Genomic DNA, 114,524 nt, shown 5'->3' with positions numbered 1-114,524 from the left:
TGTTGTCCTCCGCCCCGTGGGCGGCCGCGTGGCGCCGCGCCGGTGCCGTCGCCTACCACCCCGGCGGCGCCGGAGTCACCGTAGTCGACCTGGACAACGCCGACGCGGTTGTCTGGGCCCGCGAGACCCTCCCTCCGACCCGCACGGTCGCCACGACGCGGGGCGAGCACTGGATCTACCGGGGCACGATGCCCTCCGCCAACCACGTACGGCCCGGTGTGGACATCAAGTCCCTGATGGCCTACGCCCGCTGGCTCGGCCCCGGCAGCGGCGGCATGGCGCCGCTGCCGTCGGCCGTCCTCGCGTTGGTGGAGAGGGAAGAGACCACCCCGCCCCGCCAGGGGGTGGACTCTTCGTCTCCCACCCGCGCCACGTGGGACCGCAGCGTCGCCACCGGCTGCCGTCACACCGATACCTACGTCCAGTCGGGCCTGCGGCGCGGTCTCGCTCGCATCAGCACCCACCCCGACAGTGGTGCCGCCACAGCGGCGTACGGGGTGGCCCGGTTCCTCGCCAGCCAGCACAGCGGCTGCCCCGGGCCCTGCGGCCTCGACCTCCTGGGCCAGCAGATCGCAGACGCGGCCGTTTCGGTCGGCGTCCCCGCCTCCTACGCGCATCGAGCCGTCGCCAACGGCTTCCGCAGCGCTCTGGGAGCGACGGCATGAGCGCCGCCCAACGGTCCCAGCGACAGCGGGCCGTAGGCGCCTTGAAAGTCGTCGCCGAAGGCGTCCTTTCTGCTCTTGCCCCGAACCCCGGCGACCCGACGCCGGATCAGCCCGGGATCCGCATCTCTGCGGCTCCGGTCTACCGCTCGCACTACGACGGTGCCCGCTGGTCCAAGCGCACCGACGGCACCCCGAACGCCGCGTACGCCTGCGCCTGCGGGCAGACCGGCACCGCCACCGGCCTTCAGGCCGTGGCCGCGCTGGTCGCCGAGTACGACGCCCACAAGACCGCCTGCACCGGGACCACGGTCCCGCTCACCGAAGGGAGGACCGCCGCATGACCACACATGACCCCGAACTGTGGGCAGGGTTCGAGGAGATGTCCGCCGAGGACATCACCGGGCCCTCCTGGGACGAGCCCGTACCCATCAACCCTCGCGGCCCGCTCCCCGCCTTCCCCGTCGATGCGCTGCCCGGCTGGCTCGGCGCCATGACCGCCGAGGTCGCCGAGGAGACCCAGACCCCCGTCGACCTCGCCGGATGCCTCGCCTTGGCCGTCATCGGCACCGCCGCTGGCGGACGCCTCACCGTCAGCGTGCGCGGCCAGTGGAGCGAGCCGCTCAATCTCTACACCGCCGTCGCCCTCCCGCCCGGCAACCGCAAGTCCGCCGTGTTCGGGCTCATGACCAAGCCCCTGCTCGCCGCCGAGCAGGCCCTCATCGAGCTGACAGCACCACAGCGGGCCGAGGCCGCCGCAGCGGCGCGGATCGCGAAGGCCGCCGCCGAGCGGGCCGAGAAGCTGGCCGCCAACGCCGAGCCGGACAAGGTGGCCGACCTGACCGCCTCGGCCGTGTCCCTGTCCGATGCCGCCGAGCGCGCCGTGGTCCCGGCCGAACCGCAGCTCGTCGCCGACGACATCACCGCCGAGAGCCTGACCACGCTCCTCGCCCAGCAGGACGGACGGATCTCGATCCTGTCCCCCGAGGGCGAGATCTTCGAGATCATCGCGGGCCGCTACTCCGGCGGCACCCCGAACATGGGCATCTTCCTCAAAGGCCACTCAGGTGACATGGCCCGCGTCAACCGGCAGGCCAGAGACGCCCAATACGTCGAAGCCCCCGCCATCACCATGGGCCTGGCGGTCCAACCGGCCGTCCTCGACGCTATCGGCCAGATCAAGGGCGCCGACGGACGCGGCCTGCTCGCCCGCTTCCTCTACTCCAAGCCCGAATCCCTCGTCGGCCGCCGCAACCTCACCCCACAGCTCCTCTCCCCCGACACCGCCGCCACCTACGCACAGAACCTCGGCCGCCTCGCCCTGACCCTCGCGGCCTGGACCGAGACCGCCAGCCTCACCCTGTCGCCCGATGCGGACGCGGTCCTCCTCGCCTACCAGCGCGTCACCGAATCCCGCCTCGGCAAGGGCGGATCCCTCGCCCCGGTCATCAACTGGGCCAGCAAGCGCGACGGGGCCGTCGCCCGCATGGCAGGCCTCCTCCACCTCGCCGCCCACCCCGACGACGCCTGGAACCTGCCCATCGGCGCCGAGACCATGGCCGACGCCACCCGCCTCGGGGACTACTTCACCGCCCACGCCCTCGACGTGTTCGACGCCATGGGCGCCGACCCCGCACTGGCAGCCGCACACACCGTGCTGACCCACCTGCGCGAGACCCGCACCACCGCCTTCACCAAACGCGACCTGTTCCGCGCCGTTCCCAGGGGCGAGTTCCCCGCCATGCGCGACCTTGACCCCGCCCTGACCCTCCTGGAGGAACACGGCTGGGTCCGCCAGCAGCCCCCGCCGCCCCGCAACGGACGCGGCGGAAGGCCGCCCTCCCCCCGCTACGAGACCCACCCCCGCGCCACCCGCGGCGCCTGAAAACCCCCACCCCCGCTGACAGAACTGACAGAACCTCCCGCCATGGCACCTGACCTGCGGAAACAGGCTCTCCCGGAACTCTGACAAAACCTCCGGAAACTCTGACAGAACCTCGACCCGCCCAACGGGCCCGCTGTGACAGAACCCCCGCCCGGAGGTTCTGTCAGAGTTTTCCGAGGTTTTGTCACGACAGTTGAGGCCGCAAAAGCCGCAGCTCAGAGGCCATACAGCGAGGTTCTGTCAGTTCTGTCAGCACACCCCGGGGTTCTGTCACCCGAGACCGCGCTGAAGGAGCCCAATGGCCAGCACCAAGATGCTCAAGCTTCAGGAAGTCCTCGAAGAGATCGGCATGAGCCGCGCAGCGTTCTACCGCTTGCGCGCGCGGGGGCAGGCGCCGCGCCTGATCAAGCTCCCGAACGGCCAGCTTCGATGCCGCCGTGGAGACCTCGACAACTGGTGGGCCCGCCACGAGCAGCGGGCCGCCGCCTAATCCCTCCTCCCTCCAACAGGGCCCCGGCCAAGCCGGGGCCCTTCTCTGTGAAGGCAGACAGACATGCTCACGTACGACGTACGGATCTGGGGCATCCGTAAGAGGGTCAGCAAGACCGCGCCCTTTCAACTCCGTTGGATCGTCGGCGGCAAGGTGAGTCAAGCTCCGTTCGCGACCTTCACGCTCGCCGATGGCCGTCGAGCGCAGCTCAAGGATGCGATCCGCAAGGGTGAACAGTTCGACGTGGAAACCGGCCTGCCAGCCTCGGAGTTGCGGCAGGCGAACTCGCCCACCTGGTTCGCACACGCCCGCGCCTACGCCTGTATGAAGTGGCCCGACGCGGCTGCCAAGCACCGTGTCGGGATCGCAGAAGCACTGGCCGCAGTCACGAGCGTGCTCGTGAAGAAGGCAAGCGGGGCGCCGGATCCGAAGGTGATGCGGCTGGCTCTCCGTCAGTGGGCATTCCAGGCCGCGAAGAGCCCGGAAGGTACCTGGGTCTCCCGCATGGACGTGGAGGAGCCCCCAGAGGACGCGGCCAGGGCCTTGAAGTGGGTCGCCGACCACTCCATCCAGGTCTCGGAAGTCGCCGAGTCCGAGAACCTCAGGAAGGCCCTGGCCACGTTGTCGCACCTGCTGAACGGGAAGCGCGCCGCCGAGAACACGACCCTCCGGAAGCGATCTGTTCTGAGCAACGCCCTCCGCTACGCGGTCGAACGGGATCTACTGCCGAAGAACCCACTCACCTCGCTCGACTGGACGCCGCCCAAGACAGACGACGAGGTGGATTTCCAGTACGTGCCCGACCGAGAGCTGGCCAGCCGCCTCCTGGAAGCCGTACGCGCGCAGGGCGGTCGCGGTGAGCACCTGTACGCGTTCTTCGGCTGCATGTACTACGCCGCGATGCGCCCATCTGAAGTCGCGGCCCTCGCCAAGTCTCACTGCAAGCTGCCCCCGGAGGGCTGGGGCGAACTGGTCCTCCGCCGCAGTCGCCCCGAGGTCGGTTCGAGCTGGACGGACGACGGCAAGCCGTACGACGACCGGGGCCTGAAGCGCCGGGCTCGTCGCAGCACCCGGTCGGTCCCCATCCCACCCGTCCTTGTTCGCATGCTGCGCACTCACCTCGATACGTACGGCGTCGCCCCGGACGGCAGGCTCTTTCGGGCCGTCGAGGGCGGACGGGTCGCGTCGAACGAGTACACCGCAATCTGGGAGGAGGCTCGCCGCGTCGCGCTGCCGCCCGAGGACGTCGGCACGCCCCTGGCGGACGTTCCGTACGCGCTCCGCAAGGCGTGTATCTCTCTCTGGATCAAAGCAGGTGTGGATCCGATGGAGGTCGCTCGGCGGGCGGGCCACAGCCTCGCAGTCCTGTGGAAGTTCTACGCCAAGATCCTCAAGGGCGAGCAGGGCGCCGCGAACCACCTGATCGACCGAGTCCTGGTTCCCCCACCTGCACAGGAGTAGGGCGTGCGCCTGGCCACGGGGTGGCCACACGCGCTGGTCAACAGTGGGACAGGGCCGACCCAAGGTGAGACAGGTAAGCGCAGAAGGTGGGTCCCCGACTCGGGGACCCACCTTCTGACCTGCTACTTCTCTGACCTGCAAGCGGTGGGTGTGGGATTTGAACCCACGGTGACTTGCGCCACGACGGTTTTCAAGACCGTTCCCTTAGGCCGCTCGGGCAACCCACCCCGCGCCGGATCCCGTTCGGGGTGGCGCGGGGGACAGCCTAGCCGGTCAGTTGTCGCCCGTGCGTTCGCCGAGGGTGACCGTGGTCGTGGCCGGCTTGCCGTCGCGTTCGTACGTGAGCTTGATCGTGTCGCCCGACTTGTGGGTCCAGATCTCGCTGATCAGCGTCGGGCCGCTGTCGATCTGGCGGTCGCCGAGGGCGGTGATCACGTCGCCCGGCTTCAGGCCGGCCTTCGCCGCCGGGCCGTTCGGGGTGATCGCCGGAGTGCCACCCGCGCCCTCGTCGGCGATCGTGGCGCCCTTGCCCTTGTCGGTCATGTTCACCGTCGCGCCGATCACCGGGTAGACCGGCTTGCCCGTCTTGATCAGCTGCTCGGCCACGTTCTTGGCCTGGTTGACCGGGATGGCGAAGCCGAGGCCGATCGAACCCGCCTGGGACTGGCCGAAGCCGTTCCCGGTCGACTGGATCGCCGAGTTGATGCCGATCACCGCGCCACTCGCGTCGAGCAGCGGCCCGCCGGAGTTGCCCGGGTTGATCGAGGCGTCCGTCTGCAGAGCGCTCATGTACGAGTTGTTGCCGCCGGAGCCGTCACCCGAGGCCACCGGGCGGTTCTTGGCGCTGATGATGCCCGTCGTCACCGTGTTGGACAGGCCGAAGGGCGCGCCGATCGCGATCGTCGAGTCGCCCACCGCCACCTTCTCGGAGTCGCCGAGCGGGAGCGGAGCCAACCCGTCCGGCGCCTTCTTGAGCTTCAGGACGGCGACGTCGTAACCCTCCGCCCGGCCCACGACCTCCGCGTCGTACGTCTTCCCGTTCGAGAAGGTCGCCGAGAGCGTGCCGCCCTCCGCCGCCGATGCCACCACGTGGTTGTTGGTGACGATGTGGCCTTCCCTGTCGTAGACGAAGCCGGTGCCCGTGCCGCCCTCGCCCTCGCTCTCACCGCCGCTGCCACCGGACTTCGCCTGGATGGTCACCACGCTCGGGAGCGCCTTGTTCGCCACCGCGGCGACCGTGCCCGGGTCACGCTTGAAGGACGCCGGGGCCTCGCCCGCGGAGACCGTCGTCGAGCTGGTCCCGCCGTCGCCGCGCTCGGCCGCCCAGTAACCGATGCCGCCGCCCACGCCGCCGGCCACGAGGGCCGCCACGAGGACCGCCGCCACCAGGCCGCCGGTCCGCTTCCGCGGAGCCTGCGGGGCGGGCGGGACGGTCGCGCCCCAGGCCGGCACCGCCGGGGGAGGCGGCGGCCAGCCACCCGCGGCAGCCGCCTGCTGCTCGGGCCCGCCCACCGGCCCGGCGTGCGCGGGAGCGGCAGCGGGGGTGGCGGCGTCGGCCGGTGCGGTGGGCGGTACCTCCGGAGCGGGAGGCATGGAAGCGGGAGGCGTCGGGGGCGTGGGAGGGGCAGGAGGGGCGGACGGGGCACTCGGGTCCGCCGGAACCTCGGTGCCCTCGTTCTCGGTGCTCACGGCTCTCTCCTCGTTCACTGCGCGGGTGGATGCCTCACTAGGGTGCTGCGAACAGCTTTTCCCACAGGACGTCAGGCCACTGTAAGGCGGAGCTGTGCGTCTGCGCCCGATTCTTTATTTACGGACATAACAGACGCGATCCCGTACGCGACCGAGTACGCCCGCCCCGCCAATGGCACCATGACGCGGTGACCCACGCACGGCAGCACCCCCGGCCGCAGACGAACCCCGCCCCCGTCCAGGTGGTGGCCCACCGCGGAGCCTCCGAGGAAGCACCGGAGCACACGCTCTCCGCCTACGTGAAGGCCATCGAGTACGGCGCCGACGCCCTGGAGTGCGATGTCCGGCTCACCGCCGACGGCCACCTCGTCTGCGTCCACGACCGACGCGTCGACCGCACCTCCAACGGCCGCGGCGCCGTGTCCGCCCTGGAACTCGCCGACCTCGCCGCCCTGGACTTCGGCACCTGGAAGGGGCGCGAGGAAGCGCGCGAGAGCCCGGACTGGAAAGACCCCGGACTCACCTCCGTACTCACCCTGGAACGCCTCCTGGAGCTGGTCTCCGACGCCGGGCGCCCGATCGAGCTGGCCATCGAGACCAAGCACCCCACCCGCTGGGCGGGGCAGGTCGAGGAGCGGCTGCTCCAGCTGCTGAAGCGGTTCGGCCTCGCGGACCCGGCGACCCCCGAGGAGTCTCCCGTACGGGTCATGAGCTTCTCGCCGCGCTCCTTGTACCGGATCGCGGCCGCCGCGCCGACCCTCCCGACCGTCTCCCTCTCCCAGTTCGTCACCCCCCGGCTGCGCGACGGCAGACTGCCGGCGGGCGCGCGGATCGCCGGTCCGTCGATCCGGATCGTCCGCCATCACCCCACCGTGATCCTGCGGCTCCAGAAGGCCGGACACCAGGTCCATGTATGGACGGTGGACGAGCCGGAGGACGTCGAACTCTGCGAGCGGCTCGGCGTCGACGCGATCATCACCAACCGGCCCCAGCAGGTGCTGTCCCAGTTGGGCCGCCTTTGACCCCCTCGCCGCCCTCTCCCTGTCCCCTCTGAGCCCCTTCCGCCCCACCCGTCCCTGGGCTTACAGGGAGTGCACCGGCGCGTTCGGTCCGTACGCGATCGTCACGAGTGCGTCACCCCACGCTCATGGAGCGGTTTCCGGTCCAGGCCATTGGGGCATCCACACCGTGGCGTGGGGCAAAGGAGGTCTCGGGGGTGGCGTTTGTGGTGGCACAGGAGGTGCCCACGTCGTCGAGCATGGCCGTACCCCATGGCCCTGCGGGCGTGGGTGAGGCGCGACACCGTATGCGGGAGCAGTTGAGCCGCAGCGGGATGTCCGAATCGGTCGTCGACGACGCGGTACTGATCCTTTCCGAGCTGCTCAGCAACGCCTGCCGGCACGGCAGGCCGCTGGGGCGGGCGGAGGTGGGCGACGGGGACGTCCGTGCGGCCTGGCACGTCGATCCGTCGGGTGGCCTGACGGTCGAGGTGACGGACGGCGGTGGTCCGACCCGGCCCGTTCCGTCGACGCCCTCGGTCACCGCGCGCGGCGGCCGCGGGCTGAACATCATCAGCGCCCTCGCCCAGGACTGGGGTGTACGGGACAGCGCGTCCGGCGAGGTGACGGTCTGGGTGGTGGTCACCGAGGGCCATCGCCGCGACGACTTCGCCGCCCGCGTCGGCGGCGGCTCGGGCTTCGACTTCCTGGACGCGTACGAGGACCTGGACTGACGACACACGTCGGGCGGTCCCGGGCTCTCCGGCCTACGACCGTCCCCACGACGCACGTACGGAGGTCCCGGGCGGGCGGCGACCTATGACCGTCCCCAACCGCCGCACGTACGGAGGTCCGGGCCCCGACCTACGACCGTCCCCACCGACGCGCGTTGGGTGGTCCCGGGCTCCGGCCCACGACCGCCCCAACCGACGCACGTACGGAGGTCCCGGGCGGCCGGCCCACGACCGCCCCAACCGACGCGCGCACCAAGACCCGTGGCGAGGTCGGTGCGCGCCCAGGGGGCGATGTCCTCCCTCGGCGGTCCCGTGCGGCTAGGCTCGCCCGACACAGAGCCGTGCACGAAGTGCGGCCCTGCACCACCGCACCGCCGCTATCGGGAGAAGCCACACCATGGCCAAGAAGCGCCCCCAGACGAAGGCCTCCAAGGCACAGGTCACGAACGGGGAGATCCCGGTCGTCGGTGCGCGCGAGCCGTGCCCCTGCGGGTCGGGCCGCCGCTACAAGGCGTGCCACGGCCGGGCCGCCGCGCACGCCGTGACCGAGCTGGTCCAGCGTCCCTTCGAGGGACTGCCCGGCGAGTGCGACTGGGTCGCGCTGCGCGAGCTGGTGCCCGCCGCCACGGTCCCGCTCACGCTGAAGGACGGGCTCCCCGAGGGCGTTCCGTCCGTGACGCTCGCGACCGTGCTCCCCATGGCGTGGCCCGCGCTCCGCCGCGACGACGGCTCCGTCCTCCTCGCCCTCCAGAACGACTCCTCCTCCGGCGACCTCGCCCGCGACCTCGCTGACACCCTGCTGCGCGCCCTGGAGACGGAGCCGGGCTCTCCGGTCACCCCCCGTCGCGTACCGGCCGAGGGCCCGCGCCTGCAGGATCTGCTCGACCCGAACAGCGATTTCTCGCCTGTCGTCCACACGGGCTTCGAATTCTGGATTCCGGAGTCCGCCGACAACTCCAACCCCGAGGTCACCGCCTCCCTGGAGCGGGCCAACGCCGCCGCGATCCCCACCGTCAAGCTGACGGGCGTGGACTCCTCGTACTGGTGCGAGACCCCGGAGAAGAACCACCTGCGCTGGGTCATGCCGCACCCCGAGGAGAAGCTCCTCGACGCGCTCGCCCGCCTGCACGCCGCCGGGACCTCCTCCCTCGGCGAGAACACCCGCCTGGTCGGCTCCTTCCGGGCCCACGGCCTGATGGTCCCGGTCTGGGACCTGCCGACGTCGATGAGCGCCGACGACTGCGAGAAGCCCGCCGCCGAGTTCGCCGAGCGCCTGGCCACGGCGCTGGCCACCGACGCCCCGCTCACCCCGGAGGAGCGCCGGGCCCGCGGCGGTCTCACCAACCGTCAGGTCACGCTCAGCTGATACGTGCGGAGCCCGCGGTAACGGTGTGGACTGACAGACCGACCAGTCGGTGACATCCGCCACAACTCTCCGTGCGGTCAGGTAAATCCCTGTCCGAATAACCGAGATCGAATTTGCGAACCGCAGATCTCTTGTTACCGTTCTAGAAGCCCGGTCGCTGGTGCATCCCCCGTCGCCAGCGACCGGGTCTTCTCATGTCCGGACGAGTCTTCTCCGGAACCTCAACTTCCGCCCGCAGAGGCCGTGTTGCTCCCCGCCCGCAGCAGTAGCGGCGTACTGGATCCCTCTCCCGCACCCGCGAATTCCGCTACGGCCGAATATGCCGATACAGCGCCCCGCGCACGCTCCCTGGGCGTCTCGCACGCCCCCGGTTCATCTCGCGCGACGACCGCACAACGCACTTGTACGGTCCGTCCGGCGGGGCCCATCAGAGTGAGCACGGCATCGAGCCGCTGACCGCCGGCGTTGCGGTAGTACGTACGCCCCCAGGTGTCGGAGCCCTCCGTGAGCACACAGGTCTGGGCCTCGATCCCGTCGGGGGACGTCAGCTCGGGGCCGCAGTGCGAGGTACGGGCGGGAACGTCCGTGGGAACAGTCGCGGAGGTGGAATCCGAGGCCCCGGAGCGGGTCCCTGAGGAAGCCCCTGAGGAAGTTCCTGAAGCCGTCCCTGAGAAGGAGTCCGAGGGACTCTCCGGGGAGCTCGGGGGCGCACCAGGAGGCGCGGGCTTCGTCGCGGGCTCCGGCCCGCCCAGGCCGAGCCCCGGCAGCAGACCTCCGTCCGCTCGGGGCTTCGCATCGGCGTTGCCGTCGCCTCGACCGGGGCCGGGGCCGGACGCCTGTCCGGCGAGGGCGACGAGCGGCAGGAGCGTGGCACACGCCACGGCGGCCCCGAGCCCGATCATGCGGAGATTCATGGGACCCACCTGCCCGGCTGGCTGCGACTCGCGAGGACTCGCGAACGGTCCGCCGAAGATATCGGCGGACCGGCGGCGCATCGTGCGCCGCGCGCCCATTTCCCGTACAAGTCGGACAGCCTCACACCCGTATGGGTGAGGCCGTCCCCGGCGCAACCCCCGTCGGCGTCAGTACGCCAGTCTGCTGCCGCCCTCGGGCGCGCCCGTGCTCGCCTCGACCAGCGCGTCCACGACCGCCTCGACGTCCGGCAGCCAGGGACTGGCCGACCCCTCCAGCGGCGCACGCTCCCAGCGGACCGGCCCCGTTCCCGCGACCGACGGCGGCAGCAGCAGATAGCCGCCCTCGCCGTGGAACCGCAGCGAACTGGGCACGCTGTCCTTGGCGTAGAGGAGTTCGCCGAGTTGTTCGAGGCCGTACGGGGCGACCAGCAGCGACCAGCGCGTGGGCGTCGCCACCACCGGGCCGAGCCGCATGCCCATCGTGTCGAGGGCGGCCAGGGCGCGCGCTCCCGCGACGGCCGGGAGGCTCACCGCGCAGGGCGCGTTGCCGCCCGTGGCCAGGACGATCGGGGCGTCCGGGCGCCGGGCCCACCACCAGCGGATCATCCGCTCGTCGGTCGTGGCCGCGAGCAGTCCGGGGTCGAAGGGATGTGCACCGGGGACGACACACCCGGGGTCGGGGCAGGCGCAGCCGGCCCCTCTGGACGTGCGGGTCGTCGCTTTCAGTCCGACGCCGGGCAGAACGGGCCAGCCCCACTCGGTGGCGCAGACGAGCGCCGCGTCGAGCTGGACGGTCCTTTCCCTGCGCCGAAGCCGGAACCTGCGTCGCCTTCCGAGGATCTCGCGCATGAGCGCTCGTTCCTTTCCGTTGAACGCCGAATCCACATCACACCATGTGCAGATCACTTCACTGTGCGTAGCAGCGCGTACAAGGTCGGCGGTTCACCGCCCCGTGCGGTGGGGCGGGAGGGGCCGAGCTGAGGCTCGTCGTCCACTCGAGGGGCGCGGCCTGCGGCGGTGAGGACGCCCAGGCACCCTGCCAGGTTCCGGGGCCGTTCCAACTGCCCCTGGCCATCACCGATTACGTACCCGTCACGTTCAAATCAACGCGCTTTCAAACGACGCCAGTCGACCGCGAATGGTGCACCGAGGGGGCAATTTTCGGCCAACTTGGCCTGCACTTCAACCCTTCTGCCAAACCCCACAGACACCACAAGTCCCGTGGGGACAATGCTGGACATCGCTCCTCTTGTGCGTGTACATGTGGATGCATTGCTAGCGGCGCAGATTGACATGGGGGTTTGCGATGCTATTGAGCGAAACGCACCCGTCGGAAAGCCGGCCGACATGAGCGCCCCACACCTGCCGAAAGTGGCTGGAATCGATTCCACGGTTCCCTCGCCCGCGCACACTACCGCGCCCGTCCCGCCTCTCGACCCCTCCGCGTCGGCCCTCCCGGGCATCCCCGGCGCGCTGATCCAGGACCGGCTGGCCGGCTGGGTCTCCGACCTCACCACCCTCCACGAACTCACCGAACGCCTGATCAGGACCGCTTCGCTCGACGAAGCCCTGCGTGAGGTGCTGAGCGCCGGAGCCGCCCTCGTCGGCGCGCGCCGCGGCATGGCCGTCTTCGAGCCCGCCGACGGCTGCGGCCCCGCCTCCACCGTCGGACTCGGGCTCGCCCACGCCGAACTCGGCACGATCGAGACGGTGCCGCGCAGCGCCACGTCCTACGGCCGCATCCTCGACGGACTCCCCGAACCGACGCGATCGCGCGCCGACCCCAGCGACTCCCGAGCGGCCCGCGCGCCGGGCACCGTGAACGGCGCGTCAAGCCCCGGCTCACGTACCGACCCCGGACCCGTCACGGGTAACGCCACCGGCCCCGGCTCCGCCCCCCGCACCAGCCCCGGCGCAGGCCCCGGGCCCATCCCCGACCCCATCGCCGTCCCCGACCTGCTCGGCGAGCCGGGGCTCGACCCGCGCCAGCGCGAGGTCGCCGCCCGGCTCGGCTACGCCGCCAGCTACGCGCTCCCCCTCGCCACCGAGGCCGCCGGCAAACTCGGCGCCGTCGTCTGGCTCTACGACGAACCCGCCGAACCCGTCGAACGCCAGCGCGACCTCGTCGGCCTCTACGGCCGCTACGCCACCGAACACCTCGCCCGCCTCCTGGAGCTGGAGCGCGCCCGCGTCCAGGTCGCCACCGTCGCCGAGGAGTTGCTGCCCAGCCGCCTCCCCCGGGTCCCCGGCGTCCAGCTCGCCGCCCGCCACCGCACCGGCCCCCAGGGCGGTGGCGACTGGTACGACGCCCTGCCGCTGCCCGAGGGCGCCCTGGGCCTCGCGGTCGGCTCCGTCTCGGGGACCGGTCCGAGCGCGCTCGCCGCGATGGGCCGACTGCGCGCCTCCCTGCGGGCGTACGCCGTCATGGAGGGCGAGGACCCGGTCGCCGTCCTCTCCGACCTGGAGCTCCTGCTCCGGCTCACCGAGCCCGCCCGCTCGGCCACCGCGCTCTTCGCTTACTGCGAGCCCAAGCAGCGCAAGATCGTCCTCGCCGGGGCGGGCCACACACCGCCGCTGATCATCGGTGAGCACCGGACCGAGTTCGTCGAGACCTCGCTGTCGGCACCGCTCGGCATGCTCGCCTGCTGGGAGGCGCCGAGCGTCGAGATCGCTCCCGCCCCCGGAGAAACGGTGCTGCTCTACACCGACGGGCTGCTCCGGCGGACCGGCGACCCCATGGACCGGGCCTTCGCCCGGCTGCACGCCGCCGCCGCGAGCGTTCCGAAGGCGGACCGTACGGATCCGGAGGCCATCGCCGACCACGTCCTGCGCACGATGCTGCCCGAGGGCATCGACGACGCCGTCGACGGGGAGGACGTGGTCCTGCTCGCGGCCCGCTTCGAGTGACGGACACCGCCTGGCGCCCGTCCACCCCGCGAGCCGTGCGTAGCGCCCCGGTGACGTAGCGGGGGCGGGTCTTCCGGCCCTGGGCCGTCTTCCGTACGACCGTACGATGGATGGGGTTCAGCGTCGTACCGAAGGAGACCCCCCGTGGCAGACGAGCTCACCCCGGAAACCCCGGACGAGACCGAAGAGCCGATCAAGCAGCGCAAGAACGGCCTGTACCAGGACGTGTCCGACGAGCTCGCCGAGAACATGAAGTCCGGCTGGGCCGACACCGAGCTGCACGACCTGCAGCCGATCGCCCAGGCCGCCCACACCGCCGCCCGTCGCGCCGCGCTCTCCGCGCGCTTCCCGGGCGAGCGCCTGGTGATCCCCGCGGGCAACCTGAAGACGCGCTCGAACGACACCGAGTACAGCTTCCGCGCCTCGACCGAGTACGCCTACCTCACCGGCGACCAGACCGAGGACGGCGTCCTCGTCCTGGAGCCGACGAAGACCGGCCACAAGGCGACGATCTACCTGCTGCCGCGCTCCAACCGCGAGAACGGCGAGTTCTGGCTCGACGGCCAGGGCGAGCTGTGGGTCGGCCGCCGGCACTCCCTGACCGAGGCCGAGCAGCTCCTCGGCATCCCGGCCAAGGACGTCCGCGAACTGGCCGCCGCCCTCAAGGAGGCCACCGGCCCGGTCCGCGTCGTGCGCGGTCACGACGCCGGCATCCAGGCCGCGCTGGCCGACAAGGTCACCGCCGAACGCGACGAGGAGCTGCGCGTCTTCCTCTCGGAGGCCCGTCTCGTCAAGGACGAGTTCGAGATCGCCGAGCTGCAGAAGGCCTGCGACTCGACCGCCCGCGGCTTCGAGGACGTCGTCAAGGTCCTCGACAAGGCCGAGGCGACCAGCGAGCGCTACATCGAAGGCACGTTCTTCCTGCGCGCCCGCGTCGAGGGCAACGACGTCGGCTACGGCTCCATCTGCGCCGCCGGACCGCACGCCACGACCCTGCACTGGGTACGCAACAACGGCCCGGTCCGCTCCGGCGACCTGCTGCTCCTCGACGCCGGCGTCGAGACCAACGAGCTGTACACCGCCGACGTGACCCGCACTCTGCCGATCAACGGCCGCTACACCGAGATCCAGCGCAAGATCTACGACGCCGTGCACGAGGCGCAGGAGGCGGGCATCGCGGCCGTGAAGCCGGGCGCCGCCTACCGCGACTTCCACGACGCCGCCCAGCGCGTACTCGCCGAGAAGCTCGTCGAGTGGGGCCTCGTCGAGGGCCCGGCCGACCGCGTCCTGGAGCTCGGTCTCCAGCGCCGCTGGACCCTGCACGGCACCGGCCACATGCTCGGCATGGACGTCCACGACTGCGCCGCCGCGCGCACCGAGGCGTACGTCGACACCACTCTCGAGCCGGGCATGTGCCTGACCGTCGAGCCGGGTCTGTACTTCCAGGCCGACGACCTGACCGTGCCCGAGGAGTACCGGGGCATCGGCGTCCGGATCGAGGACGACATCCTCGTCACGGAGGACGGCAACCGGAACCTCTCCGCCGCGCTGCCGCGCCGTTCGGACGAGGTCGAGGCGTGGATGGCCGGCCTGAAGGGCTGACCCGCGGACGTACGGAAGGGCCCCTGCCGAGCGCGTGTCGGTGGGGGCCCTTCCGTAGGTGTTTCGGTGTCCGTGCGTACGGCGGGTCCGTACGTATGGCGGGTCCGTACGTATGGCGTGTCGTGACGTATGAGGTGTCTGTACGTATGACGTGTCAGGGCGTACGCCGTGTCCGTACGTACGACGTGTCCGTGCGGCTCAGGTCAGCGCGAGCGGCGCGTCCGTACGCCACTTCACGATCTTGTCGAAGCTCACGAGCGCCCCGCCCCGGCCCGTACGGCCGAAGTGGACATGGTCCGCGAGCTCCTCGATCAGCCGCAGCCCGCGCCCGTTCTCGGCATCGGCGTCGGCCGTGGCGGCAGCGGGCAGCCGGGCGCCCGAGAAGCCGGGCCCGGCGTCCGCGACTTCGATACGACAAGTCTCGCCGTCCAGATAGGCCGTGACCCGGTACGCCTCCGAGGCCAGGCCGGAACCGCCGTCGCCACCGTGCTCCACGGCGTTGGCGCACGCCTCGGTCAGGGCCACCGACAGGTCGTAGGAGATGTCCGGGTCGACCCCGGCCGTCTCCATCGTGCCGAGCAGCAACCGCCGGGCGAGCGGAACGCTCGCAGCCTCGCGCCTCAGATGGAGGGACCACCAGATGCTCATGCTTCAGCCTCCTGGCTGCGGCTCGACATGCTGCGGCGCGACATACCGTTACCTATTGCCACGCCAACGGGTCCGTAAGCCCCTGGGGGTCGTAACAGCGCTCGTTCGGCGGATGCGCGCCCACCGTGCACCGGTGTATGTCGCGCCCGAAGAGGCCGAAAGGTGATCTTACGGACCTGCCGCATGGAGGGTGGGGGCCTGGTGCGATGATGGGCCCGCCATGTCTGCCCCCGCGCTCGCACCACGCCTGCTGAGGGCCGCGGTGTTCACCGCGGTCTGCGTCGTGCTGTCCGGGCTCGGGCACGCCGTGGCCGCCTGCGCGGGGATCGCCCTGTGGACCCTGGTCGCCGGTTTCCTGTTGATCTTCGGCGTCACCGTGCTCTTCGCCGGACGGGAACGCTCGCTGCCCGTCATCGTCGCGGCCCTGGCCGGCGGACAGCTCGGACTGCACGTCCTCTTCGGACTCGGGCAGCGGCCGCTCACGGCCGGTTCCCTCGGTCCCGCGGCCGACGACGCGCTGATCCGGATGGCCGCCAAGATCGTCTGCGGCGCCGGGGCGGCCTCCATGAGCGCCGCCGACGCCACCCGGGTCATCACCGACGCCGGTCTCGACCCGACCGCCACCGCCACCCACGCGCACCCCGGCCACGCCGGCCATCTGGCGACCGGCGTCGCGCAGGGCGGCGGCGAACTCCTGCCCGACCTGCCGATGGTGCTCGGCCACCTGCTGGCCGCGCTCGCCACCGGCTGGCTGCTGCGCCACGGCGACCTGGCCCTCGGCCGGCTCGCACGGCTCTCCGCCCACGGCGCGACCGAGCTCGCCGAATGCGCTCTCGTACGCTCGCTGCGCGCCGCCCTGACGTTCGTACGGGCCCTGCTCGCCGGCCTTCCCGGCGTTCCGGCGACCGGGCCGCGCCGCCCCGCCCGGACAGGGCACGACACCTCACCGCCGACCGGCGCCGAGGCACTCCAGCACACGGTGATCCGGCGCGGGCCGCCGGCCGCCGCCCTCGCCCTCGCGGCCTGACGCGGACCGCTCACCGCCAACCACGAGCGGAACCGCAGCCCTTCGTACGCGCCGTCACCGGATCCGACCGCACCCACCGCACCCCGCACTTCTCCGCAGGGGCGGACCGTGCCCGGATCCCCCGCCCGTACGACCGGCAACCGCACCACCGGCACGCGTACGACCGACATCCGTACGGCCGACATCCGTGCGACTGGCATGCGTACGACGGACATCCGTACGTACTCGGATCACGCGGCCCCAGCCGCCGGTCCGACCGGTCCGACCGGTCGGCCATCCGGCCGTCGGCCATACGTACGTACCGTCGCCGCACCGCCCGGATCGCAAGCTTCCGGACGTCGGCGTGCCGGAACCCCGACCCCTCTCCCGAGCTGGAGTGTCTTCTGCCATGAACGTTTCCCGTATCGCCGTCACCGGCGGCATCGCCCTCTCCTCCGTCGTGCTGCTCTCCGGCACCGCCTTCGCACACGTCGGCGTCCAGCCGCAGGGCGAGGCCGCGAAGGGCGGGTACGCGACCGTCAACGTCAAGGTCCCCAACGAGCGCGACAACGCCTCCACCGTCAAGGTCGAGATCAACTTCCCGGTCGACCACCCGCTCGCCTCCGTGATGCCGCAGCCCGTCCCCGGCTGGAAGTCCGAGGTCACCAAGTCCAAGCTCGCCAAGCCGCTGGAGCTGCACGGCAAGACCATCAACGAGGCCGTCACCAAGGTCACCTGGACCGCGGACGGTTCGAAGATCGGCCCCGGCCAGTTCCAGCAGTTCCCGCTCTCGCTCGGCCGGCTGCCCGAGGACACCGACCGGCTCGTCGTCAAGGCCCTCCAGACGTACGACAACAACGAGGTCGTCCGCTGGATCGAGGAGCCGAAGGAAGGCGCCAAGGAGCCCCAGTACCCCGCGCCCGTCCTGAAGCTCTCCGCGGCCACGGACGACCACCACGGCGGCGGCGCGAAGACGGACGAGAAGGCCGACGAGAAGGCGGCCGGCCACGACCACAAGGCCACGGGCGAGAAGGGCCACACCGAGGCCGCCGCCTCCACCTCCGACAGCAGCGACACCACCGCGCGCGTCCTCGGCGTCGTCGGCATCCTCGTCGGCGTCGCCGGCGTCGCCTTCGGTCTGCTCGCCGGCCGTCGCCGCTCCGCCTGACCGCGAGCCCAGAGACACGCGAGACACGCGAGGCACGCGAGACCCGCGAGACCGCGAGACCCGCGAGACCCGCGAGACGCGAGAGAACACGAGAGAGCACGTTCCATGTCAGTTCAGAAAACACCCGACCCTGCCACCGACGAGCGAGCCAGGCCCAGCCGTCGCGCACCCTTGATCGTCGCCGCCGCCGCGGTCGTCGCCGCTCTCACGGTGACGACCGTCGTCGGCCTCGACTCCGGTGACGACAAGGCGGGCGGCTCCGGGAACGGAACCGTCGCCGAGGTCTCCGCCGAAGGCGGCAGCACCAAGGCGGCGACCGTCCTCGACCGCCCCTTCACCAAGCCCGACCTCGTCCTCACGGACACCAAGGGCCAGAAGTTCGACCTCCGCGCGCAGACCAAGGGCAAGCCGACGCTGATCTACTTCGGCTACACGCACTGCCCCGACGTCTGCCCGCTGACGATGAGCAACATCGCCGTCGCGAAGAAGCAGCTCCCCAAGGCCGACCAGGACAAGCTCCAGGTCGTCTTCGTCACCACCGACCCCGAGCGGGACACCTCGGCCGAGCTGGCCAAGTGGCTGCCCGCCGCCGGGGACCCGTCCTTCGTCGGGCTCACCGGCGACTTCTCCGCGATCCAGGCGGGCGCCAAGCAGATGGGCATCGGCATCTCCCCGGCGAAGAAGGAGAAGGACGGCTCGGTCGTCTCCATGCACGGAGCCCAGGTGATCGCGTTCTCGCCCACGACCGACCAGGGCTACGTCCTGTACGGCGAGGACACGACCGTCGACGACTACGCCAAGGACCTGCCGAAGCTCATCAAGGGGGAGAACCCGTGAACCGCCGCACCACCGTCCTGTCCACCACCGCCGCCGTCGCCCTGACGGCAGCCCTCGCCCTGTCCGGATGCTCGTCCGACAGCTCCGGCAACTCCGGCAGCGGCTCCGGCAGCGGGGGCAAGCCCGAGCTGAAGGTCAGCGGCGCGTTCATGCCGCAGCCCGTGATGGACATGGCCGGCGGCTTCCTGACCATCAAGAACGACAGCGGCACCGCCGACAAGCTCACCTCCGTCACGAGCCCGATCTCGGACGACGTCCAGATCCACGAGACGAAGAACCAGAAGATGCAGCAGGTGAAGTCCTTCGACATCCCCGCGAACGGCGAACTCAAGCTCGAACGTGGCGGCAACCACATCATGTTCATGGGGCTGAAGACCAAGCCGAAGCAGGGCGACAAGGTCAGCATCGAGCTGCACTTCGAGAAGGCCGGCCCCATCAAGGTCGACGTCCCCGTCGAGGCCGCCACCCACAACCCGAAGCAGCACTGAGCTACTTGAGGGACTGACACACACATGCCCACCACCACCGCCCCGCGCCTCGGAACCGCCCTGGCCCGGCTGCTGCTCGTCACGGCCGCGCTGCTCGGCGCGCTGCTCGCCGGCGCCGCCCCCGCGTCCGCGCACGCCGCGCTGACCGGCAGCGACCCGCAGGACGGGGCGGTGGTCGCCACCGCCCCCAAGGACGTCAACCTCACCTTCTCCGAACAGGTCGCCATGGGCGGCGACTCGATCCGTGTCCTCGACCCCGCGGGAAATCGGGTCGACACCGGCGAGATACGCGACCTGTGCAGCGCCAACATCATCCGGTACGGGGTCGGCCTCCGCTCCGGACTGCCCGAAGGCACCTACACGGTGGCCTGGCAAGCCGTCTCCGCGGACAGCCACCCCGTGGCCGGTGCCTTCACCTTCTCCGTCGGCGCCCCCTCCGAGACCTCCGTCGCCCTCCCCGACAAGACCGTCGGCGGCGGACTCGTCGGCACGCTCTACGGCATCGCCCGCTACCTCTCGTACGCCGCCTTCACCATCCTCGTCGGCGGCAGCGCCTTCGTCCTCGCCTGCTGGCCGCGCGGCGCGAGCGTCCGCCCCATCCAGCGGCTCGTCGTCCGCGGCTGGCTCACGCTCACCGCGGCCACCCTGGTGATGCTGCTGCTGCGCAACCCGTACACCGGCTCCGGCGAGCTCGGCGACGCCTTCGACCTCGGCGGGCTGAGGTCCGTCCTGCAGACGAAGACCGGCGCCGCGCTCATCTCCCGGCTGATGCTGCTCGGTGCGGCCGCGCTCTTCGTGGCCGTGCTCTTCGGGGCGTACACGAAGCGGACCGACGAGAAGGAGAAGAAGGACCTCACCTTCGGGCTCGCCATCGGCGGCACCGTGGTGGCCGCCGGTATCGCGGGCACCTGGGCCCTCGCCGAGCACGCCTCCACCGGCATCCAGCCTCAGATCGCGATGCCCGTCGATCTCCTGCACCTGCTGGCCGTGGCCGCCTGGCTGGGCGGCCTCACCACGCTGCTCGTCGCGCTCTACCGGGCACCCGGCATCGAACGTGCCGCGGTGGAACGCTTCTCGAAGATCGCCTTCGGCTCCGTCGTCGTCCTCGCGGCGACCGGCCTCTACCAGTCCTGGCGGCAGGTCGGCTCCTGGTCCGCCCTGACCGGCACGGCGTACGGCCAGCTCCTCCTGGTCAAGATCGGTCTCGTGGCCGTCCTGCTGGGCATCGCCTGGATCTCGCGCCGCTGGACCCAGCGCCTGGGCGCCCCGGCGAACACCCAGAAGACCGAGGAGAAGGCCGAGAAGGCCGAGAACGACGGCGAGGCCGACGAGGCCCACGAGGCCCACGAGGCCCACGAGGCCGACGAGGCCGACGAGGCCGACGAGGCCCACGAGGCCGACGAGGCCCACGAGGCCGACGAGGCCCACGAGGCCGACGAGGCCGACGAGGCCGACGAGGCCGACGAGGCCGACGAGGCCGACGAGGCCGAGAAGACCAAGAACGACGACAAGGCCGCCGGGGACGACCACTTCGACGAACCCAACGCCCTTGACGACCTCGACCCCGTACGAGCAGCGCAGCTCGCGCGGCAGCGGGCCGCCGTCGCCACCGCCCGCACGAAGCGGGACCGCGACGCCGACCCCGAGCGGACCGGTCTGCGTCGCTCCGTCCTGACCGAAGCCGTCGTCGCCGTGGTCCTGCTCGCCGTGACGACCGTTCTGACGTCGACCGAGCCCGGCCGTACGGAGGAAGAGGCCGGGCGTTCGCAGTCCGCCTCCGGTTCGACCGCCGTGCCCGACCGGCCCGTGGACATCCGACTGCCCTTCGACACCGGAGGCGTCAACGGCAAGGGGACGATACGGCTCAGCCTCGACCCCGGCCGGACCGGCGCCAACGCGCTGCACATCTTCCTCGACGGCCCCGACGCCCGTCCGCTGGACGTTCCCGAGCTGAAGGTCGCCTTCACCCTGAAGGCGAAGGACATCGGCCCGCTGCCGGTCTTCCCCGACCGCATCCAGGCCGGTCACTGGAGCGCCAACGGTGTGCAGATCCCGATGGCCGGCGAGTGGCAGATCCAAGTCACGGTCCGTACCTCCGACATCGACCAGACCACCATCGACAAGAACGTGAAGATCGGCTGACCTTCGTGAGCAACGACGACAACCTTGAGATCTCCCGGCGGCGGCTCCTCGGCACGGTCGGCGCGGCGGGCGCCGCCGGCCTCGCGCTCGGCGCCGCCGGCGGTGCCGGTGTCTACGCGGCTGCCGCCGACTCCGGCTCCTCGGCCACCGGTGCGGGCGGTGCGACCGCGCTGACCACGGTCGGCGCGACGGAGGCGATGTTTCACGGGAAACATCAGGCGGGGATCACCACTCCGCTTCAGTCACGCGGCCACCTGGTCGCCTTCGACCTCGCGGCGGGCGCGGGCCGCAAGGAAGCCGCCGCCCTGCTGCGCCGCTGGTCGGCGACGGCCAAGGCCCTGATGGCGGGCGAGCCCTCGACCGACGACACCGGCATCGCCCTCGACGCCGGTCCCTCCTCCCTCACCGTCACCTTCGGGTTCGGCCACTCCTTCTTCGGGCGTACGGGACTCACGGCCCGCCGCCCCTCGCAGCTCGACCCACTGCCCGCCTTCTCCGCCGACGCACTCGACCCGCAGCGGTCCGAGGGCGATCTCTGGGTGCAGATCGGCGCCGACGACGCCCTCGTCGCCTTTCACGCCCTGCGCGCCCTGCAGAAGGAAGCGGGTGCGGCTGCCAAGGTCCGCTGGCAGATGAACGGCTTCAACCGCTCGGCGGGCGCCACCGCCAAGCCGATGACCGCCCGCAACCTCATGGGCCAGGTCGACGGCACGGGCAACCCGAAGCCGTCGGAGCCCGACTTCGACCAGCGGATCTTCGTCCCCCAGGGAGCCTCGGGGGCGCAGGAGTGGATGGCCGGAGGCTCGTACGCCGTCGTCCGCCGGATCCGGATGCTGCTCGACGACTGGGAGAAGCTCCCGCTCGACAAGCAGGAGAAGGTCATCGGCCGTCGGAAGTCCGACGGCGCTCCCCTGACCGGTGGGACCGAGACGACCGAACTCGACCTGGACAAGACCGGCCCCGACGGCAGGCTCGTCATCCCGGACAACGCCCACTCCCGTATCTCCGCCCCCGAACAGAACGGCGGAGCCGCCATGCTGCGGCGTCCCTTCTCCTTCCACGACGGCATCGGCCCGGACGGCACACCCGACGCCGGTCTGCTCTTCATCTGCTGGCAGGCCGATCCGCTCAGGGGCTTCGTGCCCGTGCAGCGCAAGCTCGACCGGGGTGACGCGCTCTCCCCCTTCATCCGGCACGAGGCGAGCGGCCTGTTCGCCGTGCCGGGCGGGGCGGCGGAGGGCGAGTACGTGGGTCAGCGGCTTCTGGAGTCCTGAGAGCGCCCGCGCCTATTAGGGTGACCGTATGTCAGCCACCCGGTATACGTATCTCGGCCCCGAAGGCACGTTCACGGAGGCCGCGCTGCGTACGCTGCCCGAGGCCGCGACGCGGGAGCTGATCCCCATGGTCTCCGTCCCGGCCGCCCTGGACGCGGTACGCAACGGGGAGGCGGCTGCCGCGCTCGTACCGATCGAGAACTCGGTGGAGGGCGGGGTCACCGCCACCCTGGACGAGCTGGCCTCGGGCGAGCCGCTGATGATCTACCGCGAGGTGCTCCTGCCGATCGCGTTCGCGCTCCTCGTGCGGCCGGGCACCACGCTCGCCGAGATCAAGACGGTCACGGGTCATCCGGTCGCGCAGCCGCAGGTACGGAACTGGCTGCGGGCCCACCTGCCCGACGCACTGTGGGAGTCGGCGGCCTCGAACGCGGACGGTGCGCGGCTGGTGCAGGAGGGACGGTTCGACGCGGCCTTCGCGGGCGAGTTCGCGGCGGCGGCCTATGGCCTGGAGGCCCTGGTCACCGAGATCCACGACGCGGAGAACGCCGAGACCCGGTTCGTCCTGGTGGGCCGGCCGGCCCGGCCCGCGGCGCCGACCGGGGCGGACAAGACGTCGGTGGTGCTGTGGCTGGGTGATGACCATCCGGGTGCCCTCCTTGAGCTGCTCCAGGAATTCGCGGTGCGCGGGGTGAACCTGATGCTGATCCAGTCCCGTCCGACGGGGGCCGGCATCGGGAACTACTGCTTCGCCGTGGATGCCGAGGGCCATATCTCGGACCGGCGCGTCGGCGAGGCGCTGATGGGGCTCAAGCGGATCTGCCCGAAGGTGCGGTTCCTCGGGTCGTACCCGCGGGCGGGCGTCGCGGTGGAGGATGTCGCCGCGCTGCGGCGGGGGACGTCGGACGCGGAGTTCATGGCGGCCTCCGATTGGCTGGCGAGGGCCCAGGACGGTCGGGCCTGAACCGATCGTGCCCCACCGCCCTCTCTGCCGGGGGCGGTCGTCCACAGGCGCGAACGACTAGTCCTACCTGCATATTTTCGACTCCCACACAGAGTTATCCACAGGGGCCTCGCTCGCCCTGGGGACAAGTCGATATGGCACTCCGCCAAGGTCGACAAATCGCCCCACTCGGCTTCTGTTCACCCACAGAGCGCAGATCAGCCCCCGTCACCCCCGTTCCAATGATCAACTCTTTAGGGCGAGGAATTCCCACTCGGACGAGTGTGCGCGGCAGGTTTGATCATGTTTACGCCCAGGAATTCGTTCACGATCCACAGAAGTTCCGCACAGCCTGTGGAAAACTCCACGGGCCTTGCCCCTGCTGTGGAGAAGCCCAAGGAAGTCCCTTGATCCACGGGGCGGTTCGGTCAAGGAACGCACACCGATCCGCCCCTTTTCGGGGGGCCTTGTGCCGCTTATTGACGAATAGGGAGAGCATTTCCCAATACCGGCAATTCGGGCAAAGCGACACGCACGGCTATATCGGGTGGGGTGGCGCGAGCCCGCACCGGTAGCCTGGTGGGGTGATTGACCTTCGCCTGCTCCGTGAGGACCCCGACCGTGTTCGCGCCTCCCAGCGCGCCCGTGGAGAGGACGTCGAACTCGTCGACGCCCTGCTCTCCGCCGATGAGCGGCGCAGGTCGTCCGGCGTCCGATTCGACGAGCTTCGTTCCGAGCAGAAGGCGCTCGGCAAGCTGATCCCCAAGGCCTCCCCCGAGGAGCGCGCCGAGCTCCTGCAGCGGGCCGAGCAGCTCAAGACCGACGTCAAGGCCGCCGAGGCCGAGCAGAACGAGGCCGACGAGACCGCTCGCGCCCTCCTGCTCCAGCTCGGCAACATCGTCCACACGGACGTGCCGGTCGGCGGCGAGGAGGACTTCGTCGTCCTGGAGACGCACGGCACCATCCGCGACTTCGCGGCCGAGGGCTTCGAGCCCAAGGACCACCTGGAGCTGGGCGAGGCGCTCGGCGCCATCGACGTCGAGCGCGGCGCGAAGGTCTCCGGCTCGCGCTTCTACTACCTCACGGGCGTCGGCGCCCTGCTGGAGCTGGCCCTCGTCAACGCGGCGATCGCGCAGGCGACCGAGGCCGGCTTCATCCCCATGCTGACCCCGGCGCTGGTCCGCCCGCGCGCCATGGAGGGCACCGGCTTCCTCGGCCAGGCCGCGGAGAACGTGTACCACCTGGAGAAGGACGACTTCTACCTCGTCGGCACGTCCGAGGTCCCCCTCGCGGCGTACCACATGGACGAGATCATCGACGCCGACAAGCTCCCGCTGCGCTACGCCGGCTTCTCGCCGTGCTTCCGCCGCGAGGCCGGCACGTACGGCAAGGACACCCGGGGCATCTTCCGGGTCCACCAGTTCGACAAGGTCGAGATGTTCTCGTACGTCGCTCCCGAGGACGCGGAGAACGAGCACAAGCGGCTGCTGGACTGGGAGAAGCAGTGGCTGACCAGCCTCGAACTGCCCTTCCAGGTCATCGACGTGGCCACCGGCGACCTCGGCTCCTCCGCCTCGCGCAAGTTCGACTGCGAGGCGTGGATCCCGACGCAGGGCAAGTACCGCGAGCTGACCTCCGCCTCGAACTGCGACGGCTTCCAGGCCCGCCGCCTGTCCGTGCGGATGCGCGACGAGCGGGGCGGCAAGAAGGTCGTCCAGCCGCTGGCCACGCTGAACGGCACCCTGTGCGCCGTACCGCGCACGATCGTGGCCATCCTGGAGAACCACCAGCTTCCGGACGGCTCGGTGCACGTGCCGGAGGTCCTCCGGCCCTACCTGGGCGGCCGTGAGGTCCTGGAGCCGATCTCCAAGTGAGCTCCTTCCCGTACAAGCTCGTCGCGACGGACCTCGACGGCACGCTGCTGCGCGCCGACGAGTCGGTCTCGGACCGTACGCGTGACGCCCTCGCCGCCGTGGTGGCGGCGGGGGCCGCGCACATCGTGGTCACCGGCCGGTCCGTCCCCTGGACCCGGCACATCCTCGACGACCTCGGCTACGGGGGCCTCGCGGTGTGCGGTCAGGGCGCGCAGGTCTACCACGCGGGCGAGCACCGGCTGCTGACCTCGGTGACCCTGGACCGGCAGCTGGCGGGACTGGCACTGTCGAAGATCGAGGCCGAGGTGGGTCCGCTGGCCCTGGCCGCGAGCCGCGACGGCCTGGACGGCGAGGTGCTGATCAGCCCCGGGTACCGGGTGCACGAGGGGCCGCTGCCGTACGTCCCGTTCGAGGACCCGGCAGAGCTGTGGTCGGCCCCGCTGAACAAGGTCTACATCCAGCACCCCACGCTCTCCGACGACGAGCTGGCGGAGGCCGCCCGCCGGACGAGCGGAAGCCTGGTGGACGTGGTCATGGCCGGCCCGGGGATCGTCGAGATCCTTCCGCTGGGTCTGAGCAAGGCCACCGGCCTCTCGCTCGCCGCGCGCCGGCTGGGCGTGAAGGCGGCCGACACGATCGCTTTCGGCGACATGCCCAACGACATCCCGATGTTCGGATGGGCGGCGCGGGGCGTGGCGATGGCGAACGCGCACGACGAGCTGAAGGCCGTGGCGGACGAGGTGACGACCTCGAACGAGGATGACGGCATCGCGGTGGTGCTGGAGCGCCTGCTCACGGCGTAGCGGGCCCGTCAGGGCGGAGGATGCGCGGATCGAACGCGCGCGGGGGTGACCCCGACGACGGCTTAGCAAGCCGCTGCCTTACCACTCGGCCAATCCTCCGGGTGGGCGGCCCGCGCGGAGAACCCGCGCGCTCGAAGCGGCCGCCCCGGCGGCGCTAGGGGGCGCCGCCCTGCAGGGAGCTCGACGGACTCGAACTCCGGCTCGAACTGGTGTCGGTCGTCATCGCGCTCCTCCCCGGCCTCATGGCGGGCATCCCCCGCGCAACTACTGTGCGTCCGGGGGTCGTTCCCGCGCCACCGATTTACCCCGCGTCAGCGGCCGGAACGCCAGGCCGATGACGAGCGAGATCGCGTGCCCCAGGTCCGTGTACGTATGGCTCGTGAACAGCGGTACGGCGAAGAAGGCGACCGCTCCCGCAAGGTAGAGCCACCGCCACGGACGCGGGATCCAGTACGTCAGGATCCCCACCGAGGCCGCGAGCCCGTAGCTGACCCCGATGTCGACGACGTGCGCCATGCTGCGCGGCACGTCGTGGTCCTGGATCGCCTCCAGGACGACCTTCTGGCTGATGAGCGTCGCCGCAATGTGTGCCGTCGCCACGACGACGAGCCAGCGCAGCGTGCCGAGCCGGCGCTCGACCGGCGCGTGGAAGAGCTCGAAGAGCACCGCGTACAGGACGAAGGCCGCCGGGTTCTCGATCCAGAACGCGCTGCCGAGCAGCGCCCGGACCGGGTGGTGCGAGAGCTGGTGGAGGTTGCTGCTGTTGCGGTGGAGCAGGGAGTGCTCCAGGCCGTCGGAGGACAGCGCGATGACCAGGCTGGTGAACGCGATGACGAGCAGCCACACATGCGTACCGGGTGACGAACGCACCCACGACCTGATCGGTCGGGACGGTTCGCCACCCGGCGGCTGGGGTTCGGGGGTCGGCACCCGTCAGTGCCTATCACCCTGGGACGGAAGAACCCTCAGAAATTGATCATGTGTCCGGCAAGGCCGTGGATGGCTTCCTTCACGGCCTCGCCCAGGGTCGGGTGGGCGTGGACGTTCCGCGCCACCTCGTGGACCGTGAGGTCCCACTGCTGCGCCAGCGTCAGCTCGGGCAGCAGCTCGGTGACGTCGGGGCCGATCAGGTGGGCGCCGATGATCTCGCCGTACTTCCCGTCACTGATGATCTTGACGAAGCCGGTGGAGTCGCCGAGGCCGTGCGCCTTGCCGTTCGCGGTGAACGGGAACTTGGCGACCTTGACGTCGTACCCCTTCTCCCGAGCCTGCTCCTCGGTCCAGCCGAAGCTGGCGATCTGCGGCTGGCAGTAGGTGGCGCGGGGGATCATCGGGTAGTCGAGTTCCATCGTCTCGGCGTCCCCGATGGTCTCGGCGGCGACGACACCCATGGACTCGGCGGTGTGCGCGAGCATCAGCTTCGCGGTCACGTCACCGATGGCGAAGATGTTCGGCACGTTGGTGCGGCAGTGGCCGTCGACCTCGATGGCGCCGCGCTCGGTGAGCGCCACACCGGTGCTCTCCAGGCCGTAGCCGGAGACGTTCGGGGCGAAGCCGATGGCCTGCAGGACCTTGTCGGCCTCCAGGACCTTCTGCGCGCCGTCCTTGCCGGTGACGGTGACGCGGACCTGCGGGCCGGACTCGTCGATCGTCTCGACGCGGGTCGAGGTGAGGACGTCGATGCCGAGCTTGCGGTACTGCTTGGCCAGCTCCTTGGAGACGTCCGCGTCCTCCAGCGGCGCGATCCGGTCGAGGAACTCGACGATGGTGACCTTCACGCCGTAGTTGTGGAGCACGTACGCGAACTCGATGCCGATCGCGCCGGCGCCCGCGATGATGATCGACTGCGGCACGTCCTCGGCGAGGATCTGCTCCTCGAACGTCACCACGCGCTCGCTGCGGGCGGTGCCCGGCAGCAGACGCGGCGTGGCGCCGGTGGCGATGATGCAGTTGTCGAACGAGATCGTCTGCGAGGTGCCGTCGGCCTTGCTCACCTGCAGGGTGTTCGCGTCGAGGAAGGTGCCACGGCCGTCGAACTCCGTGATCCCGTTCTTCTTCATGAGGAAGTGGACGCCCTTGACCCGGCCGTCGGCGACCGTGCGGCTGCGGCGGAACGCCTCGCCGTAGTCGAAGGAGACCGTGCCGTCGACCTTGATGCCGAAGGTCTTGGCGTCGTGGTTGAAGATGTGGGCGAGTTCGGCGTTGCGCAGCAGCGCCTTGGTGGGGATGCAGCCGACGTTCAGGCAGACACCACCCCAGTACTTCTCTTCGACGACCGCGACCCGCTTGCCCAGCTGGGCGGCGCGGATGGCGGCGACGTAGCCGCCGGGGCCAGCTCCGAGTACGACGACGTCGAAGCGGTCTGACATGACTGACTCCCGAGGGTGGTGAGGGTGTTCGTGTCCCGTACGGGCCCACAGTAGTCCGGCGTCCCTCGGAGTGGCCGGGTAGGCGGGGAGCCTGTGGGCAACTTGTAGGATGACTGGGCAACCGGGCGAATGAAGGGGAGCAGAGCGGTGATGGCTCTGAAAGCTGCGGGACGGACCTCGCTGGTGGACTCGGTCGTCGAGCAGCTGCGGGAGCAGCTCGCGGCGGGCGAGTGGTCGGTGGGCGACCGCATCCCCACCGAGCACGACCTCGCCGAGCAGCTGGGCGTGGGACGCAACACGGTCCGCGAGGCGATCCGGGTCCTGGTCCACGCGGGGCTGCTGGAGTCGCGCCAGGGCAACGGCACCTTCGTCCGGTCGACCGCCGATCCCGCGGCCGTGCTGCGCGGCATGCGCCATGCGGGCGCCCGGGACGTCCTGGAGCTGCGGGTCGCCCTCGAGGCGGAGGCGGCGCGCCTCGCGGCGGTACGGCGGGACACCCACGACCTCCTGCGGCTGCGGGCCGCGCTCACGACCCTGCGCGAGGAGGGCGACCGCGACGCGGACGCGGACCTCGCCTTCCACCTGGCGGTCGTCTCCGCGACGCACAACGCTGCCTTCACCGAGGTGTACCGCTTCTTCTCCACGCAGGTGCACGAGGTGCTCGTGGACGCGCTCGGCGACCGGGAGATGCCGCCGGTCGACATCGACGCGCACGAGGCCCTCGTCGCGGCGATCGAGTCGGGCGACGCGGAGGCCGCGGAGGCGGGCGCGCGGGAGCTGCTGCGGGTGCCGATGGAGACGGTGGCCGCGCTGATGGGGGAGCCGCGGTGAGGGCGGGCACGGAGCCCGACAGCCACGCGCGCGTGGAGCCCCGAGCCGGCCACGCACGCGTGGAGACTCTGCCCGCCGCTCCGGGGGCACCTGGCCGCCGGACGGCGCGGCGGCGGGCGTTGTTCGCCCACCCGCTGCTGCTCATGGTCGCGATCGTGCTGGCCTCGCTCAACATGCGGGCGGCCATGGCGAGCGTGGCGCCCCTGGTGGGCGAGATAGCGGCGAACTTCGGCCTGTCGTCGACGGCCAGTTCGCTGGTGACGTCCGTGCCCGTGCTCTTCCTCGGCGCGGGCGCGCTCGTCGCGCCGTGGCTGGGACGGCGCTTCGGCACCGAAGCGGTGCTGCTTGCGGCGCTGGTCCTGCTCGGCGCCGGCATCCTCGTACGGGTCCTGCCGTCGGTGTACGCGCTGTACGGCGGCGGTGTCCTGGTCGGCACGGCGATCGCCCTGCTCAACGTGTTGATGCCGAGCCTGATCAAGCGGGACTTCCCCGACCGGGCCGCGTCGATGACCTCGCTCTACACGGGCGCGATGATCGCGGGCGCCACGCTCGTCGCGGCGGCCTCGGTGCCGCTGGAGGAGGCCTTCGGCGGGAGCTGGGAGGCGTCGCTCGCCTTCTGGTCGCTACTGGCGGCGCTCGCGGCGACGGCCTGGCTGCCGCAGGTGCTGCTCGCCAGGGGTCGTACGGGCCGGGGCCGAACGGGAGTCAGTGACACGGGACAGAGGGTGCGCACCGCCGCCGTGCCGTCGACGCCCGCGACGCGAAGCGTGTGGAGGTCGGCGCTCGCCTGGCAGGTGACCCTCTTCATGGGGCTGCAGTCCCTCTGGACGTACGTCCTGATCGCCTGGATGCCGACGATCTTCACCGACCACGGTATGAGCCGCTCCACGGCGGGCGTGATCTTCGCCTTCAACAACCTGACCCAGGTGGCGGGCGCGTTCGCGGTGCCATTGCTCGCCGGCCGGATGCGGAGCCAACGTCCGCTGGTCGTCCTCGTCACGACACTGGTCGCGGCGGGTTACGCGGGGCTTCTCGCGGCGCCCGTGCAGGGGGCCTGGCTCTGGTCCGCGCTCCTCGGCGTCGGACAGGGCGGTGCGGTCGGCCTGGCGCTCACCCTGATCGTCCTGCGGGCGGGCGACGCGGCGACCGCGTCCCGGCTCTCGGGGATGGCCCAGACCGTCGGCTATCTGCTGGCGGCCGCCGGACCGCTGGCCGCCGGGGCGGTCCACCAGGCGACCGGTTCGTGGACGGTGCCGATCGTCCTGGTGCTGTGCGTCTGCGCGGCGGCCCTGGGGGTGGGCCTCCTCGCGGCCAGGGACCGCAAGGTCTGAGTCAGGGACAACGGTCTGGGGCCGGGACGGCGCGGTCCGGGGCCAGGCGGCAGGGCACAGGTCCCGGGCCGGACGGCAGGGCACAGGTCCCGGGGCCCCTTTCGCGGGGCCACGGGACCGGACCGTCCTACTCCTCGCCCGCCAGCTTCAGCGTCCGCAGCTTCTGGCCCGCGTACCAGGTCGCCAGGACCGTCACGCCGACCAGCAGGGACACCGCCACCGGAAGACCGACGTCCGAGGTGACGAGCCCCTCGCCGCTGACCTTCTGCGCGACCGCGAGCGACCACTGCTGCACGCTGAGCGTCTTCGCCCCGTCGATCAGGGAGCCGAACAGGGTCTCCCAGACCAGCGCGTACACCAGCCCGATGACCACCGCGTGCCGGCTGACGGTGCCGAGCAGGAGGAAGAGCGCGCTGTACGCGATGGAGGCGACCAGCGCCGCGACCGTGTACGCGACCGCCACCTGCTGGCCGTTGCCGTTGAGGATCATGCCGGCGAGGAACGTGGGCACGGCCGAGAAGGCCATGGTCACGGCGATCGCCACGATCAGCTTGGTGAAGATGATCGAGGGCCGCTTCACCGGCTTGGACAGCAGATAGACGATCGAACCGTCGTCGATCTCCGGCCCGATCGCGCCCGTTCCGGCGATGACACCGATCAGCGGCACCATCGTGGCGAGCGCGAAACCGCCGAGGACGTCGGCCGCGATCTGGTCGTCGGCGCCGTTGAACAGCCTTACGGCGGTGGCGATCAGCAGCAGGAGCGCGGGCAGCGCGAAGAGGATCAGCGCCCGCCGGCGGCCGAGGAGGGCCCGGTAGGTGAGCCGGGCGACTGTGGGGTTGTACATCGGTCAGGCTCCTTTCAGGCCGCTACGAGGTACGAGAAGACCGATTCGAGGGACTCGTCCGAGGGCGAGACCGTCAGCAGCCGGATCCCCTGCTCCCGGGCGACCCGGGGCAGCAGTTCCGTGAACCGCCCGAAGTCCACCGCCTGGACGCGCAGGGCGCCTTCGGCGAGGTCGACCTCGATGCCGGCCGTGGACGGGTCGGCGATGAGGGCCGCCGCGAGCGCCCGGTCGTCGCTGGACCGGACGAGATAGCGGTGCGGCCGGTCCGTCATCAGCCGGCGGATCTTGCGGAAGTCGCCCGAGGCGGCGTGCCGTCCGGCGACGATCACCTCGATGTGCGAGGCCAGCTGCTCGACCTCCTCCAGGATGTGCGAGGAGAAGAGCACCGTGCGCCCCGCAGCGCCCATCCGGCGCAGCAGATCCATCAACTGCATGCGCTGGCGCGGGTCCATGCCGTTGAACGGCTCGTCGAGCAGCAGCACGGACGGCTCGTGGACGAGGGCCGAGGCCATCTTCACGCGCTGCCGCATGCCCTTGCTGTACGTGGCGATCTTCCGGTCCTGCGCGTACTCCATCTCGACCGTGGCGAGCGCGTGCTGGGCCTCCTTGGCGCCCAGGCCGTGCAACTCGGCGTTGGCGAGCACGAACTCGCGGCCGGTGAGGAAGTCGTACATCGCTTCCCGCTCCGGTACGACGCCGATCTGCGTGTACACGGATTCGTTCTTCCAGATCGGCCGTCCGTCGAGGGTGACGGTGCCGGTGGAGGGGGCGAGGAAGCCGCCCATCATGTTGATGAGGGTGGACTTTCCGGCGCCGTTGGGGCCGAGGAGTCCGGTGACGCCGGGGCCGATCGTCATCGTGACGTCGTTGACGGCGACGACGTTGCCGAACCACCGAGAGGCGTGGTCGATGTTCAGGGTTGTCACAGCCCGACCTTTCGGTAGCGGCGCATCAGCACTCCGTACGAGCCGACGACGAGCGCGAGGACGACCAGCAGATAGACGACTCCGGCGCCGGCGCCCGGTCCGACTCCTTCCCCTCCGGGGAAGGAGGTGGACGCGCCGAGGAACGCGGTCTGGACTCCGTCGATCAGGGTGATCGGGGAGAAGAGGCCCAGCCACTGGATGACGTCGGCGTTGTCCGTGCTGTAGGCGATGCCCTGGAGGGTGGTGACGGCGCCGTAGGAGATCACCAGGGTGGCGATGACGGCGGCGACGCCGAAGCCGCGGCGCGGGGTGAGCGCGGCCATGACCAGGCCGATGCCGCCGAAGAGCACCGAGAGGAGGGCGACGGAGACGAGCCCCTGGCCGAACTCCTGGGTCTGGTCGGCGAAGTTCATCTTGGCGAGCAGCGATCCGATCCAGAGGATCAGCAGCGGGACGGCGGTCAGGATGAACAGGGCCGAGGCCATCGCGGTGTACTTGGCGAGGACGTAGTCGACGCGCTCGATGGGCCGCGAGAAGTACAGCGGGACCGTCTTGAAGCGCAGGTCCCGGGAGACCGACTGGGGGGCCTGGGAGGCCAGGAAAAGGCCGATGACGGCCTGCATGATGATCGCGTACCGGGTGTAGTCCACCGACAGGTCCGTGCTCTTCACCGTGACCGCCACGGCGACGATGATCAGCGCCGGGACGCACATCACGGTGAAGAGGATCATCGGCAGCACCTTGGACTTGGCGCTGCGGCCGAGGCCGTAGGAGCCGCGCAGGGACTGCGAGAAGAGCGACCGGCGCGCGTAGGCGCGGCCGAAGCGGGGCCCGTCGTAGTTGCGGTACCCGATGTTGTGGATCTGCGTGGTCTCGGGGGCCGGGGTGCTCATCGCGCCGACACCTCCTCCTGCTTCTGCGGCTGCGCGTCGGGCCGGAAGACCTCGGCGATGTGGTGGCGACGCTGTTCCATCCGGACGAGGCCGAGGCCGAGGTCGGCGACGGTGTCGCGCACCAGGTCGAACGTCTCGTCGCCGACGGCCTCCACGAGGAGGATGTGGCCGGCACCGGGCAGACCCTCCTCCTCGCTCGCGTGGAGCGTCACACCCGCCGTCGCGAGGGCCGTGCGGAGCGCCGCCGTGCCGTCGGGGTGGGTGTCGGAGTCGGTGACCTCGACCGCGAGGGTCGTGGTCATCTGCGTGAAGTCACTGGTGGAGCTGGAGCGCAGCAGCGTCCCGCCGTCGATGACGACGACGTGGTCGCAGGTCCGTTCCAGCTCGCCGAGGAGGTGGGAGGTGACGAGGACGGAGATGCCGAAGTCGGTCCAGACCCGGCGGATCAGGCCGAGCATCTCGTCGCGGCCCACCGGGTCGAGGCCGTTGGTCGGCTCGTCGAGGAGGACCAGCTGCGGGTCGTGGACCAGCGCCTGGGCGAGCTTCACCCGCTGCTTCATGCCCGTCGAGTAGCCGCCGATGGGGCGGTACCGCTCCTCGTAGAGGCCGACGTGACGCAGGGTGTCGGCGGTCCGCTCGCGGGCGGCGTCGGCGGGCAGACCGGACATCCGCGCCATGTGGACGACGAATTCGGTGGCCGAGACGTCCGGCGGGAGGCAGTCGTGCTCGGGCATGTAGCCGACGCGCTCGCGGATCTGGGCGCCGGACGTGGAGACGTCGAGACCCAGGACCTCGGCGCGTCCCTCCGTGGCGGGGGAGAGTCCGAGCAGAATCTTGATCATCGTGGACTTGCCGGCTCCGTTGGCACCCACAAGTCCGGTCACACCGGGCCCGATGTCCAGGGAGAGCCGGTCAAGAGCGGTCACCCGGGGGAACCGCTTGCTGAGGCTTTCGGTAGCGATCACAGTCACGCTTCGACGGTAGTGGTGTGCGCCACAGCAGTCGTCAGCCCAACGGCTCGATCCGTATCCGACTCCAGGAGTACAAGCCCGTAGGGGAGCCGAGACCAAAGTCGTTCGGCACCGGCGCCCGCCGGGTTTTCCACAGGGCGCGTGCACACCCCTTGACGCAGCCGCCAAGCATTGTCACATTCATCAGTGTCACGTTACGGGCACGTAGCGCACACGGATGTTCACGGGACGGACGGGTGGCATGACCTCAGCAGTGGCAAGCGAACTGACCGCGGAACTGCGCGGATTCAGAGAAGTGCAGCGCCTGTCGTACGCGTGCGCGGAAGCCGTCGCGGCGCAGCTGCGACCGGGGGTGACCGAGCGCGAGGCCGCGAAGATGCAGCGCGACTGGCTGTACGAGCGGGGTGTACGGGACTGGTTCCACCGCCCCTTCGCCTGGTTCGGCGACCGCACGGCCTTCGTCGACTTCAAGATCCCGCTGCAGTTCTTCCCCACGAACCGGCGACTCGAAGCGGGGATGCCCTTCATCCTCGACATGGCGCCCGTGTACAAGGGCTACACCTCGGACATCGGCTACTCCGGCTGCCTGGGCCTCAACCCGGTCCACGACAAGCTGCTCACCGACCTGCGGGCCCACCGGGAGCTGATCCTCGCCGAGGTCCGCGAGCGCCGCTCGCTGCGCGAGATCTACGAGGACGTGGACCGGCTCATGGTCCGCCAGGGGTACGCGAACCGGCACCGCGCGTATCCCTTCGGCGTGATCGCCCACAAGATCGACAGGGTCAAGGAGCGTCGCTGGTCGCCCACGCTCTTCGGCTTCGGCACGCAGTCGCTCAAGGGCCTGGCGAGCGACGCGATCCACGGCCACCGCGACGGCTGGTCGCCGCTCTGGTCGCCGTACACGTTCTCCGACCATCCGCCCCAGCCAGGGCTGTGGGCGGTCGAGCCGCACCTCGGATTCCGGGGTACGGGCGCGAAGTTCGAGGAGATCCTCGTGGTCACCGACTCGAAGGACCCGGAGCAGAGCGCTTTCTGGCTGGACGACGACCTGCCGCACGTGCGGCGCTGGAACGAAGAGGGGGCGGCATGAGCGCGGGGCTGACGGGGGCGCGGGAGCGCTGGGTCCGGACGGGCGGGATCGAGCTGTGCGTCGCCGAGCTGGGCGACGCCGAGCGGCCGACCGTCCTCCTCGTGCACGGCTACCCGGACTCCAAGGAGGTCTGGTCCGAGGTCGCGCACCGGCTCGCCGAACGGTTCCACGTCGTGCTGTACGACGTCCGGGGCCACGGCAGGTCCACGGCGCCGACCCCGCTGCGGGGCGGGTTCACGCTGGAGAAGCTGACGGACGACTTCCTGGCCGTCGCCGACGCGGTGAGCCCCGACCGACCGGTGCACCTGGTCGGCCACGACTGGGGCTCGGTGCAGTCCTGGGAGTTCGTGACCGTCCCGCGCACCGAGGGCCGCATCGCCTCCTTCACCTCGATGTCCGGCCCCTCCCTGGACCACTTCGGGCACTGGATCAAGCAGCGCATGGCCAGGCCCACCCCGCGCAGGGTCGGCCAGCTCCTCGGCCAGGGCGCCAAGTCCTGGTACGTGTACATGCTGCATACGCCCGTCCTGCCCGAGCTCGCCTGGCGTGGCCCACTCGGCAAGCGGTGGCCGAAGCTCCTGGAGCGGGTCGAGAGGGTCCCGGCCGGGGACTATCCGACGCCCTCGCTGCCCAACGACGCGGCGCACGGAGCCTGGCTCTACCGGGACAACGTCCGCCCGCGGCTGAGCAGGCCGCGCGCCGACGCGTACGCCCACGCGCCCGTGCAGCTGATCACGCCCACCGGCGACGCGTTCCTCTCCGAGCGGCTCTACGACGACCTCGACACCTGGGTTCCCGAGCTGACCCGGCGCTCCCTGCCGGCCAAGCACTGGGTCCCGCGCACCCGGCCCGATCAACTGGCCGCGTGGATCACCGACTTCGTCCGGGCGAACGAGGACCCGGCGACCAAGGCCCCGGTCACGGCCGCGAGGAGCACGGCCGACCCCGGGTACGCCGAGCGGTTCGGCGGCCAACTGGTCCTGGTCACGGGAGCGGCCAGCGGCATCGGCCGGGCCACCGTCTTCGCCTTCGCCGAGGCCGGCGCGCGGATCGTCGCGGTCGACCGGGACGGCGAGGGCGCGGCGCGGACGGCCGAGATGGCCCGGCTGATCGGCGCCCCCAAGGCCTGGGGGGAGACCGTCGACGTCAGCGACGAGCAGGCCATGGAGAAGCTCGCGGCGAAGGTCGCGAGCGAGTACGGCGTCGTCGACGTCCTGGTCAACAACGCGGGTATCGGCCTCTCGGGCTCGTTCTTCGCGACGACAAGCGAGGAGTGGAAGAAGGTCCTCGACGTCAATCTCTGGGGCGTCATCCACGGCTGCCGGATCTTCGGCGGGCAGATGGCCGAGCGCGGCCAGGGCGGCCACATCGTCAACACCGCTTCCGCCGCGGCCTTCCAGCCCTCCCGCGCCCTGCCCGCGTACAGCACGTCCAAGGCGGCCGTGCTGATGCTGAGCGAGTGCCTGCGCGCCGAGCTGGCGGGCCAGGGCATCGGCGTCTCGGCGATCTGCCCCGGGATCGTGAACACCAACATCACGGCGACGGCCCGGTTCGCCGGAGCCGGCGAGGAGGAGCAGAGTCGCCGCCAGAAGAAGGCCTCCCGGCTGTACGGGCTGCGCAACTACCCGCCGGAGAAGGTCGCGGACGCGATCCTGCGCGCCGTGGTGCGCAACGAGGCCGTCGTCCCCGTCACCCCCGAGGCCCGGGGCGCCCACGTCCTGTCCCGCTTCGCGCCCAGGGCCCTGCGCGCGATAGCCCGGCTCGAGCCGCCCGCCTGAGGGTCGTACGCGCGGCGTGAGGGACCGTACGATCCCTGGCGGGCGGGGGCGCGGCGCGGGACCGCGATCGGGCAGCAGGAGCGAGCGGGTGGGAGTGGGTGTGGCGGAGCAGACGGCACAGGGGGCGCCTTCGGCGCAGGCCTCCCCCGTGGAGTACCGGATCGAGGACCTCGCCCACCACAGCGGTGCCACGGTCCGGACGATCCGCGCCTACCAGGACCGCGGCCTGCTCCCGCGCCCCGAGCGCCGGGGCAGGTCCAACGTCTACGGGGACACGCATCTGGCCCGTCTCCGGCAGATCGCCGACCTGCTCGACCGCGGCTACACCCTGGCCTCGATCAAGGAGCTGCTGGAGGCCTGGGACGCGGGACGCGGCCTCGGTGGCGTCCTGGGTCTGGTCGCCGAGGTCGACGGACCCTGGACGGACGAGGAGGCCGACCGGATCTCCCGCGCCGAGCTGGACGCCACGTTCGGAGGCAAGCCCGACGAGGAGGCGATCAGGGAGGCGATCGAACTCGGCGTCCTGGAGCGGATCCCGGACCGGGACGACGAGTTCCTGGTCCCCAGCCCTCAGGAGCTCGCCGTGGCAGCGGAGTTGTACGAGGCAGGGGTTCCGCTGACCGCGATCTCCGGGCACCTGAGGGAACTTCGCGTCCAGGTCGAGCACATCGCTTCGCGCTTCCTGGAGTTCACGACCGAGCACGTCTTCGCGCGCTACCTGGAGCACCGCCCTCCGACGGACGCCGATGCCTCCGAGGCGGCGGCGATGGTCCGTCGGCTGCGGCCGCTCGCCCAGCAGACCGTGGACGCCGAACTCGCGCGTGCCATGCGCCTGTTCGCCACCCGGCACCTCCAGCACCACCTGTCCTCGGAGCCCCCGCCCCCTCGGGGGGACGAGCCTCGCCCGGTGGCGCTGCCGTCCGGCACGATTCAAGCCGTGCAGCGGCTGGTTGGCGCGGAGAACGTGGCGGCGTTCGTCACCGCCGCCACCGAACGGGAGGTACAGACACGGACATTGGATTCACTCACGTCAAATCCCTCTGAAGCAAGCGAAATAGGCCAAGTGCCCCGATAGCACATGCACGTTGTCCACAGAATCGCCAATTCCCCTGTGGATAACTCAAGTTGGTTGTGGATCAAACATCCGAACCGAAATCATTGGTCGTCGGATCCGCGCTCCGTCATGCTGGCGCCATGAACCGACCTATGGACGAGAGACGCACCGTGAAGGTGTCCAAGTACCTCTCGAAACACCTGCGCCATCAACCCGAGCGGATCGGCCTGGTTCTCGACCCGAACGGCTGGACCGAGATCGACGCCCTGCTGCGCGCGTCCGCCGAGCACGGCTTCCCGATCACCCGCGCCGAGCTGGACCACGTCGTCGCCTCCAACGACAAGAAACGCTTCGCGATCGAGGGCACCCGGATCCGCGCCAGCCAGGGCCACACCATCAAGGTCGACCTCGACCTGCCGCCCGCGGAGCCGCCCGCGTACCTCTACCACGGTACGGTCGCCGCCCGGCTGGACGCCATCCGGGCCGAGGGCCTGCGCCCCATGGCCCGCCACCACGTCCACCTCTCCCCCGACCGGGAGACCGCGACCCGGGTCGGCGCCCGCAGAGGCCGCCCCGTGGTCCTCAGCGTGGACGCCGGCGCGATGCACCGGGCCGGCCACGTCTTCCACGTCAGCGCCAACGGCGTCTGGCTGACCGACGCCGTCCCCCCGGAGTTCCTCCGGTTCCCCGGCTGACCCGGCCCGGAACCGCACACCCTCGGGCATGATCGTTGCCATGGTCCATCCACACCTGCCCACCACCGAATCGGCTGTCACCGCCCTGCGCGAGATCGCCCGCGAGTTCAACCTGGAGATGGCCGTCACCGACGACATCGGTGCCGACCAGACCTCCCGCCGAACCTCCTCCGGAGCCTTCACCGTCCTCGACGCGGACGGCTCCCTCCCGCACGAGGCCTTCGTCGAGCTCGGCGGCTCCCCGGCCGTCACCGTCCAGCTCTTCCCCGAGGACGACGCGAAGATCATCGTCGACGGCGTGGAGTTCGACGACGTCCCCCGTGACTCCGTCCCCGCCTTCGTACGCTCCGTCCACGGCGGGCTCGCGTACGTGAAGGGCAGGTTCTTCCCGCCCGGCTGGTGGCTGGTCGTGCCCCTGCCCGGCGACGAGACGTACAAGGAACTCGTCCTGGACGACACCCTCACCCCCTGGCTGAGCCGGAAGGTCCGCTGACAGCCGGCGGGCAGGCAGCAGCGCCCGGCCTTTCACCGCCTGCACGGCGCCCCGGCCCCGCCGTAGGCTCGTGGGCATGACCCTGCGCCTGAGCACCGTGATCCTTCCCGTCCACCGCTGGCACGACGGCGGCCGCGAGCGCTGGCAGCGCGCCGAGGCGCTCGGCTTCCACGCCGGCTACACCTACGACCACCTGTCCTGGCGGACCTTCCGCGACGGCCCGTGGTTCGGTGCCCTGCCCACGCTCACCGCCGCCGCGACGGCCACCGAGCGGCTCCGCCTCGGCACCCTGGTCACCTCGCCCAACTTCCGCCACCCGGTGACGCTCGCCAAGGAGCTCATCTCTCTCGACGACATCTCGGACGGGCGGGTGACGCTCGGTATCGGGGCCGGCGGCGACGGCTTCGACGCGGCCGTGCTCGGCCGGCAGCCCTGGACACCGAAGGAGCGGGCCGACCACTTCGGCGAGTTCCTGCCCCTGCTCGACCGGCTGCTCACCGAGGACGCCGTCACCGAGCAGGGCTCGTACTACTCCGCCCACGAGGCCCGCAACATCCCCGGCTGCGTCCAGCGCCCGCGCCTGCCCTTCGCCGTCGCCGCGACCGGGCCGCGCGGTCTGAAGCTCGCCGCACAGTACGGCCAGGCCTGGGTGACGACGGGTGACCCGAAGCTGTTCGCGGAGGGCACGCCCGAGCAGTCCGTGGCGGCCATCCGCGGCCAGGCCGAGAAGCTCGGCAAGGCGTGCGCGGAGCTCGGCCGGGACGTGGCCGAGCTGGACAAGATCCTGCTGACCGGCTTCACGCCGGACCGAGGACGGCCGCTGGAGTCCCTGGACGCCTTCGTCGACTTCGCCGGACGCCACCAGGAGCTCGGCTTCACCGAGATCGTGATCCACTGGCCGATCCCCGACTCGGACTTCGCCGCCGACCAGCGCGTCTTCGAGCAGATCGCCACGGAGGCACCCGCCCAGCTCGCGTGAGACGGGCGCGCGTGACCCGAAACTGGCTCACGCGACCCGAAACTGGCTCACGCATCGCACATCTGAGAGGGGCAGGGGCGGCCCTCTCAGATGTGCGCCCCCTCGCACGCCCGTGCAGGAAGTGCGGAAGAATGGTGCGGTGACCTCACCCCACTCCGCGCGCCCCGCCGCCCCGGCCCCCCGACTGATCGCCACCGACCTCGACGGCACTCTGCTGCGCGACGACAAGTCCGTGTCGGAGCGCACGATCGCCGCGCTCGCCGCCGCCGAGCGGGCCGGCATCGAGGTCTTCTTCGTCACGGGGCGCCCGGCCCGCTGGATGGACGTCGTCAGCGACCACGTCCACGGCCACGGCCTCGCGATCTGCGCCAACGGCGCCGCGGTCGTGGATCTGCACTCCGGAGGCACGTTCCTGGAGGTACGCCCGCTGGCGCGGGACGTGGCCCTCGACGTCGTGTCGACGCTGCGCGCCGCCGCCCCCGGCACCTCCTTCGCGGTCGAGCTGACCACCGGCATCCATTACGAACCGCTCTACCCGCCGTTCTTCCTCGACCCGGGCGCCACCGTCGCGTCCGCCGAGAAGCTGCTCTTCGAGGAGGAGCCGGGCGCCGCCGCGCCGGTCCTCAAGCTGCTCGCCCAGCACCCGGCGCTCGACCCCGACGAGTTCCTCGCCACGGCCAGGGCGGCCGCGGGCGGTCTCGCCTCGTTCACCCGGTCCAGCCCGACCGCCCTCCTGGAGATCAGCGGCTTCGGTGTCTCCAAGGCCTCCACCCTGGCCCTCTGCTGCGCCGAGCGCGGCATCTCCGCCGAGGAGGTCGTGGCCTTCGGGGACATGCCCAACGACATCGAGATGCTCAGCTGGGCGGGCCGTTCGTACGCGATGGGCAACGCCCACCCGGACGTGGTCGCCGCCGCCTCCGGCCGTACGGTCGCCAACAACGACGACGGCGTGGCGGTCGTCATCGAGCGGATCATCGCGGGCACGCTCGACGACTGACCGTCGCTCCGTCCAGGACGGCCCGGGTCGGCGGGCGCTACAACGGCGCCTGCCACACCACCGTCGTACCGCCACCGTCCTCGCCGATGCCCGGGCCGCACCAGCTCGACCCGCCGAGCGACTCCGCGCGCCGCGCCAGGTTGCGCAGCCCGCTGCGCCGCCCGCCCTCCGGGATGCCGACTCCGTCGTCCGCGACCGAGAGCCGGACGCCCGCGGAGCCGTCAGGGAGTTCGACGCCCGCGTCGACCGCGACCTCGATGCGGGTGGCGTGCGCGTGCCGGAAGGCGTTGGACAGAGCCTCGCGGAGGGCCGCGACGAGGTTCTTGCCGGTCAGTTCGCCGACCGTCGCATCGATCGCCCCGAGGAAACGGTGCGCGGGCTTGAAGCCGAGCGGCACGGCAGCCATGTTGATCTCCCGCAGCACGCGCGTGCGCAGCCCGGACGGGGCCTCGGCGGGTCCCTGCTGAAGGGCGAAGATCGCGGTACGGATCTCCTGGATGGTCACGTCGAGTTCGTCGACCGCCTTGCCGACGCCCTCGCGCACCGCGGGCACGACCGACTTCCGCTGGGCGCTCTCCAGCATCATCCCGGTGGCGAAGAGCCGCTGGATGACCAGGTCATGCAGGTCACGGGCGATGCGGTCACGGTCCTCGTAGACGGCGAGCCGTTCCCGGTCGCGCTGGGCGTCGGCCATCATCAGGGCGAGCGCCGCCTGCGAGGCGAACTGGGTCGCGAGCGTCCGCTCCGACTCCGTGAACGGCCGGGCGCCACGCGCGCGTGGCGTGGCGAGCGCGCCGAGCACCTTCCCGCCGCTGTGCAGGGGCAGCAGCATGCTGGGGCCGTACGGGGCGGCGAGGCGGCTGATCATGCGCGGGTCGCTGGCGGCGTCGTCCACGAACACGGCGTCGCCGTCCAGGAGCCGGTCCACCACGGCGCTCTCCGGTGGAATCACCACGCCCAGCGACTTGGTCGGCCGCTCGGAGGAGACGGCGACGATCTCCAGGCCGCCGTCCTCGGCCGGCAGGAGGACGATTCCTGCGGCCGCGTCGGCAAGCCTGCGGGCCTGTTCGGCCACGACCGTCAGGGCGTCGTCCGCGTCGCCGCCGGAGAGCAGGGCGGTGGTGACGGCCACGGAGCCGTCGATCCAGCGCTCGCGCTGCCGGGCGGCCTCGTAGAGCCGGGCGTTGCCGATGGCGATGCCCGCCTCGGTCGCGAGGACCCGGACCATGTGGACGTCGTAGTCGTTGAAGTCACCGCCGTCGATCTTCTCCGCGAGGTAGAGGTTTCCAAAGATCTCGCCCTGGACCCGGATCGGGACTCCGAGGAAGGTCCGCATCGGAGGGTGTCCGGGCGGGAATCCGGCGGAGCGGGGGTCGGTGGACAGATCGGCGAGCCGGATCGTCCGGGGGTCGCGGATCAGCGCCCCGAGCAGCCCCGCGTGCCCGTCGGGACGTCGCCCGATCCGGCGGGCGACCTCGGCGTCGACGCCGTAGGTGACGAAGTCGGAGAGGCCTCTGCCCTCCTCGTCGACGACTCCGATCGCCGCGTAGCGGGAGCCGGCGAGTTCGGCCGCCGTCTCGCAGATGCGGTCGAGCGTGGAGTGCAGTTCGAGCCCGGTACCGACCGAGCGCATCGCCTCCAGGAGCTGTGGAACCCGCGCGGTGAGCTCCGTGGACAGACCCTGGAGGCTGCGGGTGGCCTGGGTGGCGGCTTCCAGGGGGTCCGGGAGATCGGGCACGGCGGCGGTCATGAGCTTGAGCCTAGTAAGTCCGATTTGGCGAGAAAAGTCGGGCACTCCCACGCCGGCCCGTCACCTGCCTCGGGGCCGGTCCCGGGGCCCTCCCCTCGCGTGGCCCGGAGTCCGCCGAGGCCTCCCACCAGGCCTTACGGAGCGAGCAGGAGATCCGTCTCCCGCTCCTGCTCCAGCATCCGCCGCAGCGGCCCCTCGGCCCGCGCCAGCTCCGCGTACGGTCCGCGCTGCACCGTGCGGCCCTCGTCCAGGACCACCACCTCGTCGACCGCGTCGAGGCCGTGCAGACGGTGGGTGATGAGGACCGTCGTTCGGCCCTCGGTGGCCCGCAGCAGGTCGTCGGTGAGCGCGTCCGCCGTGGCCAGGTCGAGGTGCTCGGCCGGCTCGTCCAGGACGAGGACGGGGAAGTCGGCGAGGAGCGCGCGGGCGAGCGCCAGGCGCTGCCGCTGGCCGCCCGAGAGCCGCGAGCCGTGTTCGCCGACCAGGGTGTCGAGGCCGTCCGGCAGGCCGTCCACCCAGTCCAGGAGCCGCGCCCGGCCCAGCGCCGCCCGCAGGTCCTCGTCGCTCGCGCCGGTACGGGCCAGGCGGAGGTTCTCGCGGATGGAGCTGTCGAAGATGTGGGCGTCCTGGGCACAGAGCCCGACGAGGCGGCGGACGTCGTCCCCGTCGAGCTCGGCGGCCTCCACACCGCCGATCCGGTACGAACCGGCCTCGGCGTCCAGGAAGCGGAGCAGCACCTGGGCGAGCGTGGTCTTGCCCGACCCGGACGCACCGACGACGGCGACCCGCCGCCCGGCCTCCAAGGTCAGCGCGAAGCCCCTGAGCGCCTCGGCCCGCTGGCCCGCGTGGCGCGCGGAGAGGCCGGTGACCTCCAGTGGGAAGGGGCTCGTCGGCGGTGCGGCGGGCCGCTCGGGCTCGTGCACGGGGACGGGGGAGTCCAGGACCTCGTACACCCGCTCGGCGCTGCGCTTGACCCGCTGGCGGTACTGCACGGCGAGCGGGAGTCCGGTGACGGCCTCGAAGGCGGCGAGCGGGGTCAGGACGACGACGGCGAGCGCCACACCGTCGAGGCGGCCCTCGCGCACCGCCTGGACGCCGACGACCGCGGCCGCGGCGACCGTCAGACCGCAGGCGAGCGCGGAGAGCCCGGCCCCGATCGCGGTCGCGGCGGCCTGCCGGGAGGCGATGGAGGTGAGCGTACGGTCGGCCGCGCGGGCCCGCTCGATGCGGCTCTTCAGCGCTCCGGCGACCGTCAGTTCGGCGCAGCCGCGCAGCAGGTCGACGACCGTGACGGTGAGGGCACCGCGAGCGGGGGCCAGCTGACGCTCGGCCCGCCGGGCGATCGCCCCGCTCAGCAGCGGTACGGCCACGCCGGCGCCGAGGAGGCCGATGGCGAGGACGGCTCCTGCCTCCGGCAGGAGCCAGGTGGTGAACCCCACGGAAGCGGCGCCCACGACAAGAGCCGCACCCGCGGGCAGGAGCCAGCGCAGCCAGTAGTCCTGGAGCGCGTCGACGTCCTGGACCAGCCGGGAGAGCAGGTCACCACGCCGGCTGCGGCGCAGTCCGGCGGGGGCGATACGTTCCAGGCGCCGGTAGACGGCGACCCGCAGCTCCGCGAGCATCCGCAGCACGGCGTCGTGGGAGACGATCCGCTCGGCATACCGGAACACGGCCCGGCCGATGCCGAAAGCCCGCGTCGCGGTGACGGCCATCATCAGATAGAGCACCGGGGGCTGTTCGGAGGCCCGGGAGATGAGCCACCCGGAGACCGCCATGAGCCCCACGGCGGACCCCAACGCCAGACTGGCCAGCAGCAGAGCGAGCCCCATCCGCCCCCGCAGCTCTCCGGCCATGGCGCGCACGCGCCCGAAGAGCGACCGCGCGGCGCGCGCTTCCGCCCCGTCGGCGGCAGCACCTGTGACGGGCGCCCCGGGACCGGCGTACGCTTCCGCGCCGGCCTGCTCGTGCACCACGGACCAGGACTCCACCCCAGCCGTGCCCGGCTGCCGCCGCTCCTGCGGAGCGCTCGCCCGCCCGAGCTCGACCACGCGGTCCGCGACCGCGAGCAGGGCAGGGCGGTGGACGACCAGCAGCACCGTACGGCCGGCCGTGAGTCGGCGGACCGCGTCGACGACGGCGGCCTCCGTCTCGCCGTCCAGCGCCGCCGTGGGCTCGTCCAGGAGCAGCAGCGGCCGGTCGGCCAGGAACGCCCGGGCCAGAGCGAGGCGTTGGCGCTGGCCCGCCGACAGACCCGCGCCGTCCTCGCCGAGCGGCGTGTCCACGCCCTCCGGGAGCGACCCGATGAACCCGTCCGCACCGGCATCCCGCAGGGCCTCCCGTACCGCCTCGTCGGAGGCGTCCGGACGGGCCAGTCGGACGTTCTCGGCGATGGTGCCCGCGAACAGGTACGGTCGCTGCGGCACCCAGGCGATCCGCGACCGCCACTCCTCCACGTCCAGCGAACCGAGCTCCGCGCCCCCGACGCGGACGGAGCCGCCCGCCTCCGGTGTGGCGAACCCCAGCACCACGTCGAGCAGCGTCGACTTGCCGACGCCACTCGGCCCCACCAGCGCGACCGTCTCCCCGGGCTCCACCACCAGGGACGCCCCGTCCAACGAGGCCTCGGACCGGCCCGCGTGGCGTACGGTCACGTTCTCCAGCTCGATACGGGTCGAGGACGGCACCGCGCCCGTACCGTGCTCGGTCGCCGAGGTCTCCAGGACCTCGAAGATCTCCTCGGCTGCGGCCAGCCCTTCCGCCGCCGCGTGGTACTGGGCCCCCACCTGCCGGATCGGCAGATAGGCCTCCGGCGCCAGGACCAGGATGACCAGCCCCGTGTACAGATCGAGTTCACCATGGACCAGCCGCATCCCGATCGTGACCGCAACCAGCGCCACCGAGAGCGTCGAGAGGAGTTCCAGGGCGAAGGAGGAGAGGAAGGCGATGCGCAGCGTCTTCATCGTCGCCCGCCGGTACTCCGACGTGATGGCGCGGATCGACTCCGCCTGCGCCTTGGCGCGGCCGAAGACCTTGAGCGTCGGAAGCCCGGCCACCACGTCGAGGAAGTGGCCCGACAGCCGTGACAGCAGTTTCCACTGCCGGTCCATCCGGGCCTGGGTGTACCAGCCGATGAGGATCATGAAGACGGGGATGAGCGGCAGGGTCACGACGATGATCGCCGCCGAGATCCAGTCCTCGGTGACGATCCTGGCCAGGACCGCCACCGGCACGACCACCGCGAGCCCCAGCTGCGGGAGATAGCGCGAGAAGTAGTCGTCGAGCGCGTCGACCCCGCGTGTCGCGAGGGCCGCGAGCGAACCGGCCTTCTGACCGCTGAGCCATCCCGGCCCCAGCGTGGCCGCGCGGGCCAGCAGCCGGCCCCGCAGTTCGGACTTGACCGCCGCGCTGGCCCGATGGGCGGCCAGCTCGGTCAGCCAGGAGACCAGCCCCCGCCCCGCCGCCACTCCGGCGAGCAGCAGCAGGGGCGTGGCCAGGTCGGAAACCGACAGGCCCTTCTGGAAGGCGCCCACCACGACCTCGGCGATGAACATCGCCTGGGCGACGACCAGCGCCGCCCCTGCCAGGCCGAGCACCACGACCGCTCCGAGGAAGAAGCGGGTGGCACTGGCGTACCGGAGCAGACGGGGATCGATCGGTTTCACGTGAAACATCCCCCACTAGTGAGTGGCGTCGGGAGCGATGTGCTGCGTGCCGATCCGCTTGCGGAACACCCAGTACGTCCAGCCCTGGTAGAGCAGCACCAGCGGAGTGGCGATCGCGGCGCACCAGGTCATGATCTTCAGGGTGTACGGGCTCGACGACGCGTTCGTCACGGTAAGACTCCACTCGGGGTTGAGCGAAGACGGCATGACGTTCGGGAAGAGGGTGAAGAAGAGCATCGCCACCGCTGCGGCGATCGTGATGCCCGAGAGCGCGAACGACCAGCCCTCACGCCCCACCTTGATCGCCGCGATGGCACCGACCAGCGCCACCACCGCGACAAGCATGGCGCCCAGGCTCCAGCCGTCGCCCTTGTCCATCTGGGTCCAGGTCAGGAAGCCCAGCGCGAGGACGGCCGTGGCGAGACCCAGCTTCAGCGCGAGCGCCCGCGCCCGGACCCGGATGTCCCCCGCCGTCTTGAGCGCGGCGAAGACCGTGCCGTGGAAGGTGAAGAGGGCGAGGGTGACCAGGCCGCCGAGGATCGCGTAGGGGTTGAGCAGGTCCCCGAGGGAGCCGACGTACTCCATCTCCTTGTCGATCTTCACACCCCGCACGATGTTGCCGAAGGCGACGCCCCACAGCACGGCGGGGATCAGGGAGGTCCAGAAGATGGCCTCCTCCCAGTTGCGCTGCCAGTTCTCCTCGGGCCGCTTCGCCCGGTACTCGAAGGCGACACCACGGATGATCAGACAGACCAGGATGATCAGCAGCGGCAGGTAGAAGCCGGAGAAGAGCGTCGCGTACCACTCCGGGAAGGCGGCGAAGGTCGCGCCGCCGGCGGTCAGCAGCCACACCTCGTTGCCGTCCCAGACGGGTCCGATGGTGTTGATCAGGACCCGCTTCTCGGCGCGGCCACGCGCGAGCAGCTTGGTCAGGACGCCGATCCCGAAGTCGAACCCCTCCAGGAAGAAGTAGCCGATCCAGAGGACGGCGATGAGTACGAACCAGATGTTGTGGAGTTCCATGCCTCGATCTCCTGAGCCTCAGTACGAGAAGGCCATGGGCCGGTCGGGGTCACGGTCGTCCCCGCCGATCTTGGTGGGCGGGTTGAGGTCCGCCTCGGTGAGCTCGGGCGGTCCGGCCTTGATGTACTTCACCAGCAGCTTGACCTCGATCACCGCGAGGACCGCGTAGAGCAGGGTGAAGACGATCATGGAGGTGAGGACCTCGCCCTGCGAGACGCCGGGGGAGACCGCGTCCCTGGTGCGCAGCACGCCGTAGACGACCCAGGGCTGCCGGCCCATCTCGGTGAAGATCCAGCCCCACGAGTTGGCGATGAGCGGGAAGGCCATCGTCCAGAGGGCGATGATCCAGTACCACTTGGTGAAGCGGGGGCTGAGCGCCTTCCGCTTGAACAGGACGAGATTCGGCACCTCGTCGTCACCGGTCCGCATCCCCGGCGACAGCATGAACTTCTTACGGGTCAGCCAGAGGCCGATCATGCCGATGGTCAGCGAGGCCATGCCGAAGCCGATCATCCAGCGGAAGCCCCAGTACGCCACCGGGATGTTGGGCCGGTAGTCACCGGGTCCGAACTTCTCCTGCTCGGCCTTGTTGATGTCGTTGATGCCCGGGACGTACGAGCTGAAGTCGTCGTTCGCGAGGAAGGACAGCAGTCCCGGGATCTCTATGGCCACCTTGTTGTGGCCCTTGTCGACATCGCCGTACGCGAAGATCGAGAACGGCGCGGGCGCTTCGCCGTCCCAGAGCGCCTCGGCGGCGGCCATCTTCATCGGCTGCTGCTTGAACATGACCTTGCCGAGCAGGTCGCCGCTGATGGCCGTGCCGAGTCCGGCGATGATCAGGGTGATCAGGCCGAGCCGCAGCGAGGTCCGCATGACCGGGACGTGCTTCTTGCGGGCGAGGTGGAAGGCGGAGATGCCCACCATGAAGGCACCACCGACCAGGAACGCGGCCGTCATGGTGTGGAAGAAATGGGTGAGCGCGGTGTTCTGCGTCAGCACCAGCCAGAAGTCGGTGAGCTCGGCCCGTCCGCGCTCCGCGTTGATCCGGTAGCCGACCGGGTGCTGCATCCAGGAGTTGGCCGCCAGGATGAAGTACGCGGAGAGGATGGTGCCGATCGACACCATCCACATGCAGGCCAGGTGGATCTTCTTCGGCAGCTTGTCCCAGCCGAAGATCCACAGACCGATGAACGTGGACTCGAAGAAGAACGCGATCAACGCCTCGAAGGCGAGCGGCGCACCGAAGATGTCGCCGACGAAGCGCGAGTAGTCGGACCAGTTCATGCCGAACTGGAACTCCTGCACGATGCCGGTGACGACACCCATCGCGATGTTGATCAGGAAGAGCTTGCCCCAGAACTTGGTCGCCTTGAGGTACTTCTCCTTCTCCGTCCGCACCCAGGCGGTCTGAAGACCGGCGGTGAGGGCGGCGAGGGAGATCGTCAGGGGGACGAAGAGAAAGTGGTAGACGGTGGTGATGCCGAACTGCCATCGCGCCAGAGTCTCTGGCGCCAGAGCTAGGTCCACGTCGTCTTCTCCTTACATCGCCGTGGGGACATCGGCAGTGTGCCCCTGCAATCCCACCTATTCCGGGAGGAACAGGGACACGCTTGTGAACGCGTTCACATTCACAAGCATTATGGCTCATACGAAATCCGTACGTAAGACCGGGGGTACCCCTACTCGAAGGTCACCCCTTCCCCCGACCTTCAACATATTGTTGAATCGGGGCCATGACCCTTCGGATTCTCATCTCCTGGCCCGCCGGACACACCACGGCGACCCTCGACGAAACCCCCACGAGCAAGGCGCTCGCGGGGGTCCTCCCGATCGCCTCCACCGCCCGGACCTGGGGCGAGGAGGTCTACTTCGACACACCGGTCTCCACCGCCGTCGAGGCCGACGCGCAGCAGGTGGTGGAACCGGGCACGGTCGCCTTCTGGACCGACGGCGACGCCCTCGCACTCCCCTACGGCCCCACGCCGATCTCGCGGGGCGACGAGTGCCGGCTCGCGAGCCCGTGCAACCTGCTCGGCTCGCTGGACGGCGACCCGCGCGTCCTGGCCACCGTCAGGGACGGCGACCCGATCCGCGTCGAGCGCGTCGAGGACTGACCGGCGCGCCCAGGTCCTCCCCAAAGATCCTGGGCGCCGTATCGATCAACCGTCCTTGCGGAAGCCCTCCGCCGTCTTCAGGAACAGGTCGTTCGCCTCGCACTCACCGATCGTGACGCGCACGCCCTCACCCGCGAACGGCCGCACCACCACGCCGTGCCGCTCGCACTCCGCCGCGAAGTCCAGCGTCCGCTCACCGAGCCGCAGCCAGACGAAGTTCGCCTGGGTGTCCGGCACGGTCCAGCCCTGGGCCACGAGCCCCGCGTGGACCCGCTCGCGCTCGGCCACCAACGAGCCGACCCGCCCGAGCAGTTCGTCCTCGGCCCGCAGCGAGGCCACCGCCGCGTCCTGCGCCAGCTGACTCACGCCGAACGGCACCGCCGTCTTACGCAGGGCGGCCGCCACCGGCTCATGGGCGATCGCGAAGCCGACCCGCAGCCCGGCCAGGCCGTACGCCTTGGAGAAGGTACGCAGCACCGCGACGTTCGGGCGGTCGCGGTACAGCTCGATGCCGTCCGGGATCTCCGTGTCGCGGACGAACTCGCGGTACGCCTCGTCGATCACCACCAGGACGTCGGAGGGCACCCGGTCCAGGAATCGCTCCAGCTCGGCCCTGCGGACCGCGGTGCCCGTGGGGTTGTTCGGGTTGCACACGAAGATCAGCCGGGTGCGGTCGGTGATCGCCTCGGCCATCGCGTCGAGGTCGTGCACCTCGCCGTCGGTCAGCGGCACCTGCACCGAGGTCGCCCCGCTGATCTGCGTGATGATCGGATACGCCTCGAAGGACCGCCAGGCGTAGATGACCTCGTCACCGGGGCCCGCGGTGGCCTGGATCAAGGACTGGGCCACGCCCACCGACCCCGTACCCGTCGCCAGGTGTGTCAGCGGCACCCCGAAGCGGTCGGCGAGCTCGTTCATCAGACCGGTGCAGGCCATGTCCGGGTACCGGTTGAACGCTCCGGCGGCAGCCACCGCGCTCTCCATCACGCCCGGCAGGGGCGGATAGGGGTTCTCGTTGGAGGACAGCTTGAAAGCGACCGGACCGCCCGCGGCGGCCGGCTTGCCCGGCTTGTAGGTGGGGATCCCGGCCAGCACGGCGCGCAGCTTCGGTCCGCCCTCGCCCGCCCCGCCCGTACCGCCGGCTCCGCCCACTCCTGCGGTGTCGCTGTCTGCGCTCACTGTGGTCCTCCTCGACCGTCCGTACCACCAATACTCCTCACCTTATGAGGATTCGCCTCCGCTGCGAATGGGCTGTGGACAACGGATGGCGGATGCTGTGGACAGCTGGGGGAGCGCGCGGTCGGGTGGCGTGCGCCGGTGGCGGGCGCCGTGGCGCGCGTCGCCCGTAGAGGTGAGTTGAGACCTCTTCGAGACATGGACCACTGGGTAGGCCCATGCCGGTCGACAACCATAGATCGCACGCATCGACCCTTAACTCCCTTAGCTTCAAAGGCAATTGGGCGCTGTTGATCATGCAGAAACGTGCCTGTCAACGAGTGAATATGCGAACGGCCCAACCACCCGCCCTCGCCCTACTATCGGCTCGCCATGACAGCAGCAGGGAAGCACCAGGTGAGCCGGGCACAGACCCGGGGAAGCCGGCAGGGGCGAGCGGGCATCCGGGATGTGGCCGCCGCCGCCGGGGTCTCCATCACGACTGTCTCCGACGCGCTCAACGGCAAGGGCCGGCTCCCGGACGCCACCCGCCGCCACGTCCGCGAGGTCGCAGACCGGCTGGGCTATCGCCCATCCGCGGCGGCCCGCACGCTCCGTACCGGCAAGTCGGGCCTCATCGGCCTGACCGTGACGACCTACGGGGATGAACCTTTCACCTTCACCGAATTCGCGTACTTCGCGGAGATGGCCAGAGCCGCCACATCGGCAGCGCTCGCCCGGGGCTATGCCCTGGTCATCCTGCCCGCGACCTCCCGCCATGACGTCTGGTCGAACGTCGCCCTCGACGGCACCGTCGTCATCGACCCCTCCGACCACGACCCGGTCGTCACCGAGCTGGTCCGCCAGGGCCTGCCCGTCGTCTCCGACGGACGCCCCGCCGGCACCCTCCCGGTGACCGCCTGGGTCGACAACGACCACGAAGCCGCCGTCCTCGACCTCCTCGACCACCTCGCCGACGCCGGCGCACGCCGGATCGGCCTCCTCACCGGCACGACCACCGACACGTACACCCGCCTGTCCACCACCGCGTACCTCAACTGGTGCGAGAGGGTCGGCCAGGACCCCGTCTACGAGGCCTACCCGGCGCACGATCCGTGCGCGGGCGCCGTCGCGGCCGACCGGCTGCTCGCCCGCCCCGACCGACCCGACGCCGTCTACGGACTCTTCGACCCCAACGGAACCGATCTGCTGGCGGCCGCCCGCCGCTACGGACTGCGCGTACCGGACGACCTGCTGCTGGTCTGCTGCAGCGAGTCGACCGTCTACGCCAACACCGAACCACCCATCACGACCCTCTCGCTCAAACCGCGCCGGATCGGCACGGCCGTGGTCCAGCTCCTCATCGACGCCATCGAGGGGATCGACACCGACGGACCGGTCGAGCAGGTGATACCGACCGAACTCATCGTCCGGACGTCCTCCCAGAGGCGTTCGCCGCGTACGACGGTCAGCCCGCCCCGGTCCCCCACGAAGGACTGAGCGTCTGCTCCGGGGCCGTGCCGGACACAAACTCCGGCCCGGCCCTGCTCCGACCCTGGACCGGACCTTCTCAATTCGGGCGAAACAACCGGTGAACCCGGAGTGGACCCGGATTCACCACCCCTGGTGCGTCACACAGGCGGACCCTCATTCCTATGATGGGCGCACGACACCGCGGACCACCCCGACCAGGCCGGTCCGCGATGTGCAGGGCATCGCGACGGTGGTGGAGGGGTCGATGACTCAGGGGGCCGGGCAGGAACCCGTGGTGCGCACGGCGACATTGCGTGACTTCCGCGTACCGCCGTACGCCCGGGTGCCCGTGCAGGGCCAGCCCGTGGACCCTCCGGCAGGGCACGCCGTCGTATCCGACGAGCCCTTCCGGCCGGTCGCCGATCCCACGCTCCACCTCGGACACGGCGCCTCCGCCCCGTCCCCCCTCACGCCCCCGGTCTCACTCTCGGCGGCCCTCCCGGGGAACGCCGGTCACGCCGGTCACCCCGGGAACGCGTTCCCGGACGACGAGCTCCCCGAGGGCTACACCCCGACCGAGCGCGACCTCCCGGTGATCAACCGGGGAGACACCGTCCAGGTCCGGGTGGACCCGGTTCCCACCCCGTCCCCCGCGCCCGCCGCGGCCGGCGAGGGCCCCGGCCCGCTGTACGTGGTCGGCGACGTCCACGGCTACCTCGACGAGCTCCTCGCCGCCCTGCGCGAGCGGGGCCTCATCGACGACAACGGCGCCTGGGCGGCGGGCAACGCCCGCCTCTGGTTCCTCGGCGACTTCACCGACCGCGGCCCCGACGGCATCGGCGTCATCGACCTCGTCATGCGCCTGTCCGCGGAGGCCGCCGCCGCCGGTGGCTACTGCAAGGCCCTGATGGGCAACCACGAGCTGCTCCTCATCGGCGCCAAGCGCTTCGGGGACACCCCCGTCAACTCCGGCGCCGGCACCGCCACCTTCCAGGCCGCCTGGCTGCTCAACGGCGGCCAGAAGCACGACATGGACCGGCTCCAGGACGTCCATCTGCAGTGGATGTCCCGACTCGACGCCATGGTGGAGGAGGACGGGCATCTGCTGGTGCACTCCGACACCACCGCATACCTCGATTACGGCAGCACCATCGAGGACGTCAACGAGACAGTGCACGAGATCCTCACCCGGAGCGACGCGGACGAGGTCTGGGACCTGTTCCGCAAGTTCACCAAGCGCTTCGCCTTCCGCGACGACGGCGGCCCGCAGGCCGTCCAGGAGCTGCTCGCGACCTACGGCGGCGGCCGCATCGTGCACGGTCACAGCCCCATCCCGTACCTGCTGGGTCAGGTCGGCACCGAGGACGGCGAGGGCGGCTCGGGCCCCATCGTCGACGGTCCGCACGTGTACGCGGAGGGGCTGGCGATCGCCATGGACGGCGGTGTGACCATGGCCGGAAAGCTGCTGGTCGTCCAACTCCCCCTGCATGGCTGAGGTATAACGCTGCGCATCCAGGGACGTCGATTTCGGGAAACCCCCTGTCACCCTGTGCCGTTACCGCAATACCATCGGATCATCCGTAGCAGGCTCTCCTCCGTTTCCGCCCAACCGGCCGTATCCCACGGTCAATAAGGGCCTACGGAGCATCGGGGGATGCACATGAACGTGGCTCCGCACCTGCTGACCGAGGACCGTGCCGAGTACGAGCGCATCCTCGACGACGCACTGCGCAACGCGTACGACCATCCAGATCTCGCCGAGATCGGGAAACGGCTCACGGCCGGCCAACTGCGCACGATGGCGCTGAGCGCGACGGCCCTGATCACCGCCGCGGCGGCGGTCGAGTACGACCACTTCGTGAAAGTCCGCGAAGAAGTCCGCTCACCGAGTGGTACGAGCGTCATGGACGCCGTCCTGACGGCGGACGGCGACGGGGCGAGCGGCGGCCCGGGCGCGGGCATCGTCGCGATCGTCACCGTTCTCGCGCCGGTCCTCGCCGGACCGGCCGCATTGATATTCCTGCTGGTCGGCGCCGTACTGAAGGTGCTCGCGCCCTCGCTGACCTTCGCCGACACCCTGCTGACGGCCGGCTGGTTCTTCGGCGCCGTCGCCGCTGCCGGCCTCTTCTGCGCCGCCGTCGGGCTGGTGCTCACGGCGCTGCGCAACCGCTCGACAGAAGTGGGGGTGAGCGATCAACCTCGTACGGAAGCGGACGACGAGGTGTCCCGCGCCCGGGAGGCCTGGCGCCGCGCCCTGTTGGAACGGGGCATCCTGCCGTTCCTGCGCGAGGCCCTGACCACTGTCGGACCGCAGGCCCCGCCGTCCGTGCCGCCGCCCCGCATCGACCGCATACCGAAGATCGGCTACAGCGGCCCGGACTTCTCCAGCCCCAACGAGGGCTCGTCCGGAACACGCCCGATGTTCACGAGCCCCGACTTCACCAGCCCGGACTACACCGGCCCCGGCTTCACCGGTCCGGAACCCGGCGCGTCGGAACGCCGACCGGACTGAGGAGCACGCCGCGCCGGCCGGGGCATCGGCCGGACACCTCGGCCCACCGGGCAGTCGCCCGCCCGGCCTGTCCGACCCACCCGCTCATCAGACCCACCCGGCTCATCAGACGCACTCGGCCCGCCCGGCTCAGAGGATCCCGGCCCGCCCCGCGGCCGTGATCCAGGACGGGAACTCGGACAGGAGCCGGTCGTACAGCTCGGCGTCGGGCACCCTGCCGATGTCGTCCACCGCGAAGAACCCCACGTTGTCGACGCGTCGCCCGGCCATGGTGTCGAAGCGTTCCAACACCCCGTAGTGGGACCGGCCCAGACCGACGAACTGCCAGAAGATCGGTTCCTCCACCGCCTCCCGCAGCTCCCGTTCGATCTGCGCGTCGCGGTACACGCCTCCGTCGGAGAAGAAGAGCACGAGCGTGGGAACGGCCACCGGGTTTTCCCGGACGAAGGCCCGGACCTGGGCGATCGCCTTCTGCTCCTCGTTCTGGATGCCGATGTCCCGCATGTCGAGCTGCCCGGGCGCAAGACCGTTCCGGGGTTTCCGGCTCCGCCGGAAGAGGACGAGCTCACCGACGCGCACATGAAGCCGCAGCCAGTCCGGAAGTTCGGCCAGGCGCAGATCGGGCAGTCGGGCGGCGTTCGAGGCGAAGGTCCAGGCCTGCATCTCACCGTCGTCGTCCAGCTGCGCGGCGACGGCCGCCATCCGCTCCACGACATCGGCCACGACGCCCTTGGAATAGAGCGAGGACATCGAGCCGGAGGCGTCGAGGACGAGGACGACGCGGGCGGTCACTCCGGCCGCGCCGTGCTTCCGCAGGCTGACCGCCACCTGCTCCTTGCGCAGGGACAGCCGCTTGCGCATGTCGACGGGCAGCCGCTCCACGTCCTTCTCGAAGCGCGGCCCGTCGGCCACCGGCGCCTGCCGTACGGGTACGGGCGCGGAGACCGGGGCGGCCGCGGCTGCCGGCGGCGGCGCGTCGTCCACGCTGATCCCGAAGTCGGTGGCGAGCCCGGCGAGACCGGAGGCGTACCCCTGCCCGACCGCCCGGAACTTCCACTGGCCCGCCCGCCGGTACAGCTCACCGCCGATGAAGGCGGTCTCCGTCGTCGCGGTCATGTCGAAGCGGGCCAGCTCGGCCCCCGTACCGGAGTCGAGCAGCCGCAGCGTCAGTCCGGACATCTGGCCGAACGTCCCACCGTCCGCCGACGCGGCCAGCACCACCCGCTCGACGGCAGGCTCGATCCCGCGCAGATCGACCTCGACGGTGTCGGTCGTTCCGCCGTCCACCTCCTGCTTCCCGAGATGGCGTACGGCCCCGGAGGCGTGGGCCGGCTGGTTGTAGAAGACGAAGTCGCTGTCGTCGCGCACGCGTCCGGCCTGGGTGAGCAGCAGCGCCGAGGCGTCGGCGTCGGGCGCCCCCGCCCCGGCGGACCAGGAGAGCACGGCACGTACCACGGGCGAGCCGACCGGCAGGTTGGCGCCCTTGCTCAGGGAAGTCGCTGTCATGCCGTCAGTCTGCCCAGCCGAGACCCGCTTCGGGAACGGAACGGGCCCGCGAACCCCCCCGTGGATCGCGGGCCCGTACGACGAACCTCCAGCCGTACCGACCGGAGTGCCGCCGCCTACTCCGCCAGCGGCAGGTACACCCGGTTGCCGGACGCCGCGAACTCCTTGGACTTCTCCGCCATACCGGCCGAGATCTCGTCCGCCTTGAGGTCGCCGCCGTGCTCCCGGCGAATGTCCTGCGAGATCTTCATCGAGCAGAACTTCGGACCGCACATCGAGCAGAAGTGCGCGGTCTTCGCGGGCTCGGCCGGCAGCGTCTCGTCGTGGAACTCGCGGGCCGTGTCCGGGTCGAGGGCCAGGTTGAACTGGTCCTCCCAGCGGAACTCGAACCGCGCGTCCGACAGCGCGTCGTCCCACTCCTGCGCCCCCGGGTGCCCCTTGGCCAGGTCAGCCGCGTGCGCCGCGATCTTGTACGTGATGACGCCGGTCTTCACGTCGTCGCGGTTGGGCAGGCCCAGGTGCTCCTTGGGCGTGACGTAGCAGAGCATCGCCGTGCCCCACCAGGCGATCATCGCGGCGCCGATGCCCGAGGTGATGTGGTCGTACGCGGGTGCGACGTCCGTGGTCAGCGGGCCGAGGGTGTAGAACGGCGCCTCCTCGCAGATCTCCTGCTGGAGGTCGATGTTCTCCTTGATCTTGTGCATCGGGACGTGCCCCGGGCCCTCGATCATCGTCTGCACGTTGTGGCGCTTGGCGATCGTGTTCAGCTCGCCGAGCGTGCGCAGCTCGGCGAACTGCGCCTCGTCGTTGGCGTCCGCGATCGAGCCGGGGCGCAGACCGTCGCCCAGCGAGTACGTGACGTCGTACGTCGCCAGGATCTCGCAGAGCTCCTCGAAGTTGGTGTAGAGGAAGTTCTCCTTGTGGTGCGCGAGGCACCAGGCGGCCATGATCGAGCCACCGCGCGAGACGATGCCGGTCTTGCGACGGGCGGTCAGCGGAACGTACGGCAGCAGCACGCCGGCGTGGACCGTCATGTAGTCGACGCCCTGCTCGGCCTGCTCGATGACCGTGTCCTTGTAGATTTCCCAGGTCAGCTCCTCGGCCTTGCCGTCCACCTTCTCGAGGGCCTGGTAGAGCGGCACGGTGCCGATCGGCACGGGAGAGTTGCGCAGCACCCACTCGCGGGTGGTGTGGATGTTGCGGCCGGTGGACAGGTCCATGACCGTGTCGGCGCCCCACTTGGTCGCCCACGTCATCTTCTCCACCTCCTCCTCGATGGAGGAGGTGACGGCGGAGTTGCCGATGTTGGCGTTGACCTTCACCAGGAACCGCTTGCCGATGATCATCGGCTCGATCTCCGGGTGGTTGACGTTGGCCGGGAGGACGGCGCGCCCTGCCGCGATCTCCTCCCGTACGACCTCGGGGGAGACGTTCTCGCGGATCGCGACGTACTCCATCTCCGGGGTGATCTCGCCCCGGCGGGCGTACGCGAGCTGGGTCACGACCTGACCGTCGCGGCCCCGGCGGGGCAGCCGCGGCCGGCCGGGGAAGACCGCGTCAAGGTTCTTCAGCCCTCCGCCGCGCGGCGAGGTGTGCTTGATGCCGTCGTCCTCGGGGCGGACCGGGCGGCCCGCGTACTCCTCGGTGTCGCCCCGCCCGATGATCCAGTTCTCGCGCAGCGGCGGCAGGCCCCGCCGTACGTCGGTGTCGATGGTCGGGTCGGTGTACGGGCCGGACGTGTCGTACAGCGTCACGTCCTTGCCGTTGGTGAGGTGCACCTGTCGGACGGGCACCCGGAGGTCGGGGCGCGAGCCCTCGATGTACCCCTTGTGCCAGCCCGGCTTGCGCTCGTCCTGGCCGTTCTCGCTGGTGGCAGGCGTGCGTGCATCCTGAATGGTCATGAGACCGATCTCCCTACGCCGGCATTACCCGGTAACAGGTTCGGCGGTCGGCGCAGCCTCTTCCCGTACGTACGTCCAGTACGCGCGTACGGTGATCAGCGCCCTCTCAGCCCGGTGCTCCGAGCTCCCGCGTGTGCAAAGGTGTCACCACGCTAGCGTCAATCCGGCCGTGCTGAACAGTGGGCCCCCGCCGTTCTTGCGATGATCGGTCGGTGACTTCCTCGCAGCAGACCCCAGAACCCGACGGTCATGACGGCCACGGCACCCCTGGCGACGCAGGCCACGGACACGGCCACGCGCACAGCCATGGGCCGGCCGCGCCCGTCTCCCGGCACCTGCGCAGAGTCATCGCCGCTGTCCTGATCCCGTTCGCCACGGCGGTGGTGGTCGGGCTCGTGGTCCTCTGGCCGGGCGGCGCCCCGGAACACGAGCGCACCGGCGTCGGTTTCGACCGGCAGACGTACCAGGGCAAGGTCGTCTCGGTGGAGAAGATCGACTGCAAGGACGTGAACGCCGCTCAGGTCCCGCCCACCGGCGACACGTCGACGCCCCAGGGGCGCGAGGCGGTCAACGCCCAGCAGGGGCAGTGCGCGAAGGCGTCGATCGAGGTCACGAGCGGTCCGGACAAGGGCCGTACGTTCACCGAGATCGTCCAGCCGGACGCGCCGCGCCAACTGGACGAGGGCCAGGGCGTGGTGGTGGCGTACGCGCCGGACGCCCCGCGCGACCTGCAGTACTCGGTGACGGACGTGAACCGCAAGGTCCCGCTGACCGTGCTCGCCCTGATCTTCGCCGTGGCGGTCGTGCTGGTCGGGCGGATGCGGGGCGTGATGGCGCTGATCGCGCTCGCCGTGAGCTTCATGGTGCTGACCTTCTTCATCCTGCCGGCGATCCTGCAGGGGTCGAATCCGCTGGTGGTGGCGGTGGTCGGGTCGAGCGCGATCATGCTGATCGCGCTCTACATGTGCCACGGGCTCTCCGCCCGCACGTCGGTCGCGGTGCTCGGGACCCTGATCTCGCTGCTGCTGATCGGACTGCTCGGCTCGCTCTTCGTCGGCTGGGCCTCCCTGTCCGGCAACACGGACGACAACACCGGCCTGATCCACGGCCTCTATCCCGACATCGACATGTCCGGTCTGCTGCTCGCGGGCATCATCATCGGTTCGCTGGGCGTGCTCGACGACGTGACGGTGACGCAGACCTCCGTGGTGTGGGAGCTGCATCAGGCGGATCCGCGGATGGGACCCCGCGGGCTCTACCGGGCGGGCATCAGGATCGGCCGCGACCACATCGCGTCCGTGGTGAACACACTGGTCCTCGCGTACGCCGGTGCGGCCCTGCCCCTGCTGCTGCTCTTCTCCATCGCGCAGAGCAGCGTGGGGACGGTGGCCAACAGCGAACTGGTCGCGGAGGAGATCGTCCGCACGCTGGTGGGATCGATCGGTCTCGTCGCCTCGGTGCCGGTCACGACCGCTCTCGCCGCCCTCGTCGTCTCGGCGGACCGGCCGGGGTCGATGGGCTCGCTGAGCACGCCGGGCTCGCCCGGGTCGCAGGGCCGGCTGGGCACGCCGGAGAAGCGTTCATCCAGGGGTGGGCGCCGCCGCCGGGCCAAATGACCGGACCTGGGGCCCCCGCGGCCCCGGGACCGGCCTCTCAGCCGGCGTTCTCCTCCGCGAGGATCCGGCCGAGCGCCGCCTCCAGGCTGTCCTCGAAGTCGCCCAGTGTCCGTTCCTGACCGAGCGGGACCAGCTTGTCCGTCCGGTCGAGGAAGGCGACCAGCGGCGGAGCGCTGACCCGGAACAGGGCTCGGTCGCTGCCGACCTGAAGCCGGATGCCGACGTCGGAAAGATCCTCGGGGTCGGTCGGTGCGATGTGCACATCGCCGTCCCCGCTCGGTCCGTTGATCCCGTCGACCAGCAGCTCTCGGCCGAACGCCCAGGTCACAGGCGCGTCGCCGGGGAGATGGAACGTCATCCGCACCGCGTAAGGATCCCGGGCCTCGTAACGCAGTTCCACCGGGATTCTGAAGGAGAGCTCCTCGGAGACGAGGAAGCTCATCAGGACCTCGGCCTGAACCGACTCTCGCATCATGTACCCCGCAGTAGATAAGCAGTTGTGTAAACGCGGCTACTGAAAGCTGTGACCAAAACGGCCAGGAATGATCCCCCATGGCCCTCTTGACGCAATCGTGCTGGAAGGGCTAGCAGATCACAAGGAGTAATTTTTCAGATACTGATAGAGAAGGCGAAGGTACTCAGGAGCCTTCCGATCTCACTGCGTAGCCGATCGACTGCGGGCAGCAACCGTTCTTCCTGATGAAGGGGGAGGGAAATCGCCATGGCGGCCGCGGTGGACCCCGCAGTGATGGGAATCGCGGCGCAGACCGTGCCGAGCGCATATTCCTGACGCTCCACCAGGGGCTCCATTCGCCCCATTCCGCCCAAACGATCCAAAAGCGCACGCCGGTTACGCACCGTGTACGGAGTGATGGCGTCCACCGGATGGCGAGCGAGGTGGTCTTGACGGCTCTTCACATCCAGTTGACTGAGCAGACACTGCCCGATCGCATGAGCGTGACCCGTCTCGCGGAAGTCGGCCCACTCGTCCACGGCCGGGGCGGAGGGCGTGTCGGAGACGGCAACCAGCTCGATCTCACCCTCGCGGTAGATGGCGAAGTAGACGGGCACCCCGATCGCGTCGCGCCAGTGCGCGAGGGAGTCTTCGATCTTGGTGCGACGATTCTGCAGAACTCCGCCACCGGCGAGACGCCCGGCTGCGGCGCCGAGGACGAACACACCCTTCTCGCGGCGTAGATAGCCCTCGTGTGCCAGGGTGCGGAGCAGGTGGTACGCGGTGGGCAGCGGGAGTCCGGCCTCACGCGCCAGTTGTTTGGCGGGGGCCCCGTCCTCGTGGGAGCCCACGGCCTCCAAGAGTCTCAGCGCCCGCTGTACCGAGCCGATCAGTGTAGGAACGCCGGTCTGCGTAGCCGTGGCCAAAGGTCACCCCCAGGCATGACGACGGGTGCCGTACACCCGCCCGCGGGGGCCGCCCCCGCGCGCCCGCCGCGTCCTGGGAACCGGTGGGGTCCGGTGGCGGACCCGCCCGGGACAGGTCAACACCCGCGGATCAGCGCGGAAGGCTGGGCCAGTTTTCCCGGGGGCGGCAGAGATTTTTCACTGTAAGGGCAGCTCCCAGGCCTGGCTGTGGTTTCCAGGGGCGCGTCCCCCGGCCGGGCTAACGCCCGGCCATCAGCCCCCTACCGATGGGTAGCATCTGCTACCAGTCCTCGCGCGAGGTCGAGGAGGACATGAACTTCCGTACGACGTAGATCAGTCCGCCGACCAGGGCGACGAAGATCAGCGCCTTGAAGAGCAGACCGATCACGAACGTCGCGATGCTGGTGATCAGTCCCCCGAAGACGAACAGGGCGATGACGGGTATGGCGACCCACTTCACCCACCAGGGCATCCCCGCGAGAATCTCTCGTACCGCCATCGCGCTTCCCTCATCTCCCGAAGAATCCGTCCCGCGCGCTCTGCGCCGGACACCTTCGATGCTAGGTGCGGCACTTGCGGCACGGGGGCCCCGGAGCCCTTGCTCTCCCCTGATCCGCCCCCTAGGGGAATTCAGCCCTCCGGCGGCGAGAAGACCACCATGACCCTCAGGTCCTCGGTGATGTGGTGGAACTTGTGGGCCACTCCGGCCGGTACGTAGACGACGCTGCCCCGCGCCACCTGCGTCGTCTCCATCCCCACCGTGATCGCGGCCCGCCCGCTGACGACGAAGTACACCTCGTCCTGGTCGTGCGGCTGTTGGGGGTCGAGCGAGCCGGCGTCGAGCGCGTACAGACCGACGGACATGTTCCGCTCCCGCAGGAACTGGAGGTACGCACCGTCGTTGGCGGCGCGCTCCGCCTCCAGTTCGTCCAGTCGGAATGCCTTCATCGTGCGTTCGCCCCTGCCCTTGGCCCGATCATGTCTGCCACGATCAGACACATGAAGAATTTCGTAGTCAAGACGCTCGCGAACGCGGGCGCGCTCGGAGTGGCCATCTGGCTGGTCCCGGACATCACGCTGACCGGTGACAGCACCGCCAACAAGGCCTGGACGCTGATCCTTGTCGCCCTGGTTTTCGGGCTGGTGAACTTCTTGGTGAAGCCGATCGTCAAGCTGATCTCGCTTCCGCTGTTCGTCCTCACCCTTGGCCTGATCACACTGGTGATCAACGCCCTGATGCTGCTGCTCACCTCCTGGCTCGCAGACAAGCTCGACCTGAGCTTCCAGGTCGACGGATTCTGGACCGCCGTCCTGGGCGGACTGATCATCTCCGTCGTCTCCTGGGCGCTCAACGTCGTGCTCCCCGACGGCGACTGAGGGCGCACGATGACCTACCGCGTCTGTTTCGTCTGCACCGGCAACATCTGCCGGTCGCCGATGGCCGAGTCGGTCTTCCGCGCCCGCGTGGAGGAGGCCGGCCTGGCGGACGTCGTCGAGGTGGACAGCGCGGGCACCGGAGGCTGGCACGAGGGCGACGCCGCCGACCCGCGGACCGTCGCCGTCCTGGAGGACCACGGCTACGACTCCGGGCACACCGCCCGCCAGTTCCGCGCTTCCTGGTTCCCCGCGCTCGACCTGGTGATCGCCCTCGACGAGGGGCACCTGCGGGCGCTGCGGCGGATCGCCCCGACGCCCGAGGACGCGGCGAAGGTGCGGCTGCTGCGCTCGTATGATCCGGCGGCCGAGGACCTCGACGTGCCCGACCCCTACTACGGCGGGTCGGACGGCTTCGAGGCATGCCTGGAGATGGTGGAGGCGGCGAGCGAAGGGCTGCTCGCCGCCGTACGCGAGAGTGTGGAGGAACGGGCGGCATGAGCACGGACACATCCGAGGGGGCGGGCCTCGGCGCCGTCGGCGACGGGACACGGGCCGTACGGGCGGGGCTGCCCGAGCCGGTGAAGTACGAACCGACACTGCCGGGGCCGGTCTTCGCCGCCCACTTCCATCTGCCGGGCGACCCCACCGGCCCGTACACCTACGGGCGCGACGAGAACCCGACCTGGACCCACCTGGAACGTGCCCTCGGCGAGCTGGAGGCGCCGGGGGAGCAGGGCGTCGAGACGCTCGTCTTCGCCTCGGGCATGGCCGCCATCTCCGCCGTCCTCTTCTCCCAGTTGAAGACAGGCGACGCGGTCGTCATGCCGCAGGACGGCTACCAGGCGCTGCCGCTGCTCCACGAGCAGCTCCGGGCGTACGGGATCGATGTCCGCACCGCGCCGACCGGCGGCGACGCCCAGCTGTCCGTACTGGAGGGCGCGCGGCTGCTGTGGATCGAGACGCCCTCCAACCCCGGGCTCGACGTCTGCGACATCCGCCGCCTGGTGCGGGCGGCGCACGAGGGTGGGGCGCTGGTCGCCGTCGACAACACCCTGGCCACCCCGCTCGGCCAGCGGCCCTTGGCGCTCGGAGCGGACTTCTCCGTCGCCAGCGACACCAAGGGCATGACCGGGCACGGCGACGTCCTCCTCGGCCATGTCAGCTGCCGCGATCCGCAGCGCGCGGCGGAGGTACGGCGCTGGCGCAAGATCGTCGGCGCGATCCCCGGCCCGATGGAGGCCTGGCTCGCCCACCGCTCCCTGGCCACGCTCCAGCTCCGCATCGACCGCCAGTGCACCTCCGCGCTGGCTCTCGCGGAGGCCCTGGGCAAGCGGGATGAGGTGACCGGGCTGCGGTATCCCGGACTGCCGGACGACCCCTCGCACACGGTGGCGGCGTCCCAGATGCGGCGCTTCGGGCCCGTGGTGTCCTTCGTGCTCCCCGACCGGGACTGGGCCGAGCGGTTCCTCGACGGGCTGCGGCTCGTGGACGACGCGACCAGCTTCGGCGGGGTGCGCTCGACGGCCGAACGGCGCGGGCGGTGGGGCGGCGACGCCGTGCCGGAGGGTTTCATCCGCTTCTCCGTCGGGGCGGAGGACCCCGAGGACCTGATCGCGGACGTGCTGCGCGCCCTCGACGCGGCAGAGACGGCCGCGGACCACTGAGCGGGCGCACCCGGAATCGGGGCGCTCCGAGCCTCCCCCCTCATGGCTCGGAACGCCCCGGCTTCCTCTGCGGAGAACCGCCTGAACAAGGCTAGTTGACTCTGCGTCAGTGTCCAATCACGGTAGCGACAGAGACCTATCGACTTATTTATAGTTGGACAGTCCTGAGGCGCCGTCAGCCGACCGCCTGAGTCGAACGGCCGCACCGGCCGGGAGGGGGCGGACATGGATCTCGCCCTGCTGCGCACCTTCGTCACGGTGCACCGGGCCGGCTCGTTCACCCGCGCGGCGGCGCTTCTCGGGCTCTCCCAGCCCGCGGTCACCAGCCAGATCCGCACCTTGGAACGGCAGCTGGGCCGACCGCTCTTCCTCAGACAGGCCCGTGGGGTCACCCCCACCACCATCGGCGACGAGCTCGCCCACCGTGCGGCCCCGCATCTGGACGCGCTCGTGGAGATCACCGAGACCGGTCTGGACGAGGAGAACGGGGTCCGCACCCTCCATCTCGCGGGACCCCCCGAGTTCACCTCGGCGCGCGCCCTGCCCGCCCTCACCCCGCTGGTCTCCCAGGGACTCGCCGTACGGGCCGCCTTCCCCGCCACGACGGAGGAGATCCTCGACGGGCTCGCCGCCGGCCACCACGATCTCGCCATCGCCACCGCCCGCCCACGCGGGGGGCTCTTCAGCTCCACGCCGCTGTGCGACGAGGAGCACGTGCTGGTCGCCGCGCCGCGCTGGGCCGCCCGGCTGGCGCCCGACATGCTCCTACGCAAGGGCGCCGTGGTCCTGGAGCAGTTGCCGGTGGTGGAGGTCCACGAGTCCCTGCCCTTCGTCTCCCGCTACTGGGCGACCGTCTTCGAGACCAAGCCGGCCGCGGCCGCCACCGTCGTGGCGCCCGACCTGCGGGCCGTCCTGGAATCCGCCGCTGCCGGGGCGGGCCTCGCCGTCCTGCCCCGCTATCTGTGCGAGGAGGCGTTGGAGCAGGGCCGCCTCGTGGCGCTGCTCGATCCGCCGGTTCCTCCGCTGCGGACCTACTTCCTGGTCGTCCGCGCCGGGACGCTCGCGCTGCCGCATCTCGCGAGGGCCCACGAGTGGCTCCTGCGGGCCTCCGGAGACTGGTGAGTTTCAGGACACCTGTGGCGGGCCATTTTCTTCCCATGACCGAACGTCCTGTGGTCAAGCGCACCGCACGCGCCATCCTGCTCGATGGAAACGACCTCATCCTCATCAAGCGCACGAAGCCGGGGGTCGATCCCTACTGGGTGACGCCCGGTGGCGGGGTCGAGCCCTCCGACACCACCGTCGTCGAGGCCCTGCACCGCGAGGTGCACGAGGAACTCGGCGCCAAGATCACCGATGTGGTCCCTTGCTTCGTCGACACCGTCGAGCACATCGTCGACGGCGGTGTCTCGGGAGTGAAGGTCCAGCACTTCTTCGTCTGCCGACTCGAATCGATGGACCCCTCGCTGCGGCACGGCCCCGAAGTCGATGAGCCGGCGGGCGAGTACGAGATCGTCCGGGTGCCCTTCACCCGGGTGGGCATCGCCGCCGTCCACCTCGTGCCGCTCTCCCTGCGTCACTACCTGGACGGCAACATCGAGGGCGTCCGCGCGATGCACGCCCCCGACCTCGGCTAGGAGGCGAGATCCGCCAGGAAGTCGTGGCGGATCCGCTCCGCCGGGATCCCGATCCCCCGTAGGGCGTCCACCCCGCGACGGATCATGCCGGGCGGGCCCGAGAGGTAGGCCTCGTACTCGTGCCAGGGGCCGTATCGCCGCACGGCGTCCGGCAGCTGTCCCTCAGCCTCGGTGATCGGCCGCACCGACAGCCAGGAAAACGTCTTCTGGAGCCGCATCATCGTGTCGATGTCGTACAGGTCGTGGTCGCTGCGCGCCCCGTAGAACACTTCCATGGGACGCCGGTCGCCGTGCTCGGCGACATCCTCGACCAGGGCCCTGATGGGGGCTATGCCGGTGCCGCCGCCGAGGCAGAGGAGTCCGTTGTCGGTGGAGTGGTCGACGGTCATCGAGCCGGCGGGCGGGCCGAGGCGCAGGACGTCACCGGGGCGTGCGTGGTGCACGAGGGCGTTCGAGACCCAGCCGGCCGGGACCGCCTTGACGTGGAGGGAGAGCAGCCCGTCGGGCCGGGGTGCCGAGGCGAAGGAGTAGTGCCGCCATACGCGCGGCCACCAGGGGGTCTCCAGCGTCGTGTACTGCCCCGCAAGAAAGGTGTACGGCTGGTCGGGGCGGAGCGTGATCACCGCGATGTTCGGGGTCCGCAAATCGTGGGAGACGACCTCGGCCTGCCACCAGGCGGGCGCATGGCGCTCGCTCTCGGCCGCCGCGTCGATCATGATCTGCGAGATCGTGGTGTACGTCCGCACCCAGGCGGCCTCGGTCTCCTCGTTCCAGGTCAGGGTGGCGTACCGCACGAGCGCGCCGATCAGCGCCTCGCCGACGGCCGGGTAATGGGCCGAGCGGGTCCCGTACTTGCGGTGTCCGCGGCCCAGGCTCTGGAGGTACTCGGTGAGGACGGGGGCGTTGTCCATGTGCTCGGCCGCCGTCAGCAGCGCCTTGAGGAGGCGGTCACGCTGGGCGTCCATGGCCGCGGGGAACATCGCCCGCAGCTCGGGGTGGCGGATGAAGAGCAATGCGTAGAAGTACGAGGTCACCTTGTCGGCGACGGGTGCGATCTCGGCCAGGGTGCGGCGAATGAGGATCGCGTCGGGAGAGGGCCCCGGGGCTATCCGGGGCGGTGCCTCGCCGTCGTCCTGCACGGCCTCTTTCATTGTCTGCCTCGCCTCGCGCCTTCGGCTCGTGTCGTCGCAGCTTGACACCTTCGACCACTGGTTCGGACAGAAAGTGGAATTCTTGGGCATTAGCCCCGCGGCAACAGCTAGGCTGCGCTCTTTCGGACCAGGTCGTACGCCTCCCGCAGATCGCCCCCGGTGTAGGCATGGTGCGACAGCCCGGCCAGGTGCCGGTCGGCGTTGACCGCCACGGCGACCGGCACGGCCGCGAAGAGCTGCGCGTCGGACATCGAGTCGCCATAGGCCACACAGTCGGCCAGGCCAAGCCCGTACTCCTCGCAGAGTTGGCGCGCGATCCTCACCTTCGCCGCCGCGTCGAGAATGCCCGGCCGATGGATGGGCTCGGTGAACGGCACCGACGGCCAGCGAGAGCCATGGGTGGCATCCGCCCCCCAGTCGAGGAGCCGTTCGATGAAGAAGTCGGGGGACAGCGAGATGACGGCGCAACGCCCGCCCTCGGCGTGGATGTCCGCCCAGACCTCGCGAATGCCCGCCAGCCAGGGAGCCCCCTCGAAGGCGGCCGTGACCTGCTCTGCGGTCAGGGCGGACCAGAGTCCGTGGGCCTGGACCGCGAACTCGTCCGGCGTCATCCCGTCCAGGAGGTACCCCCGCTCCAAGGCGGCGATCTCCTCGCTGAGGCCGAGCTGTCGCGAGATCTCGACCGCGGCCGCCGACCCGCGGATCAGCGTGCCGTCGAGATCGAAGAGATGGAGCCTGCCTCGGTCCGTGGAGGTCGTCATGTACGCCGAGGCTAGTACGTGGGGTTACTCCCGCCGTCAGACGCGGCACGACAGGGCCGGGCGGCACGGTGTTTCACGTGAAACATCTCCAGCGGCCCGCTCGGCGGGCTCTCCTCGTCGTCCATGTCTCCGTCTCTGTCGCGTGGCTCGGCCTGAGCGTCGGACTACTCACGCTCGGCACCACGGCCTACACGACGGGCGACCCCACGCTCACCGAAGCCGCCTACCGCGCGATGAAGGTGTTCGCGGACTGGCTGCTCGCTCCGGTCGCCGTAGTGACCCTGGTCAGCGGGCTGGTGCTCTCCCTGGGAACTCCCTGGGGGCTTGCTCGGCACCGCTGGGTCTGGATCAAGTTCTGGATCACGCTCGCCACCGCGACCGCGACCGTCTTCGCGCTGCGTCCGGAGATCGAGCACGCGGCGGCCTCCGGTGTGGCCGACGCCAGCCTGGTGGCGGCGCCGACGGTCTCGACGGCGGCCTATCTCTTCATGACCGCGATCTCGGTGCTGAAGCCCTGGGGAATGACGCGTCGGGGGCGCCGGCTGCGGGTATCGGCCAGTTCCTCAAAACGGGTGGACGGACGATCACTGCGTGAGACAGCCTGAGCGACATGCCGACGTCGCTCACCCCGCTCGACCAGCTCCCCATCAGGATCCTCACCGCCGAGGACCTCACCGCCTGCGCGGATCTCTCCGAGGACCGGGGATGGCTGCGTGAGGAGCACAAGTGGAATCTCCTGCTGACCGCGGGGACCGGCTATGGCATCGACGACCCGGACGGCAAGGGGCTCGTGGCGGCCGGCGTGGTCACCTCGTACGGGCCCAAGCTGGCGGCGATCGGCATGGTGCTGGTGGCCGACCGATACGCCCGTCAGGGAGTCGGGCGCCGGCTGATGCGCCACGTGATCGCGGAGGCCGAAGACACCCCGCTCACGCTCCACGCGACCCCGAACGGACAGCCGCTCTACGAGCAGCTGGGTTTCGTCCAGACGGGCCGCGCCGAAATGCTCCTCGGCCACTTCACCGCGGCGGAACCGGCCCCTGAGGTCCGGACCCGCGCCGCCACCGCCGAGGACCTCCAGACGATCCTCCGCCTGGACACCGAGATCTTCGGCCTGGACCGCACCCATATGCTCACCCGCCTGCCGGCCTTCGCCGACCAGCTCCGCGTCGCCGAGGAAGGCGGCGAGATCATCGGCTTCGCGGCAGCGTGGCCGAACATGTCCACCCATGTCATCGGCCCCCTGATCGCCCGTGACACGGCGACCGCACAGGCGCTGGTCGCCTCCCTGGCCGCCGCCACGGACCGCCCGCTCCGCACGGACATCGATGTACGCCACACGGCCATGGTGAGCTGGCTCAAGGCGAACGGGCTCGCCCCGATCGCCTTCAACGCGGTCATGGTGCGTTCCGTGCCCGACCTGCCGGGTGACTGGAGCCGCCGGTTCGCGCCTCTCACCGTCGCAGCGGGATAAAGCCGAGTGATTGCACACGCGGGTTTTTTCGCCCTTCGTCTATCCTGGGAGTAGCCGCTCCGGACCAAGGAGAGACCATGACCGCGACCGACCCCGCTCTCACCGCCCTCGCCCAGGGCTGGTGCGCCCTCTCGCTGCTGCACGGCAGGATCGAATCCCACATCGAGCGCGCCCTGGAGTCCCGGCATGGACTGAGCGTGCGCGAGTACTCCCTGCTGGATGTGCTCAGCCGCCAGCACAGCGGCCCGGGCGGGCACCTCCAGATGAAGCAGGTCGCGGACGCCGTCGTCCTCAGCCAGAGTGCCACCACGCGTCTGGTGACCCGTCTGGAGGACCGCGGCCTCCTCACGCGCTACCTGTGCGCCACTGATCGGCGCGGCATCTACACCGATGTCACCGAGGCCGGCATGAAGCTGCTCACGGAGGCCCGTCCCACCAATGACGGGGCCCTGCGCGAGGCCCTCGACGAAGCGGCGAAGAACCCCGAGCTGGCCCCCCTGGTCCGTGTCGTCGAAGGTCTGCACGTCCCCGCCTGACCGGTGTTGCTTTCCGACCGCCTGACGGGCCGCGAGGCGTACCCTGCGCCCCATGAGCGATCTTGAAATACGGCCTGCCACCACGGGCGACCTGCCGGACATCGTCGCGATGCTCGCCGACGATCCCCTGGGCGCCCAGCGGGAGTCCCCCGACGACCTGACCCCGTACACCACCGCGTTCGAGCGGCTGGTCCAGGACCCCCACCAGCATCTGATGGTGGCCGTGCGCGGCGACACGGTGGTCGGCACCCTCCAGCTCACCATCGTCCCCGGGCTCTCCCGCCGGGGGTCCACGCGGTCGATCATCGAAGGCGTCCGCATCCACGCGCAGGAGCGGGGCACCGGCCTGGGAACCCAGCTCATCGAGTGGGCCGTCGAGGAGTCCCGCCGTCTGGACTGCCAACTCGTTCAGCTGACCTCCGACGCCACACGAACGGACGCCCACCGCTTCTACGAGCGGCTCGGGTTCGTGGCCACTCACCTGGGCTTCAAGATGAACCTCTGACCGGGGTAGGCAGTGGCCGAGACTGTGGACCTCGGCCACTGCGTTTCACGTGAAACATCCGGGCTCAGAGGCCGCGCCACCCGGCCTCGTCCACTCCACCCGGCACGGCGTCGCCCTGTTCGTACGGCTCGCGGGTGAAGACGAAGGACCCCAGGTCGAGGTGGCTCACCGAACCGTCCGGCCGCCGTACGGCCCGGAGGGTCTCCCCCAGGTAGTAGCCGTTGAGACCGACCCAGCCTCCGTCCGGCAGGGCCCGGAACGTCGCCCGTCGCCCAGGACCGCGCAGCGGTTCGAGGGTCACACTCCGATCCGGGCCGAGGCGCAGCCCGAACATGTACGTCCCCCAGTACCAGGGCCCGGTCAGCTCCAGCAGCTCCTGGTCCACCTCGGCCTCGGGGAGCGGCCGCCACGGCTCGGGGAAGCGAGGCTCGGCCTCCGCCACGATCTTTACGAGTTCGCCGGCCACGGCCGCCATCTGCGGCCCGGACGTGGCGTTGGCGAGGGCGACCGCCGCGACCCCGTCCTCGACACTCACCCAGAGGCAGGCGACGAAGCCCGGCAGCGATCCGGTGTGGCCGATCAGCATCCGGTCGTCCCAGCGCAGGAGCTGAACGCCCAGCCCGTAGCCACCTTCCCGGTCACCGGCGCCGGGCGCCACCGCCGGCGTACGCATCTCCTCGACCGAGGCCGCGCCGAGGACCCGGTCGTCGCCCTGCGCGAGGAACCCGGCGAAACGACAGAGGTCCTCGGCCGTCGACCAGAGCTGCCCGGCAGGTGCCATCAACCCCAGGTCCTCGGAGGGCTCGGGAAGCATCACATCGGCCCACGGGTGCACGGCCCAGCCACCGGCGTGCGGAGCGACCGGTCGGAGGCTCGTCCGCGTCAGGCCCAGCGGCTCCAGGATCTCACTGCGCAGCGCCTCCTCCCAGGACACCCCGCGCACCGCCTCGACCAGTGAACCGAGCAGCGTGTACCCGGGGTTGGAGTAGTGGTGGCGACGCCCGACCGGGTGGCGGAACGGCTCGTCACCGAGCACGTCGGCCAACTCGGGCCGTACCGTCCCGGGCGTCCGCTCCCACCACGGCGCGGGGGCCTCTGCGGCAAGCCCCGCGCTGTGCCCGAGGAGTTGGGCGATGGTCACCTCGCCGACGCCCGTGCCCGAAAGGTGCTTCTCCAGCGGGTCGTTCAGATCGAGGAGTCCTTCGTCGCGCAGGCGCATCACCAGGACGGCGGTGAACACCTTCGTGAGGGAGCCGATCCGGTACTGCGTGTCGGCGTCCGGGGCGTGCCCGTCGACACAGCTACGGGCTCCGCTCCACACCATCTTCCCGTCGCGGGCCACGGCCGCGACGAGCGAGGGGGATCGCCCCTCGGACTGGGCGACGGCGACACGGTGCAGCAGAGCCCGTTCGGTACTGGGAAGCAGAGCTTCGAAGGGTGAGGTCATGGAGCGATCCAACGCCGCGAGCGCGCGGGAGTCGACCACATTTCCCGTCGGATGCCCGCGCGGCGCGAAGCGATTTCAGCGCCCGGGGAGCCCCTTCGCTCGGCGTCTCAGCGCGCGGGAGCCCCCGGACGTGTCCCAGCACCGCGTCCCAGGCAGGGGCGTTCTCGCAGGTCAGACCCGTCTTGGCGTCCCAGCGTCCCTGATGCCCCGCCATCGCTTGCCCCGGCCTTCCTGGAACGGATTCTCTGGTGCCGAGCCGGACGGAACGCCGACCGGCCGCGGCCATCATCAGTCTCTGCACGGGGGCACCTCATGAAGCTCACGCACGCCACCCAGTCGCTCCTCACGGGCCTCACGCTCCTCAGCGCACTCGCTCTGACCGCCTGCGACAGCGACACCAGCGGCACGAACGCCTCACCCACCGGCTCCGCCTCCAGCGCCGCGACCGGTGGCAACGGCGGCTCGGACAAGCCCTCCAGCAGCAGCCCGGCAGGCACCAGCTCCCAGGGGAGCGGCAAGAGCGACGGCGGAGGCAACGGGAGCGGGGAAGGCAGCACCACGGGCACCGGCTCCCCCACCGGCAGGTCCATCGGCATCTGCCGCAGCGACGAGCTGGAGATCAGTGCCGTCGACAACACGATCGACAAGGCGGAGGGCGTCGTCACCGTCCAGTTCAAGAACGGTGGCGGCCGTGACTGCACCATCAACGGCTTCGCAGGCGTGGATCTGAAGACTGCGGCCGGCGACACCCTGTCCGTGGCCCGCAACGGCGAGAAGCCCGTGCGCACCGTCATCAAGGACGGCGAGTCCGCCGCCTTCAACATCGCGTTCCCGGTCAACAACTCGGGCGGTTCCGGTGTGCGCGTGGCCAAGATCCTCGTCACCCCGCCGAACGAGACGAAGACCGTCACCATCGACTGGCCCGCCGGCTCCCTCCCGGTCGACAACCCGGACTCCCCCAACCGCCCGCTCCAGATCAACCCGCTCGGGAAGGTCGGCTAGCCCCCACACCGGCCCCTCGTGGCCGGGACCGCCCCGGCCACGATGAGCTTCCGGCGCCGCGCCGGTCCACACGTGTGAGACCGACTCACGGGAGGCTGGCGCCATGCGGAAATTGATCTACGGCATGAACCTGAGCCTGGACGGCTACATCGCCGCGCCCGGCGATGACATCGGCTGGAGCGTGCCGAGCGACGAGCTGTTCCAGTTCTGGTCCGACCAGTTGCAGGCGACCGACCTGTCGCTGTACGGGCGCAAGCTGTGGCAGACGATGAGCTCCTACTGGCCGACCGGAGACCAACAGCCCGACGCCACCCCGGCGCATATCGAGTTCGCACGCCGCTGGCGGGCCATGTCGAAGGTGGTGTTCTCCTCGACGATCGACGAGGTCGACTGGAACACCCGCCTGGTCACCGGCGACGCGGTCGCCGAGATCGCCCGGCTCAAGGCCGAGGACGGCGGCCCGATGGACATCGGCGGCGCGACGCTCGCCGGGGCGGCCATGCGGGCCGGGCTGATCGACGAGTACGTGCTGGCCACCGCGCCGGTCCTGGTGGGCGGCGGCACGCCGTTCTTCACCGCCCTGGACAGCTGGGTGAACCTGAACCTGGTGGAGACGCGGACGCTTCCCGGCGGCGTGCTCCTGACCAGGTACGAGACGAGGCGCTGAGCCCCGTCCGGGGGGCAGCGCCATCTGAGGCCCTACCGGGCCTCGGTCACGTCTGTGCCATGTCGACGAAGCGGGAGTAGTGGCCCTGGAAGGCCACCGTGATGGTCGCCGTCGGGCCGTTACGGTGCTTGCCCACGATGATGTCCGCCTCGCCCGCCCGCGGTGACTCCTTCTCGTAGGCGTCCTCGCGGTGCAGCAGAATGACCATGTCGGCGTCCTGCTCGATCGAGCCGGACTCACGCAGGTCGGAGACCATTGGCTTCTTGTCGGTGCGCTGCTCGGGGCCACGGTTCAGCTGGGAGAGCGCGATCACCGGTAGTTCGAGCTCCTTGGCCAGGAGCTTGAGGTTTCGCGACATGTCCGAGACTTCCTGCTGCCGGCTCTCGGACCGCTTGGAACCGCCGGACTGCATCAGCTGCAGGTAGTCGATGACCACGAGCTTGAGCCCGGCGCGCTGCTTGAGCCGGCGGCACTTGGCGCGGATCTCCATCATCGACAGGTTCGGCGAGTCGTCGATGTACAGCGGGGCCTGGGAGACGTCCGGCATCCGTCGCGCCAGCCGGGTCCAGTCCTCGTCGGTCATGGTGCCGGAGCGCATGTGGTGCAGCGCGACCCGCGCCTCCGCCGAGAGCAGGCGCATCGCGATCTCGTTGCGGCCCATTTCGAGGGAGAAGATGACGCTGGGGAGGTTGTGCTTGATGGAACAGGCCCGGGCGAAGTCCAGGGCGAGCGTCGACTTACCCATGGCGGGTCGAGCCGCGATGATGATCATCTGGCCGGGGTGCAGCCCGTTGGTGAGCTGGTCGAGATCCGTGAAGCCGGTCGGCACACCGGTCATCTCGCCACTGCGCGACCCGATGGCCTCGATCTCGTCGAGCGCGCCCTCCATGATGTCGCCGAGCGGCAGATAGTCCTCGGTCGTGCGCTGCTCGGTGACCGCGTAGATCTCGGCCTGGGCCGAGTTCACGATCTCGTCGACATCGCCGTCGGCCGCGTATCCCATCTGCGTGATCTTGGTGCCGGCCTCCACGAGACGCCGCAGCACGGCGCGTTCATGGACGATCTCCGCGTAGTACGCCGCGTTGGCCGCGGTCGGCACCGACTGGACGAGGGTGTGCAGATAAGAGGCACCGCCGACGCGGGTGATCTCGCCGCGCTTGGTGAGCTCCGCGCCGACCGTGATCGGGTCGGCGGGCTCGCCCTTCGCGTACAGGTCGAGGATGGCCGCGTAGACCGTCTCGTGGGCGGGCTTGTAGAAGTCGTGGCCCTTGATGATCTCCACGACGTCCGCGATGGCGTCCTTGGAGAGCAGCATGCCGCCGAGGACGGACTGCTCGGCGTCGAGATCCTGCGGAGGGACTCGCTCGAAGCCGGACAGGCCGCTGTCCCACGGGCCGCTGCTGTCGCTGCCTCGGTCGTGCTGGTCCTCGCGGCCCCGACCGCGCCCACGGCCCTCGCCGCGGGGTCGCGTGACGGGGAGCCGGTCGCTCGGTCCGCTGTCGGTCCAGGGGTCGTCCAAGGGCTCAGGAATGCTCACCAAGCCACCTCCTCCCGTCCGCTCCGCGGACCTCGCCGTGCCACTCTTTCTTACGCCACGGCTCGGACAAACAAGAGGCTTTGACTCCGCTTCTGGCGCGTCGGGCGCCGGACCACGGTAGGCCCGCGGGCACCGTCAGCCAATCTGGTTATCCACAGGGCCTGTGGGTGAACGACCAGATGCTGTGGAGAACCCTGCCGAACCTGTGCACGGACCGGGGGACAGCCATGTGGACAAACTCATAGCGCCCCCCACAGCACCGCTCTGACCTGCGCGTCTTCCATCCACGGGCTGTGGGGGAGAAAAACTTTCCCCTGCGGACCAAGATCAGAACAAACGACGCACACACGAGGCTCCACAGCTCACCAAAGTAAGGATCACTTCGGCATTGCATCTCTTACCTGTGGAAGATTAGATTTGATCCATGACCCAGGCTCCCCCGACACCCAAGGCCGTCCGTCGGCAGCACGACCGCGAGATCATCTCCCTCGCGCTGCCGGCCTTCGGCGCACTCGTCGCCGAGCCACTCTTCCTGATGGTCGACAGCGCCATTGTCGGCCACCTCGGGACCCCCCAGCTCGCCGGTCTCGCCATCGCCGCCGCCCTCCTCACGACCGCGGTCAGTGTCTTCGTCTTCCTCGCCTACGCCACCACGGCCGCTGTCGCCCGGCGCGTAGGAGCCGGTGATCACAAGGCGGCCATCCGACAAGGCATGGACGGCATCTGGCTCGCGCTCCTCCTCGGAGCAGCGGTCGTCGCCGCCACGCTGCCCACGGCCCCATGGCTGGTCGACATCTTCGGAGCCTCCGACACGGCAGCCCCGTACGCCACCACGTATCTGCGGATCTCCATCCTGGGCATTCCCGCCATGCTCGTGGTCCTGGCCGCCACCGGCGTCCTGCGAGGCCTCCAGGACACCCGCACACCGCTGTACGTCGCCATCGGCGGCTTCACGGCCAACGCACTGCTCAACGTGGGTCTCGTGTACGGCGCCGGGATGGGCATCGCCGGCTCGGCCTGGGGCACGGTCATCGCCCAGTGCGCCATGGCCGCCGTGTACCTCGTCGTGGTCGTCAGAGGAGCCAGGCGCCACGGCGCCTCCCTGCGCCCCGACGCGGCCGGTATTCGCGCCAGCGCCCAGGCGGGTGTCCCGCTCCTCGTCCGTACCCTCTCGCTGCGCGCGGTCCTGATGATCGCCACCGCCGTCGCGGCCCGCATGGGCGACGCCGAGGTCGCCGCCCACCAGATCATCCTGTCCCTGTGGAGCCTGATGGCCTTCGCCCTCGACGCGATCGCGATCGCCGGGCAGGCCATCATCGGGCGCTACCTCGGCGCCGACGACGCCGACGGCGCCCGACAGGTCTGCCGCCGCATGGTCCAGTGGGGCGTGGTCTCCGGAGTCGCCCTGGGCGCGCTCCTCGTCCTGGCCCGCCCCCTGTTCATCCCGCTCTTCACCGGTGACACGACGGTCCAGGACACCCTGCTCCCAGCTCTGCTCGTCGTCGCGGTCTCCCAGCCGATCGCGGGAGTGGTCTTCGTCCTCGACGGCGTGCTGATGGGCGCGGGCGACGGCCCGTACCTCGCCTGGGCCATGCTGCTCACCCTGGCCGTCTTCGCTCCGGTCGCGCTCTTGGTCCCCACGCTCGGCGGCGGGCTTACCGCGCTCTGGTGGGCGATGACGCTGATGATGACCGTCCGCCTGCTGACGCTCTGGCTGCGCTCCCGCTCCGGCCGCTGGATCGTCACCGGCGCCACGCGCTGAATGTTTCACGTGAAACGCCCTGTTTCACGTGAAACGGCGGAAGGGCCGCACCCCGAGGGGTGCGGCCCTTCCGTACTGCTGAGAGCAGCGTTACGCGGCGACAACCTCGACGCCGAGCTTCGCGGCAACCTCGGGGTGCAGACGCACGGACACCTGGTGCGAGCCCAGGGTCTTGATCGGCGAACCGAGCTCGACGCGACGCTTGTCGACGTCGGGGCCACCCGCGGACTTGATCGCCGAGGCGATGTCGGCCGGGGTCACGGAGCCGAAGAGGCGGCCGGCGTCGCCGGAGCGAACGGCCAGACGCACCTTCACGCCCTCGAGCTGGGCCTTGATCTCGTTGGCCTGCTCGATGGTCGCGATCTCGTGGATCTTGCGGGCGCGGCGGATCTGCGCCACGTCCTTCTCGCCACCCTTGGTCCAGCGGATCGCGAAACCACGCGGGACCAGGTAGTTGCGAGCGTAACCGTCCTTGACGTCGACGACATCGCCGGCGGCACCGAGGCCAGAGACCTCGTGGGTCAGGATGATCTTCATTTTTCGGTCACCCTTCCCTTATCGCGCGGTGGACGTGTAGGGCAGCAGCGCCATCTCACGGCTGTTCTTCACGGCCGTGGCGACGTCACGCTGGTGCTGCGTGCAGTTGCCGGTCACGCGGCGGGCACGGATCTTGCCGCGGTCGGAAATGAACTTCCGCAGCATGTTCGTGTCCTTGTAGTCCACGTACGCGGTCTTGTCCTTGCAGAATGCGCAGACCTTCTTCTTAGGCTTGCGCACAGGCGGCTTCGCCATGGTGTTTCTCCTGTGTGATCAAGAAGTTTGGGTACGAGCCTCTTCGAGGGGAGTGCCCTAGAAGGGGGGCTCGTCCGAGTAGCCGCCGCCGCTGGAGTTTCCACCCCAGCTGCCTCCGCCGCCCTGCTGCTGGCCGCCGCCGGCCGGCGCGCTGGTCGCCCACGGGTCGTCGGCGGGAGCACCGCCACCACCCTGCTGGCCACCGCCGGAGTTTCCACCCCAGCTACCGCCGCCGCCCTGCTGCTGACCGCCGCCGTAGCCACCCTGGCCACCACGACCGGTGGTCTTGGTGACCTTGGCCGTGGCGTTCTTGAGGCTGGGGCCGACTTCCTCGACGTCCAGCTCGTAGACCGTGCGCTTGACGCCCTCGCGGTCCTCATAGGACCGCTGCTTCAGACGTCCCTGGACGACGACACGCATGCCGCGTTGAAGGGACTCGGCGACGTTCTCCGCCGCCTGACGCCAGACCGAGCAGGTCAGGAACAGGCTCTCGCCGTCCTTCCACTCATTGGTCTGACGGTCGAAGGTGCGGGGGGTGGACGCGATACGGAACTTCGCGACCGCCGCACCGGACGGGGTGAAGCGCAGCTCGGGGTCGTCGACAAGATTGCCGACGACCGTGATGACGGTCTCGCCTGCCATTGGATGAACCTCTCGGCGGGATTGCTTCTGGCTGCTTACTGCTACTCGAACCCGATGACCTCTGAGCTAGAAGCTCAGTGGGTCTCGGGACGGAGGACCTTGGTCCGGAGGACCGACTCGTTCAGGTTCATCTGTCGGTCGAGCTCCTTGACGACCGCAGGCTCGGCCTGCAGGTCGATGACCGAGTAGATGCCCTCGGGCTTCTTCTTGATCTCGTAGGCGAGACGACGACGGCCCCAGGTGTCGACCTTCTCGACCTTTCCGTTGCCCTCACGGACGACAGAAAGGAAGTTCTCGATCAGCGGGGAGACAGCGCGCTCCTCGAGATCGGGGTCGAGGATGACCATCACCTCGTAGTGACGCATGTGGAACCCACCTCCTTTGGACTCAGCGGCCACGGTCGTTCCGTGGCAGGAGGGTCGTGATGCGTAAGCAACGGTATCGGCCACCACTGACAACCCCCTCGACGAGCGAGGAGGGCGTCGGGGTCCTGGATGGACCTGGGCAGACACCGGTGCAGACCGTACAGAGTACCCGCACACCGGCTTCCGGTTGAAATCCGGTGGTGGGGGGACGCAATCTGTACACAACGGATGTCGGCGGCGCTACGATGCGCCGCCTTCCGGCAAGCACGCCAGGAGGTGCCCCATGGCACAGGCAATGCAACCCGACCCCGGACACTCCCTCCTCGCCACCGACGGCAAGCCTCACGTCCTCCAGGACACTCTGGTCGCAGTGACGCTCGTGCTCGGTGTGCTGGCCTTCATCACCGCGATGTTCCACCACCTGCACGTGCTGAGTTCCTGGGCAGGGCTGCTCGGGATCCTCACGGGTGCGTTCGGGCAGTTCATCTCCGTGACGACCCGGGAGCGCTTCGCGCTGATCGTCGGGCTCGGTGCCGCGGGCGTGGGTTTCTACCTCGGCATGTTCCACGGGGGTCTCGCCTGAGGCATCCGGGTCGATCGTCGGTCCGAGGGACACACGTCCCATCGGGGCGCTCCCCGGTCACAGTAGGCTTCGGCGCGAGAGCCGGAGCCCCTGAACCGATGGGGACACACCTGCCGAGGAGCGCCCCGCATGAGCCTGACCCTGAGGACCATCAGCCGTGAGCAGCATCTGGCATTCATCCAGAGCCAGCCCGCCGCGAGCCACTGCCAGGTCCCGGCGTGGGCTGATGTGAAGACCGAGTGGCGCTCGGAGAACCTGGGATGGTTCGACAAGTCCGGCGAACTCGTCGGCGCGGGGCTCGTGCTCTACCGCCAACTGCCCAAGATCAAGCGCTACCTGGCCTACCTGCCCGAGGGCCCGGTCATCAACTGGTACGCCCCGAACCTCGACGACTGGCTGCAGCCGATGCTCGCGCATCTCAAGCAGCAGGGTGCCTTCTCCGTGAAGATGGGCCCGCCGGTCGTCATCCGCCGCTGGGACTCGGCCGCCATCAAGTCCGGCATCCAGGACCCCGACGTGAAGCGTCTGAAGGACGTCGAGGCCACGCACATCGAGCCGCGTGCCTTCGAAGTCGCCGACCGGCTGCGGAAGATGGGCTGGCAGCAGGGTGAGGACGGCGGCGCCGGCTTCGGTGACGTCCAGCCCCGCTACGTCTTCCAGGTGCCGCTGGCCAACCGCTCGCTCGACGACGTCCTCAAGGGCTTCAACCAGCTGTGGCGCCGCAACATCAAGAAGGCCGAGAAGGCCGGTGTCGAGGTCGTCCAGGGCGGCTACGAGGACCTCGCCGAGTGGCAGCGTCTGTACGAGATCACGGCCGTCCGCGACCACTTCCGTCCGCGCCCGCTCTCGTACTTCCAGCGCATGTGGACCGTCCTCAACAACGAGGACCCCAACCGCATGCGGCTGTACTTCGCCCGCCACAACGGTGTGAACCTCTCCGCCGCGACCATGCTCGTCGTCGGCGGACACGTCTGGTACTCCTACGGAGCCTCCGACAACATCGGCCGCGAGGTCCGGCCCTCGAACGCGATGCAGTGGCGGATGCTGCGCGACGCCTACGCGATGGGCGCGACCGTCTACGACCTGCGCGGCATCTCGGACTCGCTCGACGAGACCGATCACCTCTTCGGCCTCATCCAGTTCAAGGTCGGCACGGGCGGTGAGGCGGTGGAGTACGTCGGCGAGTGGGACTTCCCGCTCAACAAGCTGCTGCACAAGGCGCTCGACATCTACATGTCGCGCCGCTGACGGCCCGGGCCCGACGCCCGTAACCTCGTACGTAGTCTCGTAGGTCTCGTACACACCTTTGATCCACCGCAGCCACCAGAAAGGTTCCGGGCCGGCCATGGCGCTCTCCCTCTACGTCGACACCGCTCGTTGGCGAGCGCACCAGAAGACCGTGATCGACCAGTTCCCGGGCCTGATTCCGGTCTGCAAGGGCAACGGCTACGGCTTCGGCCACGAGCGGCTGGCCGACGAGGCCTCGCGGTTCGGTTCGGACATGCTGGCCGTGGGCACCACGTACGAGGCCGCGAAGATCAAGGACTGGTTCGGCGGCGACCTGCTCGTCCTCACCCCGTTCCGGCGTGGCGAGGAGCCGGTGCCGCTGCCGGACCGTGTGATCCGCTCCGTGTCGTCCGTGGACGGCGTACACGCCCTCGTGGGCGCCCGTGTGGTCATCGAGTGCATGAGCTCGATGAAGCGCCACGGCATCCTCGAGGAGGACCTGGGACGGCTGCACGCCGCCATCGAGGACGTACGGCTGGAGGGCTTCGCCCTGCACCTGCCCCTGGACCGCACGGACGGCACCGACGCGGTCGAGGAGGTCATCGGCTGGATGGACCGGCTGCGGGCCGCCCGGCTGCCGCTGCACACCCTGTTCGTCAGCCACCTGCGGGCGCAGGAGCAGGCGCGGCTCCAGCAGCAGTTCCCGCAGACCCGGTTCCGCGCCCGGATCGGCACCCGGCTCTGGCTCGGCGACCACGAGGCCACCGAGTACCGGGGCTCCGTCCTGGACGTCACCCGCGTCGCCAAGGGGGACCGTTTCGGCTACCGCCAGCAGAAGGCCGCCTCCGACGGCTGGCTGGTGGTCGTCGCCGGCGGGACGTCGCACGGCGTGGGCCTGGAGGCCCCCAAGGCGATGCACGGCGTGATGCCGCGTGCCAAGGGCGTGGCCCGCGCCGGTCTGGCGACCGTGAACCGGAACCTTTCGCCGTTCGTCTGGGCAGGCAAGCAGCGCTGGTTCGCCGAGCCGCCGCACATGCAGGTGTCGATCCTCTTCGTGCCGGCCGACGCCCAGGAGCCGAAGGTCGGCGACGAGCTGGTGGCCCACCTGCGGCACACCACCACGCAGTTCGACCGCCTCGTCGAGCGCTAGGCCTCCAGCCTCGCCCCAGGAGCTCCTTCCGCCGGGACCCTGGAGACTCCCCACTCCACGCGCGGCCCCTCCACGGCCGGGGCCGCGTGCCGGGCGGGGTGGGCCGCCCTGCCCCGTACGAACACGTCCTCAGCACCGTCCAGGACACCTCCGGAGGGGTCGTCCGAGCCGTCCTGCCGCACCACGTCGCGCTCGGGCGCCAGAATGTCGCGGACGACCATGGCGCACAGGTACAGCGTGCCGAGCAGGTGCAGGACGATCGCGAAGTGGTAGCCGTCGGTCGGCAGCCCCTGCTTGTTGCCGCTGGTCGTGAAGGCCAGGTACGTCCAGATGCCCAGGAAGTACATGACCTCGCACGCCTGCCAGATCAGGAAGTCCCGCCAGCGCGGCCGTGCGAGGGCGGCGAGGGGGATGAGCCACAGCACGTACTGCGGCGAGTACACCTTGTTGGTCAGCACGAACGCGGCCACCATCAGGAACGCGAGCTGCACGAACCGGGGCCTGCGGGGTGCCGTCAGCGCCAGGAGAGCGAGTCCCGCGCCGACGAGCAGCATCAGCAGCATCGTGTACGTGTTCGCGCTGCCGGGCGTGATCTGCTCACCGGAGCGCTGGCTGATCAGCAGCCAGACCGAGCCGAAGTCGACGTTCCGTTCCTCGTTGAACGTGTAGAACTGCTTCCACCCCTCGGGCGCGAGCAGCATGACCGGCAGGTTCACCACGAGCCACGCACCGGCCGCGCCCATCAGCGCCGTACCGAACTCCCGCCAGCGCCCCGCGCGCCAGCACAGCAGGAGCACCGGCCAGAGGATCAGGAACGGATAGAACTTGGCGGCGATCGCGAGACCGAGCAGGGTGCCGAAGGCGAGCGGACGGCCGCGTGACCACATCAGTACGGCGACGGAGGTCAGCGCCACGGCCAGCAGGTCCCAGTTGATGGTGGCCGTGAGCGCGAACGCGGGGGCCAGCGCGACCAGGAGGGCGTCCCAGGGCCGACGGCGGTGCGTACGGGCCACGGAGACGGCCATGACGGCCGCGCAGAGCATCAGCATGCCCGCGTTGACCATCCAGTAGATCTGCTCGCGGTGCACCAGGTCGCCGCCACCGGGCGTGAGCCAGGACGCGACCTCCATGAACAGTCCGGTCAGGACCGGGTACTCCAGGAACTCTATGTCGCCGCTCAGCCGGTCGAAGTACGGCACCAGGCCCTCGGAGAACCCGCGTCCGACGAACAGGTGCGGGATGTCGGAGTAGCAGGCGTGGGTGTACTGCGACGTCGTGCCCCGGAACCAGGCCCACTCGTAGCAGGGGATCTTCTGCACCATGCCGAGCGCAAACATCCCGATGGCCACCAGCGCGATCACCCGCACCGGGGTGATCGCCCCGCCGCCGAGCAGCGCCCGGCGGCCGATGGGCCCGCCGATCAGTTCGCTGCCCGCCGCGGCGACCTCGTCGCGACGGGTGGGGCACACGATCGCGGGGTCCTGCGGCCGGTCCTGCTGTGGACCCGTCTTGTGGAGGCTCGGCATGGAGGACATCCTGCCGTACGGCCCTGAGAAACGGTGAGGGCCGCCGTACCCGGCGCCGTACATGTGTGTACGTGCCGGATACGACGGCCCTCAAGGCCTTGCCGGACGGAGTCCGGCGGGTGGCTCAGTCGCTGCCCAGCCAGCCGTTTCCGCCGCCCGGTCGCCCGGTGTTCCCTGTGTCCGTGGGTGTCGGTGATGTCGGTGTCGTCGGTGCCGTCGGTGTCCCGGTCTGGCCGCCGTCCTGCCCACCGTCCTGGCCACCGTTCTGACCGCCGTTGTCGTTGCACGGCCAGTCCCACACGTCACACGTCTTGCCCGAGCTCGGCGAGCCGCTGGGCGTCCGCGACGGCGTCTGAGAGGGGGTGACGGTCGCCGACGGCGTCTGCGACGGGGTGGCCGTCGGGGTCGGCGTCGGGCTGACGGCGCCACCACCGAAGACGGGCTCGGCGTCCAGGTCCTCCGGCTCGGGGAAGGACTCGACCTTCATGCCCTTCAGCGCGTCGGTCATGTAGTCGTTCCAGATCTGCGAGGGGAACGACGAACCGTGAATCTTGGGCTGGGCGCCGGTGCCGAACATCGACTCGAACTTGCGACCCTGCTTCGTCTCGTCGTCGTCGAAGCGGTACATGTCGATCGCGGTCGACAGGTTCGGCGTGTATCCCACGAACCAGGCGGAGTTGTTGCCGTCGGTGGTACCGGTCTTACCTGCCACGTCGCGGCCCGGGATGGCGGCCTTCCGGCCGGTGCCCTTCGGGTGCTCGACGACATCGCGGAGAACGTCGGTGACGTTGCTGGCGATGGCCGAGGAGAAGGCACGCTTGGGCTGCGGCTTGTACTTGTAGATGGGCTGGCCCTTCACCCTCACCTCCTTCACGGAGTACGGCTCGTTGCGCTCGCCGTTGTTCGCGAAGGTCGCGTACGCGCCGGCCATCCGGATCGCGCTCGGGTCGGAGATGCCGAGGGAGAACGACGGGACGTCGGCCTGGACCAGCGAGTTGTTGCGCAAGCCGGCCTTTACGGCCGTCTCACGGACCTGGTCGATGCCGACGTCCATACCGAGCTGTACATACGGCGAGTTGGCCGAACGGATCATCGCCTCGCGCAGGCTGATGGGGCCATAGTCGGCGTCGTCGTCGTTGACCTGCAGCCACTCCTTGCCGTTCTCGTCCTCCCAGATCGAGCCGTCGTATCGCTTGATCCGCAGCTTGTTCTTGCCGGAGTAGCGGCTCTTGTTCGGGTCGACGATCGTCCGGGTGGAGGCGTCCTGCTCCTCACCCTCCTTCGGGTCCCGTACGCCGTACTCCATGGCCGCGGCCAGCACGAACGGCTTGAACGTCGATCCGACCTGCGCACCGGTCTGGTCGGCGTTGTTGGTGAAGTGCTTGGTCGCGTCGGTGCCACCGTAGATGGCGACGATCGCACCGGTCTTCGGGTCGACCGAGGCACCGCCGAACTGGACGTGGGTGTCGGTCTTCGGCCGCTTCTTCGGATCGATGTGCTCGTCGTAGACCTTCTTGACGGAGTCCTCGAGCGCCTTGACCTTCTTCTTGTCGAAGGTCGTGAAGATCTCGTAGCCACCCTGAGCGAGTTGCTTCTCGTCCATCCCAGGATGGTTGTTGATGAAGTTGGCCTTGGCCGTGCTCACCAGGTAACCGATCTGGCCGGTCAGCTGGGCGTTCTTCTTCGGCGGCTGCACCTTCGGGAAGGTCGGGTACTTCGCCCGCTCCTGCGACGTGAGGTGGCCGTCCTTGACCATCTCGTCGAGGATCCACTGCCAGCGCTCCGTGGCCCGCTGCAAATTCGCCGCCGGTGTCGCCTTGGGGTCGATCTCGGTGGAGCCGGCGGGGTCGTAGTAGGTCGCGCCCTTGAGAAGCGAGGCGAGGAAGGCGCACTCGCTCGGGTTGAGGTCCTCGGCGTCCTTGCCGAAGTACGTCCGGGCCGCCGCCTGGATGCCGTAGGCGCCGCGCCCGTAGTACGCGGTGTTCAGGTAGCCCTGCATGATGTCGGGCTTCTCCATCTCGGCACCGACCTTGATGGAGATGAACAGCTCCTTGACCTTGCGGGACAGGGTCTGGCTCTGGTCGGCGAGCAGGCTGTTCTTCACGTACTGCTGGGTGATGGTCGAGCCACCCTGCGTCTGACCGCCCTTGGCCATGTTCCACACGGCACGGCCGATGCCCATCGGGTCGATGCCGGAGTCTTCGCGGAACGTCTTGTTCTCCGCCGACATCACCGCTTCCTGCATGGCCATGGGAATCTTGGCGATTCCGATGATCTGCCGGTTGACCTCACCACCGGTGGCGGCCATCTGGGTTCCGTCGGACCAGTAGTACACGTTGTTCTGCGCCTTGGCGGCCTCGTCCTCCTTGGGGATCGTCACCTGGGAGTACGCGACCGTCGCGGCGCCCATCAGGAGGCCGAGGAAGGCCAGGCAGAGCCCCGAGACGAGCTTCCAGGAAGGCACCCAGCGGCGCCAGCCGTACTTGTCGTGGCGCGGGTAGTCGATCAGCCGCTTCTTGCCCGGCGGGCGGCCACCCCCACGGCCGCGGCCCGGGCCGCCGCCCTGGCCGCCGCCCCCGCCACCACGCCGGCCACCACCGTGTCCGCCGTGTCCGCCCGCACCGCCGTCGGGCGCACGCCGACGGCTTCCGCGCTGGGCGGCACGGCGAGCCTCGGCCCGCCCGCCGTAGGGGCGCTCCTCTTCTCCGTACCCTGACGAAGGGGAGCCGGTGCTGACATCCCGTCCCTGAGCCGACCGGCGGCCCATGGGCTGCTGGGCAGCGCGCCGGGCCGCCGCACGGCCGCCACTCGGCGGCTGCGACTGCGGCATTTTGCGACGATGCTCGCTCATCGAACGACTACTCCTCGGGCAGGCGCGTACGCCTGGAAGCGGCAGTTGAGTTCCGGTCCCCCCGAAATGCGCACGGCCTGACCTCACCAAAGGCCCCTCCGTACCGCAGCCGATCACCCAGATCACTGACGCCCTGCGGCGTCGCTCGGTTCCAGGTGGTCTGCATGCCGCAAGACTACGCACGGCCAAAACCCACCTAGGGTCGAAGTTCACCCCAAATCAGGCAAGTCGCTCGCTGTGAATTGACGATGTGACGCCGGTCACTGTGGCCCCACTTGTCGCAGCAGTGCGGCCGTTCTATCGTCTGGATGTATCGAGTCGATACATCAGCACGGCATAAGGCACCCCGAAGCAGAGGAGGGCGACGGATGAGCAGACGCTCGGGAATCCTCGAATTCGCCGTCCTCGGCCTGCTCCGTGAAGCCCCGATGCACGGGTACGAGCTGCGGAAGCGGCTCAACACCTCGCTGGGCATCTTCCGGGCCTTCAGCTACGGGACCCTCTATCCCTGCCTCAAGACGCTGGTCGCCAGCGGCTGGTTGATCGAAGAGCCGGGCAGCGCCCCCGAGGACGCTCTCGCCGCTTCACTCGCAGGACGCCGAGCCAAGATCGTCTACCGGTTGACGGCCGAAGGTAAGGAGCACTTCGAAGAGCTCCTCTCCCACACCGGCCCGGACACCTGGGAGGACGAGCACTTCGCCGCCCGCTTCGCCTTCTTCGGCCAGACCGAGCGCGAGGTGCGGATGCGGGTGCTGGAAGGCCGCCGCAGCCGGCTGGAGGAGCGCCTGGAGAAGATGCGCGCCTCTCTGGCCCGCACGCGCGAACGCCTCGACGACTACACCCTTGAGCTGCAGCGTCACGGAATGGAGTCCGTGGAGCGCGAAGTGCGCTGGCTGAACGAGCTCATCGAGAGCGAGCGGGCGGGACGGGATCAGCGATCCGGCCCCGACGCCCCTGAGGGCGCCGCTCAGCAGGACAACGAATCTGGAGAAACGGGCGGCCTGCCCCGGCACGGGGGCAGTACCCGGCCGGATCCGTCCGACGACACCGCCAAGTGAATCCCTGCATCCCGCAGGGCTTCCACGATCACACAGGGAGCAACCGGAATGGGTTCGGTTCGCGTAGCCATCGTCGGCGTGGGCAACTGCGCCGCCTCGCTGGTGCAGGGCGTCGAGTACTACAAGGACGCCGACCCGGCGTCCAAGGTGCCCGGCCTGATGCACGTCCAGTTCGGCGACTACCACGTCGGTGACGTCGAGTTCGTCGCCGCCTTCGACGTCGACGCCAAGAAGGTCGGCCTCGACCTCTCGGACGCCATCGGCGCCAGCGAGAACAACACCATCAAGATCTGCGACGTCCCGAACACGGGCGTCACGGTCCAGCGCGGCCACACCCTGGACGGGCTCGGCAAGTACTACCGCATGACGATCGAGGAGTCCGCCGAGACCCCCGTCGACGTCGTGCAGGTCCTCAAGGACAAGCAGGTCGACGTGCTCGTCTGCTACCTGCCCGTGGGCTCCGAGGAGGCCGCGAAGTTCTACGCCCAGTGCGCCATCGACGCCAAGGTCGCCTTCGTCAACGCCCTCCCGGTCTTCATCGCCGGCACCAAGGAGTGGGCGGACAAGTTCACCGAGGCCGGTGTCCCGATCGTCGGTGACGACATCAAGTCCCAGGTCGGCGCCACCATCACGCACCGCGTGATGGCGAAGCTGTTCGAGGACCGCGGCGTCCGGCTTGAGCGCACCATGCAGCTCAACGTCGGCGGCAACATGGACTTCAAGAACATGCTCGAGCGCGACCGCCTCGAGTCGAAGAAGATCTCGAAGACCCAGGCCGTCACCTCGCAGATCCCCGACCGCGAGCTGGGCGAGAAGAACGTCCACATCGGTCCGTCGGACTACGTGGCGTGGCTGGACGACCGCAAGTGGGCGTACGTCCGCCTTGAGGGCCGCGCCTTCGGCGACGTTCCGCTGAACCTGGAGTACAAGCTCGAGGTCTGGGACTCCCCGAACTCGGCCGGTGTCATCATCGACGCGCTGCGCGCCGCGAAGATCGCCAAGGACCGCGGCATCGGTGGCCCGATCCTCTCCGCGTCCTCGTACTTCATGAAGTCCCCGCCGGTGCAGTACTTCGACGACGAGGCCTTCGCCAACGTCGAGAAGTTCATCAAGGGCGAGGTCGAGCGCTAAAGCGCTGATCCACTTCGTCGATCGAGGGTCCCCGGTCTTTCGCCCGGGGGCCCTCTTCGTATGTGAGTCTTGCTGCCATGCCCGTCGTACGTGATCTGCGCGTACTCCTGCGCCTGACGAACTTCCGCCGTCTCCTCACCGTCCGCCTGCTCTCCCAGTGCGCCGACGGCGTCTACCAGGTGGCGCTGGCCACGTACGTCGTCTTCTCGCCCGAGAAGGAGACCTCGGCCGCGGCCATCGCCTCCGCCATGGCCGTGCTGCTCCTTCCGTACTCCATGATCGGGCCCTTCGCCGGAGTACTGCTTGACCGCTGGCAGCGCCGCCAGGTCTTCCTCTACGGCAACCTGCTCCGGGCCCTCCTCGCCTGCGGTACCGCCGTCCTGATGCTGGCCTCCGTGCCCGACTGGCTCTTCTACGCCTCCGCCCTGTCGGTGACGGCTGTCAACCGCTTCGTCCTCGCCGGACTCTCGGCCGCGCTGCCCCGGGTCGTGGACGCCGAGCGGCTGGTCGTCGCCAACTCCCTGTCCCCGACCGCCGGCACCGTGGCCGCGACGGCGGGTGGCGGTCTGGCCTTCGGGATCCGGCTTCTCTCCGAGGACTCCGACGCGGCGGTCGTCCTGTTCGGCGCTCTCCTCTATCTCTGCTCGGCACTGGCCTCCCTGCGGATGCCCCGCGAGCTCCTGGGCCCCGACCTCGAGGTGGCGCAGCCCCGACTGGGCGCCGCCCTTGCCTCCACGGCACGCGGGCTCATGGCCGGACTGCGCCATCTGGCCGAACGGCGGCCTGCGGCTCGCGCGCTGGCAGCGGTGACGCTGATGCGCTTCTGCTACGGGGCGCTCACAGTGACGGTGCTGATGCTCTGCCGCTATGCCTTGAGTTCCACGGAGTCCGAGGGGCTCGCGCTGCTGGGGCTCGCCGTCGCCACCTCTGGGGCCGGGTTCTTCATTGCCGCCCTCGTGTCCCCCTGGGCGATCGGACGGCTCGGTCCGTTCGGCTGGATGACCGCCTGCGCGGCCTCGGCAGCCATTCTGGAGCCGGCACTAGGGCTGCCCTTCGCGCAGACACCTCTGCTGATCGCGGCCTTCCTCCTCGGGCTCGTCACCCAGGGCGCCAAGATCGCGACCGACACGGTCGTCCAGATGTACGTGGACGACACCTATCGCGGACGGGTCTTCGCCCTCTACGACACGCTCTTCAACGTCGCCTTCGTGGGCGCGGCCGCGGTCGCGGCGCTGATGCTGCCACCCGACGGCCGGTCCATCCCCGTCGTGGTCATGGTCGCCGTGATGTACGCCGCGATCGCCCTGATGCTGGGTCGCCGACGGCAAGAGGGGTGATGTTTCACGTGAAACATCACCCCTCCCTGACGCGGCCTCGTCGATGTTTCACGTGAAACATCGACCGCCCCGACTCAGCCCTGGGTCGCCCACCACTCCTTGAGCGCCGCGACGGCCGCCTCGTGTTCCATAGGCCCATTCTCCAGGCGCAGCTCCAGCAGGTACTTGTACGCCTGCCCAACAGCCGGCCCGGGACGGATGCCGAGGATCTCCTGGATCTGGTTGCCATCCAGGTCGGGCCGGATCGAGTCCAGCTCCTCCTGCTCCTGGAGCTGCGCGATCCGCTCTTCCAGGCCGTCGTAGGCGCGCGAGAGAGCTCCGGCCTTGCGCTTGTTCCGCGTCGTGCAGTCCGAGCGTGTCAGCTTGTGGAGCCGCGTGAGGAGAGGGCCCGCGTCACGGACATAGCGACGGACGGCGGAGTCGGTCCACTCACCGGTCCCGTATCCGTGGAAGCGCAGGTGCAGCTCCACCAGACGCGAGACGTCCTTGATCATGTCGTTCGAGTACTTCAGGGCCGTCATGCGCTTCTTGGTCATCTTCGCGCCGACCACCTCATGGTGGTGGAACGAGACACGGCCGTCCTTCTCGAAGCGGCGGGTGCGCGGCTTGCCGATGTCGTGCAGCAGCGCGGCAAGGCGCAGCACCAGGTCGGGCCCGTCCTCCTCCAGGTCGATCGCCTGGTCGAGGACGGTCAGGGAGTGCTCGTAGACGTCCTTGTGCCGGTGGTGCTCGTCGCTCTCCAGCCGAAGGGCCGGCAGCTCCGGCAGCACGTACGCGGCGAGGCCGGTGTCGACGAGCAGGCCCAGTCCCTTGCGAGGGTGGGCGGAGAGCAGCAGCTTGTTGAGCTCGTCACGGACCCGCTCCGCGGAGACGATCTCCAGACGTTCGGCCATCTCCGTCATCGCCGTGACGACCTCGGGGGCCACCTCGAAGTCGAGCTGGGCCGCGAAGCGGGCGGCGCGCATCATGCGCAGGGGGTCGTCCGAGAACGACTCCTCCGGCGTTCCGGGGGTGCGCAGCACCCGCGCGGCGAGGTCGTCCAGGCCGCCGTGCGGGTCGACGAACTCCTTCTCCGGCAGGGACACGGCCATGGCGTTGACAGTGAAGTCACGCCGGACGAGGTCCTCTTCGATGGAGTCGCCGTAGGAGACCTCGGGCTTGCGCGAGGTGCGGTCGTACGCCTCGGAGCGGTACGTGGTCACCTCGATCTGGTAACCGCTCTTCTGGCAGCCGACCGTGCCGAAGGCGATCCCGACCTCCCAGACCGCGTCGGCCCACGGGCGGACGATCTTGAGGACGTCCTCCGGTCGGGCATCGGTCGTGAAGTCGAGATCATTGCCGAGCCGTCCGAGCAACGCGTCCCGCACCGAGCCACCGACCAGCGCGAGGCTGAACCCTGCCTCCTGGAATCGGACGGCGAGGTCGTCGGCGACAGGGGATACGCGCAGTAGTTCACTGACCGCGCGGCGTTGCACGTGGCTCAGTGCAGTCGGGGTGTCTTCGTTGGCGTTCGGCACAACAGAAAAGGGTACGTGCCCCGGCCCAGGGCAGCGTCACCGTTTTCCCCCTGGAGCGACCCCCCTGTCCCCATCGGCTGGAGCAGTCCCCGGCACTTGCCCCCGGCGTGCCTCGTTACCATGCGTGGACACAGCAACGGGGAACCACCGACACCACTGATACGACGAGGACGGGCGAACGCGTGGCCGAGGCGGCAGACATCCAGGGGACCCTTCCCTCACCTGCCCGCCGGTGGCTGCGGCGGACGGCGTCTCTCGTTGCCGGAGCGCCGCTGATTGCGGGGCTCCTCCAGGGCGCCGTGGCTCCGTCGGCCATCGCCGCCGAAGACGCGACCGGCTCACGCACCGTCGATGTGTCTCTCGACACGCTCGCACCGAGCGCGCCGGTGGAGGGTGACACGGTCACGCTCTCCGGAACAGTGACCAACGAGAGCAAGCAGACCGTGACCGATGCCACGGTGGACGTCAGGGTCGGCCCTCGGATGACGAGCCGGAGTGAGATCGAGCAGGTCTCGGGCCGGACCGGCTACCGGCCTGGGAGCGACCCCGCTCCCCTCGGTGGCGGCTACACGGTCAAGATCCCCCGGCTTGCGGCGGGGATCAGCCAGGAGTTCAAGCTCGCCGTCCCCGTCGACAAGCTGGGCCTCGACGACGAGGGCGTCTACCAGGTGGGTGTTTCCCTCTCCGGTCAGACCTCCTCACAGGCCGGGCAGCACGTGCTCGGGATCGAGCGGACCTTCCTGCCCTACCAGCCCGAGGCGACGGAGAAGAAGACCCAGCTCACCTATCTCTGGCCGCTGATGTCTTCGGCCCATGTGTCGGCCGAGACCGGGACCGACGACCAGCAGACGCCGGTCTTCGAGAACGACGATCTGGCGGCCGAGCTCGCGCCCGGCGGGCGCCTGGACCACATGGTCACGCTGGGCAAGGAGCTTCCCGTCACCTGGGTGATCGACCCGGACCTGCTGGCCACGGTCGATGCCATGACACGGAGCTACCAGGTCAAGCAGGGCACAGGCACGGTCCCCGGGAGGCGTCAGGCCGTCGCCAAGCAGTGGCTGGACGCGCTGCAGAGGGCCGTCGTGGGACGCAAGGTCGTCGCGCTGCCGTTCGCCGATCCGGACATCGCCTCGCTCGCCCACCGCGGCAAGGACGTCCCCGGCTCGCTGAGTCACCTCCAGCCGGCGACGGAGCTGGCCGGGTCGACCGTGGAGACCATCCTCCATGTGAAGCCGTCCACCGACTTCTCCTGGCCCGTGGACGGGGCCGTCGACCCCTCGATCATGGATGTCGCGACCTCGGCCGGTGCCCACAAGGTGATCGCCCGCAGCGACAGCTTCCAGGACGACCTCCCGTACACCCCGACGGCGGCTCGCCCGATCGGCGGCGGGACCACCGCCGTCGTCAGTGACGCCTACCTCTCGACGGCCTTCGAGGGCGACATGCTGCCCGCGGGGAACTCCACCCTCGCCGTCCAGGAGTTCCTGGCCCACTCGCTCGCGGTCACCCTGGAACAGCCCGACCAGCAGCGCAGCGTCGTGGTCGCCCCCCAGCGGATGCCGACGACGTCGCAGGCGCAGACCATGGCGACGGCGCTGCGCGGACTGTCGAGCCGACGCTGGACGGAGCCCCTCGATCTGATCGCGGCCGCCTCGGTGAAGCCCGACCCGGACGCCAGCACCACAGTGCCGAGCGCTTCCCGCTATCCGCAGCAGCTGCGCAAGCAGGAACTTCCGGTCGAGGCCTTCCGCGACATGAAGGACACCCGTGCGGATCTGGACGACTTCAAGGTCATCCTCACCCAGCCCGACCGTGTGGTGACGCCCTTCGGCAACGCGATCAGCCGGGAGATGTCCACGTCCTGGCGCGGCCAGGCTCCTGCGGCCTCTCTGTACCGGATCACCGTGCATGAGTACCTCAAGAACCTCACCCGCGAGGTACAGCTGGTCGAGAAGTCGGACCTCACGCTCTCCGGCCGTAGCGCCACCATCCCGGTGACCGTCCAGAACAAGCTGCTCCAGGGCGTGGACGACCTCGTCCTCAGGCTGACGTCCGAGAACAAGACCCGACTGAAGCTCAACGACGGTGCCCCGGTCGCCGAACTCCCGGTCAAGATCGGCGCCGGACACAGCCAGTCCGTGAAGTTCGAGGCCTCGGCCAACGCCAACGGTCCGGTGCCGATGACGGCCCAGCTGTTCACCAAGGACGGCACGCCGTACGGACAGCCGATGCACTTCACCGTGAAGGTCTCCGAGATCACCCCGACCGTGATGCTCGTCATCGCCGGCGGCGTGCTGCTCCTGGTCCTTGCCGGAGCGCGGATGTACACCCAGCGCAAGCGCGCGGCCGGCCGGAACGCCGAAGCGGATGCTCTGGAGGACGCCGAAGCGGAGGCCCCGGAGGAGGCCGATCCCGAGCAGCCGAGTGACCCGACACCGGACACCGCCCACGAAAGCGGCGACCCGTCCGGCCCGGGTGAGAAAGTGGACCGTTGAGCGATGTCGTGGCCGGTCGGCCGGGGACGATGAGGTGGGGTAACCATGAACGCGCCGTACGACGGTGACCGCGGGCACGGCCTGGGCGGCACCGAGCCGTCCGGTGGAACGCCCGCGGCGGTCCCGGAGCCCGGCCAGGCGCCGGTTCCGCCACCGCAGCAGCCCGCCTCGGACCCGTACGCCCAGGACCCCTACGTTCAGGACGCCTACATCCACGACCCCTACCAGGCGCGTGACCTGTCCGCGCAGGACCCGGTGAGCGAGGCGCTCTACGATCGCGCCGCCCACCCCCCGCCCCCGCCGGGCACCTACCAGGAACCGCAGCCGCTCTACCAGCAGCCTGCGGCGCCTCCGCACGCCCCTGACCCCCGGGTGTGGGCACAGACTCCTGCCCCGGAGCCGGACGGCCCGTCGCGGCATCTGCCGTACGGCGACGACCCCCGCACGGTGCAGTTCACCGGCGTGGACGACCTCGTGACCCGGGCGAGCGACGACAAGCCCGAACCGGACGCCTTCGCCCACCTCTACCGGGACCAGCAGACGCCGGGTCAGGTGCCTCCGCCCGCTCCGGAGCCGAATCCGATGCCCGCTCCCGCCCCGAAGAAGTCCGGCCGCGCCTCCGGGCTGCTGAAGTCCAGCGCGGTGATGGCGGCCGGCACGCTGGTCTCCCGCCTCACCGGCTTCGTCCGCAGCCTGGTCATCACGGGTGCGCTCGGCGCCGCCCTGCTCGGTGACACCTTCACCGTCGCGTACACGCTGCCGACGATGATCTACATCCTCACCGTCGGCGGCGGCCTCAACTCGGTCTTCGTGCCGCAGCTCGTCCGCTCGATGAAGAACGACGAGGACGGCGGCGAGGCCTACGCCAACCGGCTGCTGACCCTCGTCATGGTGGCGCTCGGCCTGATCGTGATCGCCGCCGTCTTCGCGGCCCCGCTGCTGATCCGGGCCATGTCGAACACCATCGCCGACGACGCCGCGGCCAACAGCGTCGCCGTGACCTTCGCCCGCTACTGCCTGCCCACGATCTTCTTCATGGGCGTGCATGTGGTGATGGGTCAGATCCTCAACGCCCGTGGCAAGTTTGGCGCGATGATGTGGACCCCGGTCCTCAACAACATCGTCATGATCGTCACGTTCGGCCTGTTCATCTGGGTCTACGGCACCTCCGCCGAATCCCAGATGGGTGTGCAGACGATCCCGGACGACGGCATCCGCCTCCTCGGCATCGGCACCCTGCTCGGCCTGGTCGTCCAGGCGCTGGCGATGATCCCCTACCTCCGTGAGGCGGGCTTCCGCTTCCGTCCCCGCTTCGACTGGAAGGGCCACGGCCTCGGCAAGACGGTCAAACTCGCCAAGTGGACCGTGCTGTTCGTCCTGGCCAACCAGGCGGGTGTCCTGGTCGTCACCCAGCTCGCCACCGCGGCCGGTGAGGAGTCCGGCAGGAACGGTGCGGGCTTCCTCGCGTACTCCAACGCCCAGCTGATCTGGGGCATGCCGCAGGCCATCATCACCGTCTCGGTCATGGCCGCCCTGCTGCCCCGCATCTCCCGCGCCGCACACGACAACGACCCCGGCGCCGTCCGCGACGACATCTCGCAGGGCCTGCGGAACTCGGCCGTCGCGATCGTCCCCGTCGCCTTCGCCTTCCTGGCGCTCGGCGTGCCGATGTGCACGCTGCTCTACGCCTCCAGCGGCGTCCAGGCCGCCCAGGGCATGGGCTTCATCCTGATGGCCTTCGGCCTCGGTCTCATCCCGTACTCGGTCCAGTACGTCGTCCTGCGCGGGTTCTACGCCTACGAGGACACCCGCACGCCGTTCTACAACACGGTCATCGTCGCCGCTGTCAACGCGGCAGCCTCGGCGGCCTGTTACTTCGTGCTCCCGGCGCAGTGGGCCGTGGTCGGCATGGCCGCCTCCTACGGTCTGGCCTACGCGGTCGGCGTGGGCGTCGCCTGGCGCCGCCTGCGCAACCGCCTCGGCGGCGACCTGGACGGCGCCCACATCATGCGGACCTACGCTCGTCTCTGCCTCGCCTCGCTGCCCGCCGCGGTCGTCGCAGGCGCCGTCGGATTCGGTCTGTTGAAGCTCCTCGGCGAAGGCGCCCTCGGCTCGCTCGTGGCCCTGCTCGTCGGTGGCGCCGTCCTGCTCGGTGTCTTCTTCGTGGCCGCCAAGCGCATGCGGATCGCGGAGCTGAACTCCATGGTCGGTATGGTCCGTGGGCGCCTCGGACGGTAGGAAACCGTCCCCGCACAACCATCGTCGGCTGCCGCGTGTCGTGCATAGCGGCCGACTGTGGGCACAATTGGCATGGCTGTTGGATGTGGCGCAACGGATGGGGAGGCAGGAACGACGGTGGCGGAACGTAGCACGGCTGCCGTCGACGTGGCCGACAACAGCGGTGATGACCCGCTGGCCGCCAAGGCGGACACGGCCGCGACCGACGGGGTGGCGGAAGCGCAGGACACGGTGGAGCAGTCCGCCGAGGTCGCAGAGGACAACGCCGGTAAGCGGCAGAACGGCGAGCAGCCCTCCATCGAGACTCCCGAGCTCCACAGCGGCCACAAACTGGCCAGGCGCTACCGCCTGGAGGAGTGCGTCACTCGTCTGGACGGTTTCAGCAGTTGGCGTGCCGTCGACGAGAAGCTGCGGCGTGCCGTCGGCGTCCACCTGCTGCCGGCCGACCACCCCAGGGCCCGTTCGGTCCTCGCGGCGGCCCGCTCTGCGGCGCTGCTCGGAGACCCCCGGTTCGTCCAGGTCCTCGACGCCGTCGAGGAGAACGACCTCGTGTACGTGGTGCACGAGTGGCTGCCCGACTCCACCGAACTGACGGCGCTGCTCGCCGCCGGTCCTCTGGAGCCGCACGACGCCTACCAGCTCGTCAGCCAGGTCTCCCAGGCCATGGCCGCCGCACACCGCGAGGGCCTGGCCCATCTCCGTCTCACCCCCAGCGCCGTCCTGCGCAGCTCCACGGGTCAGTACCGCATTCGCGGTCTGGCCGTGAACGCGGCGCTGCGGGGCATCAGCGCCGAGCGCCCTCAGCGCACGGACACCGAGGCGATCGGCGCCCTGCTCTACGCGGCGCTGACCCAGCGCTGGCCGTACGACAGCGACGCCCACGGCCTCTCAGGACTCCCCAAGGGTGTCGGGCTGCTCGCTCCCGATCAGGTGCGGGCCGGGGTCCACCGCGGCCTCTCCGAGATCGCGATGCGGGCCCTGGCGAACGACGGCGCGACCGCCTCGCGCCAGGAGCCGCCCTGCACCACCCCGGACGAGCTCGCCAAGGCCGTGTCGGCGATGCCCCGCATCCGCCCGCCGGAGCCCGAGTTCCCCGCCCCGCCCGACTACCAGCGCACGACCTACCAGCAGGGCACCTACGGCCGTCCGCAGCCCCGCCCGGGCGTCGTCACGGCCCAGCCCGTCATGGCTCCTCCGGCCCCGCTGGAGAGCCGCACCGGCAGGGCCCTGAAGTGGGCCGTGTCCGCGCTCCTCATCGCCGCCCTGGGCCTGGGCAGCTGGCAGATCGCGGACCGGCTGCTCGACAAGAACAAGAACAGCCAGGAGACCCCGCAGACCACGCAGCCGCAGGACAGCGAGGACGAGAAGCAGCCCGAGATCGGCAAGCCGGTCACGATCGCCGGGGCGAGCGACTTCGACCCGCAGGGCGACGGCGCCGAGACCCCGTCGGAGATAGGGAATGCCTTCGACGGCAACCCCTCCACCTCCTGGCAGACGTCCATCTACTACGGGCACTCGAACTTCGGCCGGCTGAAGGAAGGCGTGGGACTCGTCCTGGACCTCGGCACGGTCCAGAAGGTTTCCAAGGTGGAGGTCACCTTCCAGGGCAACACCTCGGTGCAGCTGCGGACAGCACCCGAGACCGCCTCGTCCCAGCCCACGTCGGCCGACGCCTTCGCCACCGTGGCCAAGGGCGCCGGTGCGCAGGTCGCCCTCACAGCCGACAAGCCCGTGAAGACGCGCTACGTTCTGGTCTGGCTGACCGACCTGCCCAGCAGCGGCCAGGGCTACCGCGGCAAGATCACGGACATCAAGATCACCAGCTGACGGCATCAGGGGAGGGGGTTCACCGTTGGACGAAGCCATAGACAGCGGCATCAACGACCAGGATCTCCTGGCACGCCATGTCGCCGGCGATCCCGACGCCTTCGGTGAGCTCGTGCGGCGCCACCGCGATCGGCTGTGGGCGGTGGCCCTGCGGACCCTGGGGGACCGCGAGGAGGCCGCTGACGCCCTCCAGGACGCCCTTGTGTCCGCCTTCCGGGCCGCGCATACCTTCCGCGGTCAGTCGGCCGTCACAACCTGGCTGCACCGCATCACGGTGAACGCCTGTCTCGACCGGGCCCGCAAGGCGGCCTCCCGCAAGACCTCTCCCATGGACGACACCGCGCGTTTTGAGCAGCTCCTCGAACCCGCCGAGTCGGCCGAGGCCCCTGCCGAGCGCCAGGACCTTCACCGAGAGCTGCTGGCCGCCCTCGCGACCCTCCCCGCGGACCAACGGGCCGCCCTGGTCCTCGTGGACATGCAGGGCTACCCGGTGGCGGAGGCCGCCCGCATCCTCGATGTCCCCACCGGGACGGTGAAGAGCCGCTGTTCACGCGGACGGGCCAGGCTTCTCCCCATGCTCAGCCATCTGCGCACCGACACCGTGGGTAACGAGGCCCCGGACCGGGGAAGGAACCGGACGCCGGGGACATCCGTCCCACCGGTGTCGGGGCCATCGGATACCGGACCGAATGGGCCGGCTGCTGTGAAGGGCGGAGGTGGGCGCGCGTGACTTCCACGACAGGCAGGGCCGACACAGCACAACACCCGGACGTCTCGGAGATCTCCGACCTGACGGAAGGACTCCTCTCCCCGTCCCGTACGGCAGCCGTTCGCCGGCACATCGAAGGCTGCTCCCTCTGCGCGGATGTCCGGGCCTCCCTGGCCGAGATCCGTGGACTGCTCGGCACCCTCCCCGGGCCGCCCCGCATGCCCGCCGCCATCGCCGGCCGTATCGACGCCGCCTTGGCGGCCGAGGCACTGCTCAGCGCCACCACCCCCGACATCGGCCCCGATGTTTCACGTGAAACAGCGAGCGCCCCCTCCGACGCCCGCCCCTCCACCGAGCCCGCGCCGGCCACGGGTCGGCCTGCCGGCCACCCTCGTGCCACCAACGGGCCTGGTCGCCCTCGGCCTCGGCGTCGCCGGATCGCGGCGCTCGGAGCGGCCTTCGGGGCGGCAGCGCTCGGCCTGAGCCTCTTCCTCACCCAGGGCGGCATCCAGACGCTCACCGGGGACGAATCGGCCGACAAGACCAACACGGCCGCGAGCGATGCCTCCACCGACCGCTTCGACGGCCGTCCGGTGGAAGCCCAGGTCCAGGAACTACTCCGTCCGGACACTCTCAAGGCCCCTGGGGAGACCCAGCCGGAGTCGCTCTCCGCCGAGGGCGGGGACGCCCCGACCCAACGCAACACCGTCGAGTCCCTGCCGGAGTGCGTCAAGGCGGGCACCGGTCGCCCCGACGCGGTGATCGCTTTCCAACGGGGTGACTACGAAGGAACGCCGGCCTATCTCCTCCTGCTGCCGAAGGGGACCGAGGGCACTCACGTACAGGCCTACGTCCTCGATGCCTCCTGCGCCGAGAACGCCGGACAGGGCAAGGCAGAGGTTCTGCTGACACACGTCTACCCTCGCTCCTGACTCCTCGCCGTGCCGTGCGGCGCTCTCGGGAATGCTGGCCCCGTAGGATCCGTTGGGTGGGGTGAGAGTCACCAACCTGGCCGCCCCGTAGGCAGTAGGCAGTCTGCAGAGACGAGGAAGAAACCCGTGAGCGACGTCCGTAACGTGATCATCATCGGCTCCGGGCCCGCGGGTTACACCGCTGCGCTCTACACGGCGCGTGCGTCGCTGAAGCCTCTGGTCTTCGAGGGTGCCGTCACCGCCGGTGGCGCTCTGATGAACACGACCGACGTGGAGAACTTCCCCGGCTTCCGTGACGGCATCATGGGCCCGGACCTGATGGACAACATGCGGGCCCAGGCCGAGCGGTTCGGCGCCGAGCTGGTGCCGGACGACATCGTCGCCGTGGACCTGACCGGCGAGATCAAGACCGTCACGGACACCGCCGGCACCGTGCACCGCGCGAAGGCCGTCATCGTCACGACGGGCTCGCAGCACCGCAAGCTCGGCCTCCCCAAGGAGGACGTGCTCTCCGGGCGTGGCGTCTCGTGGTGCGCGACCTGCGACGGGTTCTTCTTCAAGGACCAGGACATCGCCGTCGTCGGCGGCGGCGACACCGCGATGGAGGAAGCAACCTTTCTGTCGCGCTTCGCCAAGTCCGTCACGATCATCCATCGCCGGGACTCCCTGCGCGCCTCCAAGGCGATGCAGGAGCGCGCGTTCGCCGACCCGAAGATCAAGTTCGCCTGGGACAGCGAGGTGGCCGAGATCCACGGCGACCAGAAGCTCTCCGGTCTGACCCTGCGCAACACCAAGACGGGCGAGACCAGCGAGCTGTCGGCGACCGGCCTCTTCATCGCCGTGGGCCACGACCCCCGCACCGAGCTCTTCAAGGGCCAGCTGGAGCTGGACGGCGAGGGCTACCTCAAGGTCGACGCCCCCTCGACGCGGACGAACGTCCCCGGTGTCTTCGGAGCCGGTGACGTCGTCGACCACACCTACCGCCAGGCGATCACCGCTGCCGGCACCGGCTGCTCCGCCGCGCTCGACGCCGAGCGCTTCCTCGCAGCCCTCGCCGACAGCGAGAAGCTCGCCGAGACCCCTGCGGTCTGACTCCACCACTCACACCCCGCATAGTTAAGGGAGGTTGCCGTGGCCGGCACCCTGAAGAACGTGACCGACGCCGACTTCGACGAGGTCGTCCTCAAGAGCGACAAGCCCGTCCTGGTGGACTTCTGGGCCGCTTGGTGCGGTCCGTGCCGTCAGATCGCTCCGTCGCTGGAGGCCATCGCGGCCGAGCACGGTGAGATCGAGGTCGTGAAGCTCAACATCGACGAGAACCCGGGTACGGCCGCCAAGTACGGCGTCATGTCCATCCCGACGCTCAACGTCTACCAGGGCGGCGAAGTCGTGAAGACGATCGTCGGTGCGAAGCCGAAGGCCGCGATCCTCCGCGACCTCGAGGGCTTCGTCGAGGCCACTGCCTGACATCCCTGTTTCACGTGAAACACGAACGGCCCGCCTCCCTCCGGAGGCGGGCCGTTCGTCGTCCCAGCGGACGGAACTAGAGAGGCCGCAACGCAGGCTCCTTCTGGACGGCGCCCAGGAGCCGGTCCAGCGCCAGTTCCACGTCTTCCTTCCACGACAGCGTCGTCCGGAGTTCCAGCCGTAGCCGTGGATGGGTGAAGTGCGGTCGCACGGTCTTGAACCCCACCGCCGTGAGATGGTCGGCCGGCAGAACACAGGCCGGCTCCTTCCACCGGGCGTCCCCGAAAGCCTCGATGGCTCTGAATCCGCGCCGCAGGAGATCCTTGGCGACGGTCTGCACCATGACCCGGCCGAGACCCTGCCCCTGATAGCCCGGCATGATCCAGGCCGTCATCAACTGGACCGCGTCCGCAGAGACCGGGCTCGTGGGAAAGGCCATGGAGCGCGGCACGTACGCAGGCGGCGCGTAGAGAACGAAGCCGACGGGCACGTCGTCGACATAGACCACGCGGCCGCAGGATCCCCACTCCAGCAGCACCGCCGAGATCCAGGCTTCCTTCTCCAGCTCCGGCCGGCCCGCCTTCACCGCGGCTTCCCCGCTCACCGGGTCGAGCTCCCAGAACACGCAGGAGCGACATCGCTTGGGGAGGTCCGGAAGGTTGTCCAGAGTGAGCGGTACGAGCCGACGCCCCACGGCTGTTCCCTCGCTTCCCACGGCCATCACAGCACGGATACGACCCTCCCAGAATCGTATCGATGGGGCGATCAGGGCGATACCGCTCGCAGGCAAAGGGGCGGGCCGTGTTCCGGCTCTCACCGGATCACAGCCCGCCCCTGACGTTGCGGAGATGTCGACGGAGGGTCAGCTTTCGGCGTCGTCCTCGCTCGGCTCGGAGTTCCCCTGGTCCAGGACGCGTCCCTCACCGGGCGCCAGGGTCGAGAGGATCCGGTCCAGATCCTCTATCGAGGCGAACTCGACGACGATCTTGCCCTTCTTCTGGCCCAGGTCGACCTTCACCCGGGTCTCGAAACGGTCCGAGAGGCGCGAAGCCAGGTCCGTGAGCGCCGGCGAGACGCGGGCGCCGGCCCGGGGGCCCTTGGGCTTGGTCGTGGCGGAGGGCTCGGAAGCCATCAGCGTCACGATCTCCTCGACCGCACGCACCGAGAGCCCCTCGGCGACGATCCGGTACGCCAGCTTGTCCTGCGCCTCCGGGTCTTCGACGGAGAGCAGGGCGCGCGCATGACCGGCGGAGAGCACACCTGCGGCGACACGACGCTGGACCGGCGGCGACAGACGCAGCAGACGCAGCGTGTTGGAGACCTGCGGACGCGACCGTCCGATCCGGTCGGCCAGCTGGTCGTGGGTGCAGTTGAAGTCCTTCAGAAGCTGGTCGTAGGCGGCGGCCTCCTCCAGCGGGTTCAGCTGCGCCCGGTGGAGGTTCTCCAGGAGCGCATCCAGGAGAAGCTTCTCGTCGTCGGTGGCCCGGACGATCGCGGGGATCCGCTCAAGACCGGCCTCACGGCAAGCCCTCCAGCGGCGCTCACCCATGATCAGTTCGTAACGCTCGGCGCCCAGCTGTCGTACGACGACGGGCTGCAGCAGACCGACCTCCTTGATGGAGGTGACCAGCTCCGCCAAGGCGTCCTCGTCGAACACCTCACGCGGCTGCCGCGGGTTGGGCGTGATGAAGTCCAGCGGCAGCTCGGCGAAGTGCGCGCCGGCGGAGGACTCCGCCTCCACCACCTCTTCGGCCTCGACCACCGGCACCGCGGAGTCCGGAGACTGCGGGCTCTGCGGAAGGGTCGCCAGCTTCGCCGCAGCCACCCCCCGGTCCGAGGACAGCGCCGGAATGGCACCGGGCGATGCGGACCCCGACCCCACACCGACAGGGGGTGCCTGCCGCTCCTGGGGAGCAGCGGGGATCAGCGCACCGAGCCCACGCCCCAACCCTCTACGTCGCTCGCTCACTGGATCCCCTCCGACATGCTGTGCTGGCTGTTCTGGTGGCCCATGGGGGCGTGCTGCGGGTCGTAGTGGATGCCGACGCCCCGCAGTGCGATCTCGCGGGCCGCCTCCAGGTACGAGAGCGAACCGCTGGAACCCGGGTCGTACGTGAGGACCGTCTGCCCGTAGCTCGGCGCTTCCGAGATACGCACGGACCTCGGGATGCTGGTCCGCAGCACCTCCTCGCCGAAGTGGCTGCGCACCTCGTCGGCGACCTGCGAGGCGAGCCTCGTCCGGCCGTCGTACATGGTGAGCAGGATTGTCGAGACGTGCAGCGTGGGGTTGAGGTGGCCGCGCACCAGGTCGACGTTCCGCAGGAGCTGTCCCAGGCCCTCCAGTGCGTAGTACTCGCACTGGATGGGGATCAGCACCTCGGCTCCTGCCACCAGGGCGTTGACGGTGAGCAGGCCCAGCGAGGGCGGGCAGTCGATCAGGATGTAGTCCAGCGGCTGCTCATACGCCTGGATCGCTCGCTGAAGCCGGCTCTCGCGGGCCACCAGCGACACCAGCTCGATCTCCGCACCGGCAAGATCGATGGTGGCCGGGGCGCAGAAGAGACCTTCTACATCCCGGACCGGCTGGACCACGTCGGAGAGCGGCTTGCTCTCCACGAGGACGTCATAGATCGAAGGAACGTCGGCGTGGTGGTCGATACCCAGGGCCGTTGAGGCGTTGCCCTGCGGGTCGAGGTCGATGACCAGGACGCGGGCACCGTGCAGCGCCAGGGAAGCAGCAAGGTTGACCGTCGTGGTCGTCTTGCCCACTCCGCCCTTCTGATTCGCCACCACCATCACGCGTGTCTGGGCAGGCCGGGGGAGACCCTCGCCGGCACGCCCCAGCGCCTCTACTGCCAGCTGGGCAGCACGACCAATGGGGGTGTCGTCCATCGGGGGCGGTGTTTCACGTGAAACATCCTCCCCCACCGATTCGGCTCGGGGACCGGGGACCGGATCGGTCATCGGTCCCGCGATGTTGGCGTCGGACCGCAAGGATTCACTCTCCTCGGCTTCAGGCTCGCGATGAACAGAGCCTGCCATGCTTTCGGGGTCGTGAACCAGCGAGGCCCGTGGTTCTGTGGATGAATCCACCTCTGTGGACAATCCTGTCCCCCTCGCGAAGGGTTTCGCGAGGGGTTTGCGGTCCCGGGGAGAGGCAGCCGCGCGGCCGCGGCTGATGATCCCCTGCAGCAGTGAGCGACGTTTCACGTGAAACACGATGCACTCGCCGCCGACGTAGGACCGCTCGACACTCCGAAATACGTACGTATGGCAGCTTGTACGGATCATTTGCGCGGCGTTGACGGCTCCTATGCGCCGCGTTGACGACTCAGCGGCGGCGACGGGTCCTGCTCGGGCGGGCCGCCTTGGCCCGCTTGGCGGCGAACCTCACACCGCCCGGGCTCTCCCCGACCTCCACCCGCACGACGGTCGACAACGGGTCCACAACCCCCTCGCCGACCTGGAGCACGGAGGTGCCCACCACACCGAGCTTGGCGAGCGCGGCGCGGGCACCGTCGATCTCCTCCTCGGCCGTGTCGCCCTTGAGCGCCAGCATCTCCCCGTACGGCCGCAGCAGCGGAACGCCCCAGCCGGCCAGCCGGTCCAGCGGCGCCACGGCACGCGCCGTCACCACATGCACCGGAGGGAGCGTGCCGAGCATCTCCTCGGCACGGCCCCGGACCACGGTCACATGGTCCAGGCCCAGCAGCTCCACGACCTCCTGGAGGAAGTTCGTACGGCGAAGCAGCGGCTCAAGGAGCGTGATCTTCAGGTCCGGGCGCACCAGGGCGAGGGGGATACCCGGCAGTCCCGCCCCCGAGCCGACATCGCACACGGTGACGCCCTCGGGCACCACCTCCGAGAGCACCGCGCAGTTCAGCAGGTGCCGCTCCCACAGACGGGGAACCTCACGCGGGCCGATCAGGCCACGCTTGACGCCGGCGTCCGCGAGGAGCTCCGCGTACCGGACGGCCTCCGGAAAGCACTCGCCGAATACCGTCCGCGCCTGTTCGGGCGCAGGGGGGAGCTCCGCTGCCTCCGTCACGGGAACCGTCCTTCCGCACCGCACCCGTAGGTGCGCGCGCACTGTGGTGGCTGACTATCAGGCTGACAAGATCGGCCCCGCCTGCGAGCAGACGGGGCCGACACTGCGAGAGGGGTCAGGCAGGGAGTACGACGACGAAGCGCTGCGGCTCCTCGCCCTCGGACTCGCTGCGCAGACCGGCGGCGGCAACCGCGTCGTGCACGACCTTGCGCTCGAACGGCGTCATCGGGTCCAGCTTGACCGGAGCACCGGTCGACTTCACCTCGGACGCGGCCTTGGCGCCGATCTCGGCGAGCTCGGTGCGCTTCTGGGCGCGGAACCCGGCGATGTCCAGCATCAGGCGGCTGCGGTCACCGGTCTCCCGGTGCACGGCCAGCCGGGTCAGCTCCTGGAGCGCCTCCAGCACCTCGCCGTCACGGCCGACGAGCTTCTGCAGTTCACGGCTGCTCGAGTCACTGATGATCGAGACCGCGGCCCGGTCCGCCTCGACGTCCATGTCGATGTCGCCGTCCAGGTCGGCGATGTCGAGCAGACCTTCGAGGTAGTCGGCCGCGATCTCACCCTCCTGCTCCAGGCGGGTCAGGGTGTCGCCACCCTCAGCGGCGGCGGAGGTGGTGCCTTCCGTCACGGATGGACTCCTTCTACTTCTTGGAGGACGGGTGCTTCGGGCGCTGCTGGCCCTTGCGCTGACCGGACTTGGCCTGACGGGAGCCCCCGGAGTTGGCCCGGCTCGGGCGGCCGGGCTTGTCGCCCTGCTCCGAGTCCTTGGCCGCGCCCTTGGCCTCACCCTGCGGCTTCTTCTCCAGCGAGGGGGTGGACTTCACATCCGACGGCTCCGACTCGTCGGTGTCCTCGGCACCCTTCGCCGTGGAGTGCTGGGCCGCGGCCTGCCGCTTCGCCTTGGTCTGGCGCTTGGGCTGCTGACGCCTGGCCGCGGCACCGCCCTCCACCTCGGCGGCGACGGTGTCGCTCTTGGCCACGGTGCCGTCGGCCTGGGCGGCGAAGCCGGCCTTGGCCAGACCGGAGAAGAAGCGGCGCTCGTTCTCGTTGCGGTCCGCGCCCTTGGCGACGATGGCCTTGACGACGTTCTTCCGGCGACGACCACGAACCTCACCGTGCGACGCGACGCTCTTCAGCAGGCGCTGGAGGTACGCGTCCTGGGCCTTGCTGCCCGGGGTGGGGTTCTGGTTGATCACGTACATCTGCTGGCCCATGGTCCACACGTTGGTGGTCAGCCAGTAGACGAGGACACCGACGGGGAAGTTGATACCCATGACGGCGAAGATCACCGGGAAGATGTACATGAGCATCTTCTGCTGCTGCATGTACGGCGTCTTCACGGAGAGGTCGACGTTCTTCATCATCAGCTGGCGCTGCGTGTAGAACTGCGAGGCCGACATCAGAACGATCATGATCGCGGTGACGATCCGGACCGAGGTGATCGAGGCGTCGAGAGCGGCGACGTCGGAGGCGCTGTCCGTGAACGTGGACGCCAGCGGGGCGCCGAAGATGTGCGCCTGACGGGCGCTGTCGAGCAGCGACTGGTTGATGACGCCGATCGTCTTGCCCTCGGCGATGTGGGAGAGCACCGAGTACAGGGCGAAGAAGAACGGCGACTGCGCCAGGATGGGCAGGCACGAGGAGAGCGGGTTGGTGCCCGTCTCCTTGTACAGCTTCATCATCTCTTCGGACTGACGCTGCTTGTCGCTCTTGTAGCGCTCCTGGATCGCCTTCATCTTCGGCTGGAGCGCCTGCATGTTCCGCGTCGACTTGATCTGCTTCACGAAGAGCGGGATCAGACAGATACGGATCAGCACCACGAGGGACACGATCGACAGGCCCCAGGCCCAGCCCGTATCAGGGCCGAAGATCGCCCCGTACAGCTTGTGGAACTGGACGATCACCCATGAGACGGGGGTGGTGATGAAGCTGAAAAAATTGGCAATCGTGTCCACTAATCAGGCTCCTTGAGCATTGGGCGTGGTCTCTGCGGCCGGGCTCGTCTCGGCGGGGGACCCGCCCTTGTCGCCGCGCAGTGCGTTCCGCAGCAGTTCATGCCAGCGCGGACGCTTGCGCGGGGGTACGTGGTCCACGCCGCCGGGCGACCACGGATTGCACCGCAGAATGCGCCAGGCGGTCAGGGCAGTGCCCTTGATCGCGCCATGCCGGTCGATGGCCGTGAATCCATAGTGGGAACACGACGGGTAGTACCGGCAGACGGGCCCGAGAAGCGGGCTGATCGTCCACTGGTACAGCTTGATGAGAGCCAGCAGCGGGTACTTCATCGCGCGCCCCCTCCCAGGAGCCGCTGAAGAGCGGCGTCAAGGTCTCGGGCCAGCTGTGCGTGATCGGCGTCACCGGCTCCGGGCAACGCCCGTACGACCACCAGGCTACCGGGGGGCAGCTCGGACAGCCGTTCGCGGACGAGATGGCGCAGGCGTCGCTTCACCTGGTTGCGTACGACCGCACCGCCCACGGCCTTGCTCACGACGAAACCCGCACGCGTCGGGGAAGCGCTCTCCCCAGGCGCGTGCGGGTCCGTTGCACCGCTGCGTAGGTGGACGACGAGGAGCGGGCGACCGGCCCGGCGCCCTCGGCGTACCGCGGTTGCGAAGTCCTCGCGCCGCCTCAGCCGATTCTCGGTAGGCAGCACGTCATGACCTGTTTAAGCGGATCAGGCGGACAGGCTCGCGCGACCCTTGGAACGGCGGTTCGCCAGGATGGCGCGACCGGCGCGCGTACGCATCCGCAGGCGGAAGCCGTGGGTCTTGGCGCGACGACGGTTGTTCGGCTGGAAGGTGCGCTTGCTCACTCGGGGGCTCCAGAAATGATTCGTAGATGGCGGGACATCGCCTGGCTGTCACCGTGCGCCCACGAGTAGCTCGCAATACGCCCGAGTGCACCGCTTCACGATCACTGACCGTGATCTTTGCCCATCGGAGGCAGGCGGCAGCAGCCATCGACAACTCGACCTGGTTACGGTACGCGCGGCTACGCCATCCGGTCAAACCGACCGATCAGCGGGGTCCATTGTGCACAGGCTGTGGACAACAACTTGAACGAGGTCAGCCGCCGCGACTACCGTGGCTGGACTCTTCTCAATCTTTTCCCGTTCTGTCCTTACCTGTCCTGATGGACTTCGACCAACCGTCCCGAGAACCACACATTCGTGGGACCTGCGAGGAAGCGTGCCCTGTGGCTGACGTACCTGCCGATCTTGCCGCAGTGTGGCCACGCGTGCTCGAGCAACTCCTCGGCGAAGGCCAGCAGGGCATCGAGCCCAAGGACAAGCAGTGGATCGAGCGCTGCCAGCCTCTCGCGCTGGTGGCCGACACCGCACTGCTCGCCGTCCCCAACGAATGGGGCAAGCGGGTCCTCGAAGGACGCCTGGCACCGCTCATCAGCGAGACCCTCAGCCGTGAGTGCGGCCGCCCGATCCGGATCGCGATCACCGTCGACGACTCGGTCGGCGAGCCGACCCCGCCGGCGCCCCCGGTCCAGCAGCAGCCGCGCTACGACGAGCGGCCGCCGGCGGACTCGTACGACAAGTACGACGGCTACGGGCACCGGCCGATGCCGGACGACGGGCTGCCCACCGCGCGCCCGGCCTACCCGGAGTACCAGCAGCAGCGCCCCGACCCGGGCTCCTGGCCGCGCACCCAGGAGGACCTCTCCTGGCAGCAGCCGCGCCTCGGGGGGTACCAGGAGCGCGACCCGTACACCGGTCCGCGTCCGCAGCAGCCTCAGCAGCCCCGCTACGACGAGCGCCCCTCCGCCTACGACCAGCCGCAGCGGCCGGAGCGGGCCGAGCTTCCCGACACGCCTCGGCCGGGCGCCGGTCACGGTCCGCGACCGGGCGGTCCCGGCGGTCCCGGTGGACATGGCGGCCCGGTGCCGGGCGGCCACGCGGGAGGCGCCACCGGATCGGGGTCGGGACAGGGGTCCGGCTCCGGCGCACCCGGCGAGCAGCACGCGCGGCTGAACCCCAAGTACCTCTTCGACACCTTCGTCATCGGTTCCTCGAACCGGTTCGCGCACGCCGCCGCCGTCGCGGTGGCCGAGGCGCCGGCGAAGGCCTACAACCCGCTCTTCATCTACGGGGAGTCGGGCCTCGGCAAGACCCACCTGCTGCACGCCATCGGGCACTACGCGCGGAGCCTCTACCCCGGCACGCGCGTGCGGTACGTGAGCTCGGAGGAGTTCACCAACGAGTTCATCAACTCGATCCGCGACGGCAAGGGCGACACCTTCCGCAAGCGCTACCGCGACGTGGACATCCTGCTCGTCGACGACATCCAGTTCCTCGCGAGCAAGGAGTCGACGCAGGAGGAGTTCTTCCACACCTTCAACACCCTCCACAACGCGAACAAGCAGATCGTTCTCTCCTCCGACCGGCCGCCCAAGCAGCTGATGACGCTGGAGGACCGGCTCCGCAACCGCTTCGAGTGGGGCCTGACCACCGATGTGCAGCCGCCCGAGCTGGAGACGCGGATCGCGATCCTCCGCAAGAAGGCGGTGCAGGAGCAGCTCAACGCCCCGCCGGAGGTACTGGAGTTCATCGCCTCCCGGATCTCGCGGAACATCCGTGAGCTGGAAGGCGCGCTGATCCGGGTGACGGCCTTCGCGAGCCTGAACCGGCAGCCGGTGGACCTCGGACTGACCGAGATCGTCCTCAAGGACCTGATCCCCGGCGGCGAGGACTCGGCGCCCGAGATCACGGCCGGCGCGATCATGGCGGCGACCGCCGACTACTTCGGCCTCACGGTCGAGGATCTCTGCGGATCGTCGCGCAGCCGTGTGCTGGTGACGGCCCGGCAGATCGCCATGTACCTGTGCCGCGAGCTGACCGACCTGTCCCTGCCGAAGATCGGCGCGCAGTTCGGCGGCCGCGACCACACGACCGTCATGCACGCGGACCGGAAGATCCGCGCGCTGATGGCCGAGCGCCGCTCCATCTACAACCAGGTCACCGAGCTCACCAACCGCATCAAGAACGGCTGAGAGAGCCGCTCAGCGCCGAGCCGCACCGCTCCGCACTCCTCGAAGGGCGCCCCGGGAACGTCTCCCGGGGCGCCCTTCGCCGTCGTATGCCCCACGTGCGCCGTCCTCGGAGACGGCCTGGGCCGTCTTCCACACGCCTGTGCACAGCCGGGCTGTTCGAATTCGTCGCGGCGGTGGCGTGTTCTCCACAGATTGAGGGATGATCTTCCGTCCACAGGGTGGGGACTCAGGAGTTATCCGGATCGCTTCCACAGGTGCACCAACCGGGGAACCAACATCCCAGGTCAGAGGGGTGTGGATTTGTTGGCAACCTTGATCCACAGCCTGTGGATGGATTTTTCGTCCACAGGGCCTCCCGTCGGTTGTCCACTGGCAACCCACAGGAGTCGGTCCACTGCCCACAGGTTCTCCACACCCCTGTCCACTGTTCGGCAACGAAACGCCCGGCGTCACCGCGTTGAGTGAAAGCCGTCACACCAAGGAGGACGGTTGGGCTGTGGGGAACGCGGGTAAAGCTGGGGACGGCGCTGGGGAGAAGTCCCCGTGACCTGTGTACCGGGTGTGCAGAACTTTCGGGTGTCCACAGAACACCCCTGTTGTCCACCGGCTCCGCCCACAGGGGCAGTGGACAAAAAACCGCAGCTGACCTGCGAAGACGACGTTATCCACGGTTTCCACAGGCCCTACTACTACTCCCACATAGAGTTAGCTCGGAATCCGCTTCGAAGTGGGTCCTGTGCACAACTCGGCGCCGGAGCCTCCTCGACCTCTTGTCGCGACTTGACCCCGAGCCGCACCGAGTGTCGGCGGCGTACGTCAGACTGGGTTCCGCAGTCGACGAAGAGCCAGCAACAGCAGGAGGCGGTTCCGGTGAAGATCCGGGTGGAGCGCGATGTACTCGCGGAGGCGGTGGCCTGGGTGGCCCGCAGCCTCCCGGCCCGTCCGCCGGCGCCCGTACTCGCGGGCCTTCTGCTGAAGGCCGAGGACGGCGCGCTGAGCTTCTCGAGCTTCGACTACGAGGTCTCGGCCCGTGTCTCCGTCGAGGCGGAGGTCGAGGAGGACGGCACCGTCCTGGTCTCCGGCCGTCTGCTCGCCGACATCTGCCGTGCTCTGCCGAACCGTCCCGTCGAGATCTCCACAGACGGTGTACGGGCGACCGTGGTCTGCGGCTCCTCCCGCTTCACGCTCCACACCCTGCCTGTGGAGGAGTACCCGGCCCTGCCGGAGATGCCCACCGCGACCGGCACCGTGCCCGGTGAGGTCTTCGCCTCCGCCGCCGCGCAGGTCGCCATCGCAGCCGGCCGCGACGACACCCTGCCGGTGCTCACCGGTGTGCGTATCGAGATCGAGGGCGACACGGTCACCCTGGCCTCCACCGACCGCTACCGCTTCGCGGTCCGCGAGTTCCTGTGGAAGCCGGAGTCCCCCGACGCCTCCGCGGTCGCCCTGGTGCCCGCGAAGACCCTCCTGGACACCGCCAAGGCGCTCACCAGCGGTGACACCGTCACGCTGGCGCTCTCCGGCTCCGGCCAGGGCGAGGGCCTGATCGGCTTCGAGGGCGCCGGCCGCCGCACCACCACCCGGCTGCTCGAGGGCGACCTGCCGAAGTACCGGACGCTCTTCCCCACCGAGTTCAACTCGATCGCGGTGATCGAGACCGCCCCGTTCGTCGAGGCCGTCAAGCGTGTGGCCCTGGTGGCCGAGCGCAACACCCCGGTCCGGCTCAGCTTCGAGCAGGGTGTGCTGATCCTGGAGGCGGGCTCCAGCGACGATGCACAGGCTGTGGAGCGTGTGGACGCGCAGCTGGACGGCGACGACATCTCGATCGCCTTCAACCCGACCTTCCTGCTGGACGGCCTGAGCGCGATCGACTCCCCGGTCGCCCAGCTCTCCTTCACCACCTCCACCAAGCCCGCGCTGCTGAGCGGAAAGCCGGCCGTGGACGCGGAGGCGGACGAGGCGTACAAGTACCTGATCATGCCGGTGCGGCTCTCCGGATGACCCTCCGGGGCGGGCGTCGACTGAGCGGCTGACCCCACAGGTGTGCACCTGGGTCCGGGCGTAGGCTCGGACCCGGGTAAACCGCACACGACGCTTAAGGAATCTCTGATGGAGCTCGGTCTCGTCGGTCTCGGCAAGATGGGCGGCAACATGCGTGAGCGCATCCGCCGCGCAGGCCACACCGTCATCGGATACGACCGCAACCCGGACCTCGCCGATGTCCACAGCCTGGAAGAGCTTGTGGGCAAGCTCAAGGGTCCGCGCGTCGTGTGGGTCATGGTCCCGGCCGGGGCCGCGACCCAGTCCACGATCGACGAGCTGGCGAACCTGCTCTCCCCCGGCGACATCGTCGTGGACGGCGGGAACTCCCGCTGGACGGACGACGAGAAGCACGCCGAGGAGCTCGCCGCCAAGGGCATCGGGTTCGTCGACTGCGGCGTCTCCGGCGGCGTGTGGGGCCTGGAGAACGGCTACGCGCTGATGTACGGCGGCGACGCCGAGCACGTGGCGCGCGTCCAGCCGATCTTCGACGCCCTGAAGCCCGAGGGCGAGTTCGGCTCGGTCCACGCGGGCAAGGTCGGCGCCGGCCACTTCGCGAAGATGGTCCACAACGGCATCGAGTACGCGATGATGCAGGCGTACGCCGAGGGCTGGGAGCTCCTGGAGAAGGTCGACTCCGTCACCGACGTGCGCGAGGTCTTCCGCTCCTGGCAGGAGGGCACGGTCATCCGTTCCTGGCTGCTGGACCTGGCGGTCAACGCGCTGGACGAGGACGAGCACCTGGAGCAGCTGCGCGGCTACGCGCAGGACTCCGGCGAGGGCCGCTGGACGGTGGAGGCCGCGATCGACAACGCGGTGCCGCTGCCCGCGATCACCGCGTCGCTGTTCGCGCGGTTCGCGTCCCGCCAGGACGACTCCCCGCAGATGAAGATGATCGCCGCGCTGCGCAACCAGTTCGGTGGCCACGCGGTCGAGTCCAAGAAGTAATCCACAGGCTGTGCACCCTCGGTGCGCAGCAGCCGGGGGAAGGTCGGCGCCATCATGCATGTCACGCATCTCTCGCTGGCCGACTTCCGCTCCTACGCCCGGGTCGAGGTCCCGCTCGACCCGGGCGTCACCGCTTTCGTGGGCGCCAACGGCCAGGGCAAGACCAATCTGGTCGAGGCCGTCGGCTACCTCGCGACCCTCGGCAGCCACCGCGTCGCCTCCGACGCGCCGCTCGTACGGATGGGGGCGGACCGGGCGATCATCCGTGCCGCGGTCACCCAGGGCGAGCGTTCCCAGCTGGTCGAGCTCGAACTGAACCCGGGGCGCGCGAACCGCGCCCGTATCAACAGGTCCTCGCAGGTCAGACCGCGTGACGTGCTCGGGATCGTACGGACCGTGCTGTTCGCACCCGAGGACCTGGCCCTGGTGAAGGGCGATCCCGGCGAGCGCCGGCGCTTCCTCGACGAGCTGATCACGGCGCGCGCGCCGCGCATGGCGGGCGTGCGCTCCGACTACGAGCGGGTGCTCAAGCAGCGCAACACCCTGTTGAAGTCCGCGGCCATGGCCCGGCGGCACGGCGGTCGTGGCATGGACCTGTCGACACTGGACGTCTGGGACCAGCACCTGGCGCGGGCGGGCGCCGAGCTCCTCGCGCAGCGGCTGGATCTGATCGGTGTCCTGCAGCCGCTGGCCGACAAGGCGTACGAGCAGTTGGCGCCGGGCGGCGGACCGATCCTGCTGGAGTACCGGCCGTCGGCGCCGGGCGCCGGGCACACGCGTGAGGAGCTGTACGAGCAGGTGATCGCCGCGCTCGCGGAGGTCAGGAAGCAGGAGATCGAGCGGGGCGTCACGCTCGTCGGGCCGCACCGGGACGAGCTGCTGCTCAAGCTCGGCGATCTGCCGGCGAAGGGGTACGCGAGTCACGGGGAGTCCTGGTCGTACGCGCTGGCGCTGCGGCTCGCCTCGTACGACCTGCTGCGGGCGGAGGGCAACGAACCGGTCCTCGTCCTCGACGACGTCTTCGCGGAGCTGGACGCGCGGCGCCGGGAGCGGCTGGCCGAGCTGGTGGCTCCGGGCGAGCAGGTGTTGGTGACGGCGGCGGTGGACGACGACGTGCCGGCGGTGCTCGCGGGGGTTCGGTACGGGGTCGCCGGAGGTTCGGTGGACAGGCTGTGACGGCTGTGAAGGTAAGGGCGTGAGGCTTGTGAGCGAGAACGTGAGCCCGCAGGGCGGTCAGGACTCCCCGACCGCGAAGACGCCCGAGCCCTCGGGCGTGGACCTCGCCCGCGTCGCGCTGCGCGCCGCCAAGGAGCAGGCGAAGGCGCGGGGCGCGGCCGCCCAGCAGAAGAAGCAGGCACGGCGGGGTGGCGGCCTGCGGTCGGGCGCCCATGCCGACGGGCGCGACCCGGTCGGCCTCGGCGCCGCGATCAACCGGCTCATCACCGAGCGCGGCTGGGAGACGCCGGCGGCGGTGGGCGGGGTCATGGGGCGCTGGCCGCAGATCGTGGGCGAGGACCTGGCGAAGCACTGCGTACCGCTGAAGTACGACGACGACCCGGAGGAGCGGGTTCTCACCGTTCAGTGCGACTCGACGGCGTGGGCGACGCAGCTGCGGTTGCTGGCACCGCGGTTGGTGGCGCGGCTGAACGAGGACCTGGGTCACGGGACGGTGCGGGTGATCAAGGTTTTGGGGCCGGGGGCTCCGCGCAAGGGGTACGGGCCGCTTCGGGCGCCGGGGTCCGTCGGGCCTGGGGACACGTACGGCTGACGGAGCCGGAACGATCGCCCACGGCGGAGGCTGGTGGGTGGGCCACCGGCTGTGACTGCTCGAAGCGCTGGGTGGCCGTCAGAGGCTTCTGGAGCCCCTCCCCGGATATGGGGGG

The 114,524-nt window shown here is 69.9% G+C and carries 103 protein-coding genes and 2 tRNA genes (1 of these 105 running past the window's edge); 63 read left to right on the top strand and 42 right to left on the bottom strand.

The genetic code is table 11. The features are described from left to right. The 5 genes from ACWF79_RS16890 to ACWF79_RS16870 form a co-directional block, all read left to right on the top strand. On the top strand, window positions 1–665 hold the 3' portion of the coding sequence (locus ACWF79_RS16890) for a bifunctional DNA primase/polymerase (RefSeq protein WP_453728864.1). 220 nt of this gene lie to the left of the window's left edge; only the last 665 of its 885 coding nucleotides appear in the window; its start codon lies off the left edge, out of view; its stop codon occupies window positions 663–665. Next, on the top strand, window positions 662–1,006 hold the full coding sequence (locus ACWF79_RS16885) for a hypothetical protein (protein ID WP_453728863.1): 345 nt from the start codon (window positions 662–664) through the stop codon (window positions 1,004–1,006). The genes ACWF79_RS16890 and ACWF79_RS16885 overlap by 4 nt, the downstream gene beginning before the upstream one ends. Continuing rightward, a complete protein-coding gene (locus tag ACWF79_RS16880; protein ID WP_453728862.1) occupies window positions 1,003–2,547 on the top strand; it encodes a YfjI family protein in 1,545 nt (514 codons plus the stop codon). Before ACWF79_RS16885 ends, ACWF79_RS16880 begins: the two co-directional genes overlap by 4 nt. Window positions 2,548–2,845: 298 nt before the next feature. Further along, a complete protein-coding gene (locus ACWF79_RS16875) occupies window positions 2,846–3,037 on the top strand; it encodes a helix-turn-helix transcriptional regulator (RefSeq protein ID WP_453728861.1) in 192 nt (63 codons plus the stop codon). A 63-nt stretch (window positions 3,038–3,100) separates the two neighbouring features. Beyond that, window positions 3,101–4,498: a tyrosine-type recombinase/integrase gene (locus tag ACWF79_RS16870; protein WP_453728860.1), complete on the top strand. Its 1,398-nt coding sequence runs from the start codon at window positions 3,101–3,103 to the stop codon at window positions 4,496–4,498. 142 nt (window positions 4,499–4,640) lie between these two features. Here the strand turns inward: ACWF79_RS16870 and ACWF79_RS16865 are convergent. Together ACWF79_RS16865 and ACWF79_RS16860 are read right to left on the bottom strand one after the other, a co-directional pair. Further along, a tRNA-Ser gene (locus ACWF79_RS16865) sits at window positions 4,641–4,725 on the bottom strand. 46 nt (window positions 4,726–4,771) lie between these two features. Then, window positions 4,772–6,187, bottom strand: coding sequence for a S1C family serine protease (locus tag ACWF79_RS16860; protein ID WP_453728859.1), 1,416 nt, complete (start codon window positions 6,185–6,187; stop codon window positions 4,772–4,774). Window positions 6,188–6,375: 188 nt separating this feature from the next. On the opposite strand from ACWF79_RS16860, the gene ACWF79_RS16855 reads away from it, so the two are divergent. The 3 genes from ACWF79_RS16855 (at window position 6,376) to ACWF79_RS16845 (ending at window position 9,285) form a co-directional block, all read left to right on the top strand. After that, window positions 6,376–7,209: a glycerophosphodiester phosphodiesterase gene (locus ACWF79_RS16855; RefSeq protein WP_453728858.1), complete on the top strand. Its 834-nt coding sequence runs from the start codon at window positions 6,376–6,378 to the stop codon at window positions 7,207–7,209. A 125-nt stretch (window positions 7,210–7,334) separates the two neighbouring features. Beyond that, on the top strand, window positions 7,335–7,919 hold the full coding sequence (locus ACWF79_RS16850) for an ATP-binding protein (protein WP_453728857.1): 585 nt from the start codon (window positions 7,335–7,337) through the stop codon (window positions 7,917–7,919). A 397-nt stretch (window positions 7,920–8,316) separates the two neighbouring features. After that, complete coding sequence (locus ACWF79_RS16845) at window positions 8,317–9,285, top strand: DUF5926 family protein (protein ID WP_453728856.1); 969 nt, start codon at window positions 8,317–8,319, stop codon at window positions 9,283–9,285. 1,082 nt (window positions 9,286–10,367) lie between these two features. On the opposite strand, the gene ACWF79_RS16840 is transcribed toward ACWF79_RS16845, so the two are convergent. Beyond that, the gene (locus tag ACWF79_RS16840) at window positions 10,368–11,048 is read right to left on the bottom strand and encodes a bifunctional DNA primase/polymerase (RefSeq protein ID WP_453728855.1); all 681 of its coding nucleotides are present in this window, start codon (window positions 11,046–11,048) and stop codon (window positions 10,368–10,370) included. A 381-nt stretch (window positions 11,049–11,429) separates the two neighbouring features. Between ACWF79_RS16840 and ACWF79_RS16835 the strand changes: the two genes are divergently transcribed. Continuing rightward, window positions 11,430–13,106 carry a PP2C family protein-serine/threonine phosphatase gene (locus tag ACWF79_RS16835; RefSeq protein ID WP_453728875.1) on the top strand — a complete coding sequence of 559 codons (1,677 nt, stop codon included), beginning with the start codon at window positions 11,430–11,432 and terminating at the stop codon, window positions 13,104–13,106. Window positions 13,107–13,250: 144 nt separating this feature from the next. Then, complete coding sequence (locus tag ACWF79_RS16830) at window positions 13,251–14,708, top strand: aminopeptidase P family protein (protein ID WP_453728854.1); 1,458 nt, start codon at window positions 13,251–13,253, stop codon at window positions 14,706–14,708. Window positions 14,709–14,906: 198 nt separating this feature from the next. Here the strand turns inward: ACWF79_RS16830 and ACWF79_RS16825 are convergent, their stop codons facing one another. Continuing rightward, window positions 14,907–15,356 carry an ATP-binding protein gene (locus ACWF79_RS16825; protein ID WP_453728853.1) on the bottom strand — a complete coding sequence of 150 codons (450 nt, stop codon included), beginning with the start codon at window positions 15,354–15,356 and terminating at the stop codon, window positions 14,907–14,909. A 220-nt stretch (window positions 15,357–15,576) separates the two neighbouring features. On the opposite strand from ACWF79_RS16825, the gene ACWF79_RS16820 reads away from it, so the two are divergent. The 9 genes from ACWF79_RS16820 (at window position 15,577) to ACWF79_RS16780 (ending at window position 25,891) form a co-directional block, all read left to right on the top strand. Further along, window positions 15,577–16,383 carry a hypothetical protein gene (locus ACWF79_RS16820; RefSeq protein ID WP_453728852.1) on the top strand — a complete coding sequence of 269 codons (807 nt, stop codon included), beginning with the start codon at window positions 15,577–15,579 and terminating at the stop codon, window positions 16,381–16,383. 388 nt (window positions 16,384–16,771) lie between these two features. Next, complete coding sequence (locus tag ACWF79_RS16815) at window positions 16,772–17,530, top strand: YcnI family copper-binding membrane protein (protein ID WP_453728851.1); 759 nt, start codon at window positions 16,772–16,774, stop codon at window positions 17,528–17,530. Between the two features lie 105 nt (window positions 17,531–17,635). Beyond that, complete coding sequence (locus ACWF79_RS16810) at window positions 17,636–18,367, top strand: SCO family protein (protein ID WP_453728850.1); 732 nt, start codon at window positions 17,636–17,638, stop codon at window positions 18,365–18,367. After that, window positions 18,364–18,855 carry a copper chaperone PCu(A)C gene (locus ACWF79_RS16805; protein ID WP_453728849.1) on the top strand — a complete coding sequence of 164 codons (492 nt, stop codon included), beginning with the start codon at window positions 18,364–18,366 and terminating at the stop codon, window positions 18,853–18,855. Before ACWF79_RS16810 ends, ACWF79_RS16805 begins: the two co-directional genes overlap by 4 nt. 24 nt (window positions 18,856–18,879) lie before the next feature. Continuing rightward, the gene (locus ACWF79_RS16800) at window positions 18,880–20,997 is read left to right on the top strand and encodes a copper resistance CopC/CopD family protein (RefSeq protein WP_453728848.1); all 2,118 of its coding nucleotides are present in this window, start codon (window positions 18,880–18,882) and stop codon (window positions 20,995–20,997) included. Between the two features lie 5 nt (window positions 20,998–21,002). After that, the gene (gene efeB / locus ACWF79_RS16795; RefSeq protein ID WP_453728847.1) at window positions 21,003–22,271 is read left to right on the top strand and encodes an iron uptake transporter deferrochelatase/peroxidase subunit; all 1,269 of its coding nucleotides are present in this window, start codon (window positions 21,003–21,005) and stop codon (window positions 22,269–22,271) included. A gap of 28 nt (window positions 22,272–22,299) precedes the next feature. Then, window positions 22,300–23,235, top strand: coding sequence for a prephenate dehydratase (gene pheA / locus ACWF79_RS16790; protein WP_453728846.1), 936 nt, complete (start codon window positions 22,300–22,302; stop codon window positions 23,233–23,235). Window positions 23,236–23,798: 563 nt separating this feature from the next. Next, window positions 23,799–25,088, top strand: a complete 1,290-nt coding sequence (gene serS / locus ACWF79_RS16785) for a serine--tRNA ligase (protein ID WP_453728845.1) — start codon at window positions 23,799–23,801, stop codon at window positions 25,086–25,088. Continuing rightward, window positions 25,085–25,891 (top strand): HAD family hydrolase, encoded by an 807-nt coding sequence (locus ACWF79_RS16780; protein ID WP_453728844.1) that lies wholly within the window; start codon window positions 25,085–25,087, stop codon window positions 25,889–25,891. Before serS ends, ACWF79_RS16780 begins: the two co-directional genes overlap by 4 nt. A gap of 14 nt (window positions 25,892–25,905) precedes the next feature. Here ACWF79_RS16780 and ACWF79_RS16775 read toward each other — a convergent pair. From ACWF79_RS16775 to lpdA, 3 genes are all read right to left on the bottom strand, one after another. Beyond that, window positions 25,906–25,990, bottom strand: a tRNA-Ser gene (locus ACWF79_RS16775). Between the two features lie 165 nt (window positions 25,991–26,155). After that, complete coding sequence (locus ACWF79_RS16770; protein ID WP_453728843.1) at window positions 26,156–26,761, bottom strand: rhomboid-like protein; 606 nt, start codon at window positions 26,759–26,761, stop codon at window positions 26,156–26,158. Between the two features lie 95 nt (window positions 26,762–26,856). Next, window positions 26,857–28,260 (bottom strand): dihydrolipoyl dehydrogenase, encoded by a 1,404-nt coding sequence (lpdA, locus tag ACWF79_RS16765; protein WP_453728842.1) that lies wholly within the window; start codon window positions 28,258–28,260, stop codon window positions 26,857–26,859. A 150-nt stretch (window positions 28,261–28,410) separates the two neighbouring features. On the opposite strand from lpdA, the gene ACWF79_RS16760 reads away from it, so the two are divergent. Both ACWF79_RS16760 and ACWF79_RS16755 read left to right on the top strand, forming a co-directional pair. Beyond that, window positions 28,411–29,091: a FadR/GntR family transcriptional regulator gene (locus ACWF79_RS16760; protein ID WP_453728841.1), complete on the top strand. Its 681-nt coding sequence runs from the start codon at window positions 28,411–28,413 to the stop codon at window positions 29,089–29,091. 32 nt (window positions 29,092–29,123) lie between these two features. Further along, window positions 29,124–30,422, top strand: coding sequence for a CynX/NimT family MFS transporter (locus ACWF79_RS16755; protein WP_453728840.1), 1,299 nt, complete (start codon window positions 29,124–29,126; stop codon window positions 30,420–30,422). Window positions 30,423–30,549: 127 nt separating this feature from the next. Here ACWF79_RS16755 and ACWF79_RS16750 read toward each other — a convergent pair whose 3' ends face one another. Genes ACWF79_RS16750 through ACWF79_RS16735 form a run of 4 tightly spaced genes read right to left on the bottom strand, consistent with a single transcriptional unit; the run spans window position 30,550 to window position 34,053 of the window. Next, the gene (locus ACWF79_RS16750; RefSeq protein ID WP_453728839.1) at window positions 30,550–31,269 is read right to left on the bottom strand and encodes an ABC transporter permease subunit; all 720 of its coding nucleotides are present in this window, start codon (window positions 31,267–31,269) and stop codon (window positions 30,550–30,552) included. A 14-nt stretch (window positions 31,270–31,283) separates the two neighbouring features. Further along, the gene (locus tag ACWF79_RS16745) at window positions 31,284–32,195 is read right to left on the bottom strand and encodes an ABC transporter ATP-binding protein (RefSeq protein WP_453728838.1); all 912 of its coding nucleotides are present in this window, start codon (window positions 32,193–32,195) and stop codon (window positions 31,284–31,286) included. Beyond that, window positions 32,192–33,088 carry an ABC transporter permease gene (locus ACWF79_RS16740; protein ID WP_453728837.1) on the bottom strand — a complete coding sequence of 299 codons (897 nt, stop codon included), beginning with the start codon at window positions 33,086–33,088 and terminating at the stop codon, window positions 32,192–32,194. Before ACWF79_RS16740 ends, ACWF79_RS16745 begins: the two co-directional genes overlap by 4 nt. Then, window positions 33,085–34,053: an ABC transporter ATP-binding protein gene (locus tag ACWF79_RS16735; protein WP_453728874.1), complete on the bottom strand. Its 969-nt coding sequence runs from the start codon at window positions 34,051–34,053 to the stop codon at window positions 33,085–33,087. Before ACWF79_RS16735 ends, ACWF79_RS16740 begins: the two co-directional genes overlap by 4 nt. A gap of 247 nt (window positions 34,054–34,300) precedes the next feature. On the opposite strand from ACWF79_RS16735, the gene ACWF79_RS16730 reads away from it, so the two are divergent. The 7 genes from ACWF79_RS16730 (at window position 34,301) to ACWF79_RS16700 (ending at window position 41,145) form a co-directional block, all read left to right on the top strand. Next, the gene (locus ACWF79_RS16730; RefSeq protein WP_453728836.1) at window positions 34,301–35,149 is read left to right on the top strand and encodes a M24 family metallopeptidase; all 849 of its coding nucleotides are present in this window, start codon (window positions 34,301–34,303) and stop codon (window positions 35,147–35,149) included. Beyond that, the gene (locus tag ACWF79_RS16725; protein WP_453728835.1) at window positions 35,146–36,927 is read left to right on the top strand and encodes an SDR family oxidoreductase; all 1,782 of its coding nucleotides are present in this window, start codon (window positions 35,146–35,148) and stop codon (window positions 36,925–36,927) included. The genes ACWF79_RS16730 and ACWF79_RS16725 overlap by 4 nt, the downstream gene beginning before the upstream one ends. 100 nt (window positions 36,928–37,027) lie before the next feature. Then, window positions 37,028–38,002 carry a MerR family transcriptional regulator gene (locus ACWF79_RS16720; RefSeq protein ID WP_453728834.1) on the top strand — a complete coding sequence of 325 codons (975 nt, stop codon included), beginning with the start codon at window positions 37,028–37,030 and terminating at the stop codon, window positions 38,000–38,002. A 131-nt stretch (window positions 38,003–38,133) separates the two neighbouring features. After that, window positions 38,134–38,676, top strand: a complete 543-nt coding sequence (locus tag ACWF79_RS16715; RefSeq protein ID WP_453728873.1) for an RNA 2'-phosphotransferase — start codon at window positions 38,134–38,136, stop codon at window positions 38,674–38,676. A 40-nt stretch (window positions 38,677–38,716) separates the two neighbouring features. Beyond that, complete coding sequence (locus ACWF79_RS16710; RefSeq protein WP_453728833.1) at window positions 38,717–39,169, top strand: hypothetical protein; 453 nt, start codon at window positions 38,717–38,719, stop codon at window positions 39,167–39,169. 76 nt (window positions 39,170–39,245) lie between these two features. Continuing rightward, window positions 39,246–40,148, top strand: coding sequence for an LLM class flavin-dependent oxidoreductase (locus ACWF79_RS16705; protein WP_453728832.1), 903 nt, complete (start codon window positions 39,246–39,248; stop codon window positions 40,146–40,148). A 139-nt stretch (window positions 40,149–40,287) separates the two neighbouring features. Then, a complete protein-coding gene (locus ACWF79_RS16700) occupies window positions 40,288–41,145 on the top strand; it encodes a Cof-type HAD-IIB family hydrolase (RefSeq protein WP_453728831.1) in 858 nt (285 codons plus the stop codon). 37 nt (window positions 41,146–41,182) lie between these two features. On the opposite strand, the gene ACWF79_RS16695 is transcribed toward ACWF79_RS16700, so the two are convergent. The 4 genes from ACWF79_RS16695 to ACWF79_RS16680 all read right to left on the bottom strand — a co-directional run bounded on the left by ACWF79_RS16695 (window position 41,183) and on the right by ACWF79_RS16680 (window position 49,107). Beyond that, window positions 41,183–42,895, bottom strand: coding sequence for a sensor histidine kinase (locus ACWF79_RS16695; protein WP_453728830.1), 1,713 nt, complete (start codon window positions 42,893–42,895; stop codon window positions 41,183–41,185). 134 nt (window positions 42,896–43,029) lie between these two features. Continuing rightward, window positions 43,030–46,557: a thiol reductant ABC exporter subunit CydD gene (gene cydD, locus ACWF79_RS16690; protein WP_453728829.1), complete on the bottom strand. Its 3,528-nt coding sequence runs from the start codon at window positions 46,555–46,557 to the stop codon at window positions 43,030–43,032. A gap of 15 nt (window positions 46,558–46,572) precedes the next feature. Further along, window positions 46,573–47,580 carry a cytochrome d ubiquinol oxidase subunit II gene (gene cydB, locus ACWF79_RS16685; RefSeq protein ID WP_453728828.1) on the bottom strand — a complete coding sequence of 336 codons (1,008 nt, stop codon included), beginning with the start codon at window positions 47,578–47,580 and terminating at the stop codon, window positions 46,573–46,575. An 18-nt stretch (window positions 47,581–47,598) separates the two neighbouring features. Then, window positions 47,599–49,107 carry a cytochrome ubiquinol oxidase subunit I gene (locus tag ACWF79_RS16680; RefSeq protein ID WP_453728827.1) on the bottom strand — a complete coding sequence of 503 codons (1,509 nt, stop codon included), beginning with the start codon at window positions 49,105–49,107 and terminating at the stop codon, window positions 47,599–47,601. Window positions 49,108–49,313: 206 nt separating this feature from the next. Between ACWF79_RS16680 and ACWF79_RS16675 the strand changes: the two genes are divergently transcribed. After that, window positions 49,314–49,694 (top strand): cyclophilin-like fold protein, encoded by a 381-nt coding sequence (locus tag ACWF79_RS16675; RefSeq protein WP_453728826.1) that lies wholly within the window; start codon window positions 49,314–49,316, stop codon window positions 49,692–49,694. A gap of 45 nt (window positions 49,695–49,739) precedes the next feature. Here the strand turns inward: ACWF79_RS16675 and hisC are convergent, their stop codons facing one another. Further along, a complete protein-coding gene (hisC, locus tag ACWF79_RS16670; protein ID WP_453728872.1) occupies window positions 49,740–50,846 on the bottom strand; it encodes a histidinol-phosphate transaminase in 1,107 nt (368 codons plus the stop codon). A gap of 396 nt (window positions 50,847–51,242) precedes the next feature. Between hisC and ACWF79_RS16665 the strand changes: the two genes are divergently transcribed. From ACWF79_RS16665 to ACWF79_RS16655, 3 genes are all read left to right on the top strand, one after another. Then, on the top strand, window positions 51,243–52,349 hold the full coding sequence (locus ACWF79_RS16665) for a LacI family DNA-binding transcriptional regulator (RefSeq protein WP_453728825.1): 1,107 nt from the start codon (window positions 51,243–51,245) through the stop codon (window positions 52,347–52,349). Window positions 52,350–52,587: 238 nt separating this feature from the next. After that, window positions 52,588–53,817: a metallophosphoesterase gene (locus tag ACWF79_RS16660; RefSeq protein WP_453728824.1), complete on the top strand. Its 1,230-nt coding sequence runs from the start codon at window positions 52,588–52,590 to the stop codon at window positions 53,815–53,817. Window positions 53,818–53,976: 159 nt separating this feature from the next. Beyond that, on the top strand, window positions 53,977–54,834 hold the full coding sequence (locus tag ACWF79_RS16655; protein ID WP_453728823.1) for a hypothetical protein: 858 nt from the start codon (window positions 53,977–53,979) through the stop codon (window positions 54,832–54,834). Window positions 54,835–54,963: 129 nt separating this feature from the next. Here ACWF79_RS16655 and ACWF79_RS16650 read toward each other — a convergent pair whose 3' ends face one another. Then, window positions 54,964–56,340 carry a VWA domain-containing protein gene (locus ACWF79_RS16650; protein ID WP_453728822.1) on the bottom strand — a complete coding sequence of 459 codons (1,377 nt, stop codon included), beginning with the start codon at window positions 56,338–56,340 and terminating at the stop codon, window positions 54,964–54,966. A gap of 116 nt (window positions 56,341–56,456) precedes the next feature. Next, a complete protein-coding gene (gene thiC / locus ACWF79_RS16645) occupies window positions 56,457–58,241 on the bottom strand; it encodes a phosphomethylpyrimidine synthase ThiC (RefSeq protein ID WP_453728821.1) in 1,785 nt (594 codons plus the stop codon). A 212-nt stretch (window positions 58,242–58,453) separates the two neighbouring features. On the opposite strand from thiC, the gene ACWF79_RS16640 reads away from it, so the two are divergent. Beyond that, complete coding sequence (locus ACWF79_RS16640; RefSeq protein WP_453728820.1) at window positions 58,454–59,857, top strand: YibE/F family protein; 1,404 nt, start codon at window positions 58,454–58,456, stop codon at window positions 59,855–59,857. A gap of 37 nt (window positions 59,858–59,894) precedes the next feature. Here the strand turns inward: ACWF79_RS16640 and ACWF79_RS16635 are convergent, their stop codons facing one another. The 4 genes from ACWF79_RS16635 to ACWF79_RS16620 form a co-directional block, all read right to left on the bottom strand. After that, a complete protein-coding gene (locus ACWF79_RS16635) occupies window positions 59,895–60,329 on the bottom strand; it encodes an SsgA family sporulation/cell division regulator (RefSeq protein WP_453728871.1) in 435 nt (144 codons plus the stop codon). 137 nt (window positions 60,330–60,466) lie between these two features. Beyond that, entirely contained in the window at window positions 60,467–61,237 is a 771-nt protein-coding gene (locus ACWF79_RS16630; RefSeq protein ID WP_453728819.1) for an IclR family transcriptional regulator, read from the bottom strand. Window positions 61,238–61,517: 280 nt separating this feature from the next. After that, a complete protein-coding gene (locus tag ACWF79_RS16625; RefSeq protein ID WP_453728818.1) occupies window positions 61,518–61,736 on the bottom strand; it encodes a DUF5326 family protein in 219 nt (72 codons plus the stop codon). A gap of 131 nt (window positions 61,737–61,867) precedes the next feature. After that, complete coding sequence (locus tag ACWF79_RS16620; RefSeq protein ID WP_453728817.1) at window positions 61,868–62,185, bottom strand: cupin domain-containing protein; 318 nt, start codon at window positions 62,183–62,185, stop codon at window positions 61,868–61,870. A gap of 51 nt (window positions 62,186–62,236) precedes the next feature. Here ACWF79_RS16620 and ACWF79_RS16615 point away from each other — a divergent pair, with 51 nt between their 5' ends. The 5 genes from ACWF79_RS16615 (at window position 62,237) to ACWF79_RS16595 (ending at window position 65,915) form a co-directional block, all read left to right on the top strand. Then, on the top strand, window positions 62,237–62,614 hold the full coding sequence (locus tag ACWF79_RS16615; RefSeq protein WP_453728816.1) for a phage holin family protein: 378 nt from the start codon (window positions 62,237–62,239) through the stop codon (window positions 62,612–62,614). Window positions 62,615–62,623: 9 nt separating this feature from the next. Beyond that, entirely contained in the window at window positions 62,624–63,112 is a 489-nt protein-coding gene (locus ACWF79_RS16610) for a low molecular weight protein-tyrosine-phosphatase (protein WP_453728815.1), read from the top strand. Then, window positions 63,109–64,278: a cystathionine gamma-lyase gene (locus tag ACWF79_RS16605; RefSeq protein WP_453728814.1), complete on the top strand. Its 1,170-nt coding sequence runs from the start codon at window positions 63,109–63,111 to the stop codon at window positions 64,276–64,278. The genes ACWF79_RS16610 and ACWF79_RS16605 overlap by 4 nt, the downstream gene beginning before the upstream one ends. Before the next feature lie 225 nt (window positions 64,279–64,503). Beyond that, on the top strand, window positions 64,504–65,400 hold the full coding sequence (locus tag ACWF79_RS16600; RefSeq protein WP_453728813.1) for a LysR family transcriptional regulator: 897 nt from the start codon (window positions 64,504–64,506) through the stop codon (window positions 65,398–65,400). Window positions 65,401–65,435: 35 nt separating this feature from the next. Then, window positions 65,436–65,915, top strand: a complete 480-nt coding sequence (locus tag ACWF79_RS16595) for an NUDIX domain-containing protein (protein WP_453728812.1) — start codon at window positions 65,436–65,438, stop codon at window positions 65,913–65,915. Here the strand turns inward: ACWF79_RS16595 and ACWF79_RS16590 are convergent. Both ACWF79_RS16590 and ACWF79_RS16585 read right to left on the bottom strand, forming a co-directional pair. Beyond that, window positions 65,912–67,156, bottom strand: a complete 1,245-nt coding sequence (locus ACWF79_RS16590) for a globin domain-containing protein (protein WP_453728811.1) — start codon at window positions 67,154–67,156, stop codon at window positions 65,912–65,914. The genes ACWF79_RS16595 and ACWF79_RS16590 overlap by 4 nt on opposite strands. Before the next feature lie 17 nt (window positions 67,157–67,173). Then, complete coding sequence (locus ACWF79_RS16585; protein ID WP_453728810.1) at window positions 67,174–67,827, bottom strand: HAD family hydrolase; 654 nt, start codon at window positions 67,825–67,827, stop codon at window positions 67,174–67,176. A 77-nt stretch (window positions 67,828–67,904) separates the two neighbouring features. On the opposite strand from ACWF79_RS16585, the gene ACWF79_RS16580 reads away from it, so the two are divergent. The 4 genes from ACWF79_RS16580 (at window position 67,905) to ACWF79_RS16565 (ending at window position 70,342) form a co-directional block, all read left to right on the top strand. Continuing rightward, entirely contained in the window at window positions 67,905–68,432 is a 528-nt protein-coding gene (locus tag ACWF79_RS16580; protein ID WP_453728809.1) for a DUF2269 domain-containing protein, read from the top strand. Window positions 68,433–68,437: 5 nt separating this feature from the next. Then, entirely contained in the window at window positions 68,438–69,301 is an 864-nt protein-coding gene (locus ACWF79_RS16575) for a GNAT family N-acetyltransferase (protein ID WP_453728808.1), read from the top strand. Between the two features lie 77 nt (window positions 69,302–69,378). Beyond that, on the top strand, window positions 69,379–69,837 hold the full coding sequence (locus ACWF79_RS16570; RefSeq protein ID WP_453728807.1) for a MarR family winged helix-turn-helix transcriptional regulator: 459 nt from the start codon (window positions 69,379–69,381) through the stop codon (window positions 69,835–69,837). 52 nt (window positions 69,838–69,889) lie between these two features. Next, window positions 69,890–70,342: an N-acetyltransferase family protein gene (locus tag ACWF79_RS16565; RefSeq protein ID WP_453728806.1), complete on the top strand. Its 453-nt coding sequence runs from the start codon at window positions 69,890–69,892 to the stop codon at window positions 70,340–70,342. A 64-nt stretch (window positions 70,343–70,406) separates the two neighbouring features. On the opposite strand, the gene ACWF79_RS16560 is transcribed toward ACWF79_RS16565, so the two are convergent. Next, window positions 70,407–71,789: a serine hydrolase domain-containing protein gene (locus tag ACWF79_RS16560; RefSeq protein WP_453728805.1), complete on the bottom strand. Its 1,383-nt coding sequence runs from the start codon at window positions 71,787–71,789 to the stop codon at window positions 70,407–70,409. A 312-nt stretch (window positions 71,790–72,101) separates the two neighbouring features. On the opposite strand from ACWF79_RS16560, the gene ACWF79_RS16555 reads away from it, so the two are divergent. Then, the gene (locus ACWF79_RS16555; protein WP_453728804.1) at window positions 72,102–72,791 is read left to right on the top strand and encodes a DUF4232 domain-containing protein; all 690 of its coding nucleotides are present in this window, start codon (window positions 72,102–72,104) and stop codon (window positions 72,789–72,791) included. A 103-nt stretch (window positions 72,792–72,894) separates the two neighbouring features. Further along, a complete protein-coding gene (locus ACWF79_RS16550; RefSeq protein WP_453728803.1) occupies window positions 72,895–73,458 on the top strand; it encodes a dihydrofolate reductase family protein in 564 nt (187 codons plus the stop codon). A gap of 46 nt (window positions 73,459–73,504) precedes the next feature. Here ACWF79_RS16550 and dnaB read toward each other — a convergent pair whose 3' ends face one another. Beyond that, window positions 73,505–74,995 carry a replicative DNA helicase gene (dnaB, locus tag ACWF79_RS16545; protein ID WP_453728802.1) on the bottom strand — a complete coding sequence of 497 codons (1,491 nt, stop codon included), beginning with the start codon at window positions 74,993–74,995 and terminating at the stop codon, window positions 73,505–73,507. Window positions 74,996–75,419: 424 nt separating this feature from the next. Between dnaB and ACWF79_RS16540 the strand changes: the two genes are divergently transcribed. Beyond that, window positions 75,420–76,757 carry an MATE family efflux transporter gene (locus ACWF79_RS16540; RefSeq protein ID WP_453728801.1) on the top strand — a complete coding sequence of 446 codons (1,338 nt, stop codon included), beginning with the start codon at window positions 75,420–75,422 and terminating at the stop codon, window positions 76,755–76,757. 90 nt (window positions 76,758–76,847) lie between these two features. On the opposite strand, the gene rplI is transcribed toward ACWF79_RS16540, so the two are convergent. The 4 genes from rplI to rpsF form a co-directional block, all read right to left on the bottom strand. Then, window positions 76,848–77,294, bottom strand: a complete 447-nt coding sequence (gene rplI / locus ACWF79_RS16535; protein ID WP_137994544.1) for a 50S ribosomal protein L9 — start codon at window positions 77,292–77,294, stop codon at window positions 76,848–76,850. Between the two features lie 18 nt (window positions 77,295–77,312). Continuing rightward, window positions 77,313–77,549, bottom strand: a complete 237-nt coding sequence (gene rpsR, locus ACWF79_RS16530; RefSeq protein ID WP_005315025.1) for a 30S ribosomal protein S18 — start codon at window positions 77,547–77,549, stop codon at window positions 77,313–77,315. A gap of 57 nt (window positions 77,550–77,606) precedes the next feature. Then, on the bottom strand, window positions 77,607–78,191 hold the full coding sequence (locus tag ACWF79_RS16525) for a single-stranded DNA-binding protein (protein WP_453728800.1): 585 nt from the start codon (window positions 78,189–78,191) through the stop codon (window positions 77,607–77,609). A gap of 74 nt (window positions 78,192–78,265) precedes the next feature. Beyond that, the gene (gene rpsF, locus ACWF79_RS16520) at window positions 78,266–78,556 is read right to left on the bottom strand and encodes a 30S ribosomal protein S6 (protein WP_004950685.1); all 291 of its coding nucleotides are present in this window, start codon (window positions 78,554–78,556) and stop codon (window positions 78,266–78,268) included. 283 nt (window positions 78,557–78,839) lie between these two features. Between rpsF and ACWF79_RS16515 the strand changes: the two genes are divergently transcribed. The 3 genes from ACWF79_RS16515 (at window position 78,840) to ACWF79_RS16505 (ending at window position 81,516) form a co-directional block, all read left to right on the top strand. Then, complete coding sequence (locus ACWF79_RS16515) at window positions 78,840–79,139, top strand: hypothetical protein (RefSeq protein ID WP_453728799.1); 300 nt, start codon at window positions 78,840–78,842, stop codon at window positions 79,137–79,139. A gap of 129 nt (window positions 79,140–79,268) precedes the next feature. After that, window positions 79,269–80,387: a lipid II:glycine glycyltransferase FemX gene (locus tag ACWF79_RS16510; RefSeq protein WP_453728798.1), complete on the top strand. Its 1,119-nt coding sequence runs from the start codon at window positions 79,269–79,271 to the stop codon at window positions 80,385–80,387. 97 nt (window positions 80,388–80,484) lie between these two features. Further along, window positions 80,485–81,516 (top strand): alanine racemase, encoded by a 1,032-nt coding sequence (locus ACWF79_RS16505; protein ID WP_453728797.1) that lies wholly within the window; start codon window positions 80,485–80,487, stop codon window positions 81,514–81,516. Here the strand turns inward: ACWF79_RS16505 and ACWF79_RS16500 are convergent. Both ACWF79_RS16500 and ACWF79_RS16495 read right to left on the bottom strand, forming a co-directional pair. Next, window positions 81,513–83,042, bottom strand: a complete 1,530-nt coding sequence (locus ACWF79_RS16500; RefSeq protein ID WP_453728796.1) for a glycosyltransferase family 87 protein — start codon at window positions 83,040–83,042, stop codon at window positions 81,513–81,515. The genes ACWF79_RS16505 and ACWF79_RS16500 overlap by 4 nt on opposite strands. Before the next feature lie 124 nt (window positions 83,043–83,166). Then, window positions 83,167–85,893 carry a transglycosylase domain-containing protein gene (locus tag ACWF79_RS16495; protein ID WP_453728795.1) on the bottom strand — a complete coding sequence of 909 codons (2,727 nt, stop codon included), beginning with the start codon at window positions 85,891–85,893 and terminating at the stop codon, window positions 83,167–83,169. A 368-nt stretch (window positions 85,894–86,261) separates the two neighbouring features. Here ACWF79_RS16495 and ACWF79_RS16490 point away from each other — a divergent pair, with 368 nt between their 5' ends. The 3 genes from ACWF79_RS16490 (at window position 86,262) to ACWF79_RS16480 (ending at window position 89,419) form a co-directional block, all read left to right on the top strand. Then, complete coding sequence (locus ACWF79_RS16490; RefSeq protein ID WP_453728794.1) at window positions 86,262–86,951, top strand: helix-turn-helix transcriptional regulator; 690 nt, start codon at window positions 86,262–86,264, stop codon at window positions 86,949–86,951. Between the two features lie 48 nt (window positions 86,952–86,999). Next, entirely contained in the window at window positions 87,000–88,082 is a 1,083-nt protein-coding gene (locus ACWF79_RS16485) for an inositol-3-phosphate synthase (RefSeq protein WP_453728793.1), read from the top strand. A gap of 77 nt (window positions 88,083–88,159) precedes the next feature. Continuing rightward, on the top strand, window positions 88,160–89,419 hold the full coding sequence (locus ACWF79_RS16480; protein WP_453728792.1) for an MFS transporter: 1,260 nt from the start codon (window positions 88,160–88,162) through the stop codon (window positions 89,417–89,419). Between the two features lie 74 nt (window positions 89,420–89,493). Here the strand turns inward: ACWF79_RS16480 and ACWF79_RS16475 are convergent, their stop codons facing one another. After that, window positions 89,494–90,936, bottom strand: coding sequence for a CCA tRNA nucleotidyltransferase (locus ACWF79_RS16475; RefSeq protein ID WP_453728791.1), 1,443 nt, complete (start codon window positions 90,934–90,936; stop codon window positions 89,494–89,496). A 182-nt stretch (window positions 90,937–91,118) separates the two neighbouring features. Between ACWF79_RS16475 and ACWF79_RS16470 the strand changes: the two genes are divergently transcribed. The 7 genes from ACWF79_RS16470 (at window position 91,119) to trxA (ending at window position 100,604) form a co-directional block, all read left to right on the top strand. Further along, entirely contained in the window at window positions 91,119–93,431 is a 2,313-nt protein-coding gene (locus tag ACWF79_RS16470) for a DUF6049 family protein (protein ID WP_453728790.1), read from the top strand. Between the two features lie 45 nt (window positions 93,432–93,476). Beyond that, window positions 93,477–95,669 carry a murein biosynthesis integral membrane protein MurJ gene (gene murJ, locus ACWF79_RS16465; protein ID WP_453728789.1) on the top strand — a complete coding sequence of 731 codons (2,193 nt, stop codon included), beginning with the start codon at window positions 93,477–93,479 and terminating at the stop codon, window positions 95,667–95,669. A gap of 117 nt (window positions 95,670–95,786) precedes the next feature. Then, entirely contained in the window at window positions 95,787–97,496 is a 1,710-nt protein-coding gene (locus tag ACWF79_RS16460; RefSeq protein ID WP_453728788.1) for a protein kinase family protein, read from the top strand. Between the two features lie 25 nt (window positions 97,497–97,521). Beyond that, complete coding sequence (sigM, locus tag ACWF79_RS16455) at window positions 97,522–98,226, top strand: RNA polymerase sigma factor SigM (RefSeq protein ID WP_453728787.1); 705 nt, start codon at window positions 97,522–97,524, stop codon at window positions 98,224–98,226. Continuing rightward, window positions 98,223–99,137: a hypothetical protein gene (locus ACWF79_RS16450; protein WP_453728786.1), complete on the top strand. Its 915-nt coding sequence runs from the start codon at window positions 98,223–98,225 to the stop codon at window positions 99,135–99,137. The genes sigM and ACWF79_RS16450 overlap by 4 nt, the downstream gene beginning before the upstream one ends. 126 nt (window positions 99,138–99,263) lie before the next feature. Further along, window positions 99,264–100,229, top strand: coding sequence for a thioredoxin-disulfide reductase (trxB, locus tag ACWF79_RS16445; RefSeq protein ID WP_453728785.1), 966 nt, complete (start codon window positions 99,264–99,266; stop codon window positions 100,227–100,229). 39 nt (window positions 100,230–100,268) lie between these two features. Beyond that, window positions 100,269–100,604: a thioredoxin gene (trxA, locus tag ACWF79_RS16440; RefSeq protein ID WP_453728784.1), complete on the top strand. Its 336-nt coding sequence runs from the start codon at window positions 100,269–100,271 to the stop codon at window positions 100,602–100,604. A 76-nt stretch (window positions 100,605–100,680) separates the two neighbouring features. Here trxA and ACWF79_RS16435 read toward each other — a convergent pair whose 3' ends face one another. From ACWF79_RS16435 to rpmH, 9 genes are all read right to left on the bottom strand, one after another. Beyond that, entirely contained in the window at window positions 100,681–101,298 is a 618-nt protein-coding gene (locus ACWF79_RS16435) for a GNAT family N-acetyltransferase (RefSeq protein ID WP_453728783.1), read from the bottom strand. 168 nt (window positions 101,299–101,466) lie between these two features. Then, complete coding sequence (locus tag ACWF79_RS16430; RefSeq protein ID WP_453728782.1) at window positions 101,467–102,573, bottom strand: ParB/RepB/Spo0J family partition protein; 1,107 nt, start codon at window positions 102,571–102,573, stop codon at window positions 101,467–101,469. Further along, complete coding sequence (locus tag ACWF79_RS16425) at window positions 102,570–103,646, bottom strand: ParA family protein (protein ID WP_453728781.1); 1,077 nt, start codon at window positions 103,644–103,646, stop codon at window positions 102,570–102,572. Before ACWF79_RS16425 ends, ACWF79_RS16430 begins: the two co-directional genes overlap by 4 nt. A gap of 289 nt (window positions 103,647–103,935) precedes the next feature. Then, window positions 103,936–104,652, bottom strand: a complete 717-nt coding sequence (gene rsmG / locus ACWF79_RS16420; protein ID WP_453728780.1) for a 16S rRNA (guanine(527)-N(7))-methyltransferase RsmG — start codon at window positions 104,650–104,652, stop codon at window positions 103,936–103,938. 115 nt (window positions 104,653–104,767) lie between these two features. Then, complete coding sequence (locus tag ACWF79_RS16415) at window positions 104,768–105,280, bottom strand: Jag family protein (RefSeq protein WP_453728779.1); 513 nt, start codon at window positions 105,278–105,280, stop codon at window positions 104,768–104,770. Between the two features lie 13 nt (window positions 105,281–105,293). Continuing rightward, on the bottom strand, window positions 105,294–106,607 hold the full coding sequence (yidC, locus tag ACWF79_RS16410; RefSeq protein WP_453728778.1) for a membrane protein insertase YidC: 1,314 nt from the start codon (window positions 106,605–106,607) through the stop codon (window positions 105,294–105,296). Window positions 106,608–106,610: 3 nt separating this feature from the next. Further along, on the bottom strand, window positions 106,611–106,937 hold the full coding sequence (yidD, locus tag ACWF79_RS16405; RefSeq protein ID WP_453728777.1) for a membrane protein insertion efficiency factor YidD: 327 nt from the start codon (window positions 106,935–106,937) through the stop codon (window positions 106,611–106,613). Next, window positions 106,934–107,305: a ribonuclease P protein component gene (rnpA, locus tag ACWF79_RS16400; RefSeq protein WP_453728776.1), complete on the bottom strand. Its 372-nt coding sequence runs from the start codon at window positions 107,303–107,305 to the stop codon at window positions 106,934–106,936. Before rnpA ends, yidD begins: the two co-directional genes overlap by 4 nt. A gap of 21 nt (window positions 107,306–107,326) precedes the next feature. Continuing rightward, the gene (gene rpmH / locus ACWF79_RS16395; RefSeq protein ID WP_005482975.1) at window positions 107,327–107,464 is read right to left on the bottom strand and encodes a 50S ribosomal protein L34; all 138 of its coding nucleotides are present in this window, start codon (window positions 107,462–107,464) and stop codon (window positions 107,327–107,329) included. 383 nt (window positions 107,465–107,847) lie between these two features. Between rpmH and dnaA the strand changes: the two genes are divergently transcribed. The 5 genes from dnaA to ACWF79_RS16370 all read left to right on the top strand — a co-directional run bounded on the left by dnaA (window position 107,848) and on the right by ACWF79_RS16370 (window position 114,409). Then, window positions 107,848–109,653: a chromosomal replication initiator protein DnaA gene (gene dnaA / locus ACWF79_RS16390; protein ID WP_453728775.1), complete on the top strand. Its 1,806-nt coding sequence runs from the start codon at window positions 107,848–107,850 to the stop codon at window positions 109,651–109,653. 870 nt (window positions 109,654–110,523) lie between these two features. Next, window positions 110,524–111,654: a DNA polymerase III subunit beta gene (gene dnaN, locus ACWF79_RS16385; protein WP_362005384.1), complete on the top strand. Its 1,131-nt coding sequence runs from the start codon at window positions 110,524–110,526 to the stop codon at window positions 111,652–111,654. A 108-nt stretch (window positions 111,655–111,762) separates the two neighbouring features. Continuing rightward, a complete protein-coding gene (gnd, locus tag ACWF79_RS16380; RefSeq protein WP_385143350.1) occupies window positions 111,763–112,641 on the top strand; it encodes a phosphogluconate dehydrogenase (NAD(+)-dependent, decarboxylating) in 879 nt (292 codons plus the stop codon). Window positions 112,642–112,695: 54 nt separating this feature from the next. After that, window positions 112,696–113,817, top strand: coding sequence for a DNA replication/repair protein RecF (recF, locus tag ACWF79_RS16375; RefSeq protein WP_453728774.1), 1,122 nt, complete (start codon window positions 112,696–112,698; stop codon window positions 113,815–113,817). Between the two features lie 28 nt (window positions 113,818–113,845). After that, window positions 113,846–114,409 carry a DUF721 domain-containing protein gene (locus ACWF79_RS16370; protein WP_453728870.1) on the top strand — a complete coding sequence of 188 codons (564 nt, stop codon included), beginning with the start codon at window positions 113,846–113,848 and terminating at the stop codon, window positions 114,407–114,409. Window positions 114,410–114,524: the final 115 nt, after the last annotated feature.

The organism is Streptomyces sp. NPDC054975, assembly GCF_053609105.1.
This window is presented reverse-complemented; position numbering and strand designations above follow the sequence as displayed.

Excerpts from the sequence above, each read along its gene's own strand:
- ACWF79_RS16495 (WP_453728795.1), bottom strand. The coding sequence starts at position 85,893 with ATGAGCGAGCATCGTCGCAAAATGCCGCAGTCGCAGCCGCCGAGTGGC.
- ACWF79_RS16595 (WP_453728812.1), top strand. The coding sequence starts at position 65,436 with ATGACCGAACGTCCTGTGGTCAAGCGCACCGCACGCGCCATCCTGCTC.
- ACWF79_RS16730 (WP_453728836.1), top strand. The coding sequence starts at position 34,301 with ATGACCTCAGCAGTGGCAAGCGAACTGACCGCGGAACTGCGCGGATTC.
- ACWF79_RS16660 (WP_453728824.1), top strand. The coding sequence starts at position 52,588 with ATGACTCAGGGGGCCGGGCAGGAACCCGTGGTGCGCACGGCGACATTG.
- ACWF79_RS16880 (WP_453728862.1), top strand. The coding sequence starts at position 1,003 with ATGACCACACATGACCCCGAACTGTGGGCAGGGTTCGAGGAGATGTCC.
- ACWF79_RS16650 (WP_453728822.1), bottom strand. The coding sequence starts at position 56,340 with ATGACAGCGACTTCCCTGAGCAAGGGCGCCAACCTGCCGGTCGGCTCG.
- lpdA (WP_453728842.1), bottom strand. The coding sequence starts at position 28,260 with ATGTCAGACCGCTTCGACGTCGTCGTACTCGGAGCTGGCCCCGGCGGC.
- ACWF79_RS16835 (WP_453728875.1), top strand. The coding sequence starts at position 11,430 with ATGCTGGACATCGCTCCTCTTGTGCGTGTACATGTGGATGCATTGCTA.
- ACWF79_RS16570 (WP_453728807.1), top strand. The coding sequence starts at position 69,379 with ATGACCGCGACCGACCCCGCTCTCACCGCCCTCGCCCAGGGCTGGTGC.
- ACWF79_RS16675 (WP_453728826.1), top strand. The coding sequence starts at position 49,314 with ATGACCCTTCGGATTCTCATCTCCTGGCCCGCCGGACACACCACGGCG.
- ACWF79_RS16695 (WP_453728830.1), bottom strand. The coding sequence starts at position 42,895 with ATGACCGCCGCCGTGCCCGATCTCCCGGACCCCCTGGAAGCCGCCACC.
- yidD (WP_453728777.1), bottom strand. The coding sequence starts at position 106,937 with ATGAAGTACCCGCTGCTGGCTCTCATCAAGCTGTACCAGTGGACGATC.
- ACWF79_RS16800 (WP_453728848.1), top strand. The coding sequence starts at position 18,880 with ATGCCCACCACCACCGCCCCGCGCCTCGGAACCGCCCTGGCCCGGCTG.
- ACWF79_RS16845 (WP_453728856.1), top strand. The coding sequence starts at position 8,317 with ATGGCCAAGAAGCGCCCCCAGACGAAGGCCTCCAAGGCACAGGTCACG.
- ACWF79_RS16590 (WP_453728811.1), bottom strand. The coding sequence starts at position 67,156 with ATGCCCAAGAATTCCACTTTCTGTCCGAACCAGTGGTCGAAGGTGTCA.
- ACWF79_RS16875 (WP_453728861.1), top strand. The coding sequence starts at position 2,846 with ATGGCCAGCACCAAGATGCTCAAGCTTCAGGAAGTCCTCGAAGAGATC.
- ACWF79_RS16665 (WP_453728825.1), top strand. The coding sequence starts at position 51,243 with ATGACAGCAGCAGGGAAGCACCAGGTGAGCCGGGCACAGACCCGGGGA.
- murJ (WP_453728789.1), top strand. The coding sequence starts at position 93,477 with ATGAACGCGCCGTACGACGGTGACCGCGGGCACGGCCTGGGCGGCACC.
- ACWF79_RS16840 (WP_453728855.1), bottom strand. The coding sequence starts at position 11,048 with ATGCGCGAGATCCTCGGAAGGCGACGCAGGTTCCGGCTTCGGCGCAGG.
- ACWF79_RS16655 (WP_453728823.1), top strand. The coding sequence starts at position 53,977 with ATGCACATGAACGTGGCTCCGCACCTGCTGACCGAGGACCGTGCCGAG.
- ACWF79_RS16885 (WP_453728863.1), top strand. The coding sequence starts at position 662 with ATGAGCGCCGCCCAACGGTCCCAGCGACAGCGGGCCGTAGGCGCCTTG.
- ACWF79_RS16825 (WP_453728853.1), bottom strand. The coding sequence starts at position 15,356 with ATGAGCATCTGGTGGTCCCTCCATCTGAGGCGCGAGGCTGCGAGCGTT.
- ACWF79_RS16760 (WP_453728841.1), top strand. The coding sequence starts at position 28,411 with ATGGCTCTGAAAGCTGCGGGACGGACCTCGCTGGTGGACTCGGTCGTC.
- ACWF79_RS16500 (WP_453728796.1), bottom strand. The coding sequence starts at position 83,042 with ATGCCGAGCCTCCACAAGACGGGTCCACAGCAGGACCGGCCGCAGGAC.
- ACWF79_RS16425 (WP_453728781.1), bottom strand. The coding sequence starts at position 103,646 with ATGGCAGGCTCTGTTCATCGCGAGCCTGAAGCCGAGGAGAGTGAATCC.
- gnd (WP_385143350.1), top strand. The coding sequence starts at position 111,763 with ATGGAGCTCGGTCTCGTCGGTCTCGGCAAGATGGGCGGCAACATGCGT.
- ACWF79_RS16715 (WP_453728873.1), top strand. The coding sequence starts at position 38,134 with ATGGACGAGAGACGCACCGTGAAGGTGTCCAAGTACCTCTCGAAACAC.
- ACWF79_RS16485 (WP_453728793.1), top strand. The coding sequence starts at position 87,000 with ATGGGTTCGGTTCGCGTAGCCATCGTCGGCGTGGGCAACTGCGCCGCC.
- ACWF79_RS16615 (WP_453728816.1), top strand. The coding sequence starts at position 62,237 with ATGAAGAATTTCGTAGTCAAGACGCTCGCGAACGCGGGCGCGCTCGGA.
- ACWF79_RS16710 (WP_453728833.1), top strand. The coding sequence starts at position 38,717 with ATGGTCCATCCACACCTGCCCACCACCGAATCGGCTGTCACCGCCCTG.
- ACWF79_RS16610 (WP_453728815.1), top strand. The coding sequence starts at position 62,624 with ATGACCTACCGCGTCTGTTTCGTCTGCACCGGCAACATCTGCCGGTCG.
- ACWF79_RS16555 (WP_453728804.1), top strand. The coding sequence starts at position 72,102 with ATGAAGCTCACGCACGCCACCCAGTCGCTCCTCACGGGCCTCACGCTC.
- ACWF79_RS16540 (WP_453728801.1), top strand. The coding sequence starts at position 75,420 with ATGACCCAGGCTCCCCCGACACCCAAGGCCGTCCGTCGGCAGCACGAC.
- ACWF79_RS16600 (WP_453728813.1), top strand. The coding sequence starts at position 64,504 with ATGGATCTCGCCCTGCTGCGCACCTTCGTCACGGTGCACCGGGCCGGC.
- recF (WP_453728774.1), top strand. The coding sequence starts at position 112,696 with ATGCATGTCACGCATCTCTCGCTGGCCGACTTCCGCTCCTACGCCCGG.
- cydB (WP_453728828.1), bottom strand. The coding sequence starts at position 47,580 with ATGGAACTCCACAACATCTGGTTCGTACTCATCGCCGTCCTCTGGATC.
- rpsF (WP_004950685.1), bottom strand. The coding sequence starts at position 78,556 with ATGCGTCACTACGAGGTGATGGTCATCCTCGACCCCGATCTCGAGGAG.
- ACWF79_RS16575 (WP_453728808.1), top strand. The coding sequence starts at position 68,438 with ATGCCGACGTCGCTCACCCCGCTCGACCAGCTCCCCATCAGGATCCTC.
- rpsR (WP_005315025.1), bottom strand. The coding sequence starts at position 77,549 with ATGGCGAAGCCGCCTGTGCGCAAGCCTAAGAAGAAGGTCTGCGCATTC.
- rplI (WP_137994544.1), bottom strand. The coding sequence starts at position 77,294 with ATGAAGATCATCCTGACCCACGAGGTCTCTGGCCTCGGTGCCGCCGGC.
- ACWF79_RS16490 (WP_453728794.1), top strand. The coding sequence starts at position 86,262 with ATGAGCAGACGCTCGGGAATCCTCGAATTCGCCGTCCTCGGCCTGCTC.
- ACWF79_RS16585 (WP_453728810.1), bottom strand. The coding sequence starts at position 67,827 with ATGACGACCTCCACGGACCGAGGCAGGCTCCATCTCTTCGATCTCGAC.
- ACWF79_RS16525 (WP_453728800.1), bottom strand. The coding sequence starts at position 78,191 with ATGGCAGGCGAGACCGTCATCACGGTCGTCGGCAATCTTGTCGACGAC.
- ACWF79_RS16560 (WP_453728805.1), bottom strand. The coding sequence starts at position 71,789 with ATGACCTCACCCTTCGAAGCTCTGCTTCCCAGTACCGAACGGGCTCTG.
- ACWF79_RS16510 (WP_453728798.1), top strand. The coding sequence starts at position 79,269 with ATGAGCCTGACCCTGAGGACCATCAGCCGTGAGCAGCATCTGGCATTC.
- ACWF79_RS16850 (WP_453728857.1), top strand. The coding sequence starts at position 7,335 with ATGGAGCGGTTTCCGGTCCAGGCCATTGGGGCATCCACACCGTGGCGT.
- ACWF79_RS16625 (WP_453728818.1), bottom strand. The coding sequence starts at position 61,736 with ATGGCGGTACGAGAGATTCTCGCGGGGATGCCCTGGTGGGTGAAGTGG.
- ACWF79_RS16505 (WP_453728797.1), top strand. The coding sequence starts at position 80,485 with ATGGCGCTCTCCCTCTACGTCGACACCGCTCGTTGGCGAGCGCACCAG.
- ACWF79_RS16705 (WP_453728832.1), top strand. The coding sequence starts at position 39,246 with ATGACCCTGCGCCTGAGCACCGTGATCCTTCCCGTCCACCGCTGGCAC.
- ACWF79_RS16870 (WP_453728860.1), top strand. The coding sequence starts at position 3,101 with ATGCTCACGTACGACGTACGGATCTGGGGCATCCGTAAGAGGGTCAGC.
- ACWF79_RS16750 (WP_453728839.1), bottom strand. The coding sequence starts at position 31,269 with ATGTACAACCCCACAGTCGCCCGGCTCACCTACCGGGCCCTCCTCGGC.
- ACWF79_RS16810 (WP_453728850.1), top strand. The coding sequence starts at position 17,636 with ATGTCAGTTCAGAAAACACCCGACCCTGCCACCGACGAGCGAGCCAGG.
- ACWF79_RS16815 (WP_453728851.1), top strand. The coding sequence starts at position 16,772 with ATGAACGTTTCCCGTATCGCCGTCACCGGCGGCATCGCCCTCTCCTCC.
- ACWF79_RS16740 (WP_453728837.1), bottom strand. The coding sequence starts at position 33,088 with ATGAGCACCCCGGCCCCCGAGACCACGCAGATCCACAACATCGGGTAC.
- ACWF79_RS16605 (WP_453728814.1), top strand. The coding sequence starts at position 63,109 with ATGAGCACGGACACATCCGAGGGGGCGGGCCTCGGCGCCGTCGGCGAC.
- ACWF79_RS16515 (WP_453728799.1), top strand. The coding sequence starts at position 78,840 with ATGGCACAGGCAATGCAACCCGACCCCGGACACTCCCTCCTCGCCACC.
- ACWF79_RS16565 (WP_453728806.1), top strand. The coding sequence starts at position 69,890 with ATGAGCGATCTTGAAATACGGCCTGCCACCACGGGCGACCTGCCGGAC.
- ACWF79_RS16725 (WP_453728835.1), top strand. The coding sequence starts at position 35,146 with ATGAGCGCGGGGCTGACGGGGGCGCGGGAGCGCTGGGTCCGGACGGGC.
- thiC (WP_453728821.1), bottom strand. The coding sequence starts at position 58,241 with ATGACCATTCAGGATGCACGCACGCCTGCCACCAGCGAGAACGGCCAG.
- ACWF79_RS16480 (WP_453728792.1), top strand. The coding sequence starts at position 88,160 with ATGCCCGTCGTACGTGATCTGCGCGTACTCCTGCGCCTGACGAACTTC.
- ACWF79_RS16550 (WP_453728803.1), top strand. The coding sequence starts at position 72,895 with ATGCGGAAATTGATCTACGGCATGAACCTGAGCCTGGACGGCTACATC.
- ACWF79_RS16620 (WP_453728817.1), bottom strand. The coding sequence starts at position 62,185 with ATGAAGGCATTCCGACTGGACGAACTGGAGGCGGAGCGCGCCGCCAAC.
- ACWF79_RS16635 (WP_453728871.1), bottom strand. The coding sequence starts at position 60,329 with ATGCGAGAGTCGGTTCAGGCCGAGGTCCTGATGAGCTTCCTCGTCTCC.
- ACWF79_RS16820 (WP_453728852.1), top strand. The coding sequence starts at position 15,577 with ATGTCTGCCCCCGCGCTCGCACCACGCCTGCTGAGGGCCGCGGTGTTC.
- pheA (WP_453728846.1), top strand. The coding sequence starts at position 22,300 with ATGTCAGCCACCCGGTATACGTATCTCGGCCCCGAAGGCACGTTCACG.